Below are 114,850 nucleotides of genomic sequence, written 5' to 3' on the forward strand. Positions count from 1 at the left end.
CGCGACACCATGCGCACGGCGCCGAACACGACGACGCCGGCGAGGCTCGCGACGGTGAGCGAGCATCCCAGCATCAGCAGCTCGAGCGTGTGCCAGTCGCCGTAGCCGGGGTGGAACGACGACGCGATCGCCGCCACCACGAAGCACCAGACGCCGAGCACGAGCGTCGACACGAGTGCGGCGGTGACGATCCGCGTCGAGAGGGCCATCGGGGTGCGGGCGCTGCTGCGCGCATCGACACGGGTGCTGCGGATGTTGGCGGTGCTGCTGCGGTCGGACATGAGTCTCCTCGCGACGATCGGCGACTTCTTCTCGACTCTGCGTCATACGCGGCGAGAAGGCAACGGTCCGTGACGACGAGCGTGCGCCGGGGTGCGCGCGGCTGCCACCGCCGGGCAGCGGATCTTCGAGCGCGACCGCGTCACCGCGGAGGTCGTCGCCGGCTGAGGCCGTGCGGCTCAGCGCAGCCGATGACGCCGTTCAGCGCAACGGCGCGACTTCGGATGCGGCATCGGGCTGGGCGAGCATGCGCCCGATCGCGCACTTCCAGTCATCCCACCGGGCGGGATCCGACTGCATGATGTCGAGGAAGCAACCCAGATCCCAGTCGTCGTCCCACCCCTCCGAATCGCCATAGATCTCGATGAGGCAGAGGGCGGCCGCGAACGCACCCACGACGGTCAGAGCATCGGGCAGCTCAGATGCGCTCACCAGTTCTGGCCCATGCACGAGCGGTCCTCCACGCCCATTCACAAACGGATCATTCTCGGTGATCGCACCGGGTTCGGCCAGGGCGCGTGTCAGCGCCTCCTGCCATCGCGTCCACCGCTCCTCGCTCGACCTCATCCACTCGCGCATTCGGCGGATCACCGGCGAGTGCCAGTCCTCTACATCTCCGTAGATCTCGACCATGAACAGGGCTGCGGTGAACCCCTGCTCGCTCGTCAGCGTCGCCGGCAGGTCGGCGTCGGGCATCGCGTCTTCGATCTGCGCCACGTCGACTCCCTCATGACTTCAACTCGACTCTCGAGCGAAGCCTGGCGCATCGACAACGCCTTTCAAAGTCGTGACGCGCTGCAGCAGTGCTTCAGACCGACGCGCGCAGGGTCTCGCGCAGCCGCGCCCGCGCTCGGGAGTACCGCGCTCGTGCGGCCTCGGGCTTGAGACCCAGTACGGCGCCGGCTTCGGCGACTCCGAATCCCTCCCACGCGACGAGCAGCACGAGCTCGCGATCATCGGCGCGCAGCGCGTCGAGAGCTCGCCGCAGGTCGAGGTCGGGGTGCGCGTCGACGACTTCCTCGGCCAGGCGCTCGCGCAGGTGCTCGGCCGCCGCATCCCGCCGCAGCCGCCCGCGGCGCGCATTGGCGAGGACCTTGCGAGCGACGCCGTAGGCCCACGCCCGTGCCGGATCCTCGCCCGAGGGAAGGTGCCGTCGGCGCCGCCAGATCACGACCAGCGTCTCGGAGACCGCGTCCGCGGCGTCCTCGGAGTCATCGAGGCGACGCACGAAGTAGCGCAGCAGCTCGGGGATGAGCTGCTCGGCGAGCGCGTCGACGGCGACGGGCCCGATGCCCGCCTCGGTCTCGACGCCGCTCATCCCTCGTACCCCTGCTCGCCGAGCCAGTCGCCGTAGGAGGTCGTGAATCCGCGGGAGGCCGGGCACGCCCACAGCTGCGCTGCGAACCGGATGCCCTCGGCGTCGCCCGACTGGGCCGCTCCGGCGACGAGCGCGTTGATCTTTCCCGCGTCGCCGGCGTTCAGGTTCGGCCAGGCTGTCGACGCGACAATCACCTGGGTCGCCGCATCCCGCCGCTGCGTGTCGTGCTTCTTCTCAGCAGCGAGCCAGTCACCGACCCAGCCGCAGTATCCGGCGATCTCGTACTGCATCACGAAGCCGCTCTCGGTGGTGAGACCCGGGGCGCGGTTGAGGTCGGCCTCCGACGAGACCTGCTGGATGATCGCGTCGCGCGTCGTGCCCGGTGGGACCGGCACGTAGTCCGGATAGAGCGAGGCCGCGTACTCGTCGACGTCGGGCGCGTTCAGGTCGATGACCTCGCTGCCCTCGCCGCACTCACCTCCGGAGCAGGTCTGCCCGGTCTGGGCGAGGAACTGACGGATCGCATCCGCCGCCGCCGGTGCCGTGACCCCGCCGAGCAGCAGCGCGAGCGCCGCGATCCCGCCGCCCCAGGCGAGTCGGCGACGCCGCGCCCGGCCACGCCTCCGCACGGAAGCCGCCGCGACCCCCGTCACGAGGCCATCGGACGGGTCGATCTCCCGGCGCGTTCTGGTGAGCCGCGCGTCGAGCTCGTCATCGTCGATCATGGCGTCCCCCTCTCACCATGTTCCTGTCCGGATGCGCGCGAAACGTGACACGACCGATCGCGCGACTTCGCGTCGAGCGACGATCAGCGGTCCACGTCGACCGACAGCCGCGCGCGCAGCGCCGCTTTCGCCGCGGCATAGCGGGAGCGGCCCGTCGACGGCGAGACGCCGAGCACCGATGACGCTTCCGCGATCGTGAAGCCCTCCCAGTGCACGAGACGGATCAGCTCCGCCGTGTCGGGCGTCAAGCTCGCGATCGCCGCCCGCACGTCGAGTGCCTCCGCGGTTGCCGGCTCCTCGACCGCGCGTGCGACGGTTGCCCTCAGCTTCTCGGCGAGCCGTGCCGAACGTCGAGTCGCGCGTCGGTGATTCGACAGCACGTTCGCGGCCACACCGAACAGCCAGAGGATGCGCTCCTCCCGCACTGTCGGGAGTGATCGCACTCGCCGCCACGCCACCACGAGGGTCTCGGCGACCAGATCGGCCGCGTCCTCGCGCGACTCGACACGGCGCAGGAAGTACGCCAGCAAGCGCGGAGCGGACTCCTCGGTCAGGCGCGTCAATTCAGACGAGAGCTCGCGCGAATCGCCCCTCACGATGCCTCGCAGTCGCCGTAGACCGTGTTCATGCTGACGCCGGGCAATCCCGAGCCCTGCACATGCCGGTCGAGTTTGGCGAACACCGCTCGAACCCACGCGTCCATCTCCGGCGGCGGCGCGGTCGACGGCCGAGCGCCCTGCCGCGCCAAGTCGAGCTCATCGGCGCTCGGCGTCACCGCGTCCAGGTCGAGATCTCGCAGGTACCGAGCACCCTCCTCCTGCGCGGCCTCCGCTTCAGCATTCGTGTGACCTGCGCCGTAATCGGCGGCCACCTTGAACGCGACCGAGCATCGCTCTCGACTTCCGTCGGCGGTCACCACCTCGTGAACTTCCTCGCGATCGGGACCCTCGACCCACTGATAGCTGTCGAACAGCCCGCCGACCGCCGCCCACGCGGTCGCCCCACCACCGAGCACCAGCGCAGCGCTCAGCCCGCCGGCGATCAGCGAGCGCCGATGCCGGAAACGGAACCGGCGCTGCCGCGCTGCGACCGCTCGCGCCAGGTCCACCGCCGCCGCGTCCGCCTCGTCCGCCCCGACCCGAGGGGCCGAGCGAGACAGAAGCTCATCCAGTCGATCGCCCATCGCCCACCTGCTTTCCTTCTCACCCGGTACTTGTCCGGATGCGAGGCCAGTGTCCGACTCCGACCTAGATTCCGCGGCTGGCCATCCACCGGTAGAGGAAGAACGACCCCAGACGAGCCGCGAAGACGCCTGACATGACCGCGCCGACCACGACCAGCAGCGGCGGCAGGGCTCGCCGAAGCGGTCCGTACCTGCCTTGGTAGGGCCCGTCGGGCCTGCGTCCATCCCCGTTCGTGGGTTTCATCACCGTCTGATCTGACTCGATGAGGTCGCTGCTGCCGCTGGACTGGTGTCGACTTCACAGGCTCACTGGTCGTCGCGCACGGCCGTCTCGATGCGGCCGGTGAGGTCGTCGAGTTCGGCGGTCACCTCGGTTGCAGCCCAGACACGGTTCCGTTTGCGTCCCGTGAGCTCGGTGAGCACGTCGGATTCGACCAGCAGATCAAGTGCGGGAAAGACCCGGGATTCGTGCGCCGATGTCATGGTCGACGCCGTATCGCCAGTCAGGACCGGGCGCTCCAGGAGTCCGTCGATGATGTCGTGCGCGACGGAGCCACTGCGCTGTCGGACCCTGTCGCGCCACGCATCCGGGAGCTCGGCGAACCTGGCGGCCGTCGCACGCGCTTCGATCGCGGCCAGTTCTGCACCGCGCGCAAGGGCCGCGACGAAGGGAGCGACGTCGCCGGCTCTGTAGGCGTTGACGTGCGCGAAGTAGCGATCCCGATCAGCGACCATCGCAGTCGCAACAGGAACGACTGTCTGCCGAGTCACGCCTCGGCGCCGAAGGATCGCGTGGATGATCGCACGCCCGATGCGCCCGTTGCCGTCGGTGAACGGGTGGATGGATTCGAACTGAGCGTGAGCGATAGCGGCCTGCACGAAGACCGGGATGTCGTCGCGGTTGACGTAGGCGATCAGGTCGTCGAGGTATCCCTTCACGAGTTCGTGCGGGGGTGGTACGTGGATCGCGTTCCGCGGAGAGAAGTCGCTCCCGCCGATCCAGTTCTGCTCTTCTCTGATCCGCCCGGCCCAGTCGCCGTCGAGAGGATCGCTCATCATGAGCGTGTGATGGGCAGAGAGAACTGCGGCGAGCTCGATGCGCCCTGTTCTGCCAGCCTCGTCGACGAGTTCGGTGAGCGCGTCGGTGGCCGCCACCATGGACACGGCACTCGGGTTGGACTTGATACCACCCAGAGCCTTCGCGAAGTCGGCCACTCCTGCGACGACGCGCTCGATCTTCGATGACGAGACCGATTCCGTCGCGATGAGGAACCTGCCGAGGGCCCCGAGGTGCTCACCGCCGGCACCTTCGGTATAGGCGATCTCCTGGATGGCGCGCTCACTAGCGCCGACGAGGTCCAGAGGAGGGCGATAGTCGAGGTCGGCGATCATCGGCGGAATCGATGTGATGACTTCCGTTAGCATCCGGTCTTCGCGCGAGCCGCCGCGTTGCTTCTGGCTCCACGGCCTGGATTCGGAACGGTGAGGTGGCCATTCCGGGCTGCTCACCATGCCACCTCCAGAAACGCGACTACTGAAACAATTATTACTGTTTGATGCCACAAATGCGAGTAAAGACGACGATGGTCGCGTGGGGGCCCGGGCATTCAGCCATGCTCGGCGAGCTGAAACACACCCTGCAAATGAAAAGAGGCCCGGAAAACCGGGCCTCTCGAGAAGAATCAGAACATCGGGCCGTAAAACCCGACTTCCATTCGCGTGCGCGAGGGGGGACTTGAACCCCCACGCCCCGGAGGGCACTGGCACCTGAAGCCAGCGCGTCTGCCAATTCCGCCACTCGCGCGCGATGGCCGCGTCACCGCGACCAACCGTGCGAGATTATCACAGCGCGACGGGCCCTCCGAACCCGGCGGAGGACCGCATCCACTCGCCGAGCGCAGCGCCAAGCACCACCCGAGGACCCGCCGAGCACTCCCCCGCTCAGCGTCCGCGCGGCGCGTTCCCGGGTCTCACAAGCCTCACGACTAACATCGTGCTGTCCGAGTCGGCCGAACAGGAGCTCCGTTGGGGATTCTCGACAACTTCGAGAAGGGTCTCGAGCGCGTCGTCAACGGCGCGTTCGCGAAGACCTTCAAGAGCGGTCTCCAGCCTCTCGAGGTCACCGCGGCGCTGCGCCGCGAGCTCGACACGAAGGCCGCCGTGGTCTCGCGCGACCGCATCCTGGTGCCGAACCGCTTCACGGTGCGCCTCGCGCCCGGCGACCACCAGCGCATGACGAGCCTCGGGGATGCGCTGGTCGACGAGTTCACGCAGCTGGTGCAGCAGCACGCCACCGCGCAGCATTACAGCTTCGCCGGCGGCATCTCGATCGAGCTGCTGCGCGACGACAAGCTCAGCGAGGGCGTCGTGCGCATCGACTCGGGCAGTGTGCAGGGCACGGTGCGCTGGGTTCCGGTGCTCGACGTGAACGGCAAGCGCTATCCCCTGAAGAAGTCGCGCACGATCCTGGGCCGCGGCAGCGAGGCCGACGTGCCGGTGGATGACGCGGGCGCCTCGCGCAAGCACGTCGAGATCCTCTGGGACGGCACGCGCGGACAGATCAACGACCTCGGCTCGACCAACGGCACGAAGCTGAACGGCTCGCCGCTGAAGCAGGCGGTGCTGGCGCCCGACTCGGTCATCGACATCGGTCGCACCCGCATCGTGTTCCGCGTTCTCGCGCAGGCCGACGAGCGGTCGGGGGGCCGACGATGAGCGACCTCGTCCTTCTGATCCTGCGTCTCGGGTTCCTGCTGCTGCTGTGGGTGTTCGTGTTCGCGATCGTCTACGCGCTGCGCTCCGACCTGTTCGGGCAGCGCCCGCGCAAGAAGGATGCGGCGAGCGCGGCCGGCGGAACGTTCCCCTCCGGTGCGTCGTCGCCGATGAGCGCCGCGCCCAGCGCGAGCGCCGCAAGCGCCGGCTCGAGTGCCGGAGTCGCCGGCATGGCCGCCGCCGCGGCCGCCGTGCCCACCGCATCCCCCAGCCTGCCGACCGAGGCCGTGACGCCCGGCGGGCGCCCCGGCGCTGACACGGCCCGCCGCCTGGTCATCACCTCGGGCCCGCGCGAGGGAACCGAGCTCGACCTGCCCGGCGAGCAGCTGGCGATCGGCCGCTCGAGCGAGTCGGGCCTCGTGATCCGCGACGACTACACCTCGACCCACCACGCGCGGCTGATGCTGTGGAACGACCAGTGGGTGGTGCAAGACCTAGACTCGACGAATGGCACGTTCCTCGACGGGCAGCGCGTGACGCTCCCGACGCCCGTGCCGCTCGGCACCCCGGTCACGATCGGGCAGACGACCTTCGAGCTCCGGCGGTAGGCCTGTGGCGAACCCCTCCAGCGCGGCCGTCTCGCACGTCGGCAAGATCCGAGCTTCGAACCAGGATTCCGGCTACGTCGGCCCGCACCTGTTCGTCGTCGCCGACGGCGTCGGCGGGCACGCCGGAGGCGACGTCGCCAGCGCGATCGCCGCGAAGCGCATCGCCGAGGCCGACCAGGCGTACCCGACCGCGCAGGATGCCGAGTTCGCGCTGCAGTCGGCCCTGATCGCCGCGAACCAGCTGCTGGCCGAGACCGTGTTCGAGCACTCCGAGCTCACCGGCATGGGCACCACCGTCTCGGCGCTCGCCCGCGTCGGCGACGAGATGGTCATGGCGCACATCGGCGACTCGCGCGTCTACCTGTTCCGCGACGGCGAGCTGTCGCAGATCAGCGCCGACCACACCTTCGTGCAGCGCCTCGTCGACTCGGGCCGCATCACGCCCGAGGAGGCGGCCGTGCATCCGCGCCGCTCGGTGCTGATGCGCGTGCTCGGCGACGTGGATGCGGCCCCCGAGATCGACACGATGACGCTGCGCACCCAGCCCGGCGACCGGTGGCTGATCTGCTCCGACGGACTCTCGAGCTACGTGCCCGAAGACCGCATCGCGGGCGTGCTGATGCACGTCGGCGACGTGGATGCGGCGGCCTACCGCCTCGTGAAGGAGGCCCTCGACCACGGCGGCCCCGACAACGTGACCGTCGTGCTGCTCGATATCGAGGAGGGCCCGGGCGAGCCGCATCCGCCGCGCTTCGTCGGCTCGGCCGCGGTGCCGCTGAGCTTCGAGAACGACAACGCGAAGCGCCCGCTGCGTCTGCCGACGCTGCTGCTGCACCCGCTCAAGGCGACTCAGCCCGATCCGAGCCACTTCGAGCCCGACAGCGAGGACTACCTCGACGAGCTCATCGAAGAGGACCGCAAGCGCGCCCGACGGCGCCGGGTGACCTGGCTGGTCATGGTCGGCCTGGCGATCGCGGCGATCGCCGGCGCCTGCCTGGTCGCCTACCAGTGGACCCAGTCGCACTACTACGTCGGCGACTACGAGGGCCGCGTCGCGATCTACCGCGGCGTGCAGCAGAACATCGGGCCGATCGCCCTGTCGGAGCCGACCCAGACGACCACGATCGAGGTCGCCGACCTCAGCCCTGCGCAACGCGACAGCGTGAAGCGCACCATCAGCGCCGACGACTATCAGGATGCGCGCGACATCGTCGAGCGCCTCGCTGCGGCGGCGGGGGGCTGAGATGACCGCATCCACCCCCTCGGCAGCCGGCCCGTCGCTCGCGACCGGGCCCGGGCGGATCGGCGACTTCACCACCAGCATCCGCATCAAGCTGCGCGAGCCCGCGCGGCTGCGCAACATCGAGCTGCCGCTGCTGCTGTTCGCGATCGGACTGTCTGTCGCGACGATGGCGCTCGTGCAGCTCGGCGCCCAGGGCCAGATCGACGACGGGATGCTCGTGCTGCCGACGGCGCTCGGCGTGCTCGCGCTCGTCGGCCACGTCGTGCTGCGCATCACCGCCCCCGGCGCCGACCCGTTCCTGCTGCCGATCGCGGTGCTGCTGAACGGCATCGGCATCGCCGAGATCTCGCGCCTCGACATCGCCAAGGGCCGGCTCGGCTGGGATGCGCTCGCGGTCAAGCAGGTCGCCTACAGCGCCGTCGCGATGATCCTCGCGTTCGTGGTGCTGGCGGGCTTCCGCAACATCCGGGTGCTGCAGCGCTACCGCTACATCGCCATGTTCGTCGGCATCGTGCTGCTGCTGCTGCCGATGGCGTTCGACCCGATCAACGGCGCCCGCGTGTGGGTCACGATCGCGGGCTTCAACTTCCAGCCCGGCGAGCTCGCGAAGATCGCGCTGGCCGTGTTCTTCGCCGGCTACCTGGTGACGGCGCGCGACTCGCTGTCGATCATCGGGCGGCGGCTCGGGCCGCTGCAGTTCCCGCGCGCCCGCGACCTCGGCCCGATCCTCGTGGTCTGGGCGGTCGCGATGGGCGTGCTGATCGTGCAGCGCGACCTCGGCACCTCGCTGCTCTACTTCGGCCTCTTCCTGGTGATGATCTACGTCGCGACGGCACGACTCAGCTGGGTCGTGCTCGGGCTGACCCTGTTCGTGGGCGGCGCGCTCATCGCCAGCCAGACGCTCGGCTACGTCAACGGCCGCTTCGTGACCTGGCTGGATGCGTTCTCGAACGCCCAGTACACGGCCGACCGCGGCAGCTACCAGGTCGTTCAGGGGCTGTTCGGTCTCGCCGACGGCGGACTGGTCGGCACCGGTCTCGGTCAGGGCCGCCCGCAGATCGTGCCCGTCGCCGAGAGCGACTTCATCATCCCGAGCCTCGGTGAGGAGCTCGGGCTGATCGGCCTGTTCGCGATCTTCGGCCTCTACCTGCTGATGGTGTCGCGCGGCCTGCGCATCGGGCACCTCGGCGACGACGACTTCGGCCGCCTGCTCGGCGTGGGCCTGTCGTTCACGATCGCCCTGCAGACCTTCATCGTCGTCGGCGGCGTGACCCGCGTCATCCCGCTCACCGGTCTGACGACGCCGTTCCTGGCCGCCGGCGGATCGTCGCTGGTCGCGAACTGGATCATCGTGGCCCTGCTGCTGCGCCTCAGCGACGGCATCCGCCCCGCGAGATTCCCGGGAGGCCGCGCATGAGCCGCGAACTGCGCCGCGTGAGCATCGTCGTGCTGGCGATGTTCTGCGCCCTGTTCCTGTCGACGAGCATCATCCAGGTCGGGCAGGCCGACAACCTGCGCAGCGACGGGCGCAACACCCGCACGATCCTGGCGAGCTTCTCGGCCGAGCGCGGCGACATCATCGTCGACGGCCAGCCGGTCGCGTCGTCGACGCCGGTCGACGACGACTACCAGTTCCTGCGGCAGTACTCCAACGGCCCGCTCTACGCCTCGGCGACGGGCTACACGATCGTCAACGGCGAGCCGCGCGGGGTCGAGGGGGCGCTCAACCGCGAGCTCGCCGGCACCGCCGACTCGACCTTCCTCGCCCGCCTCAATGCGATCATCACCGGGCAGGACCCGAAGGGCGCCTCGGTCACCCTCACCCTGGATGCGAACCTGCAGCAGATCGCCTGGGATGCGCTCGGCGACAAGACCGGCGCGGTCGTCGCCGTCGAGCCGAAGACGGGCCGCATCCTCGCGATGGTGTCGAAGCCCTCGTACGACCCGAACTCGCTCGCCAGCCACACGCGCTCCGAGGCGCTGGCCGCCTACGACGCGCTCGTGAGCGACCCCTCGAAGCCGCTGCTCAACCGCGCGATCGGCGGCGACCTCTACGCGCCCGGCTCGACCTTCAAGCTGATCACCACGGCGACCGCGCTCGAGAGCGGCGACTACACCCCCGACAGCGAGTTCCCCAACCCGGGCCAGTACACGCTGACCGGCACGAGCACGACCATCACGAACTCCGAGGGCGGCTCCTGCGGCGGCGGGGCCACCGCATCCATCGCCACTGCGCTGCGGCTCAGCTGCAACATCCCCTTCGCTCAGCTCGGCGGCGAGCTCGGCGCGAAGGCCATCCAGACCCAGGCGGAGAGGTTCGGCTTCGGGGATGACGACCTGAACATCCCGCAGCACGTCACCCCCAGCCAGTACCCGCTCTACCGCGACGCGGCGCAGGTCGAGATGTCGGCGTTCGGCCAGGCCGACGACCGCGTCACCCCGCTGCAGATGGCCATGGTCTCGGCCGGCATCGCCAACGGCGGCGTCGTCATGAAGCCGAACCTGGTGCAGTCGATCACCGCCCCCGACCTCAGCCCGCTGCAGGAGTTCCAGGCCACGCAGTACGGGCGCGCGATCAGCCAGGAGACGGCCACCACGATGACCCAGATGATGGTGAACGGCGTCAACAGCGGCGCCGCCAGCAATGCGAGAATCAACGGGGTCCAGGTCGCCGGCAAGACCGGCACAGCGCAGAACGGCGTCGGCGACCCCTACACGCTCTGGTTCACCGGCTTCGCACCCGCCGACGACCCGCAGATCGCGGTCGCCGTCGTGGTCGCCGACGGCGGCGGACAGGGACAGAACGGTTTCGGCAACACACTCGCGGCTCCGATCGCGAAGAAGGTCATGGAGGCGGTGGTGAAGCGATGAGACCGACCAGCGGGCTCACCTTCGGCGGTCGATACCAGCTCTCGTCGCGGATCGCGATCGGCGGCATGGGCGAGGTCTGGCAGGCGACCGACCTCGTGATCGGGCGCACCGTCGCACTCAAGATCCTCAAAGACGAGTACATGGGCGACCCCGGGTTCCTCGAGCGCTTCCGCGCCGAGGCCCGTCACGCGGCGCTCGTCAACCACGAGGGCATCGCCAACGTCTACGACTACGGCGAGGAGGAGGGCAGTGCCTACCTCGTCATGGAGCTCGTGCCCGGCGAGGCGCTCTCGGCCGTGCTCGACCGCGAGCGCGTGCTCTCGACCGACCGCGTGCTCGACATCGCCGCGCAGACGGCATCCGCCCTGCACGCCGCCCACATGGCCGGACTCGTGCACCGCGACATCAAGCCCGGCAACCTGCTGATCACGCCCGAGGGCCGGGTCAAGATCACCGACTTCGGCATCGCGCGCATCGCCGACCAGGTGCCGCTGACCGCGACCGGTCAGGTCATGGGCACGGTGCAGTACCTCTCGCCCGAGCAGGCGAGCGGCCACCCCGCCTCGCCCGCCACCGACGTCTACTCGCTCGGCATCGTCGCCTACGAGGCCCTCGCCGGCCGCCGCCCGTTCACGGGCGAGTCGCAGGTCGCGATCGCGATGGCGCAGATCAACGAGGCGCCGCCCGAGCTGCCGGTCACGATCTCCGAGCCGGTGCGCAATCTGGTCTACGCCTGCATCGCCAAGAAGCCCGCCGACCGTCCGGCGAGCGCCGCGCACCTGTCGCGGGCGGCGCAGGCGCTGCGCCGCGGGGATGTCGCGGGCGCGATCGCCGCGGTGCCGGGCGTCGCGGGCGGCGACCCGGTCGAGATGCTCGGCCAGGCGAACGCCGGCCAGACGCAGGCGACCCGTGTGCTCACGAGCGCGCAGCCCACGCCGACCTCGACCATCCCGGTCGCCGACGACGAGAAGAAGAAGCGGCATCCGCTCATGTGGCCGCTCATCGCGGTCGTCGGCGTGCTGCTGGTCGCGGTGATCGCGATCATCATCGCCCTCGTCATCCGGCCCACGGGCGACGACAGCGCCAACTCGCCGTCGACCAGCACCTCGAAGTCGGCATCGAAGTCGGCATCGCCGAGCCCGTCGAAGTCGGCGGACGACGGCGTCAGCGTGAATCCCGACGACTACGTCGGCAAGAACGTCGACGAGGTCTCGCAGGCGCTGACCGACCTCGGCCTCGAGCCCTCGGTCACGGTCTCGGGCGACGCCCCCGACCCCTCGAGCGCCAACACGGTCACCCGCGTGAACCCCTACGGCAGCCTCAAGAAGGGCGACGCCGTCACGATCACCGCCTACGGCGACTACCCCGGTCCGAGCGCGCCGCCGGCGCCGACGAGCAGTTCGACGACGGTGGCCGCCGACGCGCAGTTCACCGTGAACTGGACCGCCTACTCCGGATGCCCGGCCGCCAACCCGCTGGAGCGCTACGTGTTCAGCGTGTCGGGAGCCACCAGCACGGGTGGCACCGACCTGAGCAACGTCTCCGGCACGTCGACGAGTCTGCAGCTGAAGGCGGCGTCGAGCGGATCGATCACGATCACCTACACGGCGGTCTGCTCGGGCATCGCTCCGACGGCCTCGTCGAGCCCGCTGAACATGACCATCACCGCCGGATCCGGGGGCGGTACGAGCCCCGGCGGCGGAGTGGGTGGCGGCGGCGTGGGCGGCGGCACCGCCGGCTGACCCTCGCCGGAGCACCGGCCGACCGATATCCGCGGGGTGCGGGGCGCGAGTGCGCTCCGCACCCCGCGCCCGGTTAGCCCGCGGATCGCCCCCGCGACGCGCGCACGCATCCAGCCCATCCGGAGCTTGGCGTGGTCGCGTGAGATGACGGCTCGACGGCGCGCCGCATCCGTACACGTCGTCGAGGGGGAGCCGATGCGCGCGTTCCGTCATATCGTCCTGCTGCCGGCCCTGCTGCTCGCGGCGGCCGCCACCGCCGCCGGGCTCTGGCTCGGCTGGCCCGTCGCGCTGGCGCTGCTCGCGCTGACCGCGCTCGAGATCGCCGCCGGCGCCGACTCCTCGGTGCCGATGGCGGGCGTCGCCTCGCGCATCGACCAGCGTGCGCGACGCCTGTTCCTGTCGCTCGGCCTCGTCGTCGGCGTGATCGTCATGCGTCTGCTGCTGCCGCCGCTGTCGGTCGCGACCGCCGACGGCGCCGCCGCCGGCGACGTGCTGGTCGAGGCCGTCGCGCAGCCGGCCGAGTTCAACGCGCACCTGGTCGAGGTGCGTCCCTTCATCGCCGCCTTCGGCGCCGCGTTCGTCTGGCTCGTGTTCGCCGAGTACCTCTTCAACACCGACCGCGCCCCGCGTCGCGCCTGGATGGGGCGCGCCGAGGCGCTGCTCGCGCGCACGCCGCAGCCGCGCATCCTGGCCGTCGCGACCGCGCTGATCGGCACCGTCGCGACCGGCCTCGCCGCCGGACCCGAGCTGGCCTGGACCGTGCTCGCCGGCGGGACGCTCGGCATGGGCGGCTACGCGCTGTCGCAGGCGATCGCGCACCAGGCTCGTCGACGCAGCAGCGCGCTGAGCGTGCACGTGCACGCCGCGACCGTGATCTTCGAGCGCGCGCTCGTGATCTTCCTCGTCTTCGAGATCCTCGACGGCGTGCCCGCCTTGTCGTCGACACCCCTGCTGTCGGCGCCCGTGCTGCAGGCGATCGTCGCCGGCACGGCCGTCGTGCTCGGCGCGGTGTTCCTCAGCCGCCTCACCTCGGGCGTCGTCTCGGCCGACGGGCTCTCGCGGCTGCGCTTCCTCAAATCCGGCGCCGCCTATGTGCTCGGGGTGCTGAGCGTGCTGCTCTGGGTCAGCCTGGTCGTGCCCGTTCCGGCCGCCGTCGCCACCTGGTTCGGCTCGGCCATCATCGCGGCGGCGCTGATCAGCTCGCTGCGGCCCCGCATCCGGATGCGCGCCCTGCGCGTCGCGCACGTCACATCCCGATCACGGTCCTGACGAGCGCTCGCCTCGGCAGGGGACCCACAGAGGCGCGTGGGTAGACTTCCGCTGTCCCCTGCCCGCGTGTCGGGCATCCCCGCATCCCCCAGTTCAGGAGCCAGTGTGAGCGACAGCGTGACCGAGGGCGTCCGCGTTCTCGCGGGTCGCTATCAGCTCGGCGAGCTGCTCGGCCGCGGCGGCATGGCCGACGTGTACCTGGGGCTGGATGCGCGGCTCGGCCGCCGGGTGGCCGTCAAGCTGCTGAAGCCCTCGCTCGCGAACGACCCCACGTTCCGCACCCGCTTCCGGCAGGAGGCCCAGTCGGCGGCGCGCATGGCCCACCCGACGATCGTGCGGGTCTACGACGCCGGCGAGGAGACCGCGACCGACGCCGACGGCGTCGAGGTGCAGATCCCGTTCATCGTCATGGAGCACGTGCAGGGCACCCTGCTGACCGAGCTCATCGCGAAGGGCCCGACGGCGCCGGCCGAGGCCGTGCGCATCGTCGACGGCGTGCTGACCGCGCTCGAGTACTCGCACCGCGCCGGGGTCGTGCACCGCGACATCAAGCCGGGCAACATCATGGTCACCTCCAACGGCCAGGTGAAGGTCATGGACTTCGGCATCGCCCGCGCGATCTCCGAGTCGCAGGCGACCATCGCGCAGACCAGCGCGATCCTCGGCACCGCGCAGTACTTCTCGCCCGAGCAGGCTCGCGGCGAGTCGGTGGATGCGCGCACCGACCTCTACTCGACCGGCGTCGTGCTCTACGAGCTCCTCACCGGCAAGGCGCCGTTCCGCGCCGACTCCGCCGTGGCGGTCGCCTACCAGCACGTGAGCGAGGCACCTGTCGCCCCGAACGCCCTCGTGCCCGCGATCTCGCCTGCGCTGAACGCCGTCGTGATGCGCTCGCTCGCGAAGAACCGCGACGACCGCTACCAGTCGGCCTCCGACTTCCGCGGCGAGGTCGACATCGCCGCCGAAGGCAAGGTTCCGAGCCGCACCGCCGCGCGTTCCGACGACTTCGACGCAACGCTGTTCGGCGTCGGCTCGGGCGGCGCCCCCGAGGAGACGCTGCGTCGCCTCGCCAACGACGACGAGGACCGCGCGCCGCGCACGACCCAGTCGCGGCCCCCGGTCGCTTGGATCTGGGCGGGCGTGCTGGCGACCGTGATCGTCGTGATCGCGGCCATGGTGTGGGTGTTCAGCATCCAGGGCTCGCCTCTGCAGGTCGCCTCGTCGGTCAAGGTGCCGGATGTCGCGGGCCAGGACTACGACAGCGGCAGCCGGGTTCTCACCAGCAAGAACCTGACGGTGCAGCGCACGGAGCGCTCGAGCACCGACGTGCCCGAGGGGTCGATCATCCGCACCGAGCCGCGCGCCGGACGCACGGTCGGCGCGGGCGAGCAGATCCTGATCTACGTCTCATCGGGCCCGCAGCCCGTGACGGTGCCCAGCGTGCTGCTGCGCACCGTGGATGAGGCGACGCAGGTGCTGGCCGACAACGGCCTGAAACTCGGCGAGACGACGCAGGCCCAGTCGCCGAACGTGCCCGCCGGGCAGGTCATCTCGACGAACCCGACGCCCGGAACGCCCAACGTGGATGCCGGGTCGAAGATCGACATCGTCGTGTCGACCGGCACGGTCGATGTGCCGGATGTGCGCGGCAAGTCGATCACCGAAGCGCAGCAGCTGCTCAGCGGAGCCGACCTGCAGCTGATGGTGAGCCCGAAGGCCGACAACGGCTGCACCGGGCAGACGGTCAAGTCGCAGTCGATCGTCGGCGAGCAGCCGCAGGGCTCCACGGTCGAGCTCGTCTACTGCGCCGCGAGCTGACCACGTTCTTCGTGCAGGATCGCGCTGCACGATCTCGGGCCCCGCGAGTCAGAGCTGCGTGCGCACCAGCGGCGTGAGTCCGACGGCGCGCTCGGCCGCCTCCGGCATCCCGGCGGCGGCGAGCCAGTTGCCCAGCATCGTGTAGCCGCCCTCGGTCAGCACCGACTCGGGGTGGAACTGCACCCCGAACACCGGCGCCGTCACGTGCTCGACGCCCATGATCACGCCGCCCTGCGTGCGCGCCGTCACCGTCAGGGTGTCGGGCACGGTGCCGTCGACGATGGCGAGCGAGTGGTAGCGCGTGGCCCGGAACGGCTGCGGCACCCCGTCGAAGATCGTCGAGTCGTCGTGGATGACCTGCGAGGTCTTGCCGTGCATGAGCTCCTCGGCGTGCGTCACGGTCGCGCCGAGCGCCTCCGCGATCGCCTGGTGGCCGAGGCACACCCCGAGCAGCGGGATGCCGGCGTCGATCGCGGCGTGCACCACGGGGACCGAGATTCCCGCCGAGGCGGGGTCGCCGGGGCCGGGCGAGAGCAGCACGGCGTCGTACTCCGCGAGCAGGGCGGGCACCGCATCCGCCTCGACGCTGTCGTTGCGGATCACCTCGGTCTCGGCGCCCAGCTGCTGCAGGTACCCGTCGAGGGTGTAGACGAAGCTGTCGTAGTTGTCGACGACCAGGATGCGCGTCATTCGCTCACCGTCACATCCTGTGGCGCGACGAACTGGTCGAACCACGGGAACACCCACATGATCAGGGCGGCCGTGAGGGCCGCGAACAGCACGACGAGGATCAGCACCCGAACCCACCAGGGGCCGGGGAGCACCCTCCACAGAGCGGCGTACATGCTCAGCTCCCTCCGTTCACGGTGGCGGCGATCTCCTTCGGCGGACCATCGGCCCGCGGCGTGAACTCGTCGAACAGCGCGTAGCCGATGATGCGCTCGGCGGTCGAGTAGAAGGGGTTGCAGGTCGTCAGCGTCAGCAGCTGCTGGGTGGCGGCGACGCCGTCCTGCTGCGGAACCGGGTCGAGCACGCCGACGCCGGTCGGCTTCACGTACTCGAGGTTGCGGAAGCTGTACTGGTACCAGCCCTGCTCGGTCTCGATGAAGATGTGGTCGCCGACCTGCAGTTCGTGGATGCGGTGCAGGGCCCCGCCGTAGGCGCTGCGGTGCGAGGCGATGACGAAGTTGCCCACCTCGCCGGGCATCTGCGTCGACGGGTAGTGACCCACCTCGTACTTGTTCAGCACGTCCTTGACGCCGACGCCCTCGGCGATCGGGCGGTAGAAGTCGGTGCCGAAGCGCGGGATGGCGAGCAGGGCGAATCGCTGCGCGTTGCCGACGCGGGCGGTGGCCGGCGGGTTCTGCGAGACGTCGCTGGCGGGATCGCTGGGGTCGGCGCTGGGCTTCTTGACGTCGTCGTCCCACTGCTTCGACAGCTGGTTCGCCTCGGCCTTGAGGCGCGGGGCCGAGAGCTGGTCGTCGAGCCAGAGCTGCCAGCCGAGGAACATCAGCACGAGCACGCCGGCGGTGATGAGCAGCTCGCCGGCGACGCCGACGACGCTGAGGCGGCGGCGCTTCTTCGCGGGCTTCGCCGGCGGCTCCGGTTCGCGCGTCACCTCGTCGGTCATGCGGTCGATTCTAGGTGGGGCGCCACCGGGCCGGCTTCCCGCCTACGGGGAGGAACCGCATATCGGAGCCACGGTCGGCTCAGGCTAGAATCCTCGACATGGCCAGGACCCGCCCGACCACCAAGCCGGAACCGCAGCGACAGAGCGGCGACTCCGTTCCGAACCCGATCTGGTTCAAGCCGGTGATGTTCGGCTTCATCCTCATCGGCCTGCTGTGGATCCTCGTGTTCTACGTGAGCGGCTCGACGCTCCCGATCGCGACGGTCGGCGCCTGGAACCTGGCGATCGGCTTCGGCATCATGCTCGTCGGCTTCCTGATGATGACGCGGTGGCGCTGACTCCGCCGCACCCCCCGAACCGCACGAAGGGCGGGCCGCGTGAGCGGCCCGCCCTTCGTCATCCCCGCCCCGTCATCCCGGGCGAGAGGACTCGATCGAGATGACGACGGCGTGCATGAATTACACGGCTGTGATTCTCTCCCCAGCTGTGGATGAACCTGTGGACAACTCGGTGGACAGCCCCGCGCCCGCGGCTCAGCCGAGCGCCGGCACCACGGCGATCCGCACGGTTGCGACGATGATCGCCACCGCCCAGATCGCCACGATCAGCGCGACCGGGGTCGCCGGCTTCGACCGGGCGCGGTACTCGAACCGACCCAGAATGAAGGCCGCGAGCGCGCCGCCGATGAGCCCGCCGAACAGCATCGCCAGGTTGCCGCCGAACAGCACGCTGATCATCACGTTCAGCGCGATGATGATCAGCAGCTGGGTCCCGACGCCGCCCATCGAGCGCTGCACGATGAAGAACCCGGCGAGCAGTCCGAACAGTGCGCCGCTGAAGCCGAATCCGACGCTGCCCAGGGCGACGGATGCCGCCGACCCGACGACCGCGCCCGACACGAACACCAGCAGGAACCTCGAGCGCCCGAAGGTGCGTTCCGCGCTGGGTGCGATGAGGAAGAAGAAGACTCCGCTCAGCAGGAACGACAGGATGCTCGGGTCGAGCCGCGAGGGGAACGTCAGCACCGAGGTGAAGTAGCGCCAGATCTGCCACTCGAGTCCGTCGACCGGAGCCGCGGCCAGCCAGTTGAACGGCAGGCTGTCGGTGAAGAACCCGATCAGCCACAGCAGCACCGAGATGCCGAGGATGCCGTAGGTCAGCACCGGTGCATCCGAGTCGGGGTGCATCAGCCGCAGCAGGCTCTGCACCCACCGCGGACGCGAGCGGCGCTTCGCCGCCGAGCTCAGCGGCGAGCCGGTCGACTGCCAGCGCACCGAGCCGCCCGCTTCGCGCACGCACTCGGGGCACTGCACGCCGACGGGCGCGAGGATCTGGCACTCGGGGCAGATCGTGCGCCCGCAGCGCTGGCAGAGCACCCAGCTCTGCCGGTCGGGATGCCGGTAGCAGACCGAGGGGTCGGCGGCGGCCGCGGAATCGGTCACGAGACGGGGACGACCTCGATCGACTGGATCACGACATCCTCGAGGGGCTTGTCGCGTCCGTCGGTGGCGACGCCCTCGATCGCGTCGACGACGCGCTTCGACTCGTCGTCGGCGACGATGCCGAAGATCGTGTGCTTGGCCTGCAGCCAGGGGGTCGGCACGGTCGAGATGAAGAACTGCGAGCCGTTGGTGCCGCGGCCCATCTGCTTGCCGGCGTTCGCCATGGCGAGCACGTAGGGCTCGTTGAAGTTGAGCTCGGGGTGGATCTCGTCGTCGAACTGGTAGCCGGGGCCGCCGACGCCGAGCCCGAGCGGGTCGCCGCCCTGGATCATGAAGTCCTTGATGATGCGGTGGAAGATCGTGCCGTCGTAGAGCGGCGTGGTCGAGGTCTCGCCCGACTGCGGGTGCGTCCACTCCTTCTCGCCGGTGGCGAGGCCGACGAAGTTGGCGACGGTGATGGGCGCGTGGTTGCCGAGCAGGTTGACGCGGATGTCACCCAGCGTGGTGTGGAAGGTGGCGACAGCGGTGTGGTTGGACATGGGGGGATTCTTCCATGCGCCCCCTGTGTTCACCGGGTGCGCGCGGTCGGTGTGGAATGCGCATCCACTGTGCTTTCAGTGGACGTCCAGGCGATCGGGGTTGTCAGCGCGGGGTCGCGTGGAAGGATGAGGGAAACCCCAACGCGAAGACGGAGGTCGACGTGGCATCGACACGCAAGCGGAAGCGCGAGCTGAAGCGACTGAAGAACACCGCGGCCACTGTGGTCGACGAGCAGCGCGAGGTGCTCGACCACGCCGGCAAGGTGCTGCGCGAGGCGCGGCGCCAGCTCGGCGATTACGCGAAGCAGGACGTGGCCCCCCGGTTCGCCGGAGCTTACGAGTCGAACATCCGGCCCCGCGTCGCCTCGGGCGTCGCCGCCGGTCGCGCGGCGGCCTACGTGAGCCGCGCCCGCATCGCCGACGACGTGATCCCCGCGGTCGCCGGCACGATCAGCTCGACGCTGGCCGTGCTCGAGGCCGCGAAGGACCCGCGCGTGCGCGAGGTCGTCAAGAAGGCCGGCAAGAAGACGAAGAGCTACAGCAAGGCGGCGTCGAAGCAGATCCGCCCGGCGAAGAGCTCGGGTGGCCCCGGCAAGTACATCCTGGCCGCCTTCGGCATCGCCGCGGTCGCGGCCGTCGCCTACGCCGCGTGGCAGACGCTGCGCGCCGACGACGACCTGTGGATCGAAGACGTCGCCGACGTCGACCCCGCGGTCTGACATCAGGTTCGACCGAGCCGATCATCTGAGCCGCCTATCATCGCGCCCGTGATGATCAGAAGGCCCGCGCGAGCGATCACCGCCGGCGCGGGCCTTCTTCTTGCCGTGATCGTGGTCTCGACGGCGGTGCAGACCGACCAGCGGCGCAGCGAGCACGCGGCGCGGGATGCGGCGAGCTCGAGCTCGCAGTCCCCCGACGGCCCGGCGGGACCGTCGACTCCGAGCCCGCCCACCTCGCCGGAACTCGACGGCTTCTTCACCGAGCCCGACAGTGCGGGCGCCGACGACCCGGTCGATGACGCCTCTTCGCCGCCCGACGATCGTGGCGAGCCCTTCACCGAGCCCGACACCAACGGCGCCTCCGGCGGCGCCGCATCGTCGGGCGCCGAGCAGGCGAACGACACGAGCGGCGAACCCGCCGACGAGGCGGATGCCGTGACCGGCCCCGCGAGCGACGGCCGCATCCTGCGCTTCAAGCTCAGCTACCTGAAGGGCTCGCCTGAGAACCCGAACGCGAAGAACTACGCGCAGCACGTCGAGGGCGATCGGCCGCTGCTGCTGTTCCTGCCGGCGACCGGAGCGACGCCGGGCGACTACCAGGAGTTCCTGTCGACGGCGGTCGCCTCGGGTTACAACGTGCTCGGCCTGCAGTACTGGAACATCGGCAAGTCGGTCACGCGCACCTGCGGCGCCGACGCGAACTGCTACACCGACGTGCAGCGCAACCGCTTCGACGGAACGCGGCCCGGCAAGTTCAGCCGAGTGGATGCGGCGAACTCGATCCTGCACCGCTTCCGCGCCTCGATCGCCTACCTGCAGGAGCACGACCCGAAGGGCGATTGGGACCGCTTCCTCGACGACCGCGACCCGGTGTGGTCGCGCATCGTGCTCGCCGGGCACTCGCAGGGCGGCGGCGAGTCGGCGTTCATCGCGCACTATCACCGCGTGCGCGGCGTGCTGATGTTCTCCTCGCCCGTCGAGACCTTCGGCGACACGGTCGCGTCGTGGATCGGCAAGCCCGGCGCGACCCCGCTCGGCCGCATGTACGCCTTCGACGTGCAGAGCGACATGTACTACGACCGCATCGTGCCGACCTGGGCGCACCTCGGGCTCGGCACCCCGGATCCGACGCAGATCAGGAAGGTGCCGACCGGCAGTCACGTGCTGATCAGCGACCTCGACGTCGGCACTCCGCGCGAGGCGCACGGGCGCAGCGTGAGCGACGGCGGGCCGCGCGGCTCCGACGGCCGGATGCGGTTCCTCGCCACCTGGAACTGGATGCTCGCGCAGGTGCGCGACCCCGACCCCTCGGCCCGCTGAGCCGGCGGCGAGCCCTGGCCGAGCCGGCCGCCGAGTCGTGGCCGAGCCGGTGCCGAGTCGGCCACCGGCCGTCGGTGATCGGCCCGCTCGGGGGTGACCCCCATCCGGGGCACAAAATCTTGGTGAATATCGGTCGGAGCTCTTCCCTCAAGTCCTGACGCCTGACTAGTTTTGAGCAGTGCTCTCTGCTGACGAGGTGATCGACCAGATCCACGACGACGTGCAGGCGAACGACGAACGCGCCGCACGCATGCCGGCCTTCACGGCCGCCGTCGAGGCCGCCCGCGGCGTCGCCACGTCGACGAACCGCGACATCCGCGTCGAGGCCGACTCGACCGGGCACGTCACCGCGATCGACATCAGCGAGTCCGCGCTGAGCGGCGGAGCACGTCGCCTCTCGCGCGAGATCCTGCAGACCATCGGCGCCGCCGAGATCGCCGCCAAGCGCCAGGCCGTGCAGGGCGTGGCCGCGCTGCTCGGCGACGACGACCCGATCACCCTGCAGCTCGCCGCCGAGCTCGACGCCCGCGAGGCCGCCCTCCGCGGTGTCGCGCCGGGCGCCGCCGGCAGCGCCGTCGACCCTCTCGCGCCGGAGCCGGGGGCTCCCAGCGAGACCAGCATCAGCAGTGGGGAGCGCAGATGACCGAAGAGATCGCACTCGACTTCGACAAGCTGCGGCAGCACGCCGCGCTCGTCAGCTCGGTGGCCGACGACGTCAACAAGGCGATCGCCTCGGTCAAGGGCGGCAACCTCGCCGAGAACGCCTTCGGCATCATGTGCGCGTTCCTGGTTCCGCAGACGCTCGCGATGACCGTCGCCGGCAGCGGGATGCTGAACGGCAAGATGGCGCTCCTGCTGCGCACCGCCGGCGAGCTGAAGCAGACGGCATCCCAGTGGGAGCAGATCGAGGCCGACGTCAAGGGCACCTGGGACACGATTCAGAAGGCGATGGACTGATGACCGCAGCGGCAGCCACCTCGACCTCGCCGTTCAACGGCAGCAACATCCTGGCCGACGGCCGCGCCCTCTCGGCGGCGGTCAAGAACGGCAACTGGCTGGATGGCGGCATCGCCTTCCTGCAGGGTCTCGGCGACGCCGCGGCCGCGCTCAGCGATCCGATCGGCTCGATCGTCAACTGCGGTCTCGGCTGGGTCATGAACTACATCAGCCCGCTCAAGGAGTGGCTGAACAAGCTGGCGGGCAGCCAGTCGGCGGTGCAGTCCTTCGCGAAGCAGTGGACGCAGGCGGGCACCGTGATGCGCCAGGCCGGCGGCACGCTCGCCGCGCGGCTCAAGGACCTCGAGGGGATGTCGGGCAAGACCGTCGACTCGTACCTCGCCTACGCGGCCGACGCCGCCGAGCACGTCGCCGCATCCGGTGACTGGGCCGACGCGATCTCGAACGGGCTCAACACCGGCAGCGAGCTGGTCGCCAAGATGCAGAGCGTGGTGAAGCAGGGCATCTCGAGCGTGCTGGCCACCGCGATCGAGGCCATGGCCGTCGTCGCCGCCTCGTTCGGACTCGGCATCGGCTATGCCATCGCCCGCGTCGTGACCAAGGTGAACCAGGTCGTGAACAAGGTCGTGAAGCCGCTGCTTCAGGTGCTGCAGTCGGTCAAGTCGCTCGTCGGCGTCGTGCAGTCGTTCAAGCAGCTGTTCAACGGCAGCGAGAAGCTGACCGACAGCATGGTCAACCTCGACGTGCAGGCCACCAAGGTCGACCTGGGCGCCATCACCGACGCCTCCTCGGCCACCAAGGTCGGTGCGACCGGCGCCGACAACCTGACGATCGCCGGCTCGAAGGCCGACAGCGAGAACGCGGCGCTCGTCAGCGCCGATGGCGCGATCGGCGGAGGCCAGGTGCACCTGGCCGACACCTTCGGCGCGGGCGGCGGAGGCGGCGGCACGGTCACCGGCAGCGGCGTGAGCGGCGGAGCGGTCACCGGACTCGGAGCCGGCGCCGTCGGCGTGGGCGCGGTCGGCGCCGGCGCGGCGGGGGCTGCGGCCCTGGCCGGGCGCACGGGCGCGACCGGCGGCGGCCTCCTCGGGCGCACGAACCTCGCCGGCACCGGCGGCGCGGGAGCCGGCGGTGCCGGAGCCCGCGGCATGGGCGGCATGATGGGCGGCGGTCGCGCCGGCGACTCGGGCTCGCGCCTCGGCCGCCGCGGACGCAACCTGACCGTCGAGATCATCCCCGACGACGACGAGAGCTGAGGCGGCGCGCGTTTCGCTGACGCACGGCGCGGGAGCCGGCGGTGCCGGAGCCCGCGGCATGGGCGGCCTGATGGGCGGCGGTCGCGCCGGCGACTCGGGCTCGCGCCTCGGCCGCCGCGGACGCAACCTGACCGTCGAGATCATCCCCGACGACGACGAGAGCTGAGGCGGCGCGCGTTTCGCTGACGCACGGCGCGGGCTGAGCGTGCCGCGCGCGCTGCGCATCCATTGCTCTGACGTCGAGCGCCCGGCCTGCGGCTGGGCGCTTCGTCGTTCCCGGGCGGCTTTGCCTGCGCACAACTCAGGAGATGCGTCGTCAGGTGAGGCGTTGGCCCCATCCCGGAACGGATCTCCTGAGTTGCGTCACCGCATCAGCTCGGGTGCTCATGCGGGGGCGCGACGGGGTGCGCGGCTCGACGGTGCGACGCCGCAGCTGCCGCCCGCCCGCACGTCGCCGCACGTCGCCGCACGATCTTGGCGTCGCCGTGCCATATCGTGCGGCGAAACCAGGATCGCCGCGCGATCCTGCGGAAGAACACGCGCGCTCGGGGCCGACGACGGAACGCCCTCGGGTCAGGGGTGCGACGGGGGCGCGAAGAGCAGCTGGGCCGTCATGAGGCCGCGCTCGCGGCTCACGACCTGGGCGCGGCCGGGCTCGGACGGGATCGGCTTCACGCGGCCGATCAGCGCGCCCTCGTCGGGGTTGCCGCCGAGCAGGATTCCCGTCACGCCGAGGTCGGTGAAGCGCTGGATGATCGGGTCGTAGGCGGCCCGGCTCGCGCCGCCCGCGCGGCGGGTCAGGATCACGTGCAGGCCCAGGTCGCCGGCCTGCGCGAGCAGCGGCTGCAGCACGGCGAGCGGGTTGCCCTGGCTGGTCGCGACGAGGTCGTAGTCGTCGACCAGGATGAATCCCTCGGCGCCCTTCCACCAGCTGCGCTGCCGCAGCTGCTCGGGTGTGACATCCGGGCCCGGGATGCGCGAGGAGAAGAACTGCGCGAGCTCGGTGAGTCCTCCGGTCGCCATCTCGTGCGAGGTCAGGTAGGCGCCGACGTACTCCTGCGGCAGCTCGCCGAGCAGCGAGCGGCGGTAGTCGACGACGAACAGCTTCGCCTCGGTCGGCCCGTAGAGGCGGGTGATCTCCTGCGCGATGCCGCGCAGGAACGACGACTTGCCGCTGCCCGCATCCCCGTAGAGATAGAGGTGCGACTCGGCGCGCGGGTCGATCCCGAAGGGCGCCAGCGCCTGCTCGTCGACGCCGAGCAGCAGACGCGGGAACTCCGGGCCGGCCTGGCGTCGCGCCTCGTCGAGCTGCAGCAGCTTCGGCAGCAGGCGCAGCTTGGGTGGCTGCGGGCCGGTCCAGGCGGCCGTGACGCGGGCGATCAGGTCGTCGACGCCGTCGACGAGCCGCGCCGCATCCCCGACGCCGTCGATGCGCGGAACCGCGCCGAGCATCTGCAGCCCCGATGGCGCGAGGCCACGACCCGGCTGGCCGGCCGGCACGTTGGCGGCCGCCTTGCGCGCGATCTCCGAGTCGGTCGGGTCGCCGAGGCGCAGCTCGAGCCGGGTCTGGATGAGGTCCTTCAGGTTCGAGCGGATGTCGAGCCAGCGGTTGGCGGTGACGATCACGTGCACGCCGAAGCTGAGGCCGCGCGCGGCGATCGTGAGGATCGTCGGCTCGAGCGCCTCGTATTCGGTGCGCAGGGTCGACCAGCCGTCGACGACCAGGAACACGTCGCCGTAGCCGTCGTCGACGACGCCCTGCGCGCGCCGCATCCGGTAGGTGTCGATCGAGTCGATGCCGTGCTCGCGGAAGAACAGCTCGCGGCCGTCGATGATGCCCTGCACCTCGGCGACCGTGCGCCGCACCGACTCCTGCTCGGTGCGGGTCGCGACGCCGGCGACGTGCGGCAGCTTCTGCAGCCCCGTGAAGCTGCCGCCGCCGAAGTCGAGCACGTAGAACTGCAGCTCGAGCGGCGAGCCGGTGAGGGCGAGGGAGGCGACCAGCGACCGGGCGAGCGTCGACTTGCCGCTGAGCGGTCCGCCGACGATCGCGACATGGCCCGCGGCGCCGCCGAGCGAGGCGGTCAGGTGCTCGCGCCGCTGCTCGAGCGGCACATCCACGATGCCGAGCGGCACGGTCAGGCCGCCGGCCGCGCGCCAGGACGGCGAGATGAGGCCGAGCTGCGGGTCGACGACGAGGTCGCCGAGCAGCTGGTCGAGGGATGCCGGCTCCTTCAGCGGGGGCAGCCACACCTGGTGGGCGGCCGGCCCGCGCCCCGCCATGCGGTCGACGGCGAGCTGGAAGGTGCTGCGCTCCTCCTCGGGCTCGCGCGGCGCGAGGTCGTCGTCGGAGAGCACCGGCTCGATCGCGACGGCGCCCGAGGCGGCGGCGGTGAACAGCTCGATCTCGGCGGCGACGGCGGCGTCCGCATCCACCCCGCCTGTCGTGATGCGGCGACGCGGCGGCGATCCGGAGACGTAGGCCGCCTTGAACTGCACGAGCGGGTCGGTGCCGACCTTGAGCAGGCCGACGCCCGGCTCCTGCGGCAGCGTGTAGGCGTCGGGCACCCCGATCACGGTGCGCGACTCGGCGGCCGAGAAGGTGCGGAGTCCGATGCGGTAGGAGAGGTAGGTGTCGAGGCCGCGCAGCTTGCCCTCTTCGAGGCGCTGGGATGCGAGCAGCAGGTGCACCTGCAGCGAGCGACCCACGCGGCCGATGTTGATGAAGCTCTCGACGAACTCGGGCTTCGCGGCGAGCAGCTCGCTGAACTCGTCGGCGACGATCAGCAGCGCGGGCAGCGGCTCGAGGTCGGTGCGTCCGCCGCGGCGGGCCTTATCGTAGTCGCTGACGTTGGCGAAGTTGCCGGCCGCGCGCAGCAGCTCCTGTCGGCGCACGACCTCGCCCTGCAGCGCATCCTGGAACCGGTCGACGAGCGCGAGCTCGCTGCCGAGGTTGGTGATGATCGCCGACACGTGCGGCATGCCGGCCATGCCGGCGAAGGTCGCGCCGCCCTTGAAGTCGACGAGCACGAAGTTCAGCTGCTCGCTCGAGTGGGTGAGCGCGAGCGACAGCACGAGCGTGCGCAGCACCTCGGACTTGCCCGAGCCGGTCGCGCCGATCAGCACGCCGTGCGGGCCCATGCCCTGCTGCGCGGCCTCCTTGATGTCGAGCACGAGCGGCACGCCGTTCGTGTCCTGCCCGATCGGCACGCGGAGCCGGTCGCGCTCGAGCCGCGGCGACCACACCCGGTCGTAGTCGATCTCGCGCACATCCGGCAGGCCCAGCAGCTCGACCAGCTCGCGCTGCCCCGACAGGGCCTCGGTGCCGGTGGATGCGGTGCCCGCCGCCAGCGGCATGAGCCGTCGTGCCGTGGCCTCCGCCTCGGCGATCGACACGGTGTCGGGGGTGAAGCGCTCGGCGAGGCGTCCCAGCGCGACGACCTCGGCGGGCGGCGTCGCGGACGCGCCCGCCGCGCGACCGGCGCCGGCGCTCGCGGCGACCCGCGTGACCGTGCCGCCGGGCACCGGGGCGACCACGGTCGACTCGGAGGGGAGCGCGAGGCGCAGGGTCTGCGCATCCTCGAGCTCGGCCCACCGCGCGGGCAGGTCGATCACGGTGACGCCCTGCATGCCCTCGGCGCCGACGACCGGGGAGTCGTTCGGCAGACGCCCGCCGTCGACCACGAGCACGATGTGCGGGGCGGTGCGCGCGGCGCCCGCCATCGACGCCGAGAAGCGCGGCCGCTCGCGCAGGTCGGCGGGCAGCAGCTCCTCGAGCTCGGCGAGGTCGGCGGCGATCATGCGCGCCGGGCCGAGACGGTCGGCGACGCGGGCGGAGTGCGTGTGTGGCAGCCACTTGGTCCACTCCCACAGCGCGAGCTGCTGCGGCCCGGCGAGCACCGCGATCTGCAGGCTCTCGGGTTCGTGCGAGGTGGCGAGACCGAGCACCATCGACCGCGCGAGCGAGCGCACCGACTCCTCGTCGGCGCCCGTCACCTCGACCCGGGCGTAGTCGCCCAGCCCGACGGCGAGCGGCAGGCGCGGCTGCATCTCGTGGGTGAGCATGAAGCGGTGCGCGGCCGACGCGGCGACCGGGTCGAGCTGCGCGAGCGGCGGCAGCTCGGGCGCCTCGAGCGTGATGCACAGCGGCTGGTCGCTGACGCCGATGCGCGTCTGCAGGAAGTCGGGGTCGCCGATCGAGCGCTCCCACACGCGGCTGCGCTCGTCGGCCATGAACGGCAGCGCCGACGGCGCCGGGTTGACCCAGTTGCCGTGGCGGCGCTGCTGGCGCGCGGCCGTGCGTACGGTGTCGCGCAGCTCCTTCAGATAGGCGAGGTACTCGCGGCGGTTCTCGAGCACCTGCGCCGCGCGCTGGGCCCGCTGCCGCCAGCCGTTCACCGCGACGAAGCCGAGCGACGAGAGCAGGAACATCCCGCCCATGATCAGGCCGGTCACGTTCTGCTGCGAGAAGCCGATCATCACGATGCCGCCCACGCTGCCGAGCATCGGCAGGGCGGTCATGAGCATGCCGCCGGCGCCCTCGCTGGGCACCAGCTCGGGCGGCGGCTGCACCTGCACGGTGCCGCTGGGCACGCGCGGCGGGGCGAGTCGGGGCGCTCTGCTCACTCGGAGTCCTCCAGCAGCGTGCTCAGGGTGACGACGCGGCTGCCGAGGCGGAATCGCATCCCGTCGTCGACGGCCGTGCGGGCACCGGGCGCCAGGCGCTCGGCCTCGCCGGTCTCGTCGAGCAGGAAGGTGCCGTTCGTCGAGCCGAGGTCGGTCAGCCAGGTGCCCGAGCGGCTGAGCTCGAGGCGGGCGTGCGCCTTCGAGACCGTCGACTCGGGGTCGCGCACCGTCACGGGGATCTCGGTGTCGTCGTCGGCACTCGGGCTGCGACCCAGGACGAGGGCGGCCGGGATGCGCGACCGCTCGTTCTGGCCGGTGTCGAAAGCCAGCACGACCTGCGCGCGGCCGGGCAGCTCGGTGAAGGTGAGCTCGGCGTGGCCGTCGAGTCCGCGCGGGCGGTCGACCTGCTCGGTCGGGGGGTCGAGGGGGGCGGCCGGGGCCGGTTCGACCGGAGACAGATCAGGGGATGCGGCCGGGGCGAGGATCCCGGGGAGCGGGAGGACCTCGAGCGGGGCGGGGATCGGGTCGGGGTCCGGGACCGGCGCGGCCGTCGGGACCGGCGCGGGCGCCGACGCGGGGATCGCGACCGGGTCGAGAGCCACGGGGGCTCCGAGCGCGCCGGATGCCGCGGTCGGCGGGAGACCCGCATCCACGGCCACGACGTCGCGGGCCCCGGGAGTCGTCGGGCGCGGCACCGCGCGGCCGCGCTCGCGTTCGCGTCGTCGCGGGATCGCGACGACGACCGTGCCGGCCGCGAGGTCGCCCCAGGAGCGACGCCGGCCGGAGCCGTCGAAGGCGCTGGTCACCTCGACGAACCACGCGCCGATGCCGCCGACGAGCCAGCCGGCGCCCGAGACGATCGAGCGCAGCGCGGAGCGCCCGAGTCCCGGCGACCACGGTCGGTCGAGCCGGGCGACGCGCAGGCGCAGCAGCAGGTTGCCGAGGCCGAGGCCCGTGCGCGCCTGCAGCACGATGAGCCCGAGCACGAGCTCGGCCACGGCGAGCGCCGTCAGCACGACCGAGTCGAGCAGCAGGTGCACGCCGGCGCCGACCGCGGCGACGACGATCACGTCGATCGTGAGCGCGGCCAGGCGACGGCCGACGCCCGCGGTGCGCACGCCGTGCACGATGCCGCGCGCCGCGTCGGCGGCGGGTCCGGCGGCAGGTCCGGCGGGCGCCGCAACGCCCGCACCGGTTCCCGCCGCTGCGATTCCGGGCGCGGCGCCCCGAGCGCTCGGCGCGCCGACGCCGCCGGCGCCACCCGCGCCACCGGCCCCCGACTCCCCCAGCCCCGGCACGAGCGGCGCGCTCGGCGGCGGTGCCGCGGCCACGACACCGCCCGGAGCGACGACGAGGGCCGCGCTCGACGCCTGCTGCGGCACCCCGCAGAACGGGCAGCGCGCGCTGTCGGCGGGCAGCGCCTGCCGGCAGTTCCAGCAGGTGGCGGCGCCGGCGGGGGACGTCGACGCGCTCATGCGGCCATCATCCCGCGCAGCACGTCGATCACGCCCGCGGCGAGCAGCGCGGCGGGCAGCGCGAGCGCCACCGACATCCCCTCGATCACGTCGGCGAACCGCGACCAGGCCAGCGAGCGGGCGCCGCGCGAGATCGGCACGGCCGCCGCGCCCGACGCGAGTCCGGCCACGAGCGCGAGGGCGGCGACGAGCACGACCCACCCGGCGTCGCCGAGCCGCGCGATCGCGACGACGGCGGTGCCGATCACGACGAGCGCCGCCGCGCGCGGAAGCCACTGCAGAGCGCGCGCCGAATAGCGCCGCGCGCCGAGGATGAGCGCCAGGGCGGTGCAGGCGAGCAGGCCGATCTGCCCGCCCAGCACGATCCCGTCGCGGGCGAAGGCGGCCACCGCGGTCGGCGCGGCCAGCGCGGCTCCCCCGCAGAGCACGGCGGTGCCGACGAGAAGGCGCGCGGATTCCGCATCCACGAGCCCGCGCACCGCGGCGATGCCGACCGAGACGCCCGCCTCGGGCAGCTGCTGTCGCACCGACCACCGGGTGGTCTGGTAGCGCTCGTAGTCGATGAACATGCCCGGCGGCACGTCGAGCAGGGTCGTGGGCAGGATGCGCAGCGCGACCGGCGCGAGACCGAGCGTCAGCGCGGCCGCGGCGGTCGCGGGCAGCCCCGCGAGCAGCGTCCCGCCCCACACGGCGGCGAGCACGAGCAGCAGGATGGTGCCGCTCGCCGAGCCGGCGCGGAGTGCGCCGGAGTGCGCGAACAGCGCGAGCAAGCCCGCCGTCACGGCCGCCGCGAGCAGCCCCGCCAGCACGCCCGCCTGCGCGGTCGCCGCCGGCAGCAGCGGCACGGCCGTCACGCCGGCGCCGAAGGCGAGCGCGAGCGGAGCCACCGCCGAGGCGATGCCCGAGCGGCGTGCCGTCACGACCGCCCCGACGATCGCCGCGATCGCGAACACCGACGTCGCCACGATGCGCGGAACCGTGTCGAGCGCGGCCGGCAGCAGCAGCGCCAGCACGGCCGCGAGGATGCCGGCGGTCGCCGCGATCCAGGTCACCGACGACGTGCTCGTCACGGCCTCGACCCCGCGCCCGCGGCGCGGCGCCGCAACCCGCTCGGCCAGGTCGATCACGGCGAGCACCTCGCCGTCGCCGAAGCTGGCGATGTCGCGCCCGAGGTCGATCTCGGCGCCCGATGGGCTCACCAGCATCCGGCCGTCGGCGCGGGCGTCGACGCCCAGCCGGTCGAGCACGGTGTCGAGGCGGGCGGTCAGCGGCAGGGACAGATCCCAGCGCTCGGCGCCGTCGACGATCGCGATGCGGCGCCGCTCCTCGATGGCAGACGGCACCTGAACGATTATTCGGGTTCGGGGGCCGCGGGGCGAGCCTGGGTGATCATCGGGCGGACACTCCGGCTCACTGCGGGTGCGTGAAGCGCTTCGCCGACGCCTTGTCGTCGGCGACGTAGCCCTCGGCGATCTGCTCGGTGCGCTGGCCGATCTGGCCCAGGATGCTCGTCATGTCGGTGATCGCGGCCGACCAGCCGCGCTGCGCCTCGGAGTACGCCTGGCGGGCCGCGCCATCCCAGCCGCCCTCGAGGGCCTTCACCCGCTGCTCGAGGTCGCCGAGCACGCCGGCCAGGTGCCGGCTCTCGGCGCCGAGCGACGCCGCGACCTCGCGCAGCACCTCGGGCGTGACGGAGAAGTCGCCGTTGCCGATCTCGGCCATGGTCACTGCCCTCCCATGAGGCCGCCGAGCCCGGCGATCGTCTGCTGGTGCGACTGCTCGGTCGCGACCTGGTCGCGGTCGGTGGCGCGCAGCGCCTCCTCGAAGTGCGCGAGCGTGGTCTGCAGCTTCTGCACGTCGGCCTGCCAGCGCTGGGTCAGCTGGTCGTGGGCGGTCGCCGCCGAGCCGATCCACGCGCCCTGCAGGGTGTCGAGGTGCGACTGGATGCGACGCACGGTCGCGTTCACGTCGTCGTGCGCGCGGCGGGCGGCCTCCGCGCCGTCGCGCAGCGCGCCCTCGGCCGCCGAGATCGTGTCGGTCATCACAGCTCCCCTTCGTCTCCGAATGTGCGTCCGCCCGCGCTCGCGGCGGCCGATCGCGCCGTGCCGTCGCCCTCGTCGTCGAGCTTCGGCGCGAGCGGTCCGCCCATGCCGCGACCGCCCTTGCGGCTGCTGCTTCCGCCGCCGGCGCCGGCTCCGGCCCCGGCCCCGCCCATCATGTTGTTCGCGGCGCCGCGTCCGGCCGACCCCTCGGCCGCGGCGGCGCCAGCGGCTCCGCCGACCGCGCCGGCCGTGCCAGCACGCGCGCCCGCGCCCGCGGTGCTGCCACCCAGGAGTCCGCCGCGACCCGCATCGGCCGTGGCTCCGGCGCCGCCGCCCGCACCGAGACCGCCGCGGCCTCCGGCTCCACCGAGCGCGCTGATTCCCGGCCGTCCGCCGGCGAGGCCCGCACCGGCACCTGCGCCGCCGCCGAGACCGCCGAGCGCCGCGATGCGCCCCGCGCCGAGCGCCGCCGCCGCACCGAGACCAGCGCCGAGCACCGAGCTGCCGAGTGAGCCGCCGCCGAGACCGCCGAGGCTCGTGCTGCCGCCGACCGCGCCCGATCCGCCGAGACCGAGGCCGCCGCCGAGGGTCGTCGAGCCGCCGCCGACCGCGCCGTCGGCGGTCACGCCGGGCAGGGTCGAGCCGCTGCCCCAGCTGCCGTCGCCGGTCTCGGCCGTGTGGTCGATGATCGAGCCGGGAGCCGTCGGCGCCGTGGTCGAGCCGGTCGAGCTCGTGGCCGCGCCGGCCGTCGCTCCCGGCGTCGCCGTGCCCAGCGGGGTCTTCGCTCCGGCGCCGGCCGCCGTGACGCCGCCGGTCGTCGCGCCGCCGGACGTCGCGCTGCCCGGCTCCCGCGGCACGGTCGCGCTGACACCCGACTCGCCCGAGCCGGCCGTGGACTCCGGGTCGGGGATGGTCGGCAGCTCGGGGAAACTGCCCGTCATGCGGCTCACCGCATCCTGGGCCGCACGCTCGCGACGATCCGAGAGCCAGCCGTTCACCGCATCCACGGCGCCCTCGCCGGCGACGACCGAGATCGGTCCGAGCAGGATCGTGACGCCCGTGGCCACCCCGCGCACGGCCGCCTCGGCGGTCGGCCCGAGCTGCCCGTCGGGCAGGTTCTCGAGCTCGACGCCCGCGTCGCGGCGCACCGCGTTCGCCTGCGCGACCGTCGTGCTGACGACGTCGATGCTCTGCGTCAGGGCGACGGCCTTCTCGTAGGTCTCGAACAGGCTCAGGGTCGCCGCATCGCCGGAGGCGCCGGTCAGCCCGTGCTGCTCCTGCGCCGCCTTGAGCAGCAGCCCGAGGGTCTCGAGCTGGGCGCGCAGCGGCTCGGCGCTCGGCACATCCCAGTCGCCGCTCGCCGCGGCGAGCGAGGTGAGCTTCTGCTCATAGGGGCCGGTCATGCGGTACCTCCCGGGCGATCGAGGGGGCGGCGGGTCACCCGGCGACGGGCGACGACGACGAGGATGACGATGAGCGCGGCCAGCAGCACGACGGCCGCGCCGACCGCCATGAGCACAGCGATCGGCACGGCGCTGCGCGTGCGCTCGGCCGACTCGGCGGCCGCGGTCGACGGCGACGGGCTGGATGCGGTGAGCGCCTCGCGCGCCGCGTCGATCTGCGCGCGTGTCGGGCTGCCCGACCGGCCGGGCTCGTCGAGCAGGGGGTTCTCGTCGGGATACTGAGTCGGGTCGACGCGCAGCAGGTGCGTCAGCGACGCGGGTCCGTAGCCGTAGCCGCCCTCGTAGCGGGTCAGCTCGTGGTCGTCGGCGCCCGTGTTGCGGATGAGCGACTGCAGCAGCTGGTCGCCGGTCGCCTCGGGGAACTTCTGCGCCGTGAGCGCGAGCATCCCCGCCACCAGCGGCGTCGCCGACGAGCTGCCCCGGATGCGCCGGCCATCGTCGCCCCAGGCATCCTCGTTCTGCGTGCCCTGCGACGAGAAGTAGTAGCCGGCGGCGACCACGGTCGTGGTCGGCCAGGAGACCGTGCGCCCGTCGCCCTGCGTCTGCAGCGTGCCGTCGATCCGGAAGGCGTTGACCGCCACGACCCCGGTCGCGTCGCCCGGGAAGGCGCGGGTGTCGTCGAGATCGTTCGACTGCCCGGCCACGATGATCACGCCGCGGGCGAGGGCGTCGGCGATCGCGAGCGCGTCGCCGTCGTCGCGGGCGTCGGAGATCTGCGAGATCGAGATGATGCGGTTGCCGTCGGCGACGGCCTGACGGATGCCGAGACCGGTCGCCGAGTAGGTCGCGCCGTCGACCTCGGTCGTGCATCCGCCCGCGTCGACGCCATAGCCGTAGAACGTCACGTCGGCGCCCGGCGCGATGCCGCGCACCGAGCCCGGACCCGTTCCGTTGCCGACGAGCAGGGCGGTCACGTCGCTGCCGTGGATCGAGCCCGGGGTCGCCTCGGAGGTCGCGGCCGAGCCCTCGCAGAGCCCCGCCCGGTGCACCCGCAGCGAGGTGCCGGCGAAGACGGAGAGGTCGGGGTCGATGCGCGCGTCGATCACGGCGAGCTTCACCCCCGCGCCCGTCGTGCCGGCATCGTGCGCCGCGGCCACGCTGTAGCGCTCGAACCACCAGTTCGTATCGGTCTCGGCTGCGGCCGGAGCGGCCGGTGCGACCGCGACGACGGGGACGACGAGCAGCGCGCCCGCGGCGGCCACGGCGACGAGCGCCGAATGGATGCCGGAGCGCCGCGCACGTCGCCGGGTCACAGTCCGCCGGCGGCCGAGCTCGCCGCGTCGGCCGCGCTGCCGGTCGTCGGCACGCCGCCCGGCGCTGCGGGGGCGGTCGGTGCCGTGGACGCGGCCGGTGCGCCCGGCGTCGGCGTGGCCGGAGAGGCCGGGTCCTCGGCCGATCCGCTGCCGCCCGGGGCCTGCCCGGCCTGGTCGATCAGCGCGCGGATCTGCGCCAGCTGCTGCGCCGAGAGATCCTGGCGCGCCGCGAGCTTCTCGGCGGCCGCGGTCAGCGCATCGGAGTTCTGGGCGATCTGCTTCTGCAGCTCGACGGTCGTCTTCTCGAGGGCGGAGGCCGAGTCGCGCATCCACGAGTAGAAGGTGTTCTCGGCGGCCAGCGGAGCCGCACCGTCGGAGCCGTGGCCGAGCAGGCCCGCGTTCACGCGCTCGTGACGCAGCAGCTCGCCGTGCGCACCGCGGAGCTTGCCGACGTGGTGCGCGAGCGTCTGGAGGTCGAGCGAGATGGTGGTCGACGACATGGAGCGGGCCTTCGAGCTGGAGGTCGGACGGGGTCGGCGCCGCGCGAACGGGCCGCCGCCGAACGGCGACGGCCCGGATCGTCAGATCACGCGCGGCTCGATCAGATCGAGAAGCGACCCGCCGAGGAGTTGTCGCTCTGCGTGTAGTGCTGCGCGATCTCCTCGGTCTTCGAGGCGATCTGCTGCAGCAGGCTGTTGAGCTCGTTGACCGACTGCGTCCACTTGCGCTGGGCGTCGTCGTAGGCCAGCTGGGCCGAGCCGCTCCACGAGGCGCGCAGCTTGCCGACCTCGTTGTCGAGGTCGTCGAGCTTCGACTGGATGCCGGAGGCGCCACCGCGGATCTGACCCGAGAGGGCGATCACCTGACCCGGCTTGACGGACATGCTCTGCATGGGAATCCCTTACCTTTCCTGGCTGCCGGTGTCTCAGGCGCCCATCAGCGAGCCGAGGCCCGAGATGGTCTGCTTGTGCGACTCCTCGGTCGCGTTCTGGTCCTTGTCGGTGCCGCCGAGGGCATCCTCGAGGGTGATCAGCACGTTGTTGAGCTTGCTGGTCTCGTTGTCCCAGCGGGTGAGGAGCTGGTTGAACGCGAGAGCGGCGTCGCCGGTCCAGTAGGCGGAGACCTGCTCGATCTCGCCGCGGAGCTTCTTCACCTCCTGGTCGATGCCGGCCTTGGCGGTGCCGACCGCCTGGGCTCCGCGCTTGAGTGCGCCTTCTTCAGCGGCGATGACATCTGCCACAGCAATCCCCTTTGGTGTCTGAATCTCTGTCGTGGTCGAGCCGACGCGCCCCGCCCCCCGAACGGGGGTGGAGAGGGCGCAGAACGAAAGGCTATTCGGTGATCGGCATTCGCGACAAGACCTCGGAACCGGGGATTCATCTGCCCGCCACCCGCGCGTCGCACGCCGGAGGCCCTCGGGCGCGACCCCGCGTATCCCGGCCGACGCCCGCCCCTCGGTCGCATCGTGCGGCCCGGCGTGCTGCCGTGACGATCCCGATCGCAATTCAGCATGGGTGACGCCCAGCGGCCCGGGCGGGCCGCCCTGGGGCGTCCATGCTGAATTGCGTCACTCGTCGCCGGACGTGACCCGCCGCCGTCACAACTCAGCACGGCTCGCGCTCGGTGACCCGGTAGGGCTGCACCGATGCATCCGTGCTGAATCGCGCCGCCCGGGCCGCGGTGGAGAACGCCGCGACCGCGACACTGAGGATGATTAGGCTGACCGGGAATGCGTCGAACTGCGCGGATGCCCGCGCACGAGGGCAGGAGCAGGCGTGAGTTCGACCGTGAGCACCTCACGGGCACTGCTGAGGGTCTCGATCCAGAGCGAGGGTCGCCGACTCGATGTCGGCGTGCCCGCCCAGCTGCCCCTCATCGAGCTCATGCCCGGCTTCGCCCGAGGGCTCGGCGTGCTGGATGCGACCATGACGCACACCGGCTACGCGCTGCAGCGCGCCGACGGCAGCCGCCTCGACCCGAGCCGCGGCGCCGCCGAGCAGGGGGTGCTCGACGGCGAGCTGCTGACCCTGGCCCGCGGCGTGCAGCTCGCCGAGCCGCGCGTCTACGACGACATCGTCGAGGCCGTGATCGACGCGACCGGCGAGCAGAGCCGGCCGTGGACGCCGAAGGACAACGCCCGCACCGCCCTGGCCGCGAGCCTCACGCTGCTCGGCATCTGCGCCGTGCTGCTGCTGGCCGGCGCCGGCGGCGACGGGCCCTCGGCGCTGCTGCGCGCGATCATCGCCGGCGCGGGCGCCGTGCTGCTGCTCGCCGCCGCGGCCGTGATCGAGCGGCTCGGCCAGGTCGAGACCGGGCGCGGGCTCGCGCTCGCGGCCGCGGCGTTCGGCGCGCTGACCGGCTACCTGCTCGCGGGCGCGGCGGGCGCCGGTGGCGCGGGCGCGGGGGCCGACTCCCCCGACATCGTGCTCGGCTCCGGCCTGGCGGCCGCCGCCCTCTGGGGCTGGCCGCTCGCCGCCGCCGGGGCCGGGGCGTTCGCGACCGGCGGCCTGGCGATGCTGCTGAATCCCGCATCCCGGGCCCTGCTGCTCGTGCCGCTCGTGCTGGGCGGCGCGATCGGCGTGACCGCGACGATCGCCGCGCTCATGCCTGACAGCCGGCAGAGCGCCTACGCGCTCATGGTCGCGATCGTCATCACGCTCGCGAACGCGCTGCCGTGGCTCGCACTGACGTCGACGCGCATCCGGGTCATCTCGCCGCAGAGCGACCAGGAGATCTTCGACGACCCCGAGCCGATCGACGCCGAGGCCGTGCGCGCCCGCGCCGCCGCCGGCCATCGCGTGCTGGTCGCGCTGCGGCTCGCGCTCGGGCTCGCCGCGCTCATCGGCGCGCCGCTCGTCGCCGCGTCGGGGCCGGCCGGGGCGGCGCTCTGCGCGCTCGGCTTCGTCGGCATCATGATGCCCGCGCGGCAGGCCTTCGCCCGTGCCGAGGTCGTCGTGCTCATGTCGATGGGCACGATCGGCATCGCGGTGACCGGTGTGGCCGCGACGCTCGCGCAGCCCGACCTGCGCGTCGTGCTGCTCGTCGTGCTGCTCAGCGTGACGGTGATCGTGATCGCGCTGACCCTGCTGGCGCCGGGCGCGCGGATGCGGCTGATCCGCCTCGCCGACACGGTCGAGATCATCACGATCGCGCTGCTGCTGCCCCTCGGCGTGATCGCCGCCGGACTCGCCTGGGCGTGACGTGGCCACCAAGAGCGACCTGATCGAGGCGCAGAACTTCTCGCGCCGACGCCTGCTGACCGCGTTCATCTCCGGAGCCCCCGGCGGGCGCGAGATCGAGCCGTCGAAGCCGCTGCGGGCGGTGATCATCGCCATCGCGCTGACGATCGCGGTCATCCTGGCCGGCGTCTTCTACGGCGTGATGCAGCCCGGCCTGCCGAGCGACTGGCGCGACAACCGGCTGATCATCGCCAAGGACACCGGCGCGCGCTACGTCAGCTCGAAGAGCGTGCTGCACCCGGTCGTGAACTCGGTGTCGGCGCGACTGCTGATCCCGAGCAAGGACTTCGAGGTCATCACCACGACCTCGGCGCGGCTGGCGGGCATCGAGCTCGGCGACCCGGTCGGCATCGTCGGCGCGCCCGACACCCTGCCCGCCGCCGAGCGGCTCATCAACGACGGCTGGACCGCCTGCGTCGCCGACGACGGCGGCACCCGCGCGCGCATCGGCGGCGCCACCGCGAGCGCCACGCGCGAGTCGGTCGTGGTGTCGAGCGGCGGGGCACTCTACGTCGTCGCCGGCGACACCCGGTTCGCGGTCGAGTCGACGCAGGCGGATGCGGTGCTGCGCGCCGCCGGCATCGACACCCTCGACCCCGTGACCGTCGAGCCCGCGTGGCTCGACCTCTTCCGCGAGGGCGACGACCTCGAGCCGATCGTGATCACCGACGCCGGCACGCCGCTCGCCGGCGCCGCGGCGGGAGCGACGCCGCTCGCGGTCGGCGACGTGCTGCACATCACCGGGCAGGCGGTCGGTCAGCGCTACCTCGTGCTGCAGGACGGCACGCTCGGCTCGCTCAGCCCGCTGGCGTGGCAGCTCTACCAGCTCGGCACCGGCCGGGGCGCCGACCGCGTGCTCGAGGTCGCAGCCGCCGACGTCGCCGATCTGGCCACGGCGAAGGCCCCGGTCGGCGGGGCGGACTGGCCGAGCGACGGCTTCACGACCCTGTCGAGCGACCAGCGCCCCTGCGCCCTGCTGCAGCACGACGCCCGCGGCCTCGCCCGCACGGTGCTCGCGACCACGCCGACCACGAACGACGCGACGGCCGGCGTCACCGTGACGCCGGGGCGCGGCGCGATCGTGCTCGTCGGCGGGCGCGGCGCCCAGGCCACGCAGCTGCTCACGATCGTGGATGCGACGGGCACGTCGTTCGCGCTGCCCGGCGCCGACGCCGAGACGGTCGCGCGGCTCGGCTACACGAGCGAGCAGGTCGGGCGGGTCGACCAGAGCTGGATGCGACTGCTCGCCACCGGCCCGGAGCTGAGCACCGCCCTCGCCGGCGAGACACCTGACCCCGCCCGTGCGGCCGGGTCAGGCTCGGGAGGCTGACGTGGGGTCGGGGCTGCGCGGAGGCCGCGGTCGCGGCCGCGGCCGTCGCCGGAGCGGGGTCGGCGTCGGCAGTGCGGTGCTGGTGCTGGCGCTGGCGTCGGGGTCTGGCGTCGCGTCGGGCTCCGGCGTCGCGACGGGGTCGGCCGCCACGACGGCGGCCGCGCATCCCGGCACCGCCGCCGCGTCGACCACGACTGGCGTCACGCCCGATGCCGATGCTGTCGCGACCGACTGCACGACCGACGGCGGAACCCGCATCGCGCAGGCTCCCCCGGCCCTCGGCCGACTGCAGTCGGAGCTCGCCTGGGGCGTCACGCGCGGCGCCGGCGTCGTCGTCGCCGTGGTCGACTCGGGTGTCGACGCGAACAACCCGCACCTCGCGGGGGTGCTCGCCGGCGGCGTCGACCTCGTCGGCGACGGCGAGGGCCGCAACGGCTACGCCGACCTCGACGGGCACGGCACCGCCATCGCCGGCCAGATCGCCGCCCGCGCGATCGACGGATCAGGGGTGCTCGGCCTCGCACCCGAGGCGCGCATCCTGTCGGTGCGGGTCTTCGCGACGACCGAGAAGCAGGCCCGCGACGACGGCTTCGGACCGACGATCCCGCGCATCGCCGAGGGCATCCGCGTCGCGGCCGACGCCGGGGCGCAGATCATCAACGTCTCGCTGAGCACCAGCGTGGACGCGCCCGAGCTGAACGACGCCGTCGCCTACGCCGCGGGGCGCGGCAGCCTCGTCGTCGCGAGCTCGGGCAACGCCGACAACGCGCAGTCGGTCGAGGAGCAGGGCAGCACCGGGGTGCGCTACCCGGCCGGATCGCCTGGAGCGCTCGGCGCGGGGGCCGTGGATGCGAACGGGGCCTACGACGCGAACAGCGTCGCCGGGGCGCATGTCGCCATCACGGCGCCGGGGCAGAGCATCCTGACCACGGCGACGGGCGGGATCGACTGCGTCTACTCCGACGACATGGCGCACACCAGCTTCTCGACGGCCTACGTGGCGGCCGCCGCCGCGCTCGTCGCGGCCGCGCATCCGGGCGAGACCCCGGCGCAGTGGGCCTACCGCCTCGAGGCGACCGCGGTGCGGCCCGACGCCGACCGCCGCGACGATCGACTCGGGTGGGGCGTCGTGCAGCCCTACGACGCGCTCACGCTGGCGCCGGGCGGCGCGCTGCGCGGACCGGCGAGCCCCTTCGGCGGCGGTGACGGCACGGGTGGTGCTGGCGGGGCTGGCAGTGCTGGCGGCAGCGCGGGCGGTGAGGATGCGGCCCTCGCTCTGCGGCACACCGACCCGGCCGCGACGCTCGCGACCACGATCGCCGTGGTCGGCGGCGTGATCGGGCTGGCCGTGCTGGGCGTGCTCGGCGTGCTCGCGCACCTGCGCCGGCGCCGCCGTGCCGAGGCTGACCCCGAGTCGTTCGGGGTCTAGCGCAGGGTCGCCCGGGGTCCAGCGCCGGGGCGCTGATCGACGGCGAGTTGCCCAGTTCGGTCGGGTTTCCGCCCTCGGGGTCGAGATGCGGCCCGAGTCAGATGCGCATCCGTCTCATCCGCACCGCCGTGGTGCGCCCCTGATCGACGGCGAGTTGCCCAGTTCGGTCGGGTTCTCGCCCTCGAACTCGACCGAAGTGGGCAACTCGCGTCACATCCGACCACGCTCCCGCCATGACGTTCCCGCGGTGTGTCACCGCAACTCAGGAAAAATGACGCGATTCGGCCCCCGAACGCGCAGATCGGATGGATTCTCCTGAGTTGCGAACGCCGTCGCCGCGTCGAGGGCGGGTCGGCGACGACGGCGCAGGCACGCTCCGGACCGTCGCCGCACGATCGGGGGATCGCCGCGCCATATCGTGCGGCGAAGCCAGTATCGCCGCGAGATCCTGCCCGGAACACGAGCCGTGGGCGGGCGCGACGGCTGCGACGGGGCGCGAATCCCCGCCAGGCCGAGGAGGGCTACGGGTCAGAGGGCGAGGAGGGCGCGGACGACGAGCACCAGACCCACGAGCGTCACGACGAGGGCGACCACGGAGAGCGCGAGCGCGACGCGGCCGATGCGCCGCGCGGACCGCGCGACCGACGGCATCGCCGGCGCGACGGCGCGCGTCGCCTCCGGGCCGGACGGCACCGACGGCACGACCGGCGGCGTCGGCACGGGCCGCGGCAGGTAGCCCTCGCGGGCGCCGACCCCGGCGCCGTCGGACGCGGACTCCGCGGGGGCGGTTCCGTCGGGGAGCTCGATCCGGATGCGCTGGGCGGCCGAGCGGGATCGCCGCGGCTGCGCAGGAGCGGGCGCCGGCGCGGGGACCGCCGTCGGAGCGGATGGCGCCGACGTCGCGGCGGACCCTGGCATCACCGCGGACCCCGACGCCACCGCGGATCCCGGCACCGACGGCGACGGCGACGGCAGCTCAGCGTCGACCTCGCCGCGCTCGACCACGACCGTCGCATCCACCACGACCGTCTCGGCGACCGCGTCATCGACCACGACGGTGCGGTCGGCGTCATCGACCGCGACGGTGAAGTCCATGTCGTCGACCACGACCGAGCGGTCCGCGCCATCGGTCGCGACCGAGCGATCCGCGTCATCGACCACGATCGTGAAGTCCGCGTCGTCGACCGCGATCGTGAACTCGGTGTCGTCGATCACGATGGTCGACTCGTCGAGACCCACGTCGACGCCTCCGTCGCGGCCGCCCCCGACATCCTCACCGATCCCGGTCAGATCACGCCCGGAATCCGTGCCCGAATCCGACGCCGGATCCGACACCGGATCCTTCCCCGCCATCAGCGCCCCGCCATCAGATCGGGATCGTCGCGCTCGCCGAGAGCTCGACCGAGTCGGTGCGGTCCGACGTGCTGGCCGCGCCGCCGGCGCGCACGTCGACGACCAGCACGGTGATGTTGTCGCGTCCGCCGGCGCGCTTCGCCGCATCCACGAGCGCCGCCGCCGCCGACTCGGGCCGCCCGGCCATCGTCAGCATCGCGCGCAGCTGCTCGTCGTCGAGCTCGCCGTGCAGGCCGTCGGAGCAGACCAGCAGGCGCTCGCCGGTCGTCACGGGCATGAGCCAGGTGTCGGCGCGCGCATCCGGGGCGCCGATCGCCCGCGTGATCACGTTGCGGTGCGCGAACTCCCGGCGCTCCTCGCCCGACAGCGACCCCTGGTCGACGAGCGCCTGGGCGAGCGAGTGGTCGACGGTCAGCTGCTCGAGCTCGGCGCCGAACAGCCGGTAGACGCGCGAGTCGCCGACGTTGACGATCAGCCAGTGCGGCTCGCCCTCGTGCTCGAGCAGCACCACGCCGGTGACCGTGCTGCCGGCTCCGCGGCTCGTGGTGGCGGCGATCTCGGCGACGTCGTGCTCAGCGCGACGCAGCGCGCGGCCGACCCACGACGCGTCGATCGCCCCGCGGCCGACCAGCTCGGCGCGGAACGCCGCGACGACCGCCGCGCTCGCCCGGTCGCCGGCCTCGTAGCCGCCCATGCCGTCGGCCACCAGGAACACGGGGCGCTCGGCGAGCGCCGCATCCTCGTTCGCGGTTCGTCGCAGTCCGACGTCGGTCAGGCCCGCGACGACGAGGTCGACCTGGTCGAGCCGGGCGCTCACGCGCGCTCTCCGGTCGGCCACTCGGACTCGTCGCGCGGCTCCTCCGGCACGGCCGGCCCGCCGAGGCGCTCGATGCGCATCGTGACCCGTCCGAGCACGAAGTCGCGTCCGGCGAGCTCCACGCCGTCGTCGGGCACGACCGGATGCTCGCTGCCGTCGGCGTCGATCACGCGCACGCCGTTGGTCGAGCCCAGATCGCGCACGCGCCACGACTCGCCGTCGCGCTCGAGGCGGGCGTGCACCTTCGAGAGCGTGCGCGTCGCATCCCGCACCGCCAGGTAGTGGATGCTCGGGTCGCTGCCCTCGGGCTTGCGTCCCAGCACGATCGTGGTTCCGATGAGCTGGTAGGTCGGTCCGTGGTCGAGCGCGAGCTCCCAGCGGGCCGCGGCCGACGCGTCGACGACGACGGTCTCGCCGACGTCCTCGCCCGGCACGCCGGACGCCGCCGAGGTCGGGGCGCCGATGAGCGACGGGGTGGCTCCGGGTGCCAAGGGCGTCGCGGATGCGGCGGGTGCCGCGGGGGTCGAGACGACCGGCGGCTGCGACCACGGGTTCGGCGCGGCGGGCGGCGGCACGGCAGGCGCTGCAGGCGCGGCGGTCGCGGGCGGAGTCGCCGGCGCCGGCGGCTGCTGGTAGGCCGAGTGATCGGCGGGTGCCGCGGGAGCCGCGGCCGGTGCGGCAGACGCGTTCGCGCCTGCCGCAGCCCCCGGGGGCGCCGGGACGAACCCGGGCGGCGGTGTGATCGCGTATCCGCCGGTCGACCCGGCAGGCTGCGCCGGCCCGGGCTGACCGCTGATCGGCTGACCCGGGATCGGCTGGCCGGGGATCGACTGTCCGGTAGCCGAGGCGCCAGCCGGAGCACCGCCCGAAGCAGCGGCCGAACCAGCGCCTGGCTGCCCGTAGATCCCGCCCCCGCCCTGCCCGGGCACCGGGATCGGCACGGCGACGCTGCCGGGGGCGGCGGGCCGCGCATCCCCCGACCCGAGCAGGGTCGCCCACAGCGGCGGCAGCACGACGGCGAGCACCACGAGCCAGTCCGGCTTGCCGAGGCGGCGGCCCATCTTGATCGCCGACAGCACCCGGAAGATCACGACGACGACGCTGCCGCCGGGCACGAGGACGAGCAGCGCGAGCAGCCGCGAGTACCCGCCGATGTGCAGGATCTCGGCCTCGTTCAGCACGGGCACCCAGCCGCGCCAGCCCTCCGAGCCGAAGCGCGGGAACAGCTTCGAGAGCGCGAGGGCGAGCCACACGTAGAGGCCGAGGCCGATGAGCAGTCCGAGCAGCGAGACGACGAGGCTCGCGACGGCCGCGCCCGTTCCATCCGACGAGGTCATGCGTTCATCCTGCCGTTCAGCGCGCGCAGGAACGACACCGGGGTCACGGCGGCGCGCAGCCGGTGACGCCAGCGGAGGGTGCGGGTGCGCCGGTCGAGCTCGGCGTCGACGAGCCGCCACGCCTCGGCGACCGACTGCCCGGTGGGCGGATGCTCGGCGAACACGGCATGGTCGGCGAGCACGGCGAGACGGGATGCGGCGGGCGAGTCGATCCGCTCGGCCTGGTCGCGGCGGGTGCCCGGCCCGGCGTCCACTCCCCCGTCGGCCCAGGCATCCACCAGCTCGGCCCAGGCGCCGACGACGGCGACCTCGGGCACGGCGGCGCGGCGACGCCCCCGACGGCGCACGCGCTTCGCGACGAGCAGCACGAGCGGGGCGAGCAGCACGAGCAGCACGGCCGCGAGCCCGAGGCCGACGACGCGCAGCACCGGCAGCAGCGCGCCGAGCACGCCGCCCGCGTCGTCGCGGCGCGGCGGCGAGCTGCGGCTCTCGTCGTGCTGATCGGTCGGCGGACGCACCGAGTCGACCTGCGGCTGCTCGGGCACGGTCGCGTTCTGCGGCAGCTGACGCCCGGTCGTCACGACGGTGGGCAGCTGACTGAACTGCGGCTCGGCGTCGACGACGGTCCAGTCGGCGGCGCCGGGCGAGCGCACCTCGACCCAGGCGGCGAGGTCGGCGCCCTGGCAGGCGTCGTCGCAGGCGCCGACGCCGCTGCCCTCGATCGGCTGCAGGCGCGCGCCGACGACGACTCGCGACTCGTAGCCGAGGGCGCGGGCCAGCAGCGCGGCGGCCGTCGCGAACTGCTCGTCGTCGCCGAGCGCCGCCACGAGCAGTCGCGAGTCGGCGGTCTCGCCCACGCTGTCCTGCTGGTCGACGAGCTGCTTGAACAGGGCCTCGACGCGGGATGCGGAGTGCCCGGCGTAGGCGGGCTGGAAGCTGTAGGACCCCTGCTCGCTCAGCGCCGCGATCCACTTCTCGGCGGCCGCGTCGTCGTCGAGGGCGTGCGTCAGGTAGCCGCGCACGCGCAGCCGGTTGACGAGCTCGAGGTAGCCGGCGGCGCTGCGCGGCTGCTTCTGCGCCTTCAGCCAGGTGGTGAGCTGCGGGTAGCTCGCGGTGTCGATGAGGCTCGATCGGCCCGGGTCGCCCAGCTCGGCGGCGGGCGCGGGCGCCACCTCGACCGTGTAGGCGTCGCCGGCGCGCAGGCCGCGACCCGCCGCCGCCGAGCCCGAGCCGCCCGCGTCGCTCCCCGCGATCTCGATGCCGGCCCCGCTGTCGCGGTCGAGGTAGAACCCGTCGGCGAGGGCGGTCGCGCGCGGGCCCGAGAACGACGGCGCCGACTGCACGCCGTCGGGCAGCGGCATCCACACCCCCGACAGGCCCCGCTCGATCGTGATCGTGACCGGCACGGCGCCCGCGGCGGGGGTTCCGCCGGGCAGGCGGGTGAAGCGCCGCTCGTCGCCGACCCGGAACTCGTCGCCGTTCCAGTCGTCGAGCACGGCGAGGCGGATGCGGTCGGTCGCGCCGCCGGCGGCACCCGCGCCCGACACGGTGAACAGCGGTTCGTCGAAGGCGTCGGCCGTGAAGGATCCGCGGTACTGCGCGAGCGGCGTGCTCTGGTCGCGCAGCACGAGCTGCGGCTCGGCGCCCGTGCGCAGCGTGGAGCGCGGCGTCACCCCCGACAGCGCCGGCGTCGCGGCGACGCCGCCGACCAGGGCGACCACGAGCAGGGCGACGACGAGCAGCCGACGGCGCACGAGCGCCCCGATCGGCGACCGGGTGCGGCCGACGACGCCCGCATCCACCCGGGCCCGACTCAGTGCCGCGCGGCGGGTCAGACGCGCCCGCACGACGAGCCACGCGAGGGCGAGCGCCAGCGCGACGAGGCCCAGCAGCATCTCGCGCACCGCGCCGACGCGGGTGCCGAGCAGCTCGATGCCGGCGCCGCCCGCGGTGTCGCCGAAGGCGATGCCGAACAGCGCCATGAGCAGCACGACCGGCACGGCCGCGACGGCACGGGCGCCGGGCGAGATCGCGAGCGCGGTCGCCGTCGCCGTGCCGACCAGGGCCACGAGCAGGAACGGGACGAGCACCGCCTGGTATTCGCCGAGCGGCGTCTCGAGCGTCAGCAGCTGCTTCCAGCCGAGCACGACGCCCGCGACGCCGTCGCGCAGCGCGCTCAGCGCCGCCGACGGCGACGCGAGCCCCGAGGGCACGGCGAGCGGCACGACCAGCACCGCAAAGGCGAGCGCGACCAGGCCGACGCCGGCGAACCACGACCAGCGTCGGGCCGTCACGAGCAGCGGGATGCCCGCCCCCACGACCCCCGCGACGCCGGCGATCCACAGCAGGCGGGGCGTGGCGAAGATCGGCCAGGCCAGCGCCGTCGCCACGGCGAGCCCGGCGAGCACGAACACGATCGCGACCGCGCGCTGCAGCAGGTCGGCCCGCGACTCGGCGCGGCGACGGCGACGGCGCGGGCCGTGCTCCGCGACCCCGCTCACGCGAGCGCTCCCCGCGCGATGAGCTGCCCGAGGTCGCCGAGCGCTCCCACCGTGATGACGCGCATCCGGCCCGCCCGCCGCAGCGCCGGCTCGGCGTGCTCCTCGCAGCGCACGATCACCGGCTGGGCGTCGTCGCCGAAGGGATGCGCGGCCGCGCGCAGCTGCTCGAGCGGCAGTCGCGAGCCGGTCACGAGGAACACGACCGACAGCAGCTGGTGGCGCTGCGCGGTGAGGCGGGCGACATCCTCGAGAGGGCTCGCGTGCTCGCCCCCGTCGACCTCGGCGAAGCCGTCGAGCATCGTCTGCGGGCTGCGGGTCGACAGCTCGCGCAGCGCGACCGACGCGCCCCGCAGGTCGGCGCGGGAGTCGTTCTCGCCGGCGCTCGTGGTGACGACCAGGTCGCGACCGTCGCGCAGCGCCTGCACGCCGAGCGACGCGGCGACGCTGATCGCGAGCTCGAACTCGTCCTCCGAGGCGTATTCGCGCTGCTCGTCGACGCCGGTCACGATCGCGATGCGCGCGTTGCGGGTCTCCTCGAACTGCTTGACCATGAGCCGGCCGGTCTTGGCGGTCGACTTCCAGTGCACGTTGCGCTGCGAGTCGCCCGGCAGGTACTCGCGGATCGCGTGGAACGCGAGGTCCGACGACACGATGTCGGTCGTCGGCATGCCCTCGAGGTCGCGGATGATGCCCGCGCTCGTCGCCGGGATCGCGGCGGTGACGGGATGCACGTGCAGCGTCTGCACCTCGGGCCACTGCACGGTGCGGCGCAGGATGCCGATCGGGTCGCCGCGCGTGACCGAGAGCGGGCCGACGTCGATCACGCCGCGGCGACGCGCCGCGATCGTGAGCCGGTCGTCGTGGTGCGCGCCGGGAAGCAGCAGCGGCACCTGCGCCTCGACGAGGCCGTCGCCGATCGGCACGTCGACGACGCCGGGCAGCGCGAGCCGGCGGCCGACGTTCGCGACCCGCAGGTCGGCCTCGACGGCCGTGCCGGCGACGACGCGGTCGCGGCCGAGCTCGAGCCGGGCGCGGTACTCGTGCCCGGCGAGCAGGAACGGGATGCACAGCACGAGCAGCACGAGGGCGGCGGCGGCCGCGATCCAGCCGAGCGTCCAGCCGAACGCGAGCCCGGCCGCGGCGCCGAGCACGATCGTGCCGACGACGAGCCAGCCCGCCGCCGAGACGGTCTCGCCGAGCCAGCGCGCCGTCGCGCGCGTGCGCGACCCGACGGCCAGGGCGACCCGTCGCATCCGCCGCCGCCCGCGCTGCACCGCGGTCGAGCGCGTGCTGGTGACGCGGGTGACGGTGGATGCGCGGGTCGCCGTGCTGGTGACGGTGAAGGTGCGCTCGACGCCGGGCCCGTCGGCGTCGGGGCTCTCGCGCTCGGGTCGTGCCATCGGCTCAGGCGGCGCCGTTCTCGACCGGCGCCGGCACGTCGAGCAGGATCTGGCTGATGACGGCGTCGGCGGTCACGCCGTCGAACTCGGCGTCGGGCTGCAGCACGAGGCGGTGCGAGAGCACGGGCAGCGCGAGATCGCGCACGTCGTCGGGCGTCACGTACGACCGGCCGTGGGCGACGGCCCAGGTGGCGGCCATGCGGGCCAGCGCGAGGGCGCCGCGCACACTCGCGCCCAGGCGCACCTCCTTGGCCCGCCGGGTCGCGCCGACCAGCCGCATCACGTAGTCGTGCACGAGCGGGCTCGAGTAGGCGCTGCCGACCAGCTCGATCATGGTCGCGAGGGTGGTCGTGTCGATGATGCCGGTGACATCCCGGCGCGGCTGCTGCGCGTTCTGCAGGATGCGCAACGTCGACGCGTCGTCGGGGTATCCGATCGACGTCTTGATCATGAAGCGGTCGAGCTGGGCCTCGGGCAGGCGGTAGGTGCCGGCCTGCTCGACCGGGTTCTGGGTGGCGAGCACGACGAACGGCACGCCGACCGCGCGGGTGACGCCGTCGACCGTGACCTGCCCCTCCTCCATGACCTCGAGCAGCGCCGACTGCGTCTTGGGCGAGGCGCGGTTGATCTCGTCGGCCAGCACCACGTTCGCGAACACGGGCCCGGCGTGGAACTCGAACTCGGCGCGCTTCTGGTCGTAGACCGTGATGCCGGTCACGTCGCCGGGCAGCAGATCGGGGGTGAACTGGATGCGCGTCGACGTGCCGCGGATCGTCTGCGCCAGCGCCCGCGCGAGCGCCGTCTTGCCCGTGCCGGGGACGTCCTCGAGCAGCACGTGCCCCTCGCTCAGCAGCGTGGCGACGACGAGCTCGACGACGTGCCGCTTGCCGAGCACGGCCTGCTCGACGTTGTCGGCCAGCTGCCCGAACGACTCCGAGAACCAGGCGGTCTGCTCGGGGGTGATGGTCATGCGGTTCCTGTCGGTCATCCGCCGTTCCCCGGGTCGGGGTCGGTCGGCGGGTCGGTGGGCGGGTCGGTCGGCGGCGTCGTGACGGGCGGCGTGTAGCACCGGGTCAGCGCCGCGGGCTTGAGCGAGGAGTAGGCGCCGGTGAAGGTCACCGTGTAGGTGATGAGTCCGTCGGCGGGCCGGATGAGGATCGCGACGCTGTAGTTGCCGCGCACCGCGGCGGTCGCAACCACGTCGCCCGCGGCGGGGTCGCTGATGCAGCCGGCATCCACCGAGACCCGCGCGACGGTCGGCGCGGTGTTCGCCGTGATGGGCGTCGCGGTCGAGCATCCGACGTCCTGCAGCACGCAGTACTTCACGGCCGGGGCGTTGGGCGCCTTGTCGTAGTCGAGCTGGAAGTCGGTGCGGTTGAAGGCGCCGTCGTAGCGGTAGAACGCGGTGTAGGTGCCGTTGCTCGGCGCGGTCGGCAGGGCGCCGACGCCGTAGTCGGCCTGCGTGCGGTAGGTGCCCGAGTTCGTGTAGGCGGGGTTGACCTGCACCGTGTAGCTGGTCGCATCGGGGGCGTTCGTCGAGGTCCAGACGAAGGCCGCCGCCATGGTCTCGGCGACGCCGAAGCCGTTCGCGCCGCAGGCCTTGGCGCGGTAGTTCTTGCTCTCCTCGAGTCCGGTGAAGGCGTTGCTCGCCTGGCCGCCCGGCATGACCGGCTTGCCGTCGGGTCCCATGGTGCAGCTCGGCTCGGTGCCCCCGTCGCGTCGCCAGATCGCATAGAGCGTGGTGACCTCGTTCGGGCTCGAGTTGCGGTCGATCACGACGCCGTCGTAGGTGGCGGCGGTGTTGCTGTTCGGCCGCAGCACACCGTCGTTGCGCGCGACCGGGGCGCCGGCGACGGTGACCTGGATGCTCGTGGTCTGGCCCGATCCGTCGCCGCCCATCGGCGGCTCGTAGCGGCTCACGGGGGTGATCGACACGTAATGGCTGCCGGGGCTGGTCTCGAGACGGTCGGAGGCGCGGCCGCCGTTCGCCCGGAGGGTGCGCTCGCTGCCGTTGTCGACGCGCACGCGGAACGACTCCGCGTCGCCGCCGGCCTCGATCGTGAGGTCGGCGAAGCCGGTGCCGCGGTTCGTGCGCCCCTGCACATAGACCGTCTCGGCGGTCGCCGTGGTGATCGCGGGCGACTGGTAGGCCCAGCTCTCGACCGAGCTCGTGTCGACCGACTCCCCGACGCCGTTCACGGCGCGCGCCGTGTACCAGTGCCGCTGGCCGTTCTGCAATCCGCTGACCACGCACACCCAGGTGCCGGCCGATCCGGGCCGGCAGCTCGCCGGGACGCGCTGGCCGTTCTCGTAGATCGCGATGCCGCTGACGCCGGGATGCGCGGTGGCCGCCAGGCCGAGGTCGATCAGCAGGGTGGTCGAGTCGCCCGAGTAGGAGGCGGTGGTCAGCGAGGCGGGTGCCGCCGGGTACCCCTGCACGTCGATCGTGAGGTTCGCGCCGCCCATCCGGCCCTGCGCATCCGCCACCGTGTAGGGCACGATGCAGCTGCCGCCGGCGGGCTTCGCGGTGCGCGGCCAGGTCGCGGTGATGCCGGTCGTGCCGTCGGTGCTGATCGAGGCCGAGGCGCAGTTCGTCTGGCCGATGCCGACGAGCTTGAGGCCGGCGCCCGACTTGCCGGCGAAGGGGTCGTACTCGCCGCCGATGCCGACGACCGGGATCGTGCAGCTGGGGCCCGAGGCGACCGAGCAGCTCTTGGCGAAGGTGACCGGGCGCGGCGCATCCACCGGGGCGATGCCGACGACGAGCGTGATCGCCGAGGTCAGCCCGCCGAATCCGGTCACCGAGACCTGCACGCTGTCGCGGGATCCGGGATGCGCCCCCGCCTTCGCCGTGACGGTCAGCACCCGCCCGGCAAGCGAGGTCTCGAAGCCCGAGCCCGAGTACGAGATGCGGTAGTCGAGCTTCGACTGGTCGCCGACGCGACCGCCCTCCCAGCGCGTGATCTGCTCGTAGAGGTCGATCGTCTGGGTCGAGCCGGGCACGATCGTGCGGCTCAACGGATCGAGGATGGCGCGCGGAGCCTTCGACGTGATCTCCACCGGGATCGGCACGGCCGTCCAGCTCTGCTGCCCGGCGACGCGCACGAGGGCGGTGCAGCTGTCGGTCCACGGCGCCTCGCGGCCGGCGGCGTAGACGATGTCGCCCGAGCCGGACGCGCGGCACTCGGCGGCGGAGCGCTGGGCCGCATAGTCGCCGCCCTTCTGCTCGAGCCGGTCGCCGGCACCCAGGTCGAGCAGGCCGGCGAGCGCGGCCGTGACCGACTCCTCCTCGCCCACCCCGACGGGCTTCGCGTCGGCCTTCAGCTGCACGCGCATGTCGTCGAGCGCCGGGATGCGCAGCACGCCGTAGCCCTCGACGTCGGCGCCGTTCGCGTCGGTGCCGGCGAGGCGGAAGGGCACGAGCGCTCCGGCGGCGACGTCGGGGCCGGAGATGCGCCAGCCGTCGACCGTGTAGCGCGCGGCCTGGTCGCCCCACACCGTGAGCTCGAGCGCGTCGAGCTCGCCGCTCGACCACTCGGTCTTGCCGGTGACCACGTCGATCCCGGTCGCGAGCTCGCCGCGGTTCGCCAGGGTGACGACCGTGTCGGCGACCACCGGCGGCACGGCGGTGGCGCTGGGCGCGACCGTGACGACGATGAGGCCCTCGGTCGTGCTCGAGGTCAGCTTCGACCGCGCCGTGTAGATGTAGGCGTGCACGCCCTCGACGTCGCCGGCGCGCAGCTTGACGAGGCCCTTGGCCAGGTCGGTGTCGTCGTCGATCAGGCCCGACAGCCGGTCGTACTCGCCGTCCGCGGATCCGGCCGGCGCATCGGGCACGAGCGACACGAGCTCGAGCGCGCCGCCGGCGGGATCGCTGTCGTTGCCGAGCGGCAGCACGCTGAGCGCGGCGGAGGATCCGCGCACGGCCCTCACCGCATCCGCGTAGGTCACGGGCGCGACGTCGGCGACGCGCCCCTCGGGCACCGCGACGCGCACGAGCGCCGAGCCGGTTCCGCCCTGACCGTCGCTGAGGGTGTAGCCGAACGACACCTGCCCGCCGTCGACGCCGTCGCCGGGCGCGGTGTAGCGGATCGACAGCCCGTCGGCCGAGACGGAGGCGGTGCCCTGCCCCGCCTTCGGCTGCTCGACCTGGGTCAGCACGGTCGCGTCGCCGTCGGGATCGGCGCCCGACCGGTCGACCGGGATCGTGACGCTCTGGCCGGCGAGGGTGCGCGCGCTCAGCCCGGCGGGCTCCGGGTTGTGATTCGTTCCCGCGGCGATGACCGTGACGACGACCGCGGCGGTCGCGGTGCGCTTCGGGTCGCCCGCGAGCGACACCGAATAGCGCACCGTGGAGGTGCCCGCCTTCGCCGGCGCCAGGTAGCGCAGCTGCTGTCCCGAGGCGAACACGAGCTCGCCCTTCGTGCCCGAGCCGTCGACCTGCGGGCTCAGCTCCAGCTGCTCGCCGCGCGGCGCGATGTCGTTGTCGGTGACCGGGATGTCGACGAGTCCGCCCGCGCGCACCGTCACCGCATCCGGGATCGCGATGGGGGCGGCGCCGGTCGTTGCGCCGGTCAGGAAGACGGCCACCTGACCGGTCGCGGTCGTGCCGGCGCCGTCGGTCACGGTCACCTGCGCCGTGCCGACGCGCCCCGGCTGCTGGTTGTCGGTCGTGCCGCTGACACGCAGCTGCGCTCCGCCGATGACGCTCACCGTCAGGTTCGGATCGGTGGTGGTCGCCGACGAGATCGACAGCACGCGGCCGGTCGTGTTCTGCACGGAGGCGAGCAGGTCGAGCGTCGTGTCCTGCTGGGGCCGCACGAACGCGGTCAGCGGGGGCACGCCGATCGTGCCGGCGCCGTCGAGCACGCTCACGCGCAGCTGCGCCGTCTGCTCGGCGTCGGTGCTCGCATCCTTGACGGTGTAGCTCAGGGCGAACTGCCCGGCCCGCGTCGCCGTGACCACGACCTCGCCGGATGCGGCGTTCGGCACGACCGCGACGCCGTCCTGCTGCGCGTCGGCGGCCACCGCATCCACCAGCCGGTACGAGCCCGAGCCGCCGCGCACGTGCGAGTCCACGTCGATCGCGATCGGCTCGCCGACCCGCCCGATCGCGGCGAACGACTCGGCCACGAGGGCGCTGCCGCCGGCCACGCTCACGGTGAGCTGGCGGGTGCTGCTGGCGCCCTGCGCATCCGTCACCGTGACGGTCACGGTCTCGGTGCCGGGCGATGCGTTCGGGTCGACGTGCCGGATCGCGACGCGCCCGTCGGCGGTCGGCACGACCACGAGCTTGCTGTCGGGGTCGTCGGCGCGGGCCGCGCTGAGCACCATCGGGTCACCGTCGGGATCGACCCAGCCGTCGAGCACCGACACGGCCGTCGTGGCCCCGGGGTCGATCGCGACGCTCGGCCACTCCTGCAGGCAGCCGCTCACGCCGCACCACTGGGGCGCCGTGTTCTCGTCGTCGGGCACGATGCGCAGCGTCACGGTCGCCGGCGGCGACGACTGCTGGCCGTCGGAGGCCGCGTAGCTGAACGTCGCCGAGCCCGAGCGCGCGCGCACGTCGACCACGAGCTGCTGGTCGTCGGCCGTGAGCGACAGGCTGCCGAAGCCGGGATCGCTGAGCGCTCCGACCGACGCGGCATCCACGGTGAGCACATCGCGGCGGTTCGGGTCGTGGTCGTTGAGCAGCACCGGTAGCAGCACGTGCTGGCCGGCGCGCACGCCGAACGCGTCGGCCTCGGCGACCGGCGGCTCCTCCTCGGCCACGTCGGGCACCTCGACCGTGCCGGCCTGCTGGGTCGTGCGGTCGCGGTCGACGGTCCACTGCGACAGCGGGATGACGGTTCCACCGGGCAGGCTCCAGAGCAGACCCGTGCTCGTCTCGGCGAGCACCGCGCGGCGGCCGTTGCTGGCGATGAGCGGGGCGATGGAGCGCGTCTGGGCGAGGGCGCCATCGGGAACCGGGATGCGCTGGTCGAGTCCGTCGGTCGACCAGATGCGTCCGCCCGACTGCGCGATCCAGGCCGCGTACACGACGCCGTCGACCACGGTCGGGGCGGCGGGAGTGCCGCCGCCCTGTCCGACGCGGCGCGCGGTGCCGTCGCCGAGATCCACCTCCACGAGCCCGTCGCCGTCGGCGAACCAGGCGCTGTCTCCGCCGCTCCCCGGCGCGCTCGACGACCCCTGCCCCGCGACGAGGTCGCTGCCGAGCTGCACCGACACGGGCGCGCGGGCGCCGTCGATCCAGACCCGGTCGCGCTCCGCCTCCGCCAGCGCCCAGTGCCCGCCCGCGACCGTCAGCTCGACCTCGGCGTCGGCGCCCGGTGCGCTCGGCACCTTCTGCGCGCCCGACCAGGATGCGCTGCTCGCGTCGTAGCGGCGGATCGCGCCCTCGCTCGCCGAGTAGGAGGTCAGCGTCCCGTCGTCGGCGAGGGCGATCGCCGAGGCGACGTAGGCGTCGGCCGTGGTCGGACCGGCGCCCGTGCCGGCGTCGCCGTCGTCATCGCCGCTGCCGCCGTTACCGCCGTTCCCGCCGGCGCTCGCGACCAGCGGGTCGATCTGCGCCGGATCGGCGGCCGCGCCGCTCGCGTCGATGCGCGAGAGAAAGATCTTGCCCGACTCGGTCAGATACGCGCTCCACGCGCCCGCGCCCACGACCTCGCGGGTTCCGGCGGGCGTGCTCTGCCCGCTGACGGTCGCGTCGGTCGACCCCGAGCCGCCGCCCGTCGAGGCGGTGTCGGATGCGCCGTCCCCGGACCCGGACCCGTCGCCGTCGGCCCCGGAGCCCGCATCCGCGCCGTCCGCCGCCGTGTCGGCATCCGCGTCCGCCGCGACCAGCGTCGGCGGGTCGCTCGGGTCGATGGCCCAGCGCTTGCGCAGCGCATCCGTCAGCACGACCGTCGACGCACCGCTCTGCAGCACACCGCGCGGATCCTCCGCATCCCGCACCGTGTCGATCTGGTCGAGGTCGGTGTCGACGCGGGCGTACTGGCCGGCGTCGCGATAGACCCACACGCCCGTCTCGAGCGCGTCGACCCGCTGCGCGTCATAGCCCTGCGCGACGACGATCGAGGTGCCGACGACCGCCGCCGTCGCGACGCTCGCGACGACCGCCGCCACGACGGTGCGGGCGCGGCGGCGGCGAGGGGATGCGGCGGGTCGGCTCACAGCACCCCGATCGCTCTCAGGACGACGGCCATCCCGACGAGCACGACCACCGCGACGCCGGCGCCGATGAGCGCGGGCGCCACGTTGCGGCCGCGGCGCCGGTCGCGGATCACGAGGCCGTCGCGATCGACCTCGGCCGCCTCGAGCCGGGCCCGCTCGCGCGCCGCGCTGCGGGAGTCGGGTTTCACGACCGTGACCACCTCGCCGCGGTGACGCTCGTCGGCCAGGTCGATCGTGCCGCCCGCGCGAGCCCACTCCGGCGCCGCGACCTCGAGCGTCGTCGGCGGCAGGCCGAGCTCGTACTGCACCCAGCGCAGCTCCTCGGCGAGCGCGTGGGCCGTCGCGTAACGGCGCTCGGGGCTCTTCGACATCGCCGTGGCGAGGGCCTGCTCGAGTCGCGGCGGAACATCCGCGCGCCCGGTGGGCACGTACTTCGCGGCGATCACGCGCCGGGTGATCTGGTCGCGGGTGTTGAGCTCGCGCCGCTCGACCTCGAAGGGGCTGCGCCCGGCGAGCAGCGTGTAGATCGTGGCGGCGAGGCTCCACACCTCGCTCGGCACGGTGCCGGTGGTCTGCTCCTGCAGCACCTCGGGCGCCGACCACGGCACCGACATCGCCAGGCTCGTGTCGCCCGAGATCGTCAGGGCGGCGGCGATGCCGAAGTCCGCGAGCACGGGAGCGCCGAGGCTCGACACCAGCAGGTTCGAGGGCTTGATGTCGCGGTGCAGCAGACCCGCCCGGTGCGCGCTCTCGAGCGCTCCGCCGATGCGCACCCCGGCATCCAGCGCCTCGGCGATCGGCAGCGGGCCGCGCCGGGCGCGGGCTCCGAGCGTGTCGGGGCAGTACTCCATGACGAAGTAGGGGCGGCCGTCGGCGGCGATGCTCGCGAGGTGGATCGTGACGATCGAGGGATGCGTGCTCAGCCGCGCCAGGATGTCGGCCTCGGCGTTGAAGGCGCGCAGCACGGCCGGCGAGACGGTATCGGAGCTGAGCACCTTGACCGCCACCACGCGGCGCGGCAGATCCTGCTCATAGAGGAAGACGTCGGCGAAGCCGCCCGAGCCGAGCGGACGCACCACGCTGAAGCCGGGCAGCATCGGCGGCGCCGCGATCGCGCGTCGGGCCACGGGTCCTCCTGCTCCGGTCTCCGGTCGGCTCGGATCGGATCCGGACGCACGCCCTCCCGGCATCCGGCACCACCGGCGATGTTAGAGGATCGATCGGAAATCCGCCCCGCGCGGGTGAACGGCAGGCGACCGCTCTTTACAGGGCGCGAGCCGCGTGGATAGCGTCGACACATGCTCGAAGAGCCGGACGACGTCATCGCCCGGATCGCCGACGACATCGAACGGGTGCAGCGTCGCGCCGAAGCCCTGCCCCGGCTGCAGGCCGCCGTCGACGCCGTGCGCGCGACCGCCCGCGGCGAGCGCCGCGACCTCCTGGTCGAAGTGGATGCGGCGGGTCGCCTGACCCGGCTCGAGATCGACGATGCGGCATTCGAGCGCGGCGGGCGTCAGGTCTCGGCCGAGGTTCTGGCCCTGGTCGACAAGGCCACCGCATCCGCCCGCGCCGCGACGCAGCAGGAGACCGAGCGGCTTCTCGGCGCCGACGACCCGATCGCGGCGAAGATGCAGGCGGATGCCGAGGCCGAGGATGCGGCCCGCGCCGCCCGCGCCCGCGGCTGGACCGAGGGCGGACCCCGATGAGCGAGCCGGCGTCATGAGCGAGCAGATCGCGATCGACCCGGATGTGCTGCGCGCGCAGGCCGGGAAGGTGGAAGCCCTCGCGGGCGACGTCGCCGAGGCGGCGAGCGCCGCGGGCTCGGTGAACATCGGCGGCGGCGCCTTCGGCGTCATGTGCGCCTTCCTCGTCCCGGTCATCCAGCCCGTCACCACCGCGACCGCCGCCGCCATCCGCGAGAGCGAGTCGCTGCTGACCCGCACGGGCGAGGAGCTGCGCGGCGCCGTCTCCGATTGGGAGACCGTCGAGTCCGACATCGCCGAGGCGCTGCGCACGCTGCAGCGGCCGCTGGACTGAGGCGCGCGCCATGTCGAACACGCTCGTCGCCCCCGTCGTCGACACGACCTCGCCGTTCTCGGGCGCCTACCTGCTGCAAGACGGCGAGGACCTGGCGAGTGCGATCAGCTCGGGCTCCTGGGTCTCGGGCGGTCTCGCCGCGTTCTCCACCGCGCTCGACACGGCCGCCGCCCTCGCCGACCCGATCGGCACGCTCGTCGCCAACGGCCTCGGCTGGCTGCTCGACCACTTCGAGCCGCTCAAGACGTGGCTGAACCAGCTCACCGGCAACGCCGACGAGGTCGCCGCCTTCGGCCAGACCTGGACCAACGTCGCGACCCGGATGCGCACCACCGGCCAGACCCTGCAGAACGGCCTCGGCGACCTGCAGTCGCTGTCGGGCGCGACGATCGACGCGTACCGCAGGTACGCCGACGACCTCGCGCAGCAGGTGCACAGCATGGGCAACTGGGCGGGCGCCGTCGCCACCGGGCTCGACATCGCATCCCAGCTGGTGCGCATCGTGCACGACCTGGTGCGCGACGCGATCTCGCAGGTCGTCGGCATGGCCGTGTCGGCCGCGACCGAGCTCGTCGTCACCGTCGGCACCGCCGCCCCGGCCGTGATCGGTCAGATCACCGCCCGCGTCTCGGCGCTCGCCACGCGCGTCGGCCGCACGATCACGCGCCTGCTCGAGTCGATGAAGAGCCTGCGCCCGCTGCTGCAGTCGATGCAGAAGCTCGGATCGCGCGCGAGCGACCTGCTGAGCGGGATGCTGCACAGCTCCGCGACGGCCGCCCCGGTCAAGCGGCTGGTCGCCGACACCGGATCCGAGACCGTGCGCCGCGCCCCGCACTTCGACGTGCAGTTCAAGCTCGGCAAGGGCCACGACCAGATCGAGTTCGAGCGCCAGCTGGCCGGTCAGCAGGCCGGGATGAACGAGCTGAGCATCCACGACTTCCTCACCAACCGCGACGGCTACCTCGCCCGCGGCGGTCGCGATCCCGCCGGCGACATCGCGCAGGAGGCCGCCCGCAAGGAAGCCCTCATCGCGAAGACCGAGGAGCTGCGAGTCGGCGGACTCAGCCGTGCCGAGGCGAAGGCGCAGGCCGAGGAGTGGATGACGACCCAGGCGGCGCTGCACAACCCCGACCAGATCGCGGGCGGCTTCGCCGACCGCATCACCGACATGGGCGATCGCAACATCAACTCCTCGATCGGCTCGCAGTGGCGCACCCGCATCGGCGTGCTCGACGACCACATCCGCACCTTCGCCGAGGGGCTCAGCGAGGCGGAGCGCAAGGCGATCCGGATGAACGTGAGCCTGCTGCCGTGAGGTCTGCCGGCGTCGCCGACGCGTATCCCCCCACCCGCACCCGATAGAACTGAACGCGATGGCTCAGATCCCCGACTTCGTCCCCGCCGGCCCGGTGCCCGCCGCCACGATCGAGCGCTACCGCGGTCGCATCCCCGACCCGGTGCTCGCCGTCTGGCAGTCGCAGGGCTACGGCGACGGCGTGGGCGGCTGGCTCAAGGTCATCGACCCCGACCTCACGATCGAGCGGCTCGGGGATGCGCTGCCGGCCCCCGGCCTGATCCCGCTGTTCGCGACGGCCCTCGCCGACATCGTGGTCTGGGATGAGGCGCAGCAGAAGAGCCGCGTGCTGCTCTACCGCTACGGCCGCGTCGACCCCTTCGGCACGAACTACGACTTCGTCATCGGCGACCTCACCGACCCCGAGGCCCTCGCCGAGGACTGGCTCTGGTCGCCGTTCCCCGCCGCGGTCGCCGCCCTCGGACGCCCGGCCTACTCCGAGTGCTTCATGTTCGTGCCGCTGCTCGCCCTCGGTGGTCCCGAGTCGCCCGACCACCTCGAGAAGGGCGATCTGCTCACCCACGTGCAGCTCATCACCCAGCTCGCGGGCCCGCTGCGCTACGTCTGATCCGGGCCAGTTGTGTCACGTTCACCGCTGCTCGACAGCCCGCTGCCGATCGTCGCGGCGCCGATGGCCGGCGGCCCGACCACGGTCGCGCTGGCCCGCGCCGTCGCCGAGGCGGGAGCGTTCCCCTTTCTCGCCGGCGGGTACAAGAGCGTGGATGCGCTGCAGGCGGAGATCGAAGAGCTGCGCGCGAGCGGTCATCCCTTCGGCGTGAATCTGTTCGTGCCCGGCTCGGCGCACGTCGACGAGGCCGCGTTCGCCGCTTATGCCGCGACGCTCGCCGATGACGCCGAGGCGCTCGGGGTCGAGCTCGATCCGCATCCGGTGGCCGATGACGACGGCTGGGATGCGAAGCTCGCGCTCCTGCTCGCGCATCCGGTGCCCGTGGTCTCGCTCACCTTCGCTCTCCCGCTTCCCGCCGACATCGCCGCCCTGCGCGAGGCGGGAACGCGCGTGCTCGCGACCGTGACGACCCCCGCCGAAGCACTCGCGGCCCGCGATGCCGGAGTCGATGGACTCATCGTTCAGGGTCCCGACGCCGGCGGCCACAGCGCGACCTTCGACGCCCATCGCATCCCCGACCCGGCATCCACGGTCGAAGTCGTGCGCGCGGTCGCCGCGGTCGTCGACCTGCCGCTGATCGCCGCCGGCGGCGTCGACGGACCCGCCGCCGTGCGCGAGCTGAGGGATGCGGGCGCCGAAGCCGTCGCGGTCGGCACCCTGCTGCTGCGCGCCGCCGAGGCCGGCACCTCATCCACGCACCGGAACGCCCTCGCCGACCCGCGCTTCACCGACACCGCGATCACCCGCGCGTTCACCGGACGCCCCGCCCGCGCCCTGCGCAACGACTTCGTCGACCGCCACGAGCCGGATGCCCTCGTCGCCTATCCCGCCGTGCATCACCTGACCCGCGCCCTGCGTCGGGCCGCGGGCCGAGCCGGCGACGCCGAGCGCCTGCACCTCTGGGCCGGCACCGGCTGGCGGGCCGCCCGCGAGGCCTCCGCGGCCGACATCATCCGCGCCCTGGCCGCGGAGCTCTGAGCGTCAGACGGCGGTGCTCGGCGAGTAGATCAATCGATCCCGTCAAGTTGAGTCCGACCCTCGCGAGGCGGCTTGGGCCGCTTGGCGCCAGACCTCGCGTTTCGCGGGAATGCTCCGCCTCGCCCGTATGTCACTCCGGGACCACGGGTAGCTTCCGAGGTCTTGACGAGGATTCCGCGCTCAACAAGATCTGCCAGGAGTCTGGATGCGCCAATGGTGTCGAGATCGAGGAGAATTCGAACCATGCGGCCGTTGATTGAATCGGTCTCGCGAACGAGATCAATCACCTTCCGGTCCAATTGATCCGTAGTTCGTCGCCGGTATGTGACCGCCGCTCCCAGCGCGGTTAGCGCTTCCTCACGGAGTCGATATTTCGGTTGTGACCGTCTCAACGTCTCGCGAGTTGGTTCGAGCAGCTTCAGATTGTCTTGGCTCAGTCTTGTCAGTACCGACTGTGCCTCTTCGCTAGTTGCCTTCTGCAGAATGGGCGTCAGTGCTTCTGCATCCACCAACCTCGTCGTGAGCAGGTGGAGCAGGATGACCATCGTGTCCGCATCCGCCGCCTCCGCAGGTGGCAGGGTCGCGACATACTTCGCCAAGGCAGTATTCGGCGCCCCGCCCAGGAGGGTCACCTGCACACCGGCCGCATCGGCTGCGTATGTGGGCGGCTGATGGCCGACTCGCGCCATCTCGGCGTACATCTTGTCCACGCCGGAGCCAGCCGTTTCCGCCAAGCCAAGCATCCTCATCGCACTCGCGAGGTTGGTATTTCTTGTTCTCGACGATGTGGTGAGCACGTTGTCGATACTCACGCCGGGCACGAAACCGCCCGGTGAACTCACCCTCAACTGCGTCATCGTGTGCTCGATAGTCGTGCGTTGGGCACTGAAGTATTCGCGATGCATGAGTCCGTTGATGACTGCCTCGCGGATGGCCGGCTCCGGAAGATCGGCCACATGGAGTTGCTGTCCCCGTCCAATAGAAACGGGGGTGGTGTCAAGTCGCGCATCAATGAGATCGAATGTTCGCTCGACGGCAACGACAAGAGGTCCCGTCAGTAGTTCGTTAGCGGTGAGCTGCCCCGTCGGAGTTCGTCGGTGTGTATATGACAGGAGGACCCGGTTCGGATCAGAGTTGGTGAAGAGCAGCGCTCCACCGTTTGTCAGTCTTTGATCGTCGACGACCACTCCGAGTGCGCGAAGCACATCAATGTCCGCGACTTCGGCGAGACGTCGCCTGCCTTCGTTCGTTGATCTGCGGAGCATGCCGCGCGCAACGTCCATGGCTAGAGAATCGACGCTAGCCGCGGGGACGCCGCTTGAATTGGCGCTCCAATCCTGCCCAGTCTTCTGGGCGACGACGGCCGCGATGCGATCCGCCGTCATCGGCATGCAGTGCTTGTCGACGCGCTCCGTTGGGACTTTCTTATGGACCCGGTGGACTTGAGTGCTGTTTGGCACCTGAAGCACAAGGAGGCGTCGCTCCGCGCGTTCGATGACCTCTGCATCGACGAGTAGGGGAGGATCCGTGATCTCGTAGATGCGAAGCCTCGTCTTCTCTGCATCCAAGTCCGTGCCGGTGAAGGCTGTCGCGCCTGTGGTCTTGTCATCGACGCCAACGACCACGACGCCGCCGAGAGCATTGGCGAAACACGAGACAGCGTCCGCGACGTTGTTGAGGGTGTCGACCATTGATCGACTGTCGGTCTTGAACTCGATGGTCGAGGACTCGACATCGTCTCCTCCGGCGAGGCCACGCTCGATGGAGTCGAGCGCGGCGATCAGTTCGTCCATGGTTTCGGTCTCACCCACACGATCAACGGAAGTATTGCGCCTAGTTTTGCACACCCTGTCACGTGAAGGGTTCTGCAAAACTTCTGAAAAACACTTCTATGGTTGGGTCTCCCAACCACGCTTGACATCGCCGGTCGAAGGCCGCGGTCGAATCGCTCCCTTAGCCGGGCATCTCCCCGACCGGCGGGCGATCGAAACGCTGGCCCCCGGGCCGCGCCGCGGTCAGCAGGAACACGAGTGACACGATCGCGCCGACGATCGGCACGAAGCCGATGAAGTACCAGGCGCCCGAGCGGTCGATGTCGTGCAGGCACCGCCAGGTCACGGCGAGACCCGGGATGAGCGTGCCGATCCCGAACACGAAGCGCAGCACCGCGAAGCCCCAGGCGATCCATCCCGCGCCGTCGAGTGTCGTGACGTCGGGCACGGTGAGCGGCTCGGTTCCGCTGCCGACCGCGGGGATGACGAAGCCACCGGGATCGACCCCGGCGACGTTCCACTCCCCGGCGAGCAGACCGCTGCCGACCTGCAGGGCGACGCCGATCACGATCGACACGAGCGTCCACCACCAGAACTCCGCACGGCCGGCGCGTCCCGAGAAGTCGGCGTACTTCAGGAAGATGCGGCGGACCGCGGGCACCAGCGGAGCCCGGTAGTACGGCAGCCACAGCGGCGGTTCGATGCGCTCCCCCGATGAACTCATGAGCCGACCCTACGCGTGTCGACGAACGCTCACTGCTGCGGCAGGTCGTCGGGCCGCAGCACGACAGAGCCAGCCGACGACCCGTGGCGTGCGGCGGTGCCGGCGGAGACGCTGCGGCGAAGCGGTGAGACCAGCGCGGAGGCAGAGAGCGAGAGAGAAGTGGAGCCTGCGGGAATCGAACCCGCGACCTCCTGCTTGCAAAGCAGGCGCTCTACCAATTGAGCTAAGGCCCCGCGCGGTAGCGACACTACCGCCGGAAACGCGAAAAGCCCCCCGAGAGGGACTTCATGCGAGTGGGGCTACGAGGACTTGAACCTCGGACCTCTTCGTTATCAGCGAAGCGCTCTAACCGCCTGAGCTATAGCCCCGAGTGGCACGTGATCGCGGGAATCCCGCGCGGGCCGAATAGAACAGTACCCCACGCATCCCGGTTCCGACGAATCGGGATGCGCGCGACGACAGCCCGCGCGACGCGGCCGTCGCCGGCACCGATCAGTTGTTGGTGAAGCCGACGAGCAGGCCGCCGGTGAAGCGCACGCTGAGGTTGTAGAGCAGCGCGCCGATGGCGCCGAGTGCGGTACCGACGACCGTGTTGAGGATCGCGACCACGAGGGCGAACAGCACGACCTGGCCGGCGCCGAAGGTGTCGGTCACACTGAAGCTGTTGTCGCTCAGCACGTCGCGCATGAGGTCGTCGACCTTGCCGAAGACGCCGGTCGAGTTCAGCACGATCCAGATCAGGAACGACGCGACGACGAGCACGATGCCGAGGCACAGCATGACGAGGAACGACAGCTTCACTACCGACCAGAAGTCGATGTAGACCAGCTTCAGGCGCACCTGCTTGCTCGAGCCCGAGCGGGGGGACTTGCGCTGAAGCTTCTCGGCGACGCTCGTCATTCGGCGGATCCGTCCTTCTCGTCGTCGGCCGGGTCGGGGGTGGTCTCCGGCTCGTCCGGCTCCTGGGAGTCCAGGTTCCGTTCGCTGTTCTTGGCCACGGCGATGATCTTGTCGCTGGCCGCGAACTTGGCGAAAGTGACGCCCATCGAGTCGCGACCGGTCGCCCTGACCTCGGCCACGGCAGACCTTATCACCTTGCCGCTGGACAGAACGGCGAGCACTTCGTCGTCCTCGGAGACGATCAGAGCGCCCGCGAGCGAGCCCCGATCATCGTTCAGCTTGGCCACCTTGATGCCCAGTCCGCCGCGTCCCTGAACGCGGTACTGGTCGACCGCGGTGCGCTTCGCGAAGCCGCCCTCGGTGACCACGAAGACATAGCCGTCGTGGGGCGCGACCGACGCGGCGAGCAGCTCGTCGTCGTCGCGGAAGTCCATGCCCTTCACGCCGGAGGTGCTGCGGCCCATGGGGCGCAGCGCCGCATCCGTCGCGACGAAGCGCAGCGACTGACCCTCGCGCGACACCAGCAGGATGTCGTCGTCCTCATCGACCAGCATCGCGGAGACGAGCTCGTCGCCTTCGCGCAGGTTGATCGCGATGATGCCGCCGGTGCGGTTGGTGTCGTACTCCGAGAGCGCCGTCTTCTTCACGAGTCCGCGTCGGGTCGCGAGGGTCAGGTACTGCGCTGCCTCGTAGTCGGGGATGTCGAGGATCTGCGCGATCTGCTCGTCGGGCTGCAGCGCGAGCAGGTTCGCGATGTGCTGGCCCTTCGCGTCGCGGCCGGCCTCCATCAGCTCGTAGCCCTTGGCGCGGTAGACGCGACCCGTGGTCGTGAAGAACAGCAGCCAGTGGTGCGTCGTGGTGACGAAGAAGTGCTCGACTACATCGTCGGCGCGCAGCTGGGCGCCCTTGACGCCGCGGCCGCCACGGTGCTGCGAGCGGTAGCTGTCGCTGCGGGTGCGCTTGACGTACCCGCCGCGGGTGACGGTGACCACCATCTCCTCTTCGGGGATGAGGTCTTCGACGCTCATGTCGCCGTCGAAGCCGAGCAGGATGTTCGTGCGCCGGTCGTCGCCGTACTTGCGCACGATCTCGGTCAGCTCCTCGGAGATGACCTCGCGCTGACGCTCGGGAGAGGCGATGATCGCCTTGTACTCGAGGATGAGCGCCTCGAGCTTGTCGTGCTCGTCGTTGATCTTCTGACGCTCGAGCGCGGCGAGGCGGCGCAGCTGCAGCTCGAGGATCGCGTTCGCCTGCAGCTCGTCGACGTCGAGCAGCTTCATGAGTCCCTGGCGGGCCTCGTCGACCGTGGGCGAACGGCGGATGAGGGCGATGACCTCGTCGAGCGCATCCAGGGCCTTGAGGTAGCCGCGCAGGATGTGCGCCCGCGCCTCGGCCTCGTTGAGGCGGTACCGGGTGCGGCGCACGATCACGTCGACCTGATGGCCGATCCAGTGGGTGATGAACTGGTCGATCGACAGGGTGCGCGGCACGCCGTCGACGATGGCCAGCATGTTCGCGCCGAAGTTCTCCTGCAGCTGCGTGTGCTTGTACAGGTTGTTGAGCACGACGCGGGCGACCGCATCCCGCTTCAGGATCAGCACGAGGCGCTGGCCGGTGCGGCCCGAGGTCTCGTCGCGGATGTCGGCGATCCCTGCGAGCTTGCCCTCCTTGACGAGGTCGGCGATCTTGACCGCGAGGTTGTCGGGGTTGACCTGGTACGGCAGCTCGGTGACGACGAGGGCGGTGCGGCCCTGCAGCTCCTCGACGTCGACGACGGCGCGCATCGTGATCGAGCCGCGGCCGGTGCGGTACGCATCCTGGATGCCCTTGACGCCGAGGATCTGCGCGCCGGTCGGGAAGTCGGGGCCCTTGATGCGCTGCAGCAGCGCCTCCTGCAGCTCCTCGCGCGACGCGTCGGGGTGCTCGAGCGCCCAGAGCGCGCCCTCGGAGACCTCGCGCAGGTTGTGCGGCGGGATGTTCGTGGCCATGCCGACCGCGATGCCGACCGATCCGTTGACGAGCAGGTTTGGGAAGCGCGCCGGCAGCACGACGGGCTCCTGGGTGCGCCCGTCGTAGTTGTCCTGGAAGTCGACGGTGTCTTCCTCGATGTCGCGCACCATCTCCATCGCGATGAGCGCCATCTTGGTCTCGGTGTAGCGGTGGGCCGCCGCGCCGTCGTTGCCCGGCGAGCCGAAGTTGCCCTGTCCGAGCGCGAGCGGGTAGCGCAGCGACCACGGCTGCACGAGTCGTACGAGCGCGTCGTAGACCGACGAGTCGCCGTGGGGGTGGAACTGCCCCATGACGTCGCCGATGATGCGGGTGCACTTGGAGAACGCGCGGTCGGGGCGGTAGCCGCCGTCGAACATCGTGTAGATCACGCGGCGGTGCACCGGCTTGAGGCCGTCTTCGACGCGCGGCAGCGCGCGGCCGATGATGACGCTCATCGCGTAGTCGAGGTACGACCGCTGCATCTCGAGCTGCAGGTCGACCTGCTGGATCCGGTCGCCGCCGCCCTCGGTGGTGGTGGTCTCGTCAGTCATATGCGGTTATCCCTGGCGCTCTCGATCAGATGTCGAGGAAGCGCACGTCCTTGGCGTTCTGCTGGATGAAGGTGCGGCGGGCATCCACGTCGTCGCCCATGAGGGTGGCGAAGACGCCGTCGGCGATGGCCGCGTCGTCGAGGGTGACCTGCTGCAGGGTGCGGGTGTCGGGGTTCATCGTCGTGTCCCACAGCTCCTGGTGGTTCATCTCGCCGAGACCCTTGTAGCGCTGAACGCCGTTCTCCTTGGGCAGGCGCTGACCGGCGGCCAGGCCGTCCTTGATCACGGCATCGCGCTCGCGGTCGGAGTAGACGTAGTCGTCGTCGTGGTTGGTCCACTTGATGCGGTAGAGCGGGGGCATCGCCAGGTAGACGTAGCCCATCTCGATCAGCGGCCGCATGTAGCGGAACAGCAGCGTGAGCAGCAGCGTCGTGATGTGCTGACCGTCGACGTCGGCATCGGCCATGAGCACGATCTTGTGGTACCGCGCCTTCTCGCCGTCGAAGTCCTCGCCGATGCCGGTGCCGAAGGCGGTGATCATCGCCTGGATCTCGGCGTTCGACAGGGCGCGGTCGAGGCGCGCCTTCTCGACGTTGAGGATCTTGCCGCGCAGCGGCAGGATCGCCTGGGTCTCGGGGTTGCGGCCGGTCTTCGCCGAGCCGCCGGCCGAGTCGCCCTCGACGAGGAAGATCTCGCTGCGCGACGGATCCTTGCTCGAGCAGTCGCTGAGCTTGCCGGGCATGCCGCCGCCCTCGAGCAGTCCCTTGCGGCGGGTCTGCTCGCGCGCCTTGCGCGCGGCGATGCGCGCGGTAGCGGCCTGGATCGACTTGCGGATGACGTCGCGCGCCTGGTTCGGGTTGCGCTCGAACCAGTCAGCGAGCTGGTCGCCGACCACGCGCTGCACGAACGACTTGGCTTCGGTGTTGCCGAGCTTCGTCTTGGTCTGGCCCTCGAACTGCGGCTCGCTGAGCTTGATCGAGATGACGGCCGTGAGACCCTCGCGCACGTCGTCGCCCGAGAGGTTGTCGTCCTTCTCGCGCAGCAGGTTCTTCTCGCGGGCGTAGCGGTTGACCAGCGTGGTCAGCGCGGCGCGGAAGCCCTCTTCGTGCGTGCCGCCCTCGTGCGTGTTGATCACGTTGGCGTAGGTGTGCACGCTCTCGCTGTAGGCGGTCGTCCACTGCATCGCGATCTCGAGCGCCATCTTGCGCTCGGTGTCCTCCTGCTGGAAGGCGATGATCTCGGGGTGGATGACCTCCGACTTCTTGGCGGAGTTGAGGTACTCGACGTAGTCGACGAGGCCCTGCTCGTAGAGGAAGTCGTCGTGCCGGGCGATCAGCGGAGCATCCGCCTCATCTTCTTCCTTCGCCGAGGGGTCGGGGATGCGCGACTCCTCGCGCTCGTCGGTCAGCGTGATGCGCAGCCCCTTGTTGAGGAACGCCATCTGCTGGAACCGCGTGCGCAGCGTCTCGTAGTCGAAGACGACGGTCTCGAAGATCTCGTCGTTCGGCCAGAAGGTGATCGTGGTGCCGGTGTCGCTCTCGGGGATGCTCTCGCCCTGCGCGAGCGGCGCATCCGGGACGCCGTTCTGGTAGCTCTGGGTCCAGATGCTGCCCTGGCGGTGCACCTCGACCTCGAGGCGCGTCGACAGCGCGTTGACGACCGAGCTGCCGACGCCGTGCAGACCGCCCGAGACGGCGTAGCCGCCGCCGCCGAACTTGCCGCCGGCGTGCAGGATCGTGAGCACGACCTCGACGGTCGACTTCTTCTCGACCGGGTGGATGTCGACGGGGATGCCGCGGCCGTCGTCGACGACCCGCACGCCGCCGTCGGCGAGGATCGTGACGTCGATGACGTCGCAGTAGCCGGCGAGGGCCTCGTCGACGCTGTTGTCGACGATCTCCTGCACGAGGTGGTGGAGTCCGCGGGGGCCGGTCGAGCCGATGTACATGCCGGGGCGCTTGCGCACGGCCTCGAGGCCCTCGAGCACCTGGATCGCGCTGGCGCCGTAGCTGTCGTCGTTCGACGCGGGCGCGCCCTGGTCAGCGGGGGTCATAGACGGGGATTCTCCCAGTGCTCTGGAGGAGGATCGGGTCGGTTCACGACGGGATCCGAAGACCCCGCCAGTCTATCGCAGCGACCCCTCTCCGACCGGCGGAAACGGCGTTCTGAGCGCCTTTTCCGCATCCAGAGACCGGATTTGCCTTCTCAGCCGTAGGTATCGCGCGGGCCGCGGCCTGGAACGGCTCTGGGGCCGTGTTTCCACGAGGGGGTGTCGGGCCCCAGAATCCGCACTGCGCTCACGCCCGACAGCGGATGCCGGTCCTCGATGGCCGCCACGATCGACGATCGCATGAGCCCGAGCTGCTTCGCCCAGGCCGTGGAATCGCAGCGCACGGTGAGCGTGCCCTCCTCCACGCCGACCGGCTCGGAGTGCTGCGCCGTGTCGGCGCCGACGATGCCGGGCCAGTCGATCATGAGCTCGCTGCGGGCCAGCGGCGACTCCCAGCCGAGCTGCGTCGTGAGCCGATCAAGCACCTCGTCGATGCCCTTCGGGTCGCGCCCGGGACCGAACGGCACGGTCGTCGTGTCCTCGGAGCGGCGGGCGCGGCGTCGGGCGTCGCGCCCGGGCTTGCGCTCGCCCATGGCAGCCCGGATGCGCAGGTAGACCTGCACGTGGGCGGGCTGGTCGGCGGCGGAGTCGGCGGTCGCGTCACTCGCGGGCGGAGCCGCGGGCGCGGCGTCCGGCCCTGGGCCGCGAGGCTCGTCGCTCACTCGTCGACCACCTGCCCGGCGCGGATGCGCAGCACGTTCTGCGCGAGCTCGACCGGCACGTCGCCCTCGACCGCGGCCGTGATCAGCACCTGCTCGAAGTCGCCGATCGCGGCGGCGAGGCGCGCGCGCCGCGTCTCGTCGAGCTCGGCGAAGACGTCGTCGAGGATCACGACCGGGTCGCCGGTGGGCGATTCGACGCGCAGGATGCCCGCGGCCGCGAGCTTGAGCGCGAGCGCGAACGACCAGCTCTCGCCGTGACTCGCGTAGCCGCGCGCCGGAAGGCCGTTGAGCTCGAGCACGAGATCGTCGCGATGCGGCCCGGCCAGCGTGACCCCGCGGTCGATCTCCTGCCGCCGGAGGCGGCCGAGACTCTCGCGGAACGCGGCCGCGACCGCCTCGATGCTCTCGGCGCGGTGCTCGCCGTCGGCCGCCGAGGTCGGGTCGTCGTCATCGGGGGACGCACCGTAGACGCTCATCCGCATCCCGAGATCGGCCTGGTGCTCGTCGCCGGCGATCGCCTTGTACGCGTCGGCGACGAAGGGACGCAGGCGCTCGACCAGCTCGAGGCGGGCGACGATGAGCTCGGCGCCGAGGGCGACGAGCCGCTCGTCCCACACATCGAGGGTCGAGAGGTCGCCGCCGCGGGCGGCGGCGCGCGCCGTCTTCAGCAGGGTGTTGCGCTGACGCAGCACGCGCTCGTAGTCGGCGACGACGCCCGCGAGCCGCGGGGTCAGCTGGGTCAGCAGCTGATCGAGCATCCGGCGGCGGCCCGAGGGCTCGCCGCGCACGAGCGCGAGGTCCTCGGGAGCGAACAGCACGGTCGCGACGTGCCGCGGCAGGTCGCGCGTCTTCGCCGGCGCCCGGTTCACCTGGGCGCGGTTCGCCCCCGCCTTGTTGATCTGCAGCTCGACCAGCAGGCTGCGGTCGCCGTGCTGCAGCCGGGTGCGCACGATCGCGGCCTCGCGTCCGCTGCGCACGAGCGCCGCATCCGACGACACCCGATGCGAGCCGAGCGTGGCCAGGTATCCGATCGCCTCGACCAGGTTCGTCTTGCCCTGGCCGTTGCGGCCGACGAGCAGATTCGGACCCGGGTGCAGCTGCACCTCCGCCTCCGCGTAGTTGCGGAAGTCGGTGAGCTGCAGATGCGAGACGATCACGCCGACCCCGCCGGCATCGGGATCACGCCGAGCGCACCGCGTGGCCGCCGAACTGCTTGCGCAGCGCCGCGACCGCCTTCATCGACGGCGAGTCCTCCTGGCGCGACACGAAGCGCGCGAAGATCGACGCCGAGATCGCCGGCATCGGCACCGCGTGATCGAGCGCCTCCTGCACGGTCCAGCGGCCCTCGCCCGAATCCTCGACGAAGCCCTCGATGTCATCCAGACCCGGGTCCTCGCGCAGCGCCTTCACCAGCAGGTCGAGCAGCCAGCTGCGCACGACCGTGCCGCGCTGCCAGGCCGAGAAGACGCCGGTGACGTCGTGGATGAGGTCGTCGCGCGCGGCGAGCAGCTCGTAGCCCTCGGCGAGCGCCTGCATCTGCGCGTACTCGATGCCGTTGTGCACCATCTTCGCGTAGTGCCCGGCGCCGATCGGGCCCGCGTGCACGAAGCCCTCCTCGCGCGGACCCTCGGGCCGCAGCGCGTCGAAGACGGGCATCGCGAACTCGATGTCGGCCTTCTCGCCGCCGGCCATGAGTCCGTAGCCGTTGTCGAGACCCCAGATGCCGCCCGAGACGCCGCAGTCGGCGTAGCGGATGCCGCGGGTCGCCGCCTCGGCCGCGTGCCGGGAGTCGTCGACGAAGCGCGAGTTGCCGCCGTCGATCAGCAGGTCGCCCTCATCCATCACGGCGACGAGGTCGGAGACGACCTTGTCGGTGACCGCGCCCGAGGGCACCATGACCCAGATCAGGCGCGGCGTCGGAACCGCCGCCATGAGCGCGGGCAGGTCGGGCACGTCGGTGACCTCGGGGTTCGGATCGTAGCCCGTGACCTCGACTCCGCCGCGGCGCAGCCGCTCGCGCATGTTGCCGCCCATCTTGCCGAGGCCGACGAGTCCGATGTGCATCATGCGCTCCTAGCTGGCGGGGGTCTCCCGCCGAGGTCGATGAGTGGCTCCGCCGGCCCGACCGGGTCAGCGCGGGTCGCTCCGGATGGGGTGGATGCCGGGCGAGACCCGGCTCAGCGCAGCAGCAGGTTCGGCTGCAGCAGGTACTTGTAGTCGTCGCTGCCCGGCTGGTCCTTCGACGACTGGCTCGTGATGAGCACCGGACCCGGCTTGTTCGGGTTCTCGGTCTTCGTGAACGACACGCGCACGAACTCCGAGTGCACGGCGCTCAGCGCATCCAGCAGGAACGACGGCTTGAGCGACACGACCGTGTCCTCGCCGTGCAGGTGGGCGTCGATCGACTCGGAGGCCTGAGCCTGCTCGGCGCCGGCGGCCTCGAGGGTGAGACCGTCGATCGAGAAACTGAAGCGCAGGGCCGCCTCGCGCTCGAGCACGAGTGCGACGCGGCGCACCGCATCCACCAGCTCGGCGGTGTTGAGCACGGCGTAGTTGTCGACCGTCTCGGGGAACAGGCGGCGCACGGGCGGGAAGTTGCCCTTGATCAGCAGCGAGGTGACGGTGCGCTTCTCGCTGCTGAAGGCGATGAGCTCGCGGTCCTCGCCGCGCACGATCGACACCGAGACGGTGCCGGCGTGGCCGAAGGTCTTGCCGATCTCGGAGAGGGTGCGCGCCGGGACCAGGGCGGTGACGCCCTCGGCCGACGACTGACCCGAATCCCAGTCGATCGCGCGGATCGCCACACGGTAGCGGTCGGTGGCCACGAGCGAGAGCGAGTTGTCGCCGACCTCGAGCTGCACGCCGGTGATGACCGGGGTGACATCGTCGCGGGACGCGGCCACGGCCACCTGCGCGACGGCGGCGGCGAAGTCGTCGGCCGGCAGCACGCCGGTCTGCTCGCTGACCTGCGGCAGGGTCGGGTACTCCTCGACCGGCATGCTCAGCAGGGTGAAGCGCGCGGAGCCGCAGGTGACCGCGATCTTGTTGTCGACCTTCTCGAACACGACGGGCGCATTGGGCAGGCGGCTCGCGATGTCGGCGAGCAGACGACCGGAGACGAGCGCGGTGCCGGCCTCGTCGACCTCGGCGGGGATCTCGGTCTGCGACGACACCTCGTAGTCGAACGACGAGAGCGTGAGGGCGCCGTCCTCGGCGCTGAGCAGCACACCGCTCAGGATCGGCTGGGTCGTGCGCTGCGGGAGCAGCTTGACCGCGAACGAGACCGCCTCGGCGAACACGTCGCGGTTGACCTGGAACTTCACGAGCGGCTCTCCCTGTCCCGGATGACGGTGTTCGGTGGATCTTGCAGAGCGATCCTGTCACAAAGAGCGACGCTCACGACCTGTGGGAGTCACGGAAGAGGGCGTTCGAGCTCTGCCGGGCCGCGCGGCGGCGACGCCGGAACGGAGAGGTTGTGGATTCGCGAATCCCAGATCTGTCTCTGTCGTCTTATTAACAGCTGTGGAGAATGTGGATAACTCGGTGGAGAGCCGTGTTCTTCGGGGAACTACACGCGTGGAAGTTGTGAGTCGACTGTCGAGAGCACTGATCCCGGGTGTGGACGAGTTCGGGGTGGTCGGTGCTTCGTCCACAGGATGACCCATTCGGCTCACATCCTCGGGGTCAGTTGTCCACAGTTATCCACAGGCGTTCCACACTGTGAGCGTTAACCCCGTCTTCGGGGGGCGGACACTGCAGCGCGCATCCACTCAGATCTTGTAGCGCTGCTCCTGCTTGATGCGGTTCGTCAGCTCGGTGACCTGGTTGTAGATCGAGCGGCGCTCCTTCATGAGCTCGCTGATCTTCTTGTTCGCGTACATGACGGTCGTGTGATCGCGGTTGCCGAACAGCTGCCCGATCTTCGGCAGCGACAGGCTCGTCAGCTCGCGGCACAGGTACATCGCGATCTGGCGTGCGGTCGCGATGGCCTGAGACCTGCTCGAGCCGTAGAGGTCGTCGACCGAGAGCTTGAAGTAGTCGGCGGTGTTGTTGATGATGTCGACCGGCGAGATCACGTTGTCCTCGTCGAGGGTGATCAGGTCCTTGAGCACCGTCTGCACCAGCTGCAGGTCGATCGGCGTCTTATTGAGCGACGCGAACGCGGTCACGCGGATGAGCGTGCCCTCGAGCTCGCGGATGTTCGACGACACCTTCGTCGCCATGTACTCCAGGATCTCGTCAGGCACCTGCAGCCGCTCGCTCTGCGCCTTCTTGCGCAGGATCGCGATGCGGGTCTCGCGGTCGGGCACCTGCACATCCGTGATCAGACCCCACTCGAAGCGCGAGCGCATGCGGTCCTCGAAGCCGGTCAGGTGCTTCGGCGCCACATCGCTCGTGATCACCACCTGCTTCGAGTGGTCGTGCAGCGTGTTGAAGGTGTGGAAGAACGCCTCCTGCGTCTCCACCGCGCGCTGCAGGAACTGGATGTCGTCGATCAGCAGGATGTCGATCTCGCGGTAGCGCGACTGGAACTGCGACGACCGGTTGTTCGCGATCGAGTTGATGAAGTCGTTCGTGAACTCCTCCGAGCTCACATAGCGCACCCGGATGCCCTGGTAGAGGTTCTCGGCGTAGTGGCCGATGGCGTGCAGCAGGTGCGTCTTGCCCAGACCCGAGTCGCCGTAGATGAAGAGCGGGTTGTACGCCTTCGCCGGCGCCTCGGCCACGGCGACCGCGGCCGCGTGCGCGAAGCGGTTCGAGCCGCCGATCACGAAGTTGTCGAAGTTGTACTTCGGGTTGAGGCGGCTGTCGGAGCGACGCCCCGTCTCGGTGACCGTGATCTCCGACGAATGCCGCGGCTCGCGCTCGGCGCGCTCCACCGGGCTGACCGGCTTGAGCACCTCGGTCGTGATCTCGGGGTTCACGACGATCGCGAAGTTCGAGACCTCGTCGGCGCCATCCACCTCGACGCTCGAGAGCGCCTCGAGCAGGGGCACCCGGATGCGCTGCTCGAGCATGCTGCGGGTCAGGTCGTTGGGCACCTCGAGATAGACGGTGCCGGCGAGCACGCCCTTCGGCTCGACCAGGTTGAGGAAGCCGTGCAGCTGCGGCGTGATCCGGTGATCCTCCTCCAGGTGCTCCCGCACGGCGCGCCAGAGCTGGAGGGTGGGATCGATGTCGGACATGGTGCCTTTCACGCTGCGGATGCCGGCTGCGGGCTCGCGGATCGTGGGCGAGAGCCGTCGCAGGGCATGGTTATCCACAGGATTATCCACGGTTGGCCCGTACTGTGGAAACGCGGGGACGGTCGCGACCTCGGGCCGGGCGACTCGGATCACCCTAGAACCCGAGGGTGTGTCGCTGCCAGTGTCAGTTCGCGCTCAGGCCCATGATGAAGGGTTGTCCCGGAGCCCGTTTGACCGAAGGTGGGCGACGACCTATCTTTAATCAGTTGACTTCAGCCCGAATCGGGGCTGTTCCCTTTCTTCCCGGCCCGCCTCGCCGGGCAACGGAGATACGACTATGAGCAAGCGAACCTTCCAGCCGAACAACCGCCGCCGCGCCAAGGTGCACGGCTTCCGTCTGCGCATGCGCACCCGCGCCGGCCGCGCGATCCTCGCGAACCGCCGTCGCAAGGGTCGCAGCGAGCTCAGCGCGTAAGACCTCCCCGGTCGACTCCGTGCTCGCCCGGCCCAACCGCGTCATCACCGCCGACGAATTCCGTCGGGCTGTGCGACGGGGCCGCCGGACGACGACGCCGATCGCGGTGTACCACCGCATCGAGCTCGGAGCCGATCATCCTGCTCGGTTCGGGTTCATCATCTCCCGGGCCATCGGAACCGCCGTGCACCGCAATAGGCTGCGACGGCGGTTCCGTGCGATCGGGCGGGAACTCGTCGACGAGGGCGCCCGTGGCGGCGACATCGTCGTGCGGGCTCTCCCCGGAGCGGCCGAGCAGGACTGGGCGACGCTGCGCGACGACATGCGCGGCGTGCTGGTCGAGCGGCTGATCCCGTCATGAACCGGATGCTGACCTCGGCGCTCCTGCTGCCGCGCAACGTCTGCGTGGTGATCCTGCGCGTCTACCGGGCCGTGATCTCGCCGCTCTACGGTCAGGTCTGCCGGTATTACCCCAGCTGCTCGGCTTACGCTCTCGAGGCGATCCAGCGTCACGGCGTCATCCGCGGCGTCTGGCTCGGATCGAAGCGCATCGCCCGCTGCCACCCGTGGGCTGCCGGAGGCGTCGACGACGTGCCCGGTCACTTCACCGCACCCCGCTACCGCATCACCCGCTTCGGTTTCGTCGTCGCGGACACAGGAAAGGCCTGACCTCCCCCATGGACATCGGCTCCTTCTTCCAGACGCTGCTGACACCCATCAAATGGGTGATCGAGGCGATCCTGGTCGGGTTCCACTGGCTGCTGTCGGAGGTCTTCGGCCTCGACCCGGCCGCGGGACTGACCTGGGTGCTCTCGATCGTCGGCCTCGTGCTGCTCGTGCGCGCCCTGCTCATCCCGATCTTCGTCCGTCAGATCAAGAGCCAGCGCAAGATGCTCGAGGTCGCGCCGCAGCTCAAGAAGATCCAGGACAAGTACAAGGGCAAGAAGGACCAGTTCTCTCGCGAGGCCATGCAGCGCGAGACGATGGAGCTCTACCGCAAGGCCGGCACCTCGCCGTTCTCGTCGTGTCTGCCCCTGCTGATCCAGATGCCGATCTTCTTCAGCCTGTTCTCGGTGCTGAACGAGGCGAAGCCGCAGCCCGACGGGTCGTTCAAGGCCGGCGTGGGCCTCCTGACCCAGCAGCTCTCGGAGCAGTTCGGCAGCGCGTCGCTGTTCGGCATCGCTCCCCTGCGCTTCAGCATCCAGTCGTCGCTCGAGGCGAACCCGGTCAACTGGGTCGTCGTGATCATCGCCGCGGTGATGGTCGTCATCATGACCGCCTCGCAGTTCGTCACCCAGCTTCAGATCATGGCGAAGAACCAGTCGCCGGAGATGAAGGAGAGCCCGATGTACCGGCAGCAGCGCATCCTGCTGTACATCCTGCCGCTGGTCTTTGCGTTCTCGGGCTTCGCCTTCCCCATCGGCGTCATGTTCTACTGGCTCACCTCGAACATCTGGACGATGGTGCAGCAGTTCCTCGTCATCCGGAACATGCCCACTCCCGGCAGCGAGGCGGCCCTGGCCCGTGAGGCGCGCCTGGCGAAGAAGGCCCGTCGCAAGATGGGCGACGACGCCGCGGCCCTCGAGGAGGCGGCCGCCGAAGAGACCAAGAAGACCACCACCCAGCGGCAGCAGCCGGTGGGCAAGGCCCGAGCGAAGAAGAGCGGCGGAGCGAAGCGATGACCGACGAGAAGACCACCGTGCAGGAGCCGACCTCGACGGGTGAGGTCGTCGCCACCGGCGCCGAGCTGGAGCAGCAGCTGGTCGAAGAGGGCGACATCGCCGCCGACTACATCGAGGAGCTGCTCGACATCGCCGACCTCGACGGCGACCTCGACATCGATGTGCGCGCCGGCCGCGCCTACCTCTCCGTCAGCTCGGAGGAGGCCGACGCGCTGAACACGCTGTCGAAGCCCGACACCGTGACCGCGCTGCAGGAGCTCACGCGTCTCGCGGTGCAGAACCGCACCGGACGCTTCTCGCGCCTCATCCTCGACATCGGCGGATCGCGCGATGCGCGCGCCGACGAGCTGAGCGCCCTCGTGGATGCAGCGGTCGCCCGCATCGAAGGCGGTGCGGCTTCGGCGTCGCTGCCTCCGATGTCGAGTTACGAGCGCAAGCTCGTGCACGACCTCGTGGGCGAGCGCGGCTTCACCTCCGAGTCGGAGGGCGAGGGCCGCGATCGTCACACGGTGATCCGCAAGGCCTGATCCGGTCGATCCACTCCCCCGCGCTCGAGCGGGGTCGACGCCTCCGGGGCGATGTTTCACGTGAAACATCGCCCCGTTCGTCGTTGTCGGGGGTCTGGATGCCGTCGGCGGCGCGCGCTCAGGATCGATCCTGACGGGCCGGGTGTTCTGCGGGCCCTCGATCGGCGCTCGTGAGGGCCGTCCAGCTCGTCAGGAACGATCCTCCCGGTCGATTCGGCGCACCTGACCGGGTCTGAGCGACGTATTTTCTGGCCTGGTCTCGAGGAATCGGGCGGCTCGTGGCGCTGGTGATGACTCTGGCGGCGCCGTCGGGTGGTCGCTGGCCGTGGCTGCGCGCGTGTTCGCAATTCAGCATGAGCCGCGCCAGGTGACCGGCCCCGGTCGCGGCGAGCGATCCGTGCTGAGTTGCGACGTGGATAGAACGGCTCGCCCGTTGTGGTGTGCTCTCCCCGCGGTCGACCGAGTGGGTTCTCTGCGTGACAAGCGGAGTGATTTCGCCCGGCGCACGGATCGGTCACGCCCGGGGGTACGAGCGTGCGGCCTCGGCATCGATCACGCGCGGGATCCAGTCGGGTCGAATGACCCTGGCAGTGGTGGGTCGGCGCTCGATCTCCGCTGCGTAGGTCGAGTCGCTCGGAATGTGGGCTGCGTGCGCACATCATCCGAATCGTGGATGGCCGGCGATGTGATCCCCGCTCCCATTCCGGTCGGCACCATCGCGACCACGCGTCTGGTCGTGCGACTTCCGACTCCGGACTTCGCGGTAGCCGCACCGGCGCGAGGCAGCCAGCGACGCCGCATTCCACTCGACCGCGCCGTTTCCGGCGGAGGTCGCATTCGATCGGCGGCGAACATCAGGATCACCCGGCGCATCTCGGTTCCGAATCCACTCCCCGGCTGCGGCCGCGTCGGCCAAGAGCCGGACACGACCGCGCGCTGCGGAGCCAAGTCGCGTGCGGTGATCTCCCGGACGCCGATCGGCATGCCCTCGAGCAGCGCGATGAATCCGACTCCCCAACCTTCTGGTGTCGACTTCGCCCGGCGCAGTCAGGGATGGCGCGCGATCACCGCACCGAGCATGTGGTCGGGTGAGGCTGCCACGCGCTTCCGAAGCCGATGCGATCAGCGGGGTGGATGCCCGCCCGCGCCCGATCCGCGCGACCCGGCAGATCCTCGTCGCGAACGCGCGCACATCGAGCGGTCGAGATCAGCCCAAGCCCTAAAGGCCAGACGTTCGTGTGAGTGATCGGTGCCGACACCCGGCCACGGCATCGACGCGATTGGCGACCTGCGACACGGCACGGCAACCGGAATCGTCGGCCCGTTGCACAGCGCCGCGATTCACCTGACTGCGTCCCAACTGACCAGGCGCCGCCGCAAGTGACCAGGAAGCGTCCGCGCTGCAACCGACCAGGCGGCGTGCGCACCGCAACTCAGCATGGGTCACCCACACCACCCGGCTCCGGTCGACCACGGCGGATCTTGCTGAGTTGCGTACATCGCTGACGGTGGGTCGTCGGTGACGGGGGCGATGGGCGGACCGGCGCCGACGCGATGTTTCACGTGACACATCGGATCTCGTTGAAAGTGCTGACCGATGAGGCCCGAGACCGCGCGGCGTGACGGACGGTGGCGGCACCGATGGATCGATCGGTGGACGCCGTGCGCTGGTGCGAGCCGCTGAAGCTCTGCGGCTCCGAGCGATGTTTCACGTGAAACGGAAGGCATCTGCGCGGCGCCCTGGCTGACGCGCACGGGAGGAGCCTTCGCGGATCGGGCAGAGCCGGTTCACCTCCAGATCCTCCCCAGGCCGCGCACCGCGACTCGGCGAGCGTGACCTCGCACCGCAGATGTTTCACGTGAAACGGCAGGACCCGCTCTCCGCGATCGCCGCCAGCGGGGGCGTCTCTCTCCCGCCACGCCGAGCTCCCCGGACAGGCGGGTAGCCTCGAGTCGGCGCGGACCCGCGCATCCACCGAAATGCGAGAACCGATGACCGACTCCCCCGCTTCGCCGACCGACGTCACTCCCGAGGTCGAGCCGGAGTCGGCCGCCCGGCTGTTCGGCGATCGCATCCACCTGGCGCGGTCGTTCACGGCGGAGCTGATCGCGCGTGGCGAGGAGCTGGGACTGATCGGCCCGATCGAGCTCCCCCGCATCTGGACCCGCCACATCCTGAACTCGGTCGTGGTGGCTCCCCTGCTGCGGCCCGGCCGGGTCGGCGACATCGGCAGCGGCGCCGGCCTCCCGGGACTGGTGCTCGCGATCGCGCGACCCGATGTCACGATGGTGCTCATCGAGCCGATGGAGCGACGCACCGACTGGCTGCGCGCGGAGAGCGAGCGGCTCGGTCTCGACAACGTCGAGGTCGTGCGCGCCCGGTCGGAGGAGGTCGGCCGCGAGCTCGAGCTGGGCCAGGTCACCGCCCGCGCGGTGAGCGCGCTCTCGAAGCTCATCCCGATCACCCGTCCTCTGCTGGCCTCGGGTGGTCAGCTGGTCTTCCTCAAGGGAGCGCGCGTGCACGATGAGATCGACGCCGCGCAGAAGCAGATCCGCAAAGCCGGGCTCTCCGACGTCGAGGTTCTCGAGCTCGGGGCTGGGGATGTGGCCGAGGTCACGCGGGTCTTTCGGGCTACAGTGGTCTGAGCCCGGCGCGAGGCGCATCCCGTCTCCGCCGGTTCTGTGTTTCACCCCGCATCTCCCCCGAGAAGACAGGCTCGATGGACGATGTTTCACGTGAAACACCGTCCGTCTGAACTGTTCCGAGGAGGCCGAGAGCGCCGGTGAGTCCTTCCGACACCAGCTCCCCCGACTACGGAGCATCGACTCCGCTCGCCCGCGAGATCGCTGACCTGACCCGTCGCCGCATCGCGCTCAGCGAGCAGGTGCTGCCGAAGCCCGACCGTCCGCGCATCTTCACCGTTGCAAACCAGAAGGGCGGCGTCGGCAAGACGACCACGACCGTGAACCTCGCGGCCGCGCTGGCCCGCGCCGGGATGCGCGTGCTGGTCATCGACCTCGACCCCCAGGGCAATGCATCGACCGCGCTCGGCGTCGATCACCGCGCGGACACCCCGAGCGTCTACGACGTGCTGATCAACGAGGCGCCGATCGACGACGTCGTGCAGCCGAGCCCGGAGTCGCCGAACCTGCTCTGCGTGCCCGCCACGATCCACCTCGCCGGCGCCGAGATCGAGCTCGTGAGCCTCGTCGCGCGCGAGCAGCGGCTCCGTGGCGCGATCACCGACTACTTCGAGGAGGTCGACCAGCCGATCGACTTCGTCTTCATCGACTGTCCGCCCTCGCTCGGCCTCCTCACGATCAACGCCTTCGTCGCGGCGCGCGAGGTGCTCATCCCGATCCAGTGCGAGTACTACGCGCTCGAGGGCCTCAGCCAGCTGCTCGACAACATCAAGCTCGTCGGCCGTCACCTGAATCCCGAGCTCGTCGTCTCCACGATCCTGCTCACCATGTACGACTCCCGCACCAACCTGGCCAACCAGGTGGTCGAGGAGGTGCGCGAGCACTTCCCGGACCAGGTGCTCGAGTCGCTCATCCCGCGGTCGGTGCGCATCTCGGAGGCGCCGAGCTACGGGCAGACGGTGGTCGGCTACGACCTGAACTCCGCCGGATCGCTGTCGTACCGCGAGGCCGCCGGCGAGATCGCGTTGCGCGGCGAACCGCGCCGAGGGGAGAACTGATGGCGACCAAGCGCACGGGACTGGGGCGCGGCATCGGCGCGCTCATCCCCACCGGCTCGGGCGAGGACCGCCCGGTCGACGTCTTCTTTCCGCAAGCCGCACCGGCGAAGGAGGCCGACGAGGAGCTGCTCGCCGTTCCGGGAGCGCGTCTGCTCTCCCTCTCCCCCGACGACATCGTGCCCAACGCGGTGCAGCCCCGCACCGAGTTCCGCGAAGAGGAGCTCAACGAGCTCATCACCTCGGTGCGCGAGTTCGGCGTGCTGCAGCCGATCGTCGTGCGTCCGCGCGCGAAGGCGGCGCCGGGCGAACCGCAGTACGAGCTCATCATGGGCGAGCGTCGACTGCGGGCGACCAAGGCCTCGGGTCGCGACAGCATCCCGGCGATCGTGCGCGACACCGCCGACGAGGACATGCTGCGGGATGCGCTGCTCGAGAACCTGCACCGCGCCCAGCTGAATCCGCTCGAAGAGGCCTCGGCCTACCAGCAGCTGCTCTCCGACTTCGGAATCACCCAGGAGCAGCTCGCCGAGCGCATCGGACGCTCTCGTCCGCAGATCTCGAACACGCTGCGCCTGCTGCGCCTGCCCGAGTCCGTGCAGAGCCGCGTCGCTGCCGGCGTGCTGAGCGCGGGCCACGCCCGCGCCATCCTGTCGGCCGGTGAGCCGGAGGCGATGCTCAAGCTCGCCGACAAGATCGTCGACCAGGAGCTCTCGGTGCGCGCCGCCGAGCAGCTCGCCGGCGACACGAGCCCGAAGAAGACCCGCGCCGCGCGACCCAACGCCGGTCGCCACCAGGGCGGGCTCGACGAGATCGCCGAGTCGCTCGGTGATCGGCTGAACACCCGCGTGAAGGTGAGCCTCGGCCGCAGCAAGGGCCAGATCGTCATCGACTTCGCCACGGTCGGCGACCTCAACCGCATCCTCGCCGAGCTCGGGCAGAACGGATTCCGCTAGCGGAATAACCCCAGTTCAGAGTTGCTTTTCGCGGCGGAGTGACCCGGCAGCCGCGAGTGCGGCACCGGCCGACGCGATCAGCGCGCGGCGTCGGCGACCGCGGCCTCGGCCAGCGCGGTGTAGACCCAGCCCAGGTCGTGACCGGCCGCCTCGAGCGCCTGCGGCAGCAGCGACGTCTCGGTGAGCCCCGGCAGCACGTTGGCCTCGAGGAACCACGGCGTGCCCGCACCGTCGACGATGAGGTCGACGCGGGAGAGGTGGCGCAGACCGAGCTCGCGATGAGCGGTCACCGCCGCCTCCGCGGCACGTGCCGCCACGTCGTCGTCGATGCGCGCGGGCGTGAAGAAGCGCGTCTCTCCCGCGTTGTAGCGCGCCTCGAAGCTGTAGACCCCGCTGAGCGGCTGGATCTCGACCGCGGGCAGCGCCACGGGTCCGTCGCCGGTGTCGATCACGCCGACGGCGATCTCGGTGCCGGTGATGCGCTGCTCGACGAGCGCGACATCGCCGTAGGTGTAGGCGTCGACCATCGCGCGGGGCAGGCCCGCCGCATCCTCGACGATCGTGACGCCCTGGGCCGAGCCGCCCTGCGCGGGCTTCACGACGACCGGCGGGGTGAGCTCGTCGGCGATCGCGGCGAACACCGCATCGGCGCCGAGCTCGCGGAACGCATCCCGGGGCAGGGTGATCGACCGCGGCGTCGCGACGCCGGCACGCGCGACGAGGGTCTTCGCGGTCGGCTTGTTCCAGGCGAGGCGAGCGGCCTCGGCCTGCGCGCCGACGAAGGGCACGCCGAGGAACTCCAGGAGCCCGCGCAGCGCGCCGTCTTCTCCGCTCGCCCCGTGCAGGGCCGGCCACACGACGTCGGGCCGGTCGGAGCGCAGTCGGCCGAGGAGTCCCGCATCCGGGTCGACCAGCTCGACCTCGACGCCGTGACCCTTGAGGGCGTCGGCGACCTGACGGCCGGAGCGCAGCGAGACGTCGCGTTCGTGCGAGATGCCGCCGGCGAGCACGACGACGCGAGGCAGTGCGGAAGCCATGAGAGAGATCCCTAACCGATGTTCGGGGGCAGCACGCGGTCGGAGTCCACACCGGGACGAACCGTGAGCGGTCCGGTCTTCGAGAACTCGCTGACCAGCGAGAGCTCGCCGTTGATCACGTTCGCGAGACGGCGGATGCCCTCGCGGATGAAGTCGGGCGTCGGGTAGCAGAACGACAGCCGCATGGCGTTGCGTCCTCCCCCGTCGGCATAGAACGCCGTGCCCGGCGTGTAGGCCACGAGCTCCTTGACGGCGCGCGGCAGCATCGCCTTCGAGTCGAGCTGCTCGGGCAGCGTGAGCCAGACGTAGAAGCCGCCGCTCGGGGTCGTCCAGCTCAGCGAGGGCAGGTGCTCCTGCAGAGCCGAGAGCATCGCATCCCGGCGCTCGCGATAGACGCCGCGGAAGGTGTCGATCTGACCGCGCCAGTCGGCCGAGGCCAGGTACTCCGACACGACCGTCTGCCCGAAGGTGCCGGGCGAGAGCACGGCCGCCTCGTTGGCGAGCACGAGCTTCTCGCGGATGGCGTGGGGCGCGACCGCCCAGCCGACGCGCATGCCCGGGGCGAGGGTCTTCGAGAAGGTACCGAGGTAGATGACCCCGTCCTCCTCGACCGAGCGCATGGCCTGCGGGGCGGGCTGGTCGAAGTAGAGCAGACCGTAGGGGTTGTCCTCGACGACGAGGATGCCCTCGGAGCGGCAGATCTCGAGCACCTCCATGCGGCGCTCCCAGCTCAGGGTGACGCCCATGGGGTTGTGGAACGAGGGGACCGTGTAGAGGAACTTGATCGTGCGGCCCTCGGCGCGCACCCGCGCGATCGTCTCGCGCAGGGCCTGCGGGTTCAGCCCGCCGTCATCCATGGTCGCGTGCACGACCTCGCCCTGGAACGACTTGAAGACCGTGATCGCGGTCACGTAGCTCGGGCCCTCGGCGATCACGACGTCGCCCAGGTCGAGGAACAGCTTCGCCAGCAGCTCGAGCGCGTGCTGCGACCCCGTCGTGACGACGACGTCGTCGACACCGGCCCGGATGCCCTCCAGCGCCATGACGTCGAGGATCTGCTCGCGCAGCTGCGGCATCCCCTGCCCCGAGCCGTACTGCAGGGCGACACCGGCGCGCTCACGCACGGTGCGCTCGACGGCCGCGGTGAGCAGCTCGGTCGGCAGAGCGGAGACGAAGGGCATGCCGCCCGCCAGCGAGACCACCTCGGGGCGGCTGGCGACGGCGAACAGAGCTCGCACCTCGCTCGCGGCGAGGCCGGCCGTGCGTGCGGCGTAGGAGCCGTACCACGGGTCGAGATTGGTGCCCTGGTTCGCGTTGCCGGTCATGGAGGTCCGTTCTGTCGTCCGTCCAGGGTAGTCGGGGGAACGACGAAGCCCCGTCCCCCGAGGAGGGGAACGGGGCCACGACGTGGGAATCGGCTACGGCCTCAAGCCGCGGCGCCAGTCCCGCCGAGCCGGCGGCTCAGGCCAGGAACTCGGCCAGGTCGGCCTCGAGCGCCGGCTTCGGCTTGGCGCCGATGACGGTCTTGACGACCTCGCCGTTCTTGAAGACCTTCATCGCCGGGATCGAGGTGATGCCGTACTTCATGGCGGTCTCGGGGTTGTTGTCGACGTCGATCTTGACGATCGAGAGCTTGTCGGCGTTCTCCTCGGCGATCTTGTCGAGGATCGGCGAGACGGCGCGACACGGGCCGCACCACTCGGCCCAGAAGTCGACCATGATCGGCTTCTCGCTGGCGAGCACCTCGTCGGCGAACGTGGCGTCGGTCACATCCTTGGCGGCGGACATCTTGTCTCCTTCGGTCTGTTTCTCGTGAAGTTGTTCGGTGCGAGTGGATGCGCGAGCCGCGCATCCACGGATCATCAGGCGCTGGCGCCGATCTGGTCGGCCATCTCGGCCGGAGCCTCGGCGCCCGTGGCCTCAGCGATCACGCCTTTCGGCAGCGAGGCGAGGAAGTGCTCGGCGTCGAGCGCGGCGACCGTGCCGGAGCCGGCCGCGGTGATGGCCTGCTTGTAGGTGGGGTCGACGACGTCGCCGGCGGCGAACACGCCCTTCTGGCTGGTCTTCGAGCTGCGGCCCTCGACCCAGATGTTGCCCTCGGCGGTCAGGTCGAGCTGGCCGTGCACGAGGTGCGTGCGCGGGTCGGCGCCGATCGCGACGAAGAGGCCGCTCAGGTCGAGCGCCGACTCGGTGCCGTCGACCGTGTCGGTGAGCCCCACGCCCGCGACCTTGTCGTCGCCGAGCACCGCGGTGACCTCCTTGTTCCAGAGGAACTCGATCTTGGGGTCGTTCTTGGCGCGCTCCTGCATGGCGGCCGAGGCGCGCAGCGAGTCGCGGCGGTGGATGAGCGAGACCTTGTCGGCGAAGCGCGTGAGGAAGGTGGCCTCCTCGAGCGCGGAGTCGCCGCCGCCGACCACGGCGACGTGCTTCTGCTTGAAGAAGGCGCCGTCGCAGGTGGCGCACCACGAGACGCCGTAGCCCGAGAGGCGCGTCTCGTCGTCGAGGCCGAGCTTTCGGTACGCCGAGCCGGTCGCGTAGATCAGGGCTAGCGACTCGTGCACGCTGCCGTCACCGAGGGTGACGCGCTTGACATCGCCGTCGAGCTCGAGCTTGGTGACGTCGTCGTAGACGATCTCGGCGCCGAACTTCTCGGCCTGCGCCTGCATTTTCATCATGAGGTCGGGGCCCATGATGCCGTCGGGGAAGCCGGGAAAGTTCTCGACCTCGGTGGTCTTCATCAGCTCGCCGCCGAACTCGACCGAGCTCGCCACGACGAGGGGCTTGAGGTTGGCGCGGGCGGCGTAGATCGCGGCGGTGTAGCCGGCCGGCCCCGAGCCGATGATGATGAGCTGGCGCATCGCGCAGTCCCTTTCGTTTCCGGCACCGGATTCGCGGTGTCGAGTCGTGCAACACATCGTACGTGCGGGATGTTCCCGGCCCTGGACGTGTGACGGGAGGCTCAGCCGCGGCGCAGCAGGCGGCCCAGCGGGGCGCGCAGCTCGTGCACTTCGGGCACGCGCGCGATGATCACCGCGGCCACGTAGACGATGCCGGCGGCCGCGGCGATGGCGGCGGCGGCGAGGATCGACTCGACCCGCCCCGCGACGGCGAACCCCCAGTCGGAGCCGTCGACGACGCCCCAGCCGCCGAGCACCCACAGCATCAGGAGCCCCACCGCGCCAGCCGGGATCGTGCAGAGCAGGAAGACGCCGTAGCGCCGTGCGAGTCGCCGACCGTCGAAGCCGCCGAGGCGACGGCGCAGCACCACGATCGACACGATCAGCTGCACGACGATCGAGATCGACGTCCACAGCGCGATGCCGACGGCCAGCCTGTCGCTCGGGCCGCCGATGAGGAACAGCGCCCCGACCGTGAACACGGCCGCCTGCAGCAGCTGGATGAAGAACGGCGTGCGGGTGTCGCTCAGCGCGAAGAACGCGCGCTGCACCAGGAACAGCGCGCTGAACGGCACGAGCCCGGCGAGGTAGGCGAGCAGCACGAGCGAGGTCTGCGGCAGCGCGTGCGGCGCGGTGTGGCTGAAGACGTTGATGAGCGGGACGGCGGCGGTCGCGAACACGACGGCCGCGCCGGCGATCAGCAGCCCCACCGAGCGCAGCGCCCCGCTGAGATCGCTGCGCAGCGAGACCAGGTCGCCGTCGCGGGAGTGGGCGCTCATCCGCGTGAAGTAGGGCGTGGCGATCGACAGGGCGATGAGCGAGTGCGGCAGCACGAAGATCGTCCAGGCGACGCGGATGGCGGCCACCGAGGCGTCGTCGGAGTCGGCGAGGGTCGCGATCTGGTTCTGCACGATGCCGGAGCCCTGGCTGATCAGCAGCATGCCGAAGGTCCAGCCCACGATCTTGCCCGTGGCGCCGAGGCCCATCCCGCGCCAGCGGAAGTCGGGGCGGAACCGCAACCCGGTGCGGCGCCAGAACAGGCACAGCGTGAGCGCCTGCAGGGCGACCCCGAGTGTGGTCGTGCCGCCGAGCACGAGGATCTTCTGCGCGTCCCACGTCGCCGGATCGCGGTGCGCGGGATCGATGCCGTAGAGCACCGCGAAGACGATCAGACCGGCGATCGCGATGACGTTGTTGACGATCGGCGCCCAGGCGAAGGGGCCGAAGACGCCGCGCGCGTTGAGCACCTCGCCGAGCAGGCTGTACATCGCGTAGAAGAAGATCTGCGGCAGGCAGAGGTAGGCGAACACGGTCGCCAGCTCGAGCCCCGCGCCGGCGAGCTGGCCGTTCGCGTTCGCGAACACGCGCACCAGCACGGGCGCCCCGACGGTGGCGAGGATGGTGACGCCGAGGAAGCCGGTCAGGCCGAGGGTCACGAGCCGGTTCACATAGCCCTGGCCGCCGTCGTCGTGCAGCGCCGACTTGACGATCTGCGGCACGAGCACCGCGCTGAGGAGGCCGCCGGCGATCAGCAGGTAGATCTGGTTCGGCAGTCCGTTGGCGACGGTGAACGCATTGGCGCCGATGCCGACGGTGCCGATCACGGCGCTGAGCAGGCCGAGGTTGATGAAACCGAGCGCCCGCGAGACGAGGGTGCCGCCGGCCAGCATCATGCTGGCCCGGCCGATGCTGGCGCGGGGCGCGCCCGCCGACGCCGCCGCGCGCGCCTCCGGTGCGGTCGCCGTCGCATCCGCCGCCGTGGGCTGGGCGATCGGCGTCTCGCCGGGGGTCGGGTCGGTCATCCGGTCAGTCCTGGGCCTTCGGGTCGCGGGCGTCGGCGCCGCCGGCGAGACCCTCGTCGTCGTGGTGGCGGGCGTCGACGGGCGAGCCGGACGCCGAGCCCTCGGCGGCGGCACGCGCATCCACGTCGGCGGGCCCGTCCTCCTGGCCGGGGAGCGGCGCGTTGGCGGCGTCCTCCTCGTCGACCTCGCCCGCGAGCCGGCGACGGCGCTTCAGGATGTTGCGCACGATCCCGAATCCGAAGACGCCGATCGCGCCGATCGCCACGACGGCCGTGCCGACGGTCTCCCAGCCGGCCTGCACCTCGACGTGGATGCGCCGCTGCTGCCCCACGCTCGAGCCGTCGGTCGCCGTGAGACTCAGCACGACCTGCACGCTGCCGTTCGTGATCGCCTGCGCCGGGATTCGCACGGTCTCGGTCGCGCCGGCCGGCACCTCGACCTTGATCGGCTGGTCGCCGGAGTCGATCGAGAGCACCGGGCTGAGCGGGCGGGCGCGGGCGTAGACCACGATCGGCACATCGAGCGAGTTCTGCACGGTCATCGGCAGCGGGGCGCTCGCGCCGAGCGCGACGAGGTCGCTGCCCTGGGTCAGCTGCACGCCGTCGAGGAGCTTGGCGGATGCGGTCTGGAAGTCGCTCACGGCGCCGGCCCACGAGCGCGAGGCCACCCATCCGGTCGAGAGCGTGCTCAGCAGATCGAGCCGCCGCGGAGCGGTGATCGCGAGTGGACCGTCGGCGGCGACGACCGCGAAGCGGGTCTCCTGCTGCTCGGCGGTCAGGAGTGCCGAGATCGCGGCGAGCCGCGTCGCGTCCTCGGGGTGATCCACGACGCCGCTCGGCTCGGCCGTCTCGCCGAGCGCGGTCGACAGCGGAACGGCGTTCGCGACCGCGAAGAGGTGGGTGAGCGCCGCATCCAGCGCGTCGACGGTCTGGTCGGCGGTGCCGCTCGGGCGGCCGAGCGCGACCACCCGCACGGCCGAGCCGCCCGCGGCGGCCGCCGACTGCACCTCCTGATCGACGACGGAGTAGTCGCTCTGGTCGGTCGTGGCGGCGGCGCGCACCGCCGCGCTGAGCCCGGTGTCGATTGTGAGGCCGGCGATCTGGAGCCCGTCGAAGCTCAGGTGCGTGGCATCGGGGGTGCTGACGTTCTCGTCGCCGAGCAGCACGGCCTCGTCGCCGGCGGCCTGCAGGCGCGGCAGGTCGGCGGCGACGACCGTGTTCTCGGCCGGCCAGGCGATCGTCGGCAGGCTGTACTCCCAGGCCAGCACCTCGTCGACCGTGGTCGGCAGCGGCGGCAGGGCGCCCGAGGGCGTCGACGGCGGGTCGGACGGGCTCGTGGATGCGCCGCCCGATGCGTCATCGGAGGGCGGGCCGCTGGCACCGGATCCGGAGCCGTTGCCGGTGCCGCCGCTCGAGCCCGGAGTCGACGAGGTGCCGCTCGACGGGGTGCCGGAGGCGGTGCCCGACGGGGTGGCGGAGGGCGACGCCGCGGGCAGCGGGTCGCCGAAGCGGCTGTCGTCGATCGCGAAGTCGAAGCCGAGCGGCGCGAGCGATGCGGCCGCGCCGGCCTGACCCGGGCCGACCGGGTCGGCGTCGGCGTAGCGCAGGGCGAAGGTCTCGTTGCTCACGCCCTGCAGCCGGGTCAGCCATGCGCGAGCCGAGGCCGGCGCGGCGCCGCCGAGCACGCGGATCGACGCGATCAGCCGCGGATCGATGCCGAGCGCGACCGGCCGGCCGGCCACCGCATCCAGCTCGCGGGTCAGCAGTCCGTCGTCGGCGGTGAGGTCGGCGAGGTCGTCGGAGGGGATGAGGCCGTCGTAGCCGGTCGGCACCGTGAGCGGCAGGATCGTCGCGACGGCGACCCGGCCGTCGACGCCGACCGCGGTGTCGGGGCCCCTGATCGACTGGGCCGTCGCGTCGGACTCGCCGCCCGGGGTCGCGTCGGCGGCCGAGGCGGGCGCCGACTGCAGGGCGAAGCCCGAGCCGATGAGGAGAGCGGCGGCGCCGAGCACGGCCGCGGAGTGCGACGCGGCGCGGGCGGCGCGGCGGATGGTGAGGCGTGCGGTGCGGCCGACGACCGAGCGCGGGCCGCGGAGTCGGGCCGGATCCGTCGTCGTGATCTCGGCGCGCCGCGGGCGGGTCAGGGGCACGCGGGCGCGCTCCAGTACCGGGCGGCCACCATGCGCGTCAGTCTAGGGCGTGGCGTGGGCGCCACCTGGGAGCGCGGGGCCGCTGTCGGGCGCGGGAGTCCGGGCGCCGGTCGGCGGGGCAGGGCGCGTGCGTCCGGGCGACGCCGGCCGCGCATGCCGCCCCCGCCGCCCGCCTACCCTGGATGCCATGCAGAACGTCGCGGCCGCCGTCGCCCGACTCGACGCCCTCGCCGAGTCCCCCGCCGTCGCCCGCCTGGCGCAGGCCTTCGCCGACGCCGGCCGCGAGCTCGCCCTCGTCGGCGGCCCGGTGCGCGACGCCTTCCTCGACCGCCCGCTCACCGACCTCGACTTCACGACGGATGCACGACCCGACCGCATCCTCGAGATCGTCACCCCGATCAGCGACGCCCAGTGGGACATCGGGCGCGCCTTCGGCACGATCGGCGCCCGCATCGGCGACCAGACCGTCGAGGTCACCACCTACCGCAGCGACGTCTACGACCACGAGACCCGCAAGCCCGAGGTCGCGTTCGGCGACAGCCTCGAGGCCGACCTCGAGCGCCGCGACTTCGCCGTCAACGCCATGGCCCTGCGCCTGCCGCAGCGGCAGCTCGTCGACCCGTGGGGCGGCGTCGACGACCTCATGGCCGCGCGACTGCGCACCCCCGGCTCGCCCGAGGTCTCGTTCGGCGACGACCCGCTGCGCATGCTGCGCGGCGCCCGCTTCTCGGCCCAGATCGGGTTCGACGTCGACGCCGAGGCCGTCGCCGCGATGGAGCGCATGGCCGACCGCCTCGCGATCGTCTCGGCCGAGCGCATCGGCGACGAGATCACCAAGCTGCTGCTCGCCCCGGCGCCGGTGCGCGGCATCCGGCTGCTCGTCGACACCGGCCTGGCCGAGATCGTGCTGCCCGAGATCCCGGCGCTGCGCCTCGAGCAGGATGAGCACGCCCACCACAAGGACGTCTACGAGCACAGCCTCACCGTGCTCGAGCAGGCCATCGACCTCGAGCGCTCGCGCGGCCACGCGCCCACGCTGATCGTGCGCCTCGCCGCGCTGCTGCACGACATCGGCAAGCCCGCGACCCGCCAGTTCGAGCCGGGCGGCGCCGTCAGCTTCCACCACCACGACGTCGTCGGCGCGAAGCTGGCGACGAAGCGGATGCGCGAGCTGCGCCTCCCCTCCGATGTGGTGAAGCCCGTGGCCGAGCTGATCCGGCTGCACCTGCGCTTCTTCGGCTACACCGACGGCGCCTGGACCGACTCGGCCGTGCGCCGCTACGTGCGCGACGCCGGGCCGGTGCTCGAGTGGCTGCACATCCTGGTGCGCGCCGACGTCACCACCCGCAACGTGCGCAAGGCCGACCGCCTCTCGTTCGCCTACGACGACCTCGAGCAGCGCATCGCCGACCTGCAGCAGCAGGAGGAGCTGGATGCGGTGCGCCCCGACCTCGACGGCGAGCAGATCATGGGCATCCTCGGCATCGCCCCGGGGCGCGAGGTCGGCGAGGCCTACCGCTATCTGCTCGAGCTGCGTCTCGACAACGGCCCTCTGGGAGCGGATGCGGCGGAAGCCCGTCTGCGGGAGTGGTGGTCATCCCGCCCCTGAGCGGCTATGCTTGCGAGGTTGCCCGGCCGGCCCATGCCGATTCCCGGGTGCGATGCATGAACCCTCCTGCCGCAGATCGTCTGCGGCCGTTCCAGACCAGAGGAGGTGGGTGAATGACGCATCAGTACGAGTTGATGGTGATCCTCGATCCTGCGATCGACGAGCGCACCGTGGCTCCCAGCCTCGACAAGTTCCTCAATGTCATCCGCAACGACGGTGGCACGATCGACAACGTCGACATCTGGGGTCGTCGCCGCCTGGCGTACGAGATCCAGAAGAAGAGCGAGGGCATCTACGCCGTCGTCAACTTCACCGCGACGAGCGCCTCGACGCTCGAGCTCGACCGCCAGCTGAAGCTCAGCGAGGCCGTCCTGCGCACCAAGGTGCTGCGTGCCGAGGAGGCCGTGGCCCGTGCCGCCGCCGTCAAGGCCGAGGACGACAAGCGCGCCGCGCGCAAGGCCGCGTCGGGCAAGTCGGAGGCCCCGAAGGCGGACGACAAGGCCGAGGCGAAGCCCGCCTCGAAGCCGGCCGCCAAGCCCGCGGCGAAGGCCGCCAAGAAGGACGCCGAGTAAGCCGTGGCTGGGGACACGATCATCACGGTGGTCGGCAACCTGACGGCCGACCCCGAGCTGCGCTACACGCAGAGCGGGCTCGCCGTGGCGAACTTCACGATCGCCAGCACCCCCCGCACGTTCGACCGCGCGTCGAACGAGTGGAAGGACGGCGAGGCCCTGTTCCTCCGGGCCTCCTGCTGGCGTGAGTTCGCCGAGCACGTCGCCGGATCGCTGACCAAGGGCAGCCGCGTCATCGCGCAGGGCCGCCTCAAGCAGCGCTCCTACGACGACCGCGACGGCAACAAGCGCACCGCCATCGAGCTCGAGGTCGACGAGATCGGCCCGAGCCTCCGCTACGCGACCGCGCAGGTCACCCGTGCACCGGGTGGCGGCGGCGGCCGTGGCGGTTCGCAGGGCGCCGTGGCCGACGAGCCGTGGGGCCAGCAGAGCTCCGGCGGCAACGGCGGCGGAAACGGCGGCGGCCAGGACGTGTGGAACACGCCCGGCTCCTACAACGACGAGACCCCGTTCTGAGCCCTCGGGCTCGATCGGGACACTGACCGAAAGAAGACAGCAATGGCTGGAAAGAGCAGCGGCGACCGCCGCAAGCCCCGCAAGGGCGGCAAGAACGCCGCTCCGGCGAAGTCCGTCCGCGTCGGCGTCATCGACTACAAGGATGTCGCGACGCTCCGCAAGTTCATCTCCGAGCGTGGAAAGATCCGCGCCCGCCGCATCACCGGTGTCTCCGTGCAGGAGCAGACCCTCATCGCCCGCGCCGTCAAGAACGCGCGTGAGATGGCCCTGCTTCCGTACGCCGGCTCGGGCCGTTAAGGGGGATTCGATATGTCGAAGCTCATCCTCACCTCCGAGGTCTCCGGCCTCGGTTCCGCCGGTGACGTCGTCGACGTCAAGAACGGCTACGCCCGCAACTACCTGATCCCCCAGGGCTTCGCCGTGGCGTGGACCCGTGGTGGCGAGAAGCAGGTCGACTCGATCAAGGCCGCCCGCGCTGCGCGCGAGCACGCCACGCTCGAGGAGGCCCAGCACGTCAAGGCGAAGCTCGAGGCCGCCCCGGTCACGCTGACCGCCAAGGCCGCGGGCCGCGAGGGCCGTCTGTTCGGCTCGGTGACCACGCAGGACATCGCGGACGCCGTCGAGAAGGCCGGCATCGGCTCGATCGACAAGCGCACCGTCGAGATCCCGTCGGCGATCAAGTCGACCGGTCAGCACGAGGCCACGGTGCGCCTGCGCGCCGAGGTCGTCGCGTCGATCACGCTCGACGTGGTGGCCGCCAAGTAACACCCTTCGTCAGTAGCGACGGACCCGATGAGGGTTCGTCGCTACTGGTGTTTAAGCCGGCTTGTCAAGAGCGCTGTCCACACCGGATGGGGAGAATCCGACAACCCTCAACCCGGACTCTAAACATGTTCTTCCACACAGGGTGTGAAGAAAGAAAGCCCAGTTCAGGGTCTGTTTGCCGCGAGAAGTCGTGCGACCCTCCCCAGATGTATCCACAGGCTTTCAACAAGAACCCCGGCGTGTCCGCCGTTTTCCCCACAGCGTTATCCACAGGCCGCGTTGAAGGCGGGATGCGCCGCTCATATCGTGATGCGGCGTCGCCTTCCGGATGCGATCCGAGCATTCCGTGCGGGGCGCGTGGCGGTCCGCATCCATGTCGGACGTCGCGCCTAGCTTGCCCTCAGGAGGTACCCCCATGTCGATCGCCCATCTCGGTCTCGCCGCTCCCGATGAGGAGCGCCGTGAGTCGTGGAAGGGCGACCGCACGCCGCCGCACGACCTGCTCGCCGAGCAGTCGACGATCGGCGGCATGCTGCTGAGCAAGGATGCGGTGGCCGACGTCGTCGAGACCGTGCGGGCCGTCGACTTCTACCTGCCGAAGCACGAGATCATCTTCGACGCCGTGCTCACGCTCTACTCGCATGGTGAGCCCACCGATGTGATCGCGGTCACCGACGTGCTGACCAAGAGCGGCGACCTGAGCCGCGCCGGCGGCGTCGACTACCTGCACACCCTCACGGGCATCGTGCCGACCGCGGCCAACGCCGGCTACTACGCCGAGATCGTGGCCGAGAAGGCCGTGCTGCGCCGCCTCGTCGAGGCCGGCACCCGCATCGTGCAGATGGGCTACCAGAGCGAGGGCGAGGTCATCGACCTCGTCAACAGCGCGCAGGCCGAGATCTACAACGTCTCCGGTGGCGTCGAGGCCGAGGATTACGTCTCGCTCGATGTCGCGATCGACGCCGCCACCGAGGAGATCGAGCAGGCGAGCGGTCGCGGCGACGAGATGCTCGGCGTGCCCACCGGCTTCCGCGACCTCGACGAGCTCACCAACGGCCTGCACGGCGGTCAGCTCATCCTGATCGCCGCCCGCCCCGCGCTCGGAAAGTCGACGCTCGCGCTCGACTTCGCCCGTGCGGCCGCGATCAAGCACCGCCAGACCACGGTCTTCTTCTCGCTCGAGATGGGGCGCAGCGAGATCGCCATGCGCCTCATGTCGGCCGAGTCGGACATCTTCCTGCAGAAGCTGCGCAAGGGCACCGTCGGGCAGGACGACTGGACGAAGCTCGCGCACGTGCGCGGGAAGATCGCCGACGCGCCCTTGTTCATCGACGACAGCCCGAACATGACGCTGGTCGAGATCCGCTCGAAGTGCCGCCGCCTCAAGCAGCGCAACGACCTCAAGCTCGTCGTCATCGACTACCTGCAGCTCATGACCTCGGGCAAGAAGGTCGAGTCGCGTCAGCAGGAGGTCAGCGAGTTCTCGCGAGCGCTCAAGCTGCTCGCCAAGGAGCTGCACGTGCCCGTCATCGCGCTGTCGCAGCTGAACCGTGGTCCCGAGCAGCGCACCGACAAGAAGCCCGCCATCTCCGACCTGCGCGAGTCGGGCTCGCTCGAGCAGGACGCCGACATGGTGATCCTGCTGCACCGCGAGAGCGCCTACGACAAGGAGAGCTCGCGCCCCGGCGAGGCCGACCTGATCGTGGCGAAGCACCGCAACGGCCCCACCGCCACCGTCACGGTCGCGTTCCAGGGTGCGATGTCGCGCTTCGCCGACATGCAGCCGGAGTAGGTCCCAAAAGCGCGGTTCGCGACGCGCGAGACGTGATGTCTGCGGCCATCGTTAGTTTGCGATCGTGGAATTCAGCGACCCGATGTTCTGGCTGGGCCAGTTGCTCACTGCTGCAGCGACCGGTGTGGGAGTAGTCCTCGCCTTCACACTTGAGCGGGTCGCGGAACGTCGTCGGCAAGACGACGCGGCATTCTGGGCGGCGCGGCACTGGGCCCGAGCCACTGTTCGCATGTACGAGAGCGGATTGCTGATCACTGCGCTTCGAGGCGTCATCTATGGCCGGACAACGCTCAAACGTCCGGAGGTGCAGATGCTCCTCACCGAGGTCAATCCTGGTGTAGCGGCGTGGTGGTCTCGCGCCACGGAGTGCCTGGTCGAGGCCGAGGACTCCTGGTTGCCTGGATCGGATGTGAGTCGGCGCGCTAACGCGTGGGCGGCCGCGATCGACGCCGAGTTCGCGCGCGCGGGGCGCCGCTGGCCCGTCCGCAGGACCCGGCTGCGTCGACTATGCGCTGCTCTGCCTGAACCCCCGAGGCTTTCACATCGCGTTGTCCGGTCCGAGGCCTCTGCCTAGTGCCTAGGTCGCACTCGCGCTCGCGGTCGTACGGGACAGGAGGTCCGCGGCGGTAGCGTCGGCGCATGGGCGAGGCGCGCATCCACCGGGTCGCCGTGCTGGTGCTCGACGGGGCCAAGCCGCTGGATGTCGGCATCCCGACGCAGGTGTTCGCGAACCGGACGAGCATGCCCTACGAGGTGCGGGTCTGCGGTCGCGCCGCCGGCACGGTGTCGGGCGGCGACGGGCTCGACTACGCCGTCGCGCACGGGCTCGAGGTCTTCGACTGGGCAGACACGATCTTCGTGCCTGGGTACCGGCGCCCGGCCGACGCGGATCCTCCGGCGGACATCGTCGCGGCGCTCGGGCGCGCTCACGAGCGGGGGCGGCGCATCGCCGCGATCTCGACCGGCGCCTTCGCGCTCGCGGCGGCCGGGCTGCTCGACGGGCGCCGGGCGACGACCCACTGGCACTACACGACCGTGCTGCGCGAGCGGTATCCCGGCATCGACGTGGATGAGGACGTGCTGTTCGTCGACGAGGGCTCGGTGCTGACCAGCGCCGGCGCGGCCAGCGGCATCGACCTGTGCCTGCACCTGGTGCGGCGTGACCACGGAGTCGCGCTCGCGAACCGGGTCGCGCGGCGGCTGGTCAGCGCGCCGCATCGCAGCGGCGGGCAGGCGCAGTACATCGAGCGCAGCGTGCCCGAGCGCGACGCCGACGGCTTCGCGGCGACGCGCGAGTGGGCGCTGCGCCACCTCGATGAGCCGCTCACCCTCGACGACCTCGCCCGGCACGCGGCCGTCAGCGCGCGCACGTTCTCGCGGCGGTTCGTCGACGGCACCGGCTACACCCCGATGCAGTGGGTGCTGCGGGCGCGGGTGGATGCGGCGCGCGAGCTGCTCGAGAGCTCCGACCTGCCGATCGGGCAGGTCGCGGCGCGCGTCGGGCTGGGCACGGATTCCGGACTGCGCTGGCACTTCCAGCGCATTCTGGGTGTCTCGCCGCTGGCGTACCGTCGCATGTTCCAGAGCTGACGGCGAGGGGCGCCTCCCACGGCAGGCGGCGCGCTGGGGCACCTACACGCGAGTCGGCGGACACCGGATCCGAGGGTGGCCACGAAGGCACGCTCGACCCGGCGTGTCCCGTGCATTCCTGGCCACCCGCGCGGGACAGGATCGCGGGTGGCCAGAAACGTCCGCCGCGCGCGGCGTGTCGCGTGCATTCGTGGCCACCCTTGGGTGAAACGGGCGGCACGGGGTGGCGCGTGGCGGGATCCTTGCGGATGTTGTCGTGCGCGACAGGGGTGGGCGGGCATCCACGTCGCGAAGGTGGGGAGCGGAAACGAAAGGACTCCCCCATGACCCGCATCGGCATCAACGGCTTCGGACGCATCGGACGCAACACGCTCCGCGCCCTCCTCGCGCAGGGCGGCGCGACCGGCACCACGACCGGCACCGGCGGCGCGACCGAGCTCGAGGTCGTCGCCGTCAACGACCTGACGGCCCCGGCCACGCTCGCGCACCTGTTCCGCTACGACTCCTCGTCGGGCACCTTCCCCGGCACCGTCGAGGTGGATGGCGACGTGCTCGTGATCGACGGCCACCGCATCCGGGTGCTCGCCGAGCGCGAGCCCGCGCAGCTGCCCTGGGCCGAGCTCGGCGTCGAGATCGTGCTGGAGTCGACCGGCCGCTTCACCGAGCGCGAGGCCGCCGCCCAGCACCTCGCGGCCGGAGCGCGTCGCGTGCTTGTCAGCGCGCCGGCGACCGGGGCGGATGCGACCATCGCCTATGGCGTCAACAGCGACGTCTTCGACGCGGCGGCTCACACGATCGTCTCGAACGCGAGCTGCACGACGAACGCGCTCGCCCCGCTGGCCAAGGTGCTCGACGACCTCGCCGGCATCGAGCACGGCTTCATGACGACCGTGCACGCCTACACGCAGGAGCAGAACCTGCAAGACGGCCCGCACCGCGACCTGCGCCGTGCGCGCGCGGCCGGCGTCAACATCGTGCCGACCTCGACCGGCGCCGCGAAGGCGATCGGGCTCGTGCTGCCGCAGCTCGACGGCAAGCTGTCGGGCGACTCGATCCGCGTGCCGGTTCCGGTCGGCTCGATCGTCGAGCTCAACACGGTCGTCGCCCGCGACGTCACCGTCGACGAGGTGAACGCCGCCTACTCCGCGGCCGCCGACGGAGCCCTCGCCGGCATCCTTGCCTTCACCGCCGAGCCGATCGTGTCGAGCGATATCACCGGGCGCACCGAGTCGAGCATCTTCGATTCGCAGCTCACCCGCGTCGACGGCGGACGCCACGTGAAGGTCGTCGCCTGGTACGACAACGAGTGGGGCTTCTCGAACCGCGTCGTCGACACGCTGCGGATGCTCGCGGCGGCGTAGTCGCGCATCCCGTCACGACCGCAGCCCAGCACGAACGCAACTCAGCACGGATGCGACCGGCTGGCCCGATCGGGCCGGGGAGGAGCGTCCGTGCTGAGTTGCGTCGGGGGCTGAGGCGCGGGGGGCTGTCGCGTGCGGGCTCAGCGGAGAGGCGTCAGCGCACGGGCGCGATGCGGCGCCCGCCGATCACGGCCGAGACGGCGGCGATCGGGTGCATCAGCATCAGCGCGACGACGGCGGTGGGCGACGAGCCGGGGATGAATCCGAGGATGAGGAGCGCCACATCCGGTACGAGGCTCAGCACCACGAGCACCGGCACCAGCACGCGCAGCAGGCGTCCCGGGTGCGCGGCGCGGCGGGCGATCAGCACCCAGCCGAGGAGGCCGGCGATCGTGCCGGCGGCCGAGAAGGCGAGGAACACGGGCGGCAGCAGCGGTCCGAACGACGGGTCGGCACCGAGGGCGACGGCGATGCCGGCGACGATGGCCGAGGCGGCCATCGCGGCGAGCACCGAGAGAGCGCCGATCAGCACGGCGGTGCCGGTCGAGACGCGCGGGCGAGCGGAACGGGGCTGGGACGAGGTCACTGCGGTCACGACGATCTCCTTCGATGAGTGGATGCGGAGACCGGGCGTCCGGCGCCGCGGCGCTGGTTCCGGTGGTGCTGTCGCAGGGGATGCGCGGCTCCGGTGACCTCGATGCTCCTCGCGTCGGGCCGCCCGCGCGTCGGCCCCGCGGAGGCCGCTGGATGCCGGCGACTACTCCCCCGGGAGCAGCCGAGGGCCGGACGGGAGATCCCGTCCGGCCCTCGACGCCATGCCGTGCCGCGCCCGGTGCGCGGTCAGCTGATGTCGCGATCGCGCCTCAGCAGTCGTCCGAGGTGACGGTGAACGACACCGGCTCGCCGCCCTCGACCTCGTAGGAGTACTTCATGCGCACGTCGGCATCCAGCAGCTTCTTGGTGGCGTTCTGGCGGCAGAGCTGCGGCCCGACCGACTGCTCGAGCGCATCCTGGGTCACCGCCGAGGGGTCGACGCCCGCGACCGTGTACTGATAGTGGATCGTGTCGCCCTCGGCGGTGACGTCGTTCAGCGTCGTCGCCGAGTCGACGGTCTGCGGGAAGTCGGTCTGCTTCTTCAGCTCGGCGACGGTCTCGGAGACGATCTTCTCGGGCGAGGGCGCGAACAGGTTGCTGAGCCCGAAGCGCACGCCCGCGGCGACGATGGCCCCCACCACCACGACCAGCACCGTGACGAGGATCTTGCGGCCGACGCCGCCCTTCGGCTTCGGGGCCGGGGTGTAGACGGGCTGGCCGCCGACCGGAGCGGTGGGCTGAGCGTACGGCTGGCCTGGGGCACCGGAGTTCGGGGCGGGGTTCGGGCCGGCGGGGTTCGTGTCGGTCACGGGGATCCTCTCGTGCGCATCCGCCGCGGAGGAGCGGATCAGGCGCCTGGCGAGCCTAGCGGTGACGAAAGGTCACGACCGCTGTCGTCATCGGGGCGCGCCGAATCCGCCTCACTGCGGTGCGCGTGACGCCGGCTCGGCCACCAGAAGCGCTCGCCGAGCAGGAACGCGAGCGCCGGCACGAGCAGGGTGCGCACCACGAGGGTGTCGAGCAGCACGCCGATGCAGACGATCGTGCCGATCTGCGCGAGCGCGACGACCGGCAGCACGCCGAGCACGACGAACACCGCGGCGAGCAGGATGCCGGCGCTCGTGATCACGCCGCCCGTGCGGGTGAGCGCCTCGCGCATCCCCTCGCGGGCGCCCAGGTGGGCGCGCTCTTCGCGCGCTCGCGTCGACAGGAAGATGTTGTAGTCGACGCCCAGCGCGACCAGGAACAGGAACGAGTAGAGCACCACGCTCGTGTCGAAGGCGGCGAAGCCGAGCACGTGCTGGAACAGCCAGTTGCCGGCGCCGAGGCTCGCCAGGAAGGTCGCGACGACGCTGAGGATCAGCAGGATCGGCGCGACGAGCGAGCGCAGCAGGAGCAGCAGGATGACGAACACGACCCCGAGGATGAGCGGGATCAGGAGGGCGCGATCGGCGGCCGCGGCCGCGTCCTGATCGAGGGCGTTCGCATCCACCCCGCCGACGAGCGTGTCGTGCAGCGCGCCGTCGGCATCGGCGTAGGCCGCGCGCAGGTCCCGGATGCCGGTGAAGACCTCGTCGCTCTGCGGTTCGCCGGCCAGGGTGACGTCGATGCGGGTCCAGCCCCCAGCGCTCTCGCCCGGGCGCGCGGAGGCCACGCCGTCGACGCTCGAGGCGAGCTCGGCCGCGTCGTCGGCCACCGCATCCTTCGCCAGGATCGTCGCCTGGCCGCCGCCCTGGTCGAAGGCGAGGCTCAGCAGCCGCTCGCCGCGCACCGACTCCGGGTCGCCGATGAGCTTGTCGGTCTGGCTCAGGCCGATGCGCGAGCCGAGCAGCCCCAGGGCGAGGAACGCGACCAGCAGCACCGCCACGGCGCCGACCCGGGCGGGGCGTCGCGCCACGAGTCCGCCGATGCGGGCCCAGACGGTGTGGCCGGCATCGGCGCGACGGGCGGGCGCGCCAGAGCCGCCTGTCTCCCCCGAGCCGCCGAGCGTCGGCGTGACCACCCGCGGGATGAACGGCCAGAACAGTCCGCGCCGGCACACGACCAGCGCGGCCGGCAGCACGAGCAGCGTCATGGCGAGCGCGATCGCGATGCCGATCGCGCAGGCGATGCCGAGCGCGCGGTTGCCGGCGAGGCTCGCGAACAGCAGCATCAGCAGGCTCAGCGCGACCGTGCTGCCCGAGGCGAGGATCGCCGGTCCGGCGCCGCTGACGGTCGTGCGCATCGCCGCCCGCGGGTCGGGCTCGATCAGCAGCTCCTCGCGATAGCGGGCGATGAGCAGCAGGGCGTAGTTGGTGCCCGCGCCGAAGACGAGCACCGACAGGATGCCCAGGATCGACGCATCCACGGGGATGTCCGCCGCCTCGGCGACCGCCGACACGACGAAGCGCGCGAGCCCGTCGCCGAGCGCGACGACGGTCAGCGGCACGAGCCAGAGCACCGGGCTGCGGTAGGTGACGATCAGCAGCAGCGCGACGACCCCGGCCGTGATGAGCAGCAGCCGCAGGTCGGCTCCGGCGAAGGAGTTCGCCGTGTCGGCCTGGAAGCCGACGGGGCCCGTGAGCCACACCTTCAGCCCGTCGGGCAGGTCGGTGCGGGCCAGCTCGCGCAGCGCATCCGCCTGCTCGACGACGCCGTCGGTCGTCGCCTCGCCGTCGACGGGCACGACGAGCAGGGCGACCGTGTCGTCGTCGCTGAACTGCGGACGCACGGCCTGCGGCGCGCTCGACTCCTCGGCGAGGGCGGTGGCTCGGCCCGCGATCGCCGCGATGTCGGCGTCGGTGAGCTTCGGGCGCAGGGCCAGGCTCGAGCTGCTGCCGCTGGTGTCGGAGTCGGTCGCCGGAGCGTCACCGCGCGAGAACAGCACGAGTGCCGTCGACTGGTCGGCGTCGGGAAACTGCTCGAGCAGCGCGGCGACCTGCGACGACTCCGCCGAGTCCGGCGCCGACATCGACGGCGCGGTCTCGCCCGACGACTTCGGCAGCAGCGCGAACAGGGTCCCCAGCACGACGAGAGCCGCGACGAGCACGACGATCGAGCTGACGCGGCCGGTCTGCAGACGGGCGAGGGTGCGCATCCAGGGGTCCTTCGGTGGTGCGGTGCGTGGCGGTGCGTGGTGCGGTGCCGTGGTGCGAGCGGGGTCGGTGCCGCGCGCCTCTCATCCTGGCGGCATCGCCCGACACGGGGTGCAGGATGCGGCGGTCGCTCAGGTGCGTCGGTCACGAGAGCGCCGAGGGCGGTCGGCTCCCGCGCGGGCGAGCGCACAGCCGCGCGGACGTAGACTGGGCGACCGGTGTGCGTCGTCCGGCGCTCCCGGGAAGGACAGCCAGGTGAGTGAGACGCCGATCGCGCGATCGCCGCTCTGGCTGGTCCCCGCGGTGCGCGCTCTGCCGGCCCTCGTGCTCGGCCTCGTGATCACCTTCACCGGCGGCCACTCGACCGCGTTCGGCTCGGTCGCCTTCGGCATCTGGGCCCTGGTCGCGACGATCGTCGCCGTGCTCGTGCTGATCCGCCCGGACGTCGCTGCGGCCCAGCCCGTCGCCGCGCGTCGCGCGCTCCTCGGCGTGCAGCTCGTCACCGGCATCGCCGGGATCGTGGCCCTCGTGCTCGCCCTGACCGCCGCCGGAGCCGGCTTCGGCATCCTCGTCGGACTCTGGGCGGTCGTCGCCGGCGCGCTCGAGATCATCGGCGCCGTGGTCAGCCGCCGCTCCGACCCCGCCCGCACCGCCGCGGTCGGCGGGGTGCGCGACGCGATCATCGTCGGCGCTCTCACCTTCGTGCTCGGCGTGATTGCGCTCGCGATCCCGGCCGGGTTCCGCCAGCCCTTCCCGGGGGCGGGCGATCAGCCCGGCGTGCTGACCGCATCCATCATCGTCGTGGGCGTGCTCGGCGCCTGGGGTGTCATCGTGGCCGTGCTGCACGGCATCGCCGCGGTCTCCCTGCGCGAGCCCCGCCCCGCCGCCGCGACCATCGGGCGAGGAGCCGACGCATCGTGACCGACCCTTCCCGCCGCGATCGTCGGCGCCCTCTCGAGCTGCTCGGACTCAGCGCGATCATCGCGATCGTCATCGGCATCATCGTCTGGGGCGGCGCGCGCAACATCGAGACCGCGCTCATCTGGGCCGGCATCAGCTTCATCGTCGTGATCGTCGTGGTCGCGATGCTCGTGCTCGCGACGTTCCGCGACACCGACGCCGAGGGCAACTCGCGCCGCGACGACGAGGGCGACGGCAGCCCGCACTGAGCTCGCTTCAGCTCAGTGGAACCTCTCGCCCCGCTCGAGCTTCGCCACGAAGTCGGCGATGCGCTTCGCCCGGGTCTCGGCGCTGCGCGCCGTCGACAGCCGGAAGATGAAGGCGAAGCGGTTCTGCTTCGTCAGCGTCGCGAAGAACTCGGCGGCCGCCGGGCTGGCGGCGATCGCCGCCGCGAGGTCGTCGGGCAGTTCGGCGCCCTTCTGCCGGTAGGCGGCATCCCAGCGGCCGTCGGCCTTGGCGCGCTCGATCTCGGCGTGACCGGCGTCGCGCATCCGCCCTTCGGCGATGAGCCGCGCGACCCGCTCGACGTTGACCTGTGACCACGGGCTCGCCTTGCGGCGCGGGGTGAACGCCTGCAGCCGGAACTGCTCGTCGTGCGGACCGCTCTGGCCGTCGATCCAGCCGAAGCAGAGGCCGACGAGCACCGCCTCCTCGTAGGTGAGGCCCGGGTCGACGGCGGCCTTGGTGCGGATGCGCACCCGCACGCCGTCCTGATCGTCGACGTTCTGCTCGAGCCAGGCCTCCCACTCGGCGACCGTGGTCACATCCAGGATCGGCTTGTCGGCGAACGAGACCATGTCCGCACGCTAGCGCGAGCCGCCGACGCGGGCGAGGGCGGCCGCCGCGCGAGCTCGCGAGATGGTCCAGGCGGTCGCGCACCCGAGTATTCGCGCGACCGCCCGGGTCTGAGGGCGGAGGGCCACCCGGCCGTGTCGGACCGGGCGACCCTCCGCGAGGCGGTGGATGCGGCGGCGGCGGCATCGGCATGAACCGCGCCGCGACCTCCGCGACCGCCTAGAGCGGCTCGATCGTGAGCTCGACCGAGGTCGCGGCGCCGTCTTCGATGTACGACGCGAACGCCGACACGTCGTCGAAGGCGAAGCCGTAGGCGCGCCCGTCGGAGTGCGCATCGTGCGTCGCCGCCGCGTAGTGGTTGGTGACGCTGTTCTGGTAGAACTGCGCCGCATCCGTGGTCGGCTGGTTCGTGTAGTCGCGCATCGTGCTGCGGTTCAGCGCGGCACCCAGGATGGCGGCGATCGGACCGCGGAGCCCGTCGTTCGGCGCCGCCAGGTTGCCGTTGCAGAACAGCACGTCGGCGGTCGACGGACGATCGAAGCGCACCCGCTCGGCGCCGCTCTGGTAGGCGACCAGCGCATCCCCGTCGCGGCGCAGCTGGTACTGCGCCGTGCCCGTGTTCACGCTCATCTCAGCCGAGCTGTAGCGATCCCAGCTCTCGCCGATGTAGCCGTCGAAGTAGGTCGCGCTGAAGCGGCCGGCCCCGATGCCGTGGCTGGGCGCGATGACCCGGCGGTCGTCGACGACGAGGTTCGAGAACCCCTCCGTGTTGCGGAGCTTGTCGAAGAACGCACCCCGCGCCCCCGACTTGATGAAGCCGACGCGCTGGTCGTTGACGCCCTGCAGGTGGATGCCGATCGGCACGCTGAACATGTCGACCTGCGTCGAGTTGCAGTACATCGCGCCGTTCTGGTGCGTGAACTCGAACGAGTCGTACAGGATGCCGAACGACGGATCGCTGTCGACCCACCCGGCCGGATGCGCGATGCCGGGCCCGGCATCCGTGCCCACGACCTTGAACGGCAGACGCGCACCCAGCGAGATGTAGATGCGGCCGGAGATCGGCTCGGGCAGCGAGACCGTGCCCCAGTCGCTCAGCGGGAAGCCGTACACGGCGCTGCCGTCGGGCTGGTTGTTGTCGCCCAGGCTGGCCGGGATGAACGTGCCGCTCTGGTCGACGTGACCCTGCTGGCCGGTCGTGATGAGCGTTCCGACGACGTGGATGTAGACATTCGCGTTGTCGTAGGCGCCCGAGTTGTTCACGATCGTGATCGGCAGGTTGCCGGCCGCGCGCGCCCGGGTCGGGGTCAGCAGCGTGCTGCCGCCCGCGAGGCCGAGCCCGCCGACGACGCCGAGGGCGCCGACCGCGGTGGCTCCGAAGAAGCCGCGACGCGAGAGGGTCTGACCGCTCAGGGCCGAGAGCGGACCGCGAGGGCTGAGGCGACGGGGGTTCATGCGCGCACCCCGTTCCCGATGGCCTTGATGAGCTCGCCGTCGGCGGTGTCGCCGCTCAGCTCCCACACGAAGGCGCCGCCGAGGCCCTGCTGGTTCAGGTAGGCCGTCTTGCCCGCGATCGTCTCGGGGGTGTCGTAGCTCCACCACTCGCCGTTGCAGAACGCGTAGGCGGTGCCGCCGACGGTTCCGGTGGCCGGGCACTTGTCCTTGAGCACCTTGTAGTCCTCGATGCCGGGCTCGTAGGTTCCGGGCGCGGCGCCGGTGGCGGTGCCGCCGGGCTCGGCCTGCGTCACGCCGCTCCAGCCGCGGCCGTACATGCCGAGGCCGAGCAGGATCTTCTCGCTCGGGATGCCGAGGCTCTTGAGCTTCTGGATCGCCGTGTCGGAGTCGAATCCGGGCGTGGGCGCGCTGTCGAAGCCGGTGAGCGGCGAGTGCGGCGCGGTCGGACCCTGCGCGGCGAAGGCGCCGTAGTAGTCGTAGGTCATCGGCGCGATCCAGTCGAGATCCTGGATGGCTCCCGCGTAGTCGGCGGCCTCGATCTTGCCGCCGGCGGTGCCGTCAGCCGTGATCGCGCTCGTGACGAGGTCGCTGCCGAACTCGCTGCGCAGCGCGCCGATGAGGTTCTTGTACGCATCCGGGCCACTGGTGTCACAGCTCAGACCGCAGGCGTTGGGGTACTCCCAGTCGATGTCGATGCCGTCGAACACGTCGGCCCAGCGCGGGTCCTCGACGAGGTCGTGGCACGAGGACGCGAAGGCGGCGGGGTTCTGCGCGGCCTGGCCGAAGCCACCCGACCACGACCATCCGCCGAACGACCACAGCACCTTGAGGTCGGGGTGGGCGGCCTTGAGCTTGCGCAGCTGGTTGAAGTTGCCCTTCAGCTCCTGGTCCCAGGTGTCGGCGACGCCGTCGACGCTCTCGTCGGCGGTGAAGGCCTTCTCGTAGTCGGCGAACGAGTCGCCGATCGTGCACTGGCCGTTCGTGACGTTGCCGAAGGCGTAGAGGATGTGGTTCAGCTGGTCGGCCGATCCGCTCGTCTCGATCTTCTTGACGTCGTAGTCGCGGCCGTAGATGCCCCACTCGGTGAAGTAGGCGACGACCTTGTCGCCCGAGGCGGCGGCCGCGGCACTGGTGCTCGCGGCGCTCGCCGAGGTGGTGGATGCGGTGGTGGCGCTCTTCGCGACGCTGCCGCTCGCGCTGCCGCTCGGTGCGGCCTGCGCGACCGCGGGGGCGACGCTGAGCGTGAGCACGGCGGTGGCCGCCAGCGCGGCGACTCCCCCCGCTCTCCATCTCGTCGCGGACCCGTGGTTCTTCCGTGTCGTTCGTGCCGTCAGCATGGACTCCCCTTCCATCGTGGACACACGGTCTGTTCTCGCGTCGAGAGGTCTCGATTCGAGATGACCCGGGAACCTAGCAATGACCGGATGCCCCCCGAAAGGGGGTCAGAGGGGGGTGAGATCGGCGGAGGCCGCTTCTGCCCTTGCAGAATAAGGGAAGACTCCGAACAAATTATTTCGGCCCGGAACCGCGGCCATCGGCGTGTCGGAGTCGAGAGATCGTCGACAGATGTCGGAGTCGGCGGCGGGCGGCTGACACGCAGAAGGTCCCCGGCGCCGCAGCGCCGAGGACCTTCAAAACGGTTTGCTCAGAACCGGTCCGCGGGCTCAGCCCAGGTGGTCCACGAGCTGCGACGCGAGCCCCACATAGGTGCCCGGCGTGAGCTCGCGCAGGCGGGCCTTCGCGGCGTCGCCGATCTCGAGCGCATCCACGAAGGCGACCAGGTCGGCCTGCCCGACGCGGTGCCCGCGAGTGAGCTCCTTGAGCAGCGCATAGGGGTCGGCGATCGTCGAGCGGCCGGCGGCGACCTCGGCGCGGATGACGGTCTGGATCGCCTCGGCCAGCACCTCCCAGTTGCCGTCGAGGTCGGCCGCGAGGGCGGTCTCCGACACCGCGATCTCGCCGAGTCCGCGGAACAGGTTGTCGAGCGCGAGCAGCGAGTGCCCGAGTGCGACGCCCACGTTGCGCTGCGTGGTCGAGTCGGTCAGGTCACGCTGCAGACGGCTCGTCACCAGGGTCGCGGCGAGCGAGTCGAGCAGGGCGCAGCTGAGCTCGAGGTTCGCCTCGGCGTTCTCGAAGCGGATCGGGTTGATCTTGTGCGGCATCGTCGACGAGCCGGTCGCGCCCGGCTGCGGCACCTGGGTGAAGTAGCCCATCGAGATGTAGGTCCACACATCCGTCGCCAGGTTGTGCAGGATGCGGTTGGCGTGACCGATCGCCTGGAACAGCTCGGCCTGCCAGTCGTGCGACTCGATCTGGGTCGTCAGCGGGTTCCAGCTGAGGCCGAGCGACTCGACGAACTCGCGCGAGATGACCGGCCAGTCGGCGTCGGCGTCGGCCGCGAGGTGCGCCGAGAAGGTGCCGGTGGCGCCGCTGAACTTGCCCAGGAACTCGGCCGCCTCGATGCGGCGCAGCTGCCGCTCGAGCCGGTGCACGACGACGGCGAACTCCTTGCCGACCGTGGTCGGGGTCGCCGGCTGGCCGTGGGTGTGCGACAGCATCGGGCGATCGCGCTCGGCCAGGGCCCACTCGCGCAGCCGGCCGATCACGTCGCGGAAGCGCGGCAGCCAGGTCTCGTGCACGGCGGCGCGGATCGTGAGCGCGTAGCTGAGGTTGTTGATGTCCTCGCTCGTCGCGGCGAAGTGCGTCAGCTCGGCGATCGCATCCAGGCCCTGGCGGCTCAGCTCGCCGCGCACCAGGTACTCGACGGCCTTCACGTCGTGACGGGTCGTGGCCTCGAGGGTCGCGAGCTCGTCGATCTGGGCCTGACCGAAGTCGGCGGCGAAGGCGCGCAGCGCGTCCTTCTTGTCGGCCGGCAGCGCGCTCGTGCCGAACAGTCCGCGGTCGGTGAGGGCGATCAGCCACTCCACCTCGACGTGCACGCGGGCGCGGTTCAGTCCGGCCTCGCTGAGGTGCTCGCCGAGCACGCCGGCGACGGGGCGGTAGCGGCCGTCGAGGGGGCTCACCGGTTGCGGGGGCAGGGGGCTCATGATCCTCCGTGGGGAAGCGCGGGCTCGATCTGCCGGAAGAGCGCCGTGCTCGCCCGTTCGATCAGAGTCAGCACCCGGGTGAAGGTCGCCGCGTCGGAGTAGTAGGGGTCCGGCACGTCGAGATCGGGCCCGGATGCGGGGTCGAATGACAGCAGCAATGCTACCTTCGCGCGCGTCTCCTCCGACGGCGCCCACTGGCGCAGCACGCGCTCCTGGCCGCGGTCGAACGCGACCACGAGATCGAGGTCGGCGAACCAGGCCGGGTCGAACTGCCGGGCGCGGTGGCCCTCGCCGTCGTAGCCCGCATCCCGCAGCGCGTCGCGGGTGCGCTGGTCGGCGCGCTCGCCGACGTGCCAGTCGCCCGTGGCGGCTGATTCCACGCTGACGGCGCCCTCGTATCCGCCCTCGGCGATGAGTCGGGTGAAAACCGCCTCGGCCATCGGCGACCGGCAGATGTTGCCGGTGCACACGAAGCAGATCCGGAACGGGGAGCGCGCATGCGAACCCGTCATGCGGAACATCATGCCCGCTCGCGGTCACGGCGGGAGGGGTGAATTCGAGCGGATGTCGGAAGGCGACCGGACGGCCGGGCTGGGGAGGAGGGCCGGGTGTCGGCCTCCTCCCCAGCGCGTGCACACGCGCGGTTGTGCACCGATCGGCGCGAGGCCGACGCCGGTGCTCACGCCGGCGCGCATCCTCGTCGCAGGGCTCGGCCGGGCACGCGTCGCGATCACCGCGGTGGTCGCGAGAGGAGGGATCGACATGGCGGCGACGATCGCGCAGCTCGAGGAGCGGCTGCGCCTGGCGACGCGGGTGCACGAGCAGCTGAGCGGATGGCATCGCGATCCGCCGCGGCTCGACCCGGGCGACTGGAGCGGGCCGGCCTCGGCGATGCAGGAGCGCACGGCCGAGCGGATGCGCGACCAGCTGCGCTCGGCGACCGAGGCCGCGCACGAGCTCGTCGAGCACGCGACGATCGAGCTGGTCGCGGCTCGTGGCTGACCCCGACCAGTGGGCCGGGCGCGGGCTGGGTGCGGCCGGGCGGGGTCCGCTGCAGCTGAGCGGTCGCGGCATCGTCGGCGTGCAGACCGACGGGATGCTCGCCTACCGATCGCGGCTGACCGCGCTCGACGGCGACATCGCGGCGGTGGCGCGGCGCATCCGGCGGCTTCAGCAGCTGCCGTCGGGAGCCGGAGGTCCGGTCGGCGGTGATCCCCTCGAGCTGCTGCGCGCCCGCGTGCATCGCCTCGACACGACGGTCGGCGTCATCGCGCCGCTGGTGGGCGCGGCGGCCGACGGCTACGCGGCTGCCGAGGATGCGGCGGGTCGCGGACTGCGCGGCGTCGCGGTCGTCGGCGTGCAGGTCTTCGGCGGGGCGGCGGCGCGGATCGCCGGGCTCGCCGCGCTCGCCAACGCGCCCCTGCTGCTCGCCGGAGCCGCGGTCGCCTACGCCGCACTGCCCGGTCGCACGCCGAGCGAGAAGAGCGCGGCGATCGGCAGGTCCGTGAAGGACAACCCCGCCTGGGTCACGAGCCCCGAGCTCGACGAGTTCGTGCGCTTCATCGGCGACAACGCCGACGACGTGACGCTCGGCGCGCTGGGCGTGCCGCCGGCGGCCTTGGCGCTCGCGCGAGCCGCCGGGCGGGGCGGCGTCGAGGACAACGCGCGGGCGCTCGTGGCGGTGGCCCGGCCGCTCGGGTTCTTCCGCGAGACCGGCGTCGGCGTGATCCCGGTGAAGCACGGGATCGCCGAGGGGGTCGCCGCGGACCGCGCGGTGGGTCCGAAGGAGCGGCTGCTGCGCATCCCCGACGAGGGCGTGGTGCGCATCGAGAAGCACACGACGCCGGGCCAGCCGCCGCGCTACGTCGTCTACGTGCCGCCGACGGAGACCTTCTCGCCCGAGGCGACGACGATGCCCTTCGACCTGACGAGCAATGTCGGCGGGGTCGCGGGCGACTCGGCGGGATCGGTGCGTGCGGTCGAGCTCGCGATGCAGCACGCCGGCATCGGCGCGGACGACGAGGTGCAGTTGACCGGGTTCTCGCAGGGCGGCCTCGTCGCTGGGCGGCTCGCGGCATCCGGAGACTGGAACGTGGTCGGGCTCGAGACCTGGGGCGGCCCGACGCGCAACATCGATCTGCCGTCGGGCATCGCGGGCTACGACGTTCACCACAGCGACGACTTCGTGCACGCGCTGAGCGGGCAGCAGGTGCCGACCGACCGCCTGCTCGTCGACCAGCAGGCGCGGGCGGGCGGCTTCGCGGCCGACGAGAAGGTCGTGCCGGCGCACCAGCGCGACTCCTACGTCGACACGGCGACCGACCTGCAGCGGGCGAGCTCGCCGCAGCTGACCCGCGAGCTGCGACGGCTCGACGACTTCACGGGCGACTACGCCCGGCAGAGCGGCTACCGCATCGAGACGAGCGAGTACGACACGTACCGCGCCGACGGCGGGGATGTCGCGCCCCGCCCCGGCTGGGGTTCGGGAGTCAGCGCGTCTCGCGCGGGCGGCCCATCAAGGGCCGAAGGATGATGCCGATGATCCAGCTGAAGACGCCGAGCAGGATCGCGCCCAGCACGCCCCACCAGAAGTCCTCGATCGACAGACCGAAGCCGAGCAGGCCCGTGAGCCACGCGACGAGGATCAGCAGCAGCGCGTTCACGACGAGCGACAGCAGCCCGAGCGTGATCACGTACAGAGGGAACGCGATGATGCGCACCAGGTTGCCCACGATGCCGTTCACGATGCCGAAGACGAGCGCGACGATCAGGTACGTCAGCAGGTCGGCGGGCTGCGTGCCGGGCTCCCACGAGGTGACCGCGACATGCGGGCTCAGGATGAGCACGGTCAGCCACAGCGCGAGGGCGTTGATCAGCAGCCGGACGATGAAGCGCCTCATGGAGAGTCATTCTCGCAGGCGAGGGCGAGCGACGGCGGGCGGCGTGCCCGGCGTTCCCGGAGATCACGCGCGTTCACCCCGCGACCCTAGGCTGAGCGCCATGGCCGTCACGCTCCGCCCCGAGATCGCCGCGCTGCAGCCCTACCGCCAGGGCCGCCCCGCCGCACCGGACGCGTTCAAGCTCTCGTCGAACGAGAACCCGTACCCGCCGCATCCCGCCGTCGTCGAGGCGATCGCCGCCGCCAGCGTCGAGCGCTACCCCGACGCCGCGGCCACAGCGCTGCGCGCGCGCCTGGCGACGATCTTCGGCGTGGAGGCCGACCGCATCCACGTCGGCTCGGGCTCGGTGGCCCTGCTGCAGCAGCTGATCCTCGCCGCGGCCGGCCCCGGCGACGAGGTGGCCTACTCCTGGCGCTCGTTCGAGGCCTACCCCGGCCTCGTCACGGTGGCCGGCGCGACCAGCGTCACGGTTCCGAACCGCGCCGACGGCGGCCACGACCTGCCGGCGCTCGCCGCCGCGATCACCGACCGCACGCGCGCCGTGATCGTCTGCACGCCCAACAACCCGACCGGTCCGATCGTCACGGCCGACGAGTTCGCCGCCTTCATGGATGCGGTGCCGCCGACCCTGCTCGTGCTGCTCGACGAGGCCTACCGCGAGTTCGTGACCGACCCGGCCGCGGTCGACGGCGTCCCGCTGCTCGAGCGCCACCCGAACCTGGTCGTGCTGCGCACCTTCAGCAAGGCCTACGGTCTGGCCGGTCTGCGCGTCGGCTACGCGCTGGGTCCGGTCGAGATCCTGAACGCGGCGCGGTCGACGGCCATCCCGCTCTCGGTCACCGAGCCCGCCCAGCGCGCCGCGATCGCCGCGCTCGACCACGACGCCGAGCTGCGCGAGCGCGTCGCCGAGCTGATCGAGCGCCGCGACCGTCTGCGTGATGCGCTGCGCGCCCAGGGATGGTCGATTCCCGAGCCGCAGGGCAACTTCCTCTGGCTCGCGACCGGCGAGCACAGCCCCGCCGCGGCCGAGATCCTGGAGAAGCACGGCATCGTCGCGCGCGTCTTCCCCGAGGGCATCCGCGTCTCGGTGGGCGAAGAGGAATCTGTCGAACCTCTCCTGCGATCTGCGGAAGAGGTTGTGAGAACCCTCCCACTGGGGGCCGGAAACGCGGGTCTAGGCTGAACTCCATGCTTGCCGACGCCGCGCCCATCCAGCTGCTCGCGCCGGACGGGAGCCTCGTGCGGAACGCCGCCAACGAGGAGTTCCTGCCCCGCATCGAGGCGCTCGACGACGCCGCGCTGCAGCGGTTCCACCGCGAGATGGTGGTCATCCGCCGCTTCGACATCGAGGCCGGCAACCTGCAGCGCCAGGGCCAGCTCGCCCTTTGGATCCCGAGCCTCGGCCAGGAGGGCGCCCAGGTCGGCGCCGGCCTCGCGGCCCGCCCGCAGGACCACATCTTCCCCGCCTACCGCGAGCACGTGGTCGCCAAGATCCGCGGCGTCGACCCGATGCGTCTCATCGAGATGCTGCGCGGCCTCAGCCACGGCGGCTGGGACCCGAAGGAGCACAACAACCTCCACCTCTACACGCTGGTGATCGGCTCGCAGTCGCTGCACGCGACCGGCTACGCCATGGGCGTCGCCCTCGACGGCGCCAGCGGCACCGGCGACCCGGAGAAGGACGAGGCGGTTCTCGTCTTCTTCGGCGACGGCGCCACGAGCCAGGGGGATGTCAGCGAGGCCTTCGTCTTCGCCTCCAGCTACCAGACCCCCCAGGTCCTGTTCCTGCAGAACAACCACTGGGCCATCTCGGTGCCGGTCGAGCGCCAGTCGCGCACTCCCCTCTACCTGCGCTCGCAGGGCTTCGGCATCCCGAGCTGGCAGATCGACGGCAACGACGTGCTCGCGAGCTACGCCGTCACGAGCACCGCACTGGATGCGGCCCGCTCCGGTCAGGGACCGCGCTTCATCGAGGCGCTCACCTACCGCATGGGCGCCCACACCACGAGCGACGACCCCACCAAGTATCGGCAGAACGACGAGCTCGCCTACTGGGGTGAGCGCGACCCGATCAGCCGCTACGAGGCGTTCCTGCGCGCGCGCGGAGCGAGCGAGGAGTTCTTCGCCGACGTCGCCCGCGAGGCCGAGGATCTCGCCGCCGATGTGCGCCGCAAGACCCTGGAGCTCGTCGACCCGCCGACCAGCAAGATCTTCGAGCACGTCTACAGCGAGCCGCACCCCGTGATCGAGCAGCAGCGCGCCTGGCTCGACGCCTACGAGCGCTCCTTCGAAGGGACCGAGGGATGACCGACATCCACACCGACGCCGCGACGTCCACGCCCGACGCCGGCACGACCCCGCCCGCCGTCACGGCGGCCGAGCCGACCGTGCAGAAGCTGACCCTCTCGAAGGCCATCAACTCTGGCCTGCGCCAGGCGATGCTCGACGACCCCAAGGTGCTCATGATGGGCGAGGACATCGGCCCGCTGGGCGGTGTCTTCCGCGTCACCGAGCACCTGCACGCCGAGTTCGGCGACAAGCGCGTGCTTGACACCCCGCTCGCCGAGTCGGGCATCATCGGGTCGGCCATCGGCCTCGCGATGCGCGGCTTCCGCCCCGTGGTCGAGATCCAGTTCGACGGCTTCATCTTCCCGGGCTTCGACCAGATCACGACCCAGCTGGCCAAGCAGACCTACCGGCACGAAGGCAGCCAGTCGTTCCCGGTCGTCATCCGCGTGCCCTACGGTGGCCACATCGGCGCCGTCGAGCATCACCAGGAGAGCCCCGAGGCGTACTTCGCGCACACCGCGGGTCTGCGTCTGGTCAGCCCGGCGACGCCGCACGACGCCTACTGGATGATCCAGGAGGCGATCCGCTCGAACGACCCCGTGCTGTTCCTCGAGCCGAAGAGCCGCTACTGGCAGCGCGGCGAAGTGCAGCTGGATGCGGGCACCGCGGTGCCGATGCACCGCAGCCGCGTCGTGCGCACCGGCACCGAGGTCACGCTGATCGGCCACGGCGCCATGGTCGCGACCCTGCTGCAGGCCGCCGAGATCGCCGCCGAGGAGGGCACGAGCGTCGAGGTCATCGACCTGCGCTCGATCTCGCCGATCGACTACGTCCCGATCATCGAGAGCGTGCAGAAGACCGGTCGCGTCGTGGTCGCGCAGGAGGCGCCGCAGAACGTCAGCGTCGGCTCCGAGATCGCCGCGACGATCGCCGAGCGCGCGTTCTACTCGCTCGAGGCCCCGGTGCTGCGCGTCAGTGGATTCGACACCCCGTTCCCGCCCGCGAAGCTCGAAGGCAGCTACCTGCCCGACGCCGACCGTGTGCTCGAGGCCGTCGACCGCGCGCTCGCCTACTGACCGACTGCACCGACCGACCGCATCGACCGACCGCCGAACCCCGCCCGCAGAATCCCCGCGCGACAGCCGGACCGTTCTTCCGCATCCATACCGAAGGAGCACCCTGTGGTGGCATCCGAGTTCCCCCTTCCCGACGTCGGCGAGGGTCTGACCGAGGCCGAGATCGTCAGCTGGCGCGTCGCGCCCGGCGACACCGTCACGGTCAACCAGGTGCTGGTCGAGATCGAGACCGCGAAGTCGCTCGTCGAGCTGCCGTCGCCCTTCGCCGGCACCGTGCAGGAGCTGCTGGTCGATGAGGGTGCGACCGTCGAGGTCGGCACGCCGATCATCCGCGTGAACTCCGCCGCCGGGTCGATCGACCTGCAGGCGCCGGTGAGCGACGAGTCGGCGTGGGTCGGCCCGACCGACACGAACGATCACGCCCCGCGCGCCGCCGCCGCGGCACCGGGCGCGCCCGGTTCGGTGGATGCCGCTGCCGCGGCCCCCGCTCCCACCCCGACTCCCGCGCAGGCCGCCGAGCAGGAGGACAAGCCCGGCGCCGTGCTGGTCGGCTACGGCTCGGCCGGCGGCCACGCGACCTCGCGTCGCCGTCGCCCGGCTCCGCTGCCGACGCCCGACGGCTCCGCGCCCGCCGCGACCGACCCGCAGCCCGCCCGCCCGGCTGCCGCGGCCCTCGTGTCGGTGCCCGCCGCATCCGCGTCGCCCGTCATCGCGAAGCCCCCGATCCGCAAGCTCGCCAAGGATCTCGGCGTGCAGCTCGAGACCGTGCCCGGCACGGGTCTCGCCGGCGAGATCACGCGCGACGACGTGATCCGTCACGCGCAGCAGGCGAGCGTGTTCCGCAACATCGAGACGCCCGAGTGGCCGACCGACCGCGAGGAGCGCATCCCGGTGAAGGGCGTGCGCAAGGCGATCGCCAAGGCGATGGTCGAGAGCGCCTTCACGGCCCCGCACGTCAGCGTGTTCAGCGACGTGAACGCGACCCGCACGATGGAGTTCGTCAAGCGCCTCAAGGCCTCGCCGACCTTCGCGGGCGTGCGCGTGAGCCCGCTGCTGGTCATGGCCAAGGCCGTGATCTGGGCGGTGCGCCGCAACCCCACGGTGAACTCCAGCTGGACCGACAAGGAGATCATCGTGCGGCACTACGTGAACCTCGGCATCGCCGCGGCCACGCCGCGCGGCCTGATCGTGCCGAACATCAAGGACGCCGAGAAGCTCAGCCTGCTCGAGCTCGCGCAGGCGCTCGAGCAGATGACGCTCACCGCCCGCGAC

At 71.5% G+C, this 114,850-nt stretch carries 102 protein-coding genes and 3 tRNA genes (2 of these 105 only partly in view); 47 read left to right on the forward strand and 58 right to left on the reverse strand.

Going from position 1 to position 114,850, the window contains the following annotated elements:
* The 8 genes from FJ658_RS01890 to FJ658_RS01925 all read right to left on the reverse strand — a co-directional run.
* Window positions 1-281: the 5' portion of a hypothetical protein gene (locus FJ658_RS01890; RefSeq protein ID WP_141143696.1), read on the reverse strand. Its footprint begins 25 nt before the window's first position; the window shows 281 of its 306 coding nt (coding positions 1-281); the start codon lies at window positions 279-281; its stop codon lies off the left edge, out of view.
* Between the two features lie 199 nt (window positions 282-480).
* Window positions 481-996 (reverse strand): hypothetical protein, encoded by a 516-nt coding sequence (locus FJ658_RS01895; RefSeq protein ID WP_141143697.1) that lies wholly within the window; start codon window positions 994-996, stop codon window positions 481-483.
* A gap of 91 nt (window positions 997-1,087) precedes the next feature.
* Window positions 1,088-1,597 carry an RNA polymerase sigma factor gene (locus tag FJ658_RS01900; RefSeq protein ID WP_141143698.1) on the reverse strand — a complete coding sequence of 170 codons (510 nt, stop codon included), beginning with the start codon at window positions 1,595-1,597 and terminating at the stop codon, window positions 1,088-1,090.
* Window positions 1,594-2,322 carry a hypothetical protein gene (locus FJ658_RS01905; RefSeq protein ID WP_141143699.1) on the reverse strand — a complete coding sequence of 243 codons (729 nt, stop codon included), beginning with the start codon at window positions 2,320-2,322 and terminating at the stop codon, window positions 1,594-1,596. The genes FJ658_RS01900 and FJ658_RS01905 overlap by 4 nt, the downstream gene beginning before the upstream one ends.
* 83 nt (window positions 2,323-2,405) lie before the next feature.
* The gene (locus FJ658_RS01910) at window positions 2,406-2,885 is read right to left on the reverse strand and encodes an RNA polymerase sigma factor (RefSeq protein ID WP_141143981.1); all 480 of its coding nucleotides are present in this window, start codon (window positions 2,883-2,885) and stop codon (window positions 2,406-2,408) included.
* A 29-nt stretch (window positions 2,886-2,914) separates the two neighbouring features.
* Entirely contained in the window at window positions 2,915-3,505 is a 591-nt protein-coding gene (locus FJ658_RS01915) for a hypothetical protein (RefSeq protein WP_141143700.1), read from the reverse strand.
* A gap of 306 nt (window positions 3,506-3,811) precedes the next feature.
* Window positions 3,812-4,897 carry a Fic family protein gene (locus FJ658_RS01920; RefSeq protein ID WP_255447506.1) on the reverse strand — a complete coding sequence of 362 codons (1,086 nt, stop codon included), beginning with the start codon at window positions 4,895-4,897 and terminating at the stop codon, window positions 3,812-3,814.
* 328 nt (window positions 4,898-5,225) lie between these two features.
* Window positions 5,226-5,309 (reverse strand) — tRNA-Leu (locus FJ658_RS01925).
* A gap of 221 nt (window positions 5,310-5,530) precedes the next feature.
* Here FJ658_RS01925 and FJ658_RS01930 point away from each other — a divergent pair.
* From FJ658_RS01930 to pknB, 8 genes are all read left to right on the forward strand, one after another.
* A complete protein-coding gene (locus FJ658_RS01930) occupies window positions 5,531-6,220 on the forward strand; it encodes a DUF3662 and FHA domain-containing protein (protein WP_141143702.1) in 690 nt (229 codons plus the stop codon).
* Window positions 6,217-6,825 carry an FHA domain-containing protein gene (locus tag FJ658_RS01935; RefSeq protein WP_141143703.1) on the forward strand — a complete coding sequence of 203 codons (609 nt, stop codon included), beginning with the start codon at window positions 6,217-6,219 and terminating at the stop codon, window positions 6,823-6,825. Before FJ658_RS01930 ends, FJ658_RS01935 begins: the two co-directional genes overlap by 4 nt.
* A gap of 4 nt (window positions 6,826-6,829) precedes the next feature.
* Window positions 6,830-8,068 carry a PP2C family serine/threonine-protein phosphatase gene (locus FJ658_RS01940; RefSeq protein WP_141143704.1) on the forward strand — a complete coding sequence of 413 codons (1,239 nt, stop codon included), beginning with the start codon at window positions 6,830-6,832 and terminating at the stop codon, window positions 8,066-8,068.
* 1 nt (window position 8,069) lies between these two features.
* Complete coding sequence (locus FJ658_RS01945) at window positions 8,070-9,485, forward strand: FtsW/RodA/SpoVE family cell cycle protein (RefSeq protein ID WP_141143705.1); 1,416 nt, start codon at window positions 8,070-8,072, stop codon at window positions 9,483-9,485.
* Entirely contained in the window at window positions 9,482-10,939 is a 1,458-nt protein-coding gene (locus FJ658_RS01950) for a penicillin-binding protein 2 (protein WP_141143706.1), read from the forward strand. The genes FJ658_RS01945 and FJ658_RS01950 overlap by 4 nt, the downstream gene beginning before the upstream one ends.
* A complete protein-coding gene (locus FJ658_RS01955; RefSeq protein ID WP_141143707.1) occupies window positions 10,936-12,681 on the forward strand; it encodes a serine/threonine-protein kinase in 1,746 nt (581 codons plus the stop codon). Before FJ658_RS01950 ends, FJ658_RS01955 begins: the two co-directional genes overlap by 4 nt.
* Before the next feature lie 195 nt (window positions 12,682-12,876).
* Window positions 12,877-13,950, forward strand: a complete 1,074-nt coding sequence (locus FJ658_RS01960) for a DUF475 domain-containing protein (RefSeq protein ID WP_181408288.1) — start codon at window positions 12,877-12,879, stop codon at window positions 13,948-13,950.
* A 105-nt stretch (window positions 13,951-14,055) separates the two neighbouring features.
* Window positions 14,056-15,768 (forward strand): Stk1 family PASTA domain-containing Ser/Thr kinase, encoded by a 1,713-nt coding sequence (gene pknB, locus FJ658_RS01965; protein ID WP_141143709.1) that lies wholly within the window; start codon window positions 14,056-14,058, stop codon window positions 15,766-15,768.
* A 48-nt stretch (window positions 15,769-15,816) separates the two neighbouring features.
* Here the strand turns inward: pknB and FJ658_RS01970 are convergent, their stop codons facing one another.
* The 3 genes from FJ658_RS01970 to FJ658_RS01975 are packed head-to-tail and all read right to left on the reverse strand — an operon-like array spanning window position 15,817 to window position 17,398.
* Window positions 15,817-16,458: an aminodeoxychorismate/anthranilate synthase component II gene (locus FJ658_RS01970; protein ID WP_141143710.1), complete on the reverse strand. Its 642-nt coding sequence runs from the start codon at window positions 16,456-16,458 to the stop codon at window positions 15,817-15,819.
* Window positions 16,455-16,613, reverse strand: a complete 159-nt coding sequence (locus FJ658_RS15965) for a hypothetical protein (RefSeq protein WP_181408289.1) — start codon at window positions 16,611-16,613, stop codon at window positions 16,455-16,457. Before FJ658_RS15965 ends, FJ658_RS01970 begins: the two co-directional genes overlap by 4 nt.
* 2 nt (window positions 16,614-16,615) lie before the next feature.
* On the reverse strand, window positions 16,616-17,398 hold the full coding sequence (locus tag FJ658_RS01975) for a class E sortase (RefSeq protein WP_141143711.1): 783 nt from the start codon (window positions 17,396-17,398) through the stop codon (window positions 16,616-16,618).
* A 98-nt stretch (window positions 17,399-17,496) separates the two neighbouring features.
* Here FJ658_RS01975 and FJ658_RS01980 point away from each other — a divergent pair, with 98 nt between their 5' ends.
* Window positions 17,497-17,736 (forward strand): cell division protein CrgA, encoded by a 240-nt coding sequence (locus tag FJ658_RS01980; RefSeq protein ID WP_141143712.1) that lies wholly within the window; start codon window positions 17,497-17,499, stop codon window positions 17,734-17,736.
* 195 nt (window positions 17,737-17,931) lie between these two features.
* On the opposite strand, the gene FJ658_RS01985 is transcribed toward FJ658_RS01980, so the two are convergent.
* Both FJ658_RS01985 and FJ658_RS01990 read right to left on the reverse strand, forming a co-directional pair.
* Window positions 17,932-18,840, reverse strand: a complete 909-nt coding sequence (locus tag FJ658_RS01985; RefSeq protein ID WP_141143713.1) for a rhomboid family intramembrane serine protease — start codon at window positions 18,838-18,840, stop codon at window positions 17,932-17,934.
* Window positions 18,837-19,379, reverse strand: a complete 543-nt coding sequence (locus tag FJ658_RS01990) for a peptidylprolyl isomerase (RefSeq protein ID WP_141143714.1) — start codon at window positions 19,377-19,379, stop codon at window positions 18,837-18,839. Before FJ658_RS01990 ends, FJ658_RS01985 begins: the two co-directional genes overlap by 4 nt.
* A 161-nt stretch (window positions 19,380-19,540) precedes the next feature.
* Here FJ658_RS01990 and FJ658_RS01995 point away from each other — a divergent pair, with 161 nt between their 5' ends.
* The 5 genes from FJ658_RS01995 to FJ658_RS02015 all read left to right on the forward strand — a co-directional run bounded on the left by FJ658_RS01995 (window position 19,541) and on the right by FJ658_RS02015 (window position 23,631).
* Window positions 19,541-20,098, forward strand: coding sequence for a DNA helicase (locus FJ658_RS01995; protein ID WP_141143715.1), 558 nt, complete (start codon window positions 19,541-19,543; stop codon window positions 20,096-20,098).
* A gap of 48 nt (window positions 20,099-20,146) precedes the next feature.
* Complete coding sequence (locus FJ658_RS02000; protein ID WP_219995689.1) at window positions 20,147-21,418, forward strand: hypothetical protein; 1,272 nt, start codon at window positions 20,147-20,149, stop codon at window positions 21,416-21,418.
* A gap of 178 nt (window positions 21,419-21,596) precedes the next feature.
* Entirely contained in the window at window positions 21,597-22,061 is a 465-nt protein-coding gene (locus tag FJ658_RS02005; RefSeq protein WP_141143717.1) for a hypothetical protein, read from the forward strand.
* The gene (locus tag FJ658_RS02010; RefSeq protein WP_141143718.1) at window positions 22,058-22,375 is read left to right on the forward strand and encodes a type VII secretion target; all 318 of its coding nucleotides are present in this window, start codon (window positions 22,058-22,060) and stop codon (window positions 22,373-22,375) included. Before FJ658_RS02005 ends, FJ658_RS02010 begins: the two co-directional genes overlap by 4 nt.
* A complete protein-coding gene (locus FJ658_RS02015) occupies window positions 22,375-23,631 on the forward strand; it encodes a hypothetical protein (RefSeq protein WP_141143719.1) in 1,257 nt (418 codons plus the stop codon). Before FJ658_RS02010 ends, FJ658_RS02015 begins: the two co-directional genes overlap by 1 nt.
* Window positions 23,632-24,204: 573 nt before the next feature.
* Here FJ658_RS02015 and eccCa read toward each other — a convergent pair.
* From eccCa to FJ658_RS02060, 10 genes are all read right to left on the reverse strand, one after another.
* Complete coding sequence (eccCa, locus tag FJ658_RS02020) at window positions 24,205-28,257, reverse strand: type VII secretion protein EccCa (RefSeq protein WP_141143720.1); 4,053 nt, start codon at window positions 28,255-28,257, stop codon at window positions 24,205-24,207.
* Window positions 28,254-29,732 (reverse strand): FHA domain-containing protein, encoded by a 1,479-nt coding sequence (locus FJ658_RS02025; protein ID WP_141143721.1) that lies wholly within the window; start codon window positions 29,730-29,732, stop codon window positions 28,254-28,256. The genes eccCa and FJ658_RS02025 overlap by 4 nt, the downstream gene beginning before the upstream one ends.
* Complete coding sequence (locus FJ658_RS02030) at window positions 29,729-31,075, reverse strand: hypothetical protein (RefSeq protein ID WP_141143722.1); 1,347 nt, start codon at window positions 31,073-31,075, stop codon at window positions 29,729-29,731. Before FJ658_RS02030 ends, FJ658_RS02025 begins: the two co-directional genes overlap by 4 nt.
* Window positions 31,076-31,142: 67 nt before the next feature.
* Window positions 31,143-31,454, reverse strand: coding sequence for a WXG100 family type VII secretion target (locus tag FJ658_RS02035; RefSeq protein WP_141143723.1), 312 nt, complete (start codon window positions 31,452-31,454; stop codon window positions 31,143-31,145).
* A 2-nt stretch (window positions 31,455-31,456) separates the two neighbouring features.
* Entirely contained in the window at window positions 31,457-31,774 is a 318-nt protein-coding gene (locus tag FJ658_RS02040) for a WXG100 family type VII secretion target (protein ID WP_141143724.1), read from the reverse strand.
* Complete coding sequence (locus FJ658_RS15970) at window positions 31,774-33,177, reverse strand: hypothetical protein (RefSeq protein ID WP_181408290.1); 1,404 nt, start codon at window positions 33,175-33,177, stop codon at window positions 31,774-31,776. Before FJ658_RS15970 ends, FJ658_RS02040 begins: the two co-directional genes overlap by 1 nt.
* Window positions 33,174-34,490, reverse strand: coding sequence for a S8 family serine peptidase (locus FJ658_RS02050; RefSeq protein ID WP_181408291.1), 1,317 nt, complete (start codon window positions 34,488-34,490; stop codon window positions 33,174-33,176). The genes FJ658_RS15970 and FJ658_RS02050 overlap by 4 nt, the downstream gene beginning before the upstream one ends.
* Window positions 34,487-34,990: a hypothetical protein gene (locus FJ658_RS15975; RefSeq protein ID WP_181408292.1), complete on the reverse strand. Its 504-nt coding sequence runs from the start codon at window positions 34,988-34,990 to the stop codon at window positions 34,487-34,489. The genes FJ658_RS02050 and FJ658_RS15975 overlap by 4 nt, the downstream gene beginning before the upstream one ends.
* A 101-nt stretch (window positions 34,991-35,091) precedes the next feature.
* Window positions 35,092-35,373, reverse strand: coding sequence for a WXG100 family type VII secretion target (locus tag FJ658_RS02055; RefSeq protein WP_255447507.1), 282 nt, complete (start codon window positions 35,371-35,373; stop codon window positions 35,092-35,094).
* A gap of 42 nt (window positions 35,374-35,415) precedes the next feature.
* A complete protein-coding gene (locus FJ658_RS02060; protein ID WP_141143727.1) occupies window positions 35,416-35,730 on the reverse strand; it encodes a WXG100 family type VII secretion target in 315 nt (104 codons plus the stop codon).
* Between the two features lie 535 nt (window positions 35,731-36,265).
* Here FJ658_RS02060 and eccD point away from each other — a divergent pair.
* The 3 genes from eccD (at window position 36,266) to FJ658_RS02075 (ending at window position 40,488) form a co-directional block, all read left to right on the forward strand.
* Window positions 36,266-37,690 (forward strand): type VII secretion integral membrane protein EccD, encoded by a 1,425-nt coding sequence (eccD, locus tag FJ658_RS02065; RefSeq protein WP_141143728.1) that lies wholly within the window; start codon window positions 36,266-36,268, stop codon window positions 37,688-37,690.
* Between the two features lies 1 nt (window position 37,691).
* Window positions 37,692-39,059: a type VII secretion protein EccB gene (gene eccB, locus FJ658_RS02070; RefSeq protein ID WP_141143729.1), complete on the forward strand. Its 1,368-nt coding sequence runs from the start codon at window positions 37,692-37,694 to the stop codon at window positions 39,057-39,059.
* A 76-nt stretch (window positions 39,060-39,135) separates the two neighbouring features.
* The gene (locus FJ658_RS02075; protein WP_141143730.1) at window positions 39,136-40,488 is read left to right on the forward strand and encodes a S8 family serine peptidase; all 1,353 of its coding nucleotides are present in this window, start codon (window positions 39,136-39,138) and stop codon (window positions 40,486-40,488) included.
* Between the two features lie 528 nt (window positions 40,489-41,016).
* On the opposite strand, the gene FJ658_RS02080 is transcribed toward FJ658_RS02075, so the two are convergent.
* The 8 genes from FJ658_RS02080 to FJ658_RS02115 all read right to left on the reverse strand — a co-directional run bounded on the left by FJ658_RS02080 (window position 41,017) and on the right by FJ658_RS02115 (window position 56,196).
* Window positions 41,017-41,727 carry a hypothetical protein gene (locus FJ658_RS02080; protein WP_141143731.1) on the reverse strand — a complete coding sequence of 237 codons (711 nt, stop codon included), beginning with the start codon at window positions 41,725-41,727 and terminating at the stop codon, window positions 41,017-41,019.
* Window positions 41,728-41,854: 127 nt separating this feature from the next.
* Window positions 41,855-42,658, reverse strand: coding sequence for a PP2C family serine/threonine-protein phosphatase (locus FJ658_RS02085; protein WP_141143732.1), 804 nt, complete (start codon window positions 42,656-42,658; stop codon window positions 41,855-41,857).
* Window positions 42,655-43,995 carry a DUF5684 domain-containing protein gene (locus tag FJ658_RS15980; RefSeq protein ID WP_181408293.1) on the reverse strand — a complete coding sequence of 447 codons (1,341 nt, stop codon included), beginning with the start codon at window positions 43,993-43,995 and terminating at the stop codon, window positions 42,655-42,657. The genes FJ658_RS02085 and FJ658_RS15980 overlap by 4 nt, the downstream gene beginning before the upstream one ends.
* Window positions 43,992-46,496 carry a transglutaminase domain-containing protein gene (locus tag FJ658_RS02095; protein ID WP_141143734.1) on the reverse strand — a complete coding sequence of 835 codons (2,505 nt, stop codon included), beginning with the start codon at window positions 46,494-46,496 and terminating at the stop codon, window positions 43,992-43,994. The genes FJ658_RS15980 and FJ658_RS02095 overlap by 4 nt, the downstream gene beginning before the upstream one ends.
* Window positions 46,493-47,896, reverse strand: a complete 1,404-nt coding sequence (locus tag FJ658_RS02100; protein ID WP_141143735.1) for a DUF58 domain-containing protein — start codon at window positions 47,894-47,896, stop codon at window positions 46,493-46,495. Before FJ658_RS02100 ends, FJ658_RS02095 begins: the two co-directional genes overlap by 4 nt.
* A gap of 4 nt (window positions 47,897-47,900) precedes the next feature.
* Window positions 47,901-48,866 (reverse strand): MoxR family ATPase, encoded by a 966-nt coding sequence (locus FJ658_RS02105; RefSeq protein ID WP_141143982.1) that lies wholly within the window; start codon window positions 48,864-48,866, stop codon window positions 47,901-47,903.
* A 14-nt stretch (window positions 48,867-48,880) separates the two neighbouring features.
* A complete protein-coding gene (locus tag FJ658_RS02110; protein ID WP_141143736.1) occupies window positions 48,881-55,069 on the reverse strand; it encodes an Ig-like domain-containing protein in 6,189 nt (2,062 codons plus the stop codon).
* Window positions 55,066-56,196 carry a serine/threonine-protein kinase gene (locus FJ658_RS02115; RefSeq protein ID WP_255447508.1) on the reverse strand — a complete coding sequence of 377 codons (1,131 nt, stop codon included), beginning with the start codon at window positions 56,194-56,196 and terminating at the stop codon, window positions 55,066-55,068. Before FJ658_RS02115 ends, FJ658_RS02110 begins: the two co-directional genes overlap by 4 nt.
* A gap of 171 nt (window positions 56,197-56,367) precedes the next feature.
* Between FJ658_RS02115 and FJ658_RS02120 the strand changes: the two genes are divergently transcribed.
* Genes FJ658_RS02120 through FJ658_RS02140 form a run of 5 tightly spaced genes read left to right on the forward strand, consistent with a single transcriptional unit; the run spans window position 56,368 to window position 60,066 of the window.
* Window positions 56,368-56,775: a YbaB/EbfC family nucleoid-associated protein gene (locus FJ658_RS02120; protein WP_141143738.1), complete on the forward strand. Its 408-nt coding sequence runs from the start codon at window positions 56,368-56,370 to the stop codon at window positions 56,773-56,775.
* Window positions 56,776-56,788: 13 nt separating this feature from the next.
* Window positions 56,789-57,106: a type VII secretion target gene (locus FJ658_RS02125; RefSeq protein ID WP_181408294.1), complete on the forward strand. Its 318-nt coding sequence runs from the start codon at window positions 56,789-56,791 to the stop codon at window positions 57,104-57,106.
* 10 nt (window positions 57,107-57,116) lie between these two features.
* A complete protein-coding gene (locus FJ658_RS16615; RefSeq protein ID WP_219995690.1) occupies window positions 57,117-58,421 on the forward strand; it encodes a polymorphic toxin type 15 domain-containing protein in 1,305 nt (434 codons plus the stop codon).
* A gap of 58 nt (window positions 58,422-58,479) precedes the next feature.
* Window positions 58,480-59,028, forward strand: coding sequence for a T6SS immunity protein Tdi1 domain-containing protein (locus tag FJ658_RS02135; RefSeq protein ID WP_141143740.1), 549 nt, complete (start codon window positions 58,480-58,482; stop codon window positions 59,026-59,028).
* A gap of 12 nt (window positions 59,029-59,040) precedes the next feature.
* On the forward strand, window positions 59,041-60,066 hold the full coding sequence (locus FJ658_RS02140) for a nitronate monooxygenase family protein (RefSeq protein WP_141143741.1): 1,026 nt from the start codon (window positions 59,041-59,043) through the stop codon (window positions 60,064-60,066).
* A 29-nt stretch (window positions 60,067-60,095) separates the two neighbouring features.
* Here FJ658_RS02140 and FJ658_RS02145 read toward each other — a convergent pair whose 3' ends face one another.
* From FJ658_RS02145 to dnaA, 12 genes are all read right to left on the reverse strand, one after another.
* Window positions 60,096-61,859, reverse strand: coding sequence for an ATP-binding protein (locus tag FJ658_RS02145; protein WP_141143742.1), 1,764 nt, complete (start codon window positions 61,857-61,859; stop codon window positions 60,096-60,098).
* 160 nt (window positions 61,860-62,019) lie between these two features.
* Window positions 62,020-62,562, reverse strand: a complete 543-nt coding sequence (locus tag FJ658_RS02150; RefSeq protein ID WP_141143743.1) for a DUF805 domain-containing protein — start codon at window positions 62,560-62,562, stop codon at window positions 62,020-62,022.
* Between the two features lie 160 nt (window positions 62,563-62,722).
* A tRNA-Ala gene (locus tag FJ658_RS02155) sits at window positions 62,723-62,795 on the reverse strand.
* 61 nt (window positions 62,796-62,856) lie between these two features.
* Window positions 62,857-62,930, reverse strand: a tRNA-Ile gene (locus tag FJ658_RS02160).
* Between the two features lie 124 nt (window positions 62,931-63,054).
* The gene (locus FJ658_RS02165) at window positions 63,055-63,462 is read right to left on the reverse strand and encodes a DUF3566 domain-containing protein (protein WP_141143744.1); all 408 of its coding nucleotides are present in this window, start codon (window positions 63,460-63,462) and stop codon (window positions 63,055-63,057) included.
* Window positions 63,459-66,002: a DNA gyrase subunit A gene (gyrA, locus tag FJ658_RS02170; RefSeq protein ID WP_141143745.1), complete on the reverse strand. Its 2,544-nt coding sequence runs from the start codon at window positions 66,000-66,002 to the stop codon at window positions 63,459-63,461. The genes FJ658_RS02165 and gyrA overlap by 4 nt, the downstream gene beginning before the upstream one ends.
* 25 nt (window positions 66,003-66,027) lie before the next feature.
* The gene (gene gyrB, locus FJ658_RS02175) at window positions 66,028-68,055 is read right to left on the reverse strand and encodes a DNA topoisomerase (ATP-hydrolyzing) subunit B (RefSeq protein ID WP_141143746.1); all 2,028 of its coding nucleotides are present in this window, start codon (window positions 68,053-68,055) and stop codon (window positions 66,028-66,030) included.
* Between the two features lie 152 nt (window positions 68,056-68,207).
* Window positions 68,208-68,774, reverse strand: coding sequence for a DUF721 domain-containing protein (locus FJ658_RS02180; protein WP_255447509.1), 567 nt, complete (start codon window positions 68,772-68,774; stop codon window positions 68,208-68,210).
* Window positions 68,771-69,931, reverse strand: a complete 1,161-nt coding sequence (recF, locus tag FJ658_RS02185) for a DNA replication/repair protein RecF (protein WP_141143747.1) — start codon at window positions 69,929-69,931, stop codon at window positions 68,771-68,773. Before recF ends, FJ658_RS02180 begins: the two co-directional genes overlap by 4 nt.
* 22 nt (window positions 69,932-69,953) lie before the next feature.
* Complete coding sequence (gene gnd, locus FJ658_RS02190) at window positions 69,954-70,838, reverse strand: phosphogluconate dehydrogenase (NAD(+)-dependent, decarboxylating) (protein WP_141143748.1); 885 nt, start codon at window positions 70,836-70,838, stop codon at window positions 69,954-69,956.
* A gap of 113 nt (window positions 70,839-70,951) precedes the next feature.
* Window positions 70,952-72,097: a DNA polymerase III subunit beta gene (gene dnaN / locus FJ658_RS02195; RefSeq protein ID WP_141143749.1), complete on the reverse strand. Its 1,146-nt coding sequence runs from the start codon at window positions 72,095-72,097 to the stop codon at window positions 70,952-70,954.
* 447 nt (window positions 72,098-72,544) lie between these two features.
* Complete coding sequence (gene dnaA, locus FJ658_RS02200) at window positions 72,545-73,960, reverse strand: chromosomal replication initiator protein DnaA (protein ID WP_141143750.1); 1,416 nt, start codon at window positions 73,958-73,960, stop codon at window positions 72,545-72,547.
* Between the two features lie 337 nt (window positions 73,961-74,297).
* Between dnaA and rpmH the strand changes: the two genes are divergently transcribed.
* The 8 genes from rpmH to FJ658_RS02240 all read left to right on the forward strand — a co-directional run bounded on the left by rpmH (window position 74,298) and on the right by FJ658_RS02240 (window position 81,298).
* Window positions 74,298-74,435, forward strand: a complete 138-nt coding sequence (gene rpmH, locus FJ658_RS02205) for a 50S ribosomal protein L34 (RefSeq protein ID WP_141143751.1) — start codon at window positions 74,298-74,300, stop codon at window positions 74,433-74,435.
* 70 nt (window positions 74,436-74,505) lie between these two features.
* Window positions 74,506-74,796, forward strand: a complete 291-nt coding sequence (locus FJ658_RS02210; protein WP_370454746.1) for a ribonuclease P protein component — start codon at window positions 74,506-74,508, stop codon at window positions 74,794-74,796.
* Window positions 74,793-75,104 carry a membrane protein insertion efficiency factor YidD gene (yidD, locus tag FJ658_RS02215; protein ID WP_141143753.1) on the forward strand — a complete coding sequence of 104 codons (312 nt, stop codon included), beginning with the start codon at window positions 74,793-74,795 and terminating at the stop codon, window positions 75,102-75,104. Before FJ658_RS02210 ends, yidD begins: the two co-directional genes overlap by 4 nt.
* 8 nt (window positions 75,105-75,112) lie before the next feature.
* Window positions 75,113-76,117 carry a membrane protein insertase YidC gene (yidC, locus tag FJ658_RS02220; RefSeq protein ID WP_141143754.1) on the forward strand — a complete coding sequence of 335 codons (1,005 nt, stop codon included), beginning with the start codon at window positions 75,113-75,115 and terminating at the stop codon, window positions 76,115-76,117.
* A complete protein-coding gene (locus FJ658_RS02225; RefSeq protein ID WP_141143755.1) occupies window positions 76,114-76,644 on the forward strand; it encodes a R3H domain-containing nucleic acid-binding protein in 531 nt (176 codons plus the stop codon). The genes yidC and FJ658_RS02225 overlap by 4 nt, the downstream gene beginning before the upstream one ends.
* A gap of 1,992 nt (window positions 76,645-78,636) precedes the next feature.
* On the forward strand, window positions 78,637-79,290 hold the full coding sequence (gene rsmG, locus FJ658_RS02230) for a 16S rRNA (guanine(527)-N(7))-methyltransferase RsmG (protein ID WP_141143756.1): 654 nt from the start codon (window positions 78,637-78,639) through the stop codon (window positions 79,288-79,290).
* A gap of 137 nt (window positions 79,291-79,427) precedes the next feature.
* Window positions 79,428-80,345, forward strand: a complete 918-nt coding sequence (locus FJ658_RS02235; RefSeq protein ID WP_141143757.1) for a ParA family protein — start codon at window positions 79,428-79,430, stop codon at window positions 80,343-80,345.
* Complete coding sequence (locus FJ658_RS02240; RefSeq protein ID WP_141143758.1) at window positions 80,345-81,298, forward strand: ParB/RepB/Spo0J family partition protein; 954 nt, start codon at window positions 80,345-80,347, stop codon at window positions 81,296-81,298. The genes FJ658_RS02235 and FJ658_RS02240 overlap by 1 nt, the downstream gene beginning before the upstream one ends.
* A 77-nt stretch (window positions 81,299-81,375) precedes the next feature.
* On the opposite strand, the gene FJ658_RS02245 is transcribed toward FJ658_RS02240, so the two are convergent.
* From FJ658_RS02245 to FJ658_RS02270, 6 genes are all read right to left on the reverse strand, one after another.
* Complete coding sequence (locus FJ658_RS02245) at window positions 81,376-82,335, reverse strand: D-alanine--D-alanine ligase (protein WP_141143759.1); 960 nt, start codon at window positions 82,333-82,335, stop codon at window positions 81,376-81,378.
* 11 nt (window positions 82,336-82,346) lie between these two features.
* The gene (locus tag FJ658_RS02250) at window positions 82,347-83,660 is read right to left on the reverse strand and encodes a PLP-dependent aminotransferase family protein (protein WP_141143760.1); all 1,314 of its coding nucleotides are present in this window, start codon (window positions 83,658-83,660) and stop codon (window positions 82,347-82,349) included.
* Window positions 83,661-83,796: 136 nt separating this feature from the next.
* Window positions 83,797-84,123, reverse strand: coding sequence for a thioredoxin (trxA, locus tag FJ658_RS02255; protein WP_141143761.1), 327 nt, complete (start codon window positions 84,121-84,123; stop codon window positions 83,797-83,799).
* Window positions 84,124-84,197: 74 nt separating this feature from the next.
* Window positions 84,198-85,193: a thioredoxin-disulfide reductase gene (gene trxB, locus FJ658_RS02260; RefSeq protein ID WP_141143762.1), complete on the reverse strand. Its 996-nt coding sequence runs from the start codon at window positions 85,191-85,193 to the stop codon at window positions 84,198-84,200.
* Window positions 85,194-85,294: 101 nt separating this feature from the next.
* Entirely contained in the window at window positions 85,295-87,034 is a 1,740-nt protein-coding gene (gene murJ, locus FJ658_RS02265) for a murein biosynthesis integral membrane protein MurJ (protein WP_141143763.1), read from the reverse strand.
* A 4-nt stretch (window positions 87,035-87,038) separates the two neighbouring features.
* Complete coding sequence (locus tag FJ658_RS02270; protein ID WP_141143764.1) at window positions 87,039-89,183, reverse strand: DUF6049 family protein; 2,145 nt, start codon at window positions 89,181-89,183, stop codon at window positions 87,039-87,041.
* A 187-nt stretch (window positions 89,184-89,370) separates the two neighbouring features.
* Here FJ658_RS02270 and FJ658_RS02275 point away from each other — a divergent pair, with 187 nt between their 5' ends.
* The 9 genes from FJ658_RS02275 (at window position 89,371) to gap (ending at window position 97,388) form a co-directional block, all read left to right on the forward strand.
* Entirely contained in the window at window positions 89,371-90,792 is a 1,422-nt protein-coding gene (locus FJ658_RS02275; RefSeq protein ID WP_141143765.1) for a CCA tRNA nucleotidyltransferase, read from the forward strand.
* Window positions 90,793-90,905: 113 nt separating this feature from the next.
* A complete protein-coding gene (gene rpsF / locus FJ658_RS02280) occupies window positions 90,906-91,364 on the forward strand; it encodes a 30S ribosomal protein S6 (RefSeq protein WP_141143766.1) in 459 nt (152 codons plus the stop codon).
* A gap of 3 nt (window positions 91,365-91,367) precedes the next feature.
* Window positions 91,368-91,880 carry a single-stranded DNA-binding protein gene (locus FJ658_RS02285; protein ID WP_141143767.1) on the forward strand — a complete coding sequence of 171 codons (513 nt, stop codon included), beginning with the start codon at window positions 91,368-91,370 and terminating at the stop codon, window positions 91,878-91,880.
* Window positions 91,881-91,922: 42 nt separating this feature from the next.
* On the forward strand, window positions 91,923-92,177 hold the full coding sequence (gene rpsR, locus FJ658_RS02290) for a 30S ribosomal protein S18 (protein ID WP_141143768.1): 255 nt from the start codon (window positions 91,923-91,925) through the stop codon (window positions 92,175-92,177).
* A 12-nt stretch (window positions 92,178-92,189) separates the two neighbouring features.
* Entirely contained in the window at window positions 92,190-92,645 is a 456-nt protein-coding gene (rplI, locus tag FJ658_RS02295; protein WP_141143769.1) for a 50S ribosomal protein L9, read from the forward strand.
* Between the two features lie 415 nt (window positions 92,646-93,060).
* On the forward strand, window positions 93,061-94,437 hold the full coding sequence (gene dnaB, locus FJ658_RS02300; RefSeq protein WP_141143770.1) for a replicative DNA helicase: 1,377 nt from the start codon (window positions 93,061-93,063) through the stop codon (window positions 94,435-94,437).
* 64 nt (window positions 94,438-94,501) lie between these two features.
* Window positions 94,502-95,011, forward strand: coding sequence for a hypothetical protein (locus FJ658_RS02305; RefSeq protein ID WP_141143771.1), 510 nt, complete (start codon window positions 94,502-94,504; stop codon window positions 95,009-95,011).
* Window positions 95,012-95,076: 65 nt separating this feature from the next.
* Window positions 95,077-96,027 (forward strand): GlxA family transcriptional regulator, encoded by a 951-nt coding sequence (locus FJ658_RS02310; protein WP_141143772.1) that lies wholly within the window; start codon window positions 95,077-95,079, stop codon window positions 96,025-96,027.
* A gap of 323 nt (window positions 96,028-96,350) precedes the next feature.
* On the forward strand, window positions 96,351-97,388 hold the full coding sequence (gap, locus tag FJ658_RS02315) for a type I glyceraldehyde-3-phosphate dehydrogenase (RefSeq protein WP_141143773.1): 1,038 nt from the start codon (window positions 96,351-96,353) through the stop codon (window positions 97,386-97,388).
* Between the two features lie 154 nt (window positions 97,389-97,542).
* On the opposite strand, the gene FJ658_RS02320 is transcribed toward gap, so the two are convergent.
* From FJ658_RS02320 to FJ658_RS02330, 3 genes are all read right to left on the reverse strand, one after another.
* Window positions 97,543-97,983: a DUF6069 family protein gene (locus tag FJ658_RS02320; RefSeq protein ID WP_141143774.1), complete on the reverse strand. Its 441-nt coding sequence runs from the start codon at window positions 97,981-97,983 to the stop codon at window positions 97,543-97,545.
* A 268-nt stretch (window positions 97,984-98,251) separates the two neighbouring features.
* Window positions 98,252-98,791, reverse strand: a complete 540-nt coding sequence (locus tag FJ658_RS02325) for a hypothetical protein (RefSeq protein ID WP_141143775.1) — start codon at window positions 98,789-98,791, stop codon at window positions 98,252-98,254.
* A 38-nt stretch (window positions 98,792-98,829) separates the two neighbouring features.
* The gene (locus FJ658_RS02330; protein WP_141143776.1) at window positions 98,830-101,058 is read right to left on the reverse strand and encodes an MMPL family transporter; all 2,229 of its coding nucleotides are present in this window, start codon (window positions 101,056-101,058) and stop codon (window positions 98,830-98,832) included.
* 253 nt (window positions 101,059-101,311) lie between these two features.
* On the opposite strand from FJ658_RS02330, the gene FJ658_RS02335 reads away from it, so the two are divergent.
* Both FJ658_RS02335 and FJ658_RS02340 read left to right on the forward strand, forming a co-directional pair.
* Complete coding sequence (locus FJ658_RS02335; protein WP_141143777.1) at window positions 101,312-101,977, forward strand: hypothetical protein; 666 nt, start codon at window positions 101,312-101,314, stop codon at window positions 101,975-101,977.
* Window positions 101,974-102,225, forward strand: a complete 252-nt coding sequence (locus tag FJ658_RS02340; protein WP_181408295.1) for a hypothetical protein — start codon at window positions 101,974-101,976, stop codon at window positions 102,223-102,225. The genes FJ658_RS02335 and FJ658_RS02340 overlap by 4 nt, the downstream gene beginning before the upstream one ends.
* A gap of 12 nt (window positions 102,226-102,237) precedes the next feature.
* Here the strand turns inward: FJ658_RS02340 and FJ658_RS02345 are convergent, their stop codons facing one another.
* The 5 genes from FJ658_RS02345 to FJ658_RS02365 all read right to left on the reverse strand — a co-directional run bounded on the left by FJ658_RS02345 (window position 102,238) and on the right by FJ658_RS02365 (window position 107,753).
* Entirely contained in the window at window positions 102,238-102,813 is a 576-nt protein-coding gene (locus tag FJ658_RS02345) for a YdeI family protein (protein ID WP_141143778.1), read from the reverse strand.
* A gap of 217 nt (window positions 102,814-103,030) precedes the next feature.
* Window positions 103,031-104,266 (reverse strand): beta-1,3-glucanase family protein, encoded by a 1,236-nt coding sequence (locus FJ658_RS02350; RefSeq protein ID WP_141143779.1) that lies wholly within the window; start codon window positions 104,264-104,266, stop codon window positions 103,031-103,033.
* A complete protein-coding gene (locus tag FJ658_RS02355) occupies window positions 104,263-105,516 on the reverse strand; it encodes a glycoside hydrolase family 18 protein (RefSeq protein WP_255447510.1) in 1,254 nt (417 codons plus the stop codon). The genes FJ658_RS02350 and FJ658_RS02355 overlap by 4 nt, the downstream gene beginning before the upstream one ends.
* Window positions 105,517-105,930: 414 nt before the next feature.
* Window positions 105,931-107,313, reverse strand: coding sequence for an adenylosuccinate lyase (gene purB, locus FJ658_RS02360; RefSeq protein ID WP_141143781.1), 1,383 nt, complete (start codon window positions 107,311-107,313; stop codon window positions 105,931-105,933).
* Window positions 107,310-107,753, reverse strand: coding sequence for a low molecular weight protein-tyrosine-phosphatase (locus FJ658_RS02365; protein ID WP_370454747.1), 444 nt, complete (start codon window positions 107,751-107,753; stop codon window positions 107,310-107,312). Before FJ658_RS02365 ends, purB begins: the two co-directional genes overlap by 4 nt.
* A gap of 322 nt (window positions 107,754-108,075) precedes the next feature.
* On the opposite strand from FJ658_RS02365, the gene FJ658_RS02370 reads away from it, so the two are divergent.
* Both FJ658_RS02370 and FJ658_RS02375 read left to right on the forward strand, forming a co-directional pair.
* Complete coding sequence (locus tag FJ658_RS02370; RefSeq protein WP_141143783.1) at window positions 108,076-108,315, forward strand: hypothetical protein; 240 nt, start codon at window positions 108,076-108,078, stop codon at window positions 108,313-108,315.
* On the forward strand, window positions 108,308-109,846 hold the full coding sequence (locus FJ658_RS02375) for a hypothetical protein (RefSeq protein ID WP_141143784.1): 1,539 nt from the start codon (window positions 108,308-108,310) through the stop codon (window positions 109,844-109,846). Before FJ658_RS02370 ends, FJ658_RS02375 begins: the two co-directional genes overlap by 8 nt.
* Here the strand turns inward: FJ658_RS02375 and FJ658_RS02380 are convergent.
* Window positions 109,803-110,213: a phage holin family protein gene (locus tag FJ658_RS02380; protein WP_141143785.1), complete on the reverse strand. Its 411-nt coding sequence runs from the start codon at window positions 110,211-110,213 to the stop codon at window positions 109,803-109,805. The genes FJ658_RS02375 and FJ658_RS02380 overlap by 44 nt on opposite strands.
* Window positions 110,214-110,313: 100 nt before the next feature.
* Between FJ658_RS02380 and FJ658_RS02385 the strand changes: the two genes are divergently transcribed.
* The 4 genes from FJ658_RS02385 to FJ658_RS02400 form a co-directional block, all read left to right on the forward strand.
* Window positions 110,314-111,396 (forward strand): histidinol-phosphate transaminase, encoded by a 1,083-nt coding sequence (locus FJ658_RS02385; RefSeq protein ID WP_141143786.1) that lies wholly within the window; start codon window positions 110,314-110,316, stop codon window positions 111,394-111,396.
* Window positions 111,397-111,401: 5 nt separating this feature from the next.
* Window positions 111,402-112,520 (forward strand): thiamine pyrophosphate-dependent dehydrogenase E1 component subunit alpha, encoded by a 1,119-nt coding sequence (locus tag FJ658_RS02390; RefSeq protein WP_141143787.1) that lies wholly within the window; start codon window positions 111,402-111,404, stop codon window positions 112,518-112,520.
* A complete protein-coding gene (locus FJ658_RS02395; protein WP_141143788.1) occupies window positions 112,517-113,578 on the forward strand; it encodes an alpha-ketoacid dehydrogenase subunit beta in 1,062 nt (353 codons plus the stop codon). Before FJ658_RS02390 ends, FJ658_RS02395 begins: the two co-directional genes overlap by 4 nt.
* Before the next feature lie 105 nt (window positions 113,579-113,683).
* On the forward strand, window positions 113,684-114,850 hold the 5' portion of the coding sequence (locus FJ658_RS02400) for a dihydrolipoamide acetyltransferase family protein (protein ID WP_141143789.1). 288 nt of this gene lie beyond the right edge of the window; only the first 1,167 of its 1,455 coding nucleotides appear in the window; the start codon lies at window positions 113,684-113,686; its stop codon lies beyond the right edge, outside the window.

Source organism: Schumannella sp. 10F1B-5-1 (genome assembly GCF_006517535.1).
In the GTDB taxonomy this organism is placed as follows: Bacteria; Actinomycetota; Actinomycetes; order Actinomycetales; family Microbacteriaceae; genus Schumannella.

What these genes read in the sequence shown, in the direction of transcription:
- FJ658_RS01900 (WP_141143698.1), bottom strand. Translation starts at nt 1,597, where the DNA reads ATGAGCGGCGTCGAGACCGAGGCGGGCATCGGGCCCGTCGCCGTCGAC.
- yidD (WP_141143753.1), top strand. Translation starts at nt 74,793, where the DNA reads ATGAACCGGATGCTGACCTCGGCGCTCCTGCTGCCGCGCAACGTCTGC.
- FJ658_RS15975 (WP_181408292.1), bottom strand. Translation starts at nt 34,990, where the DNA reads ATGTCGTCGACCACCATCTCGCTCGACCTCCAGACGCTCGCGCACCAC.
- FJ658_RS15970 (WP_181408290.1), bottom strand. Translation starts at nt 33,177, where the DNA reads ATGACCGGCCCCTATGAGCAGAAGCTCACCTCGCTCGCCGCGGCGAGC.
- FJ658_RS02370 (WP_141143783.1), top strand. Translation starts at nt 108,076, where the DNA reads ATGGCGGCGACGATCGCGCAGCTCGAGGAGCGGCTGCGCCTGGCGACG.
- FJ658_RS01990 (WP_141143714.1), bottom strand. Translation starts at nt 19,379, where the DNA reads ATGTCCAACCACACCGCTGTCGCCACCTTCCACACCACGCTGGGTGAC.
- FJ658_RS02395 (WP_141143788.1), top strand. Translation starts at nt 112,517, where the DNA reads ATGACCGACATCCACACCGACGCCGCGACGTCCACGCCCGACGCCGGC.
- dnaA (WP_141143750.1), bottom strand. Translation starts at nt 73,960, where the DNA reads ATGTCCGACATCGATCCCACCCTCCAGCTCTGGCGCGCCGTGCGGGAG.
- FJ658_RS01950 (WP_141143706.1), top strand. Translation starts at nt 9,482, where the DNA reads ATGAGCCGCGAACTGCGCCGCGTGAGCATCGTCGTGCTGGCGATGTTC.
- FJ658_RS01915 (WP_141143700.1), bottom strand. Translation starts at nt 3,505, where the DNA reads ATGGGCGATCGACTGGATGAGCTTCTGTCTCGCTCGGCCCCTCGGGTC.
- FJ658_RS01935 (WP_141143703.1), top strand. Translation starts at nt 6,217, where the DNA reads ATGAGCGACCTCGTCCTTCTGATCCTGCGTCTCGGGTTCCTGCTGCTG.
- rpsF (WP_141143766.1), top strand. Translation starts at nt 90,906, where the DNA reads ATGACGCATCAGTACGAGTTGATGGTGATCCTCGATCCTGCGATCGAC.
- yidC (WP_141143754.1), top strand. Translation starts at nt 75,113, where the DNA reads ATGGACATCGGCTCCTTCTTCCAGACGCTGCTGACACCCATCAAATGG.
- FJ658_RS01945 (WP_141143705.1), top strand. Translation starts at nt 8,070, where the DNA reads ATGACCGCATCCACCCCCTCGGCAGCCGGCCCGTCGCTCGCGACCGGG.
- dnaB (WP_141143770.1), top strand. Translation starts at nt 93,061, where the DNA reads ATGTCGATCGCCCATCTCGGTCTCGCCGCTCCCGATGAGGAGCGCCGT.
- FJ658_RS15980 (WP_181408293.1), bottom strand. Translation starts at nt 43,995, where the DNA reads ATGACCTCGTCGGATGGAACGGGCGCGGCCGTCGCGAGCCTCGTCGTC.
- FJ658_RS02240 (WP_141143758.1), top strand. Translation starts at nt 80,345, where the DNA reads ATGGCGACCAAGCGCACGGGACTGGGGCGCGGCATCGGCGCGCTCATC.
- FJ658_RS02150 (WP_141143743.1), bottom strand. Translation starts at nt 62,562, where the DNA reads ATGAGTTCATCGGGGGAGCGCATCGAACCGCCGCTGTGGCTGCCGTAC.
- FJ658_RS02120 (WP_141143738.1), top strand. Translation starts at nt 56,368, where the DNA reads ATGCTCGAAGAGCCGGACGACGTCATCGCCCGGATCGCCGACGACATC.
- FJ658_RS02365 (WP_370454747.1), bottom strand. Translation starts at nt 107,753, where the DNA reads ATGGCCGAGGCGGTTTTCACCCGACTCATCGCCGAGGGCGGATACGAG.
- FJ658_RS02015 (WP_141143719.1), top strand. Translation starts at nt 22,375, where the DNA reads ATGACCGCAGCGGCAGCCACCTCGACCTCGCCGTTCAACGGCAGCAAC.
- FJ658_RS01970 (WP_141143710.1), bottom strand. Translation starts at nt 16,458, where the DNA reads ATGACGCGCATCCTGGTCGTCGACAACTACGACAGCTTCGTCTACACC.
- trxA (WP_141143761.1), bottom strand. Translation starts at nt 84,123, where the DNA reads ATGTCCGCCGCCAAGGATGTGACCGACGCCACGTTCGCCGACGAGGTG.
- FJ658_RS02035 (WP_141143723.1), bottom strand. Translation starts at nt 31,454, where the DNA reads ATGGCCGAGATCGGCAACGGCGACTTCTCCGTCACGCCCGAGGTGCTG.
- gyrA (WP_141143745.1), bottom strand. Translation starts at nt 66,002, where the DNA reads ATGACTGACGAGACCACCACCACCGAGGGCGGCGGCGACCGGATCCAG.
- trxB (WP_141143762.1), bottom strand. Translation starts at nt 85,193, where the DNA reads ATGCGCCAGCTCATCATCATCGGCTCGGGGCCGGCCGGCTACACCGCC.
- FJ658_RS02055 (WP_255447507.1), bottom strand. Translation starts at nt 35,373, where the DNA reads ATGTCCGTCAAGCCGGGTCAGGTGATCGCCCTCTCGGGTCAGATCCGC.
- rpmH (WP_141143751.1), top strand. Translation starts at nt 74,298, where the DNA reads ATGAGCAAGCGAACCTTCCAGCCGAACAACCGCCGCCGCGCCAAGGTG.
- rsmG (WP_141143756.1), top strand. Translation starts at nt 78,637, where the DNA reads ATGACCGACTCCCCCGCTTCGCCGACCGACGTCACTCCCGAGGTCGAG.
- FJ658_RS02330 (WP_141143776.1), bottom strand. Translation starts at nt 101,058, where the DNA reads ATGCGCACCCTCGCCCGTCTGCAGACCGGCCGCGTCAGCTCGATCGTC.
- gap (WP_141143773.1), top strand. Translation starts at nt 96,351, where the DNA reads ATGACCCGCATCGGCATCAACGGCTTCGGACGCATCGGACGCAACACG.
- FJ658_RS02135 (WP_141143740.1), top strand. Translation starts at nt 58,480, where the DNA reads ATGGCTCAGATCCCCGACTTCGTCCCCGCCGGCCCGGTGCCCGCCGCC.
- FJ658_RS01975 (WP_141143711.1), bottom strand. Translation starts at nt 17,398, where the DNA reads ATGACCGACGAGGTGACGCGCGAACCGGAGCCGCCGGCGAAGCCCGCG.
- FJ658_RS01955 (WP_141143707.1), top strand. Translation starts at nt 10,936, where the DNA reads ATGAGACCGACCAGCGGGCTCACCTTCGGCGGTCGATACCAGCTCTCG.
- gyrB (WP_141143746.1), bottom strand. Translation starts at nt 68,055, where the DNA reads ATGACCCCCGCTGACCAGGGCGCGCCCGCGTCGAACGACGACAGCTAC.
- FJ658_RS02225 (WP_141143755.1), top strand. Translation starts at nt 76,114, where the DNA reads ATGACCGACGAGAAGACCACCGTGCAGGAGCCGACCTCGACGGGTGAG.
- FJ658_RS01980 (WP_141143712.1), top strand. Translation starts at nt 17,497, where the DNA reads ATGGCCAGGACCCGCCCGACCACCAAGCCGGAACCGCAGCGACAGAGC.
- FJ658_RS02105 (WP_141143982.1), bottom strand. Translation starts at nt 48,866, where the DNA reads ATGACCATCACCCCCGAGCAGACCGCCTGGTTCTCGGAGTCGTTCGGG.
- FJ658_RS02385 (WP_141143786.1), top strand. Translation starts at nt 110,314, where the DNA reads ATGGCCGTCACGCTCCGCCCCGAGATCGCCGCGCTGCAGCCCTACCGC.
- FJ658_RS02350 (WP_141143779.1), bottom strand. Translation starts at nt 104,266, where the DNA reads ATGAACCCCCGTCGCCTCAGCCCTCGCGGTCCGCTCTCGGCCCTGAGC.
- rplI (WP_141143769.1), top strand. Translation starts at nt 92,190, where the DNA reads ATGTCGAAGCTCATCCTCACCTCCGAGGTCTCCGGCCTCGGTTCCGCC.
- FJ658_RS01905 (WP_141143699.1), bottom strand. Translation starts at nt 2,322, where the DNA reads ATGATCGACGATGACGAGCTCGACGCGCGGCTCACCAGAACGCGCCGG.
- FJ658_RS02100 (WP_141143735.1), bottom strand. Translation starts at nt 47,896, where the DNA reads ATGGCACGACCCGAGCGCGAGAGCCCCGACGCCGACGGGCCCGGCGTC.
- FJ658_RS02310 (WP_141143772.1), top strand. Translation starts at nt 95,077, where the DNA reads ATGGGCGAGGCGCGCATCCACCGGGTCGCCGTGCTGGTGCTCGACGGG.
- FJ658_RS02145 (WP_141143742.1), bottom strand. Translation starts at nt 61,859, where the DNA reads ATGGACGAACTGATCGCCGCGCTCGACTCCATCGAGCGTGGCCTCGCC.
- FJ658_RS02380 (WP_141143785.1), bottom strand. Translation starts at nt 110,213, where the DNA reads ATGAGGCGCTTCATCGTCCGGCTGCTGATCAACGCCCTCGCGCTGTGG.
- FJ658_RS02275 (WP_141143765.1), top strand. Translation starts at nt 89,371, where the DNA reads ATGCAGAACGTCGCGGCCGCCGTCGCCCGACTCGACGCCCTCGCCGAG.
- gnd (WP_141143748.1), bottom strand. Translation starts at nt 70,838, where the DNA reads ATGCACATCGGACTCGTCGGCCTCGGCAAGATGGGCGGCAACATGCGC.
- FJ658_RS15965 (WP_181408289.1), bottom strand. Translation starts at nt 16,613, where the DNA reads ATGTACGCCGCTCTGTGGAGGGTGCTCCCCGGCCCCTGGTGGGTTCGG.
- murJ (WP_141143763.1), bottom strand. Translation starts at nt 87,034, where the DNA reads ATGACCGACCCGACCCCCGGCGAGACGCCGATCGCCCAGCCCACGGCG.
- FJ658_RS02165 (WP_141143744.1), bottom strand. Translation starts at nt 63,462, where the DNA reads ATGACGAGCGTCGCCGAGAAGCTTCAGCGCAAGTCCCCCCGCTCGGGC.
- FJ658_RS02250 (WP_141143760.1), bottom strand. Translation starts at nt 83,660, where the DNA reads ATGACCGGCAACGCGAACCAGGGCACCAATCTCGACCCGTGGTACGGC.
- FJ658_RS01920 (WP_255447506.1), bottom strand. Translation starts at nt 4,897, where the DNA reads ATGATCGCCGACCTCGACTATCGCCCTCCTCTGGACCTCGTCGGCGCT.
- FJ658_RS01960 (WP_181408288.1), top strand. Translation starts at nt 12,877, where the DNA reads ATGCGCGCGTTCCGTCATATCGTCCTGCTGCCGGCCCTGCTGCTCGCG.
- FJ658_RS02245 (WP_141143759.1), bottom strand. Translation starts at nt 82,335, where the DNA reads ATGGCTTCCGCACTGCCTCGCGTCGTCGTGCTCGCCGGCGGCATCTCG.
- FJ658_RS02390 (WP_141143787.1), top strand. Translation starts at nt 111,402, where the DNA reads ATGCTTGCCGACGCCGCGCCCATCCAGCTGCTCGCGCCGGACGGGAGC.
- FJ658_RS02345 (WP_141143778.1), bottom strand. Translation starts at nt 102,813, where the DNA reads ATGGTCTCGTTCGCCGACAAGCCGATCCTGGATGTGACCACGGTCGCC.
- rpsR (WP_141143768.1), top strand. Translation starts at nt 91,923, where the DNA reads ATGGCTGGAAAGAGCAGCGGCGACCGCCGCAAGCCCCGCAAGGGCGGC.
- FJ658_RS02010 (WP_141143718.1), top strand. Translation starts at nt 22,058, where the DNA reads ATGACCGAAGAGATCGCACTCGACTTCGACAAGCTGCGGCAGCACGCC.
- FJ658_RS02125 (WP_181408294.1), top strand. Translation starts at nt 56,789, where the DNA reads ATGAGCGAGCAGATCGCGATCGACCCGGATGTGCTGCGCGCGCAGGCC.
- FJ658_RS02040 (WP_141143724.1), bottom strand. Translation starts at nt 31,774, where the DNA reads ATGACCGACACGATCTCGGCGGCCGAGGGCGCGCTGCGCGACGGCGCG.
- purB (WP_141143781.1), bottom strand. Translation starts at nt 107,313, where the DNA reads ATGAGCCCCCTGCCCCCGCAACCGGTGAGCCCCCTCGACGGCCGCTAC.
- FJ658_RS02025 (WP_141143721.1), bottom strand. Translation starts at nt 29,732, where the DNA reads ATGAGCGCGTCGACGTCCCCCGCCGGCGCCGCCACCTGCTGGAACTGC.
- FJ658_RS16615 (WP_219995690.1), top strand. Translation starts at nt 57,117, where the DNA reads ATGTCGAACACGCTCGTCGCCCCCGTCGTCGACACGACCTCGCCGTTC.